Here is a 101,712-nt window from a genome sequence, read left to right as displayed (position 1 = left end):
TCATTTGTTGCCTCCCTCACTACAACTTCCTCTGGTTATCATCGGCAATGGAAGAAATTATAAAAAACAGGTAGAAGAATATGCCTCTGCCCATCAGCTGAACAATCGTTTAATCTGGCTCAATAATCTGAACGACAGCAGTATTCTCCAGGCTTTTTATCAGAACGCCCGGATTTTTATTTACCCTTCCTTTTACGAAGGTTTCGGGCTCCCGGTAACCGAAGCATTGCTGAGTAAAGTCCCGGTTATTACCTCTTCCGTTTCTTCTCTGCCGGAAGCCGGAGGTGCCTATTGCTACTACGTAAATCCTTCCCGTCCGGAAGAAATAGCCGAGGGCATACAAAAAATTTTAGAGGATTCCGCCCTCCGTAATACGCTGACAGAAGGGGGCTTCCAATTTGCCCACAAACAATTTGATCCCCGTTTATTAACTCAAAAAGTCCATGATATTTACCGGGAACTCGTTTCCCTGCGTTCATAAGTGATAAACGAACAGGCAAATTCATTTTTCTCGTCCGGGAAAGTCTCGGTACGGTTTACCTCCGTCCATTCAGCAGTATTCACTTCCGGAATAAAAGTATCCCCTTCCACACGGGTATGCACACGGGTCAGGTATAAACGACCGGCTTTTTCCCAAAGTGCATTATACAATGTACCTCCTCCGATAATAAAAATTTCTTCTTCTGACTTTAAAGTCTCCAAAGCTTCGGAAAGACTGGTATAACATTCACAACCTTCAGCAGCAAATGCAGGATTACGGGTAATAACGACATTCCGACGGTTCGGTAAAGCCCTTCCTATAGACTCAAAAGTCCGGCGTCCCATCACAATAGTATGCCCTGTTGTCAACGTCTTAAAATGCCTGAGATCAACAGGTAAATGCCATATCAGTCCGTTATCCTTTCCGATAACATTATTTTCCGAAGCCGCAACGATAATGGATAAAATCATAATTACAAAATTTAATGTACAAAGATAAGGATATTCCCGCATAAAACCGTCTTCCTTTCTCCGGCATACAAATCTTTTCATTTCCTTTCCATTTTCCGGATTACGCTTTAAATAATTGCTTCTTACGGAAACTTTGCCTAGCTTTGCAAAAGCTCGTGCTTTTGTGCGATAATTTAGATAACTTAATAAAATTGTACTATGGCCTTTACCGACATTTGCAACAAAATTTTTAATGAATCCATTAGGGATTACCACGTGAAAGACAATGTAGACACTCCTATTCAGAACCCATATCCTCTAAAAAGTATAGAGTACTATTTATATCTGAAAAACTGGATTGATACTGTACAATGGCATTTTGAAGATATTATCCGGGATCCGAATATCGACCCGGCAGAAGCCCTTTTACTAAAAAGACGTATCGATAAATCCAATCAGGATCGTACAGATTTAGTGGAACTGATCGACAGTTATTTTCTGGATAAATTCAAAGAGGTAGCTGTCTTACCGGACGCTGTCATCAACACCGAGAGCCCGGCTTGGGCAATTGACCGGCTTTCTATACTGGCCTTAAAAATTTATCATATGCAACAGGAAGTGAACCGGACTGACACAAATCCGGAACACCATTTGCAATGCGAAAAAAAACTGAACGTTCTGTTGGAACAGCAAAAAGATCTTTCCACAGCTATCGGACAATTACTGGAAGACATAGCCGCCGGACGGAAATATATGAAAGTGTACAAACAGATGAAAATGTATAATGACCCGGCTCTGAATCCAGTCCTTTACGGAAAGAAATAAAAAAGAGATTCTCTCCCTCAACACCTCCCCAAGGATGCAGGGAGAAAATTAACTTGTAAAGTTTTAAGCTCCTGACCACGGAATAGAAAATTGTTAAGAATGAAACGCTTGCTGGTCATCCGTTTTTCCGCTATGGGGGATGTAGCTATGACTGTACCTGTAGTTTACTCATTGGCAAAGCAATACCCCGAACTGGAAATCACTCTGTTAAGCCGCCCCAACTTCCGGTCGCTTTTTGAAAAGTTACCGGAAAATGTGGCATTTATAGCAGCGGATCTGAAGGGAAGACATAAAGGAATCATCGGATTAATCCGTTTATTCCGGGAACTCCGTTCTTATAAATTCGACGCAGTAGCTGATTTGCACGATGTATTGCGCACCCGTTTCCTACGGACTTGCTTTTGGTTTTCCGGAAAAAAGGTGGCATTTATTCAAAAAGGACGGAAAGAAAAAAAACAATTGGTACGGCCCACCCGCAAAATTCTTAAACCGTTAAAATCCTCCTTTACCCGTTACCAAGAAGTATTCGGCCGTTTGGGACTACCGCTTACCCTTTTATTTTCCTCTATTTATGGTGAGAAGAAAGGAGATTTCGAACTCATCCGTTCCCTTACAGGAGAAAAAAAACAGGAAAAATGGGTAGGTATAGCCCCTTTTGCACAACATCAGGGGAAAATATATCCCCTTCCCCTTATGGAAAAAGTCATCGTACAATTGAATGAAAGGCCAGACATCCGTCTTTTCTTTTTTGGCGGAGGCAAAAAAGAGACAGAAATCCTCAAAAAATGGGAAGAAAAATTTCCGGGGACTTTGGCCTTACCGGGAAAACTGAATATGTCGGGAGAACTCTCGCTGATGAGCTATCTGGACGTTATGATTTCCATGGATTCCGCCAATATGCATATGGCTTCTCTGGTCCATACCCCTGTCCTCTCCCTTTGGGGTGCTACCCATCCCTGGTGCGGATTTATGGGTTGGGGACAAAAAGAAGAGCAGGCCATACAGATTGATTTACCTTGCCGGCCTTGTTCCGTATTTGGCAACAAACCTTGTCTGCGGAATGATTACGCTTGCCTGAACCGCATTCTTCCCGAAAGAATCGTTCAGGAAACGGAAAGTTTATTGAAAAAAAATGAAGAGAAAGATATTAATTAATCCGAAATACGAATACCTGCGTTCGTTCATTACTGCCCTTCCCGATACTTTTTCCCAAAATGGAAAAATCATCTATCAGAGCAGAAACGAATTACGGGTGTTTGAAAAGGAAGGACTGTCCCTCAATGTAAAGCGTTTCGGTATTCCTCTTTTTTTCAACCGGATCATTTATAACTGTTTCCGTCTCCCCAAAGCCCTCAGAGCTTATGAATATGCCCTGAAACTACAAAGGCTGGACATCAGTACCCCGGAAGCTGTCGGGTGCATCTGTATAAACCATAACGGTTTACTTGGCAGCTGTTACTTTATCAGTCTCCAGGTACCTTATACCCGCAGATTTTATGAATTCGGTATCTCTCCCATTGAAGGAAAAGAAGAAATTATCAGGGCTTTTGCCCGGTATACAGCCCGTATGCATGAAGCAGGAGTATACCATAAAGATTATTCCCCGGGGAATATTTTATTCGATATTAATAAAGGAAAACCTGAATTTTGTGTAGTTGATATCAACCGGATGAAATTCGGTCCTGTAAGTATCAAAGAAGGGTGTGCCAATTTCGCCCGTCTTTGGGGGCAACAACCTTTTTTTCGTATATTAGCCACGGAATATGCCGAAGCCCGTCACTTTGATACGGCACAATGTATCCAATTAGTATTACATTACCGCCAGAAATTCTGGAAACATTATAGCCGGAGGCATCCGCCTGAATTTCAACTGGATATATAAACATTATTTTATGGAACAAAAGCGTCTATACGACTATTTAATTGTCGGAGCCGGTCTCTTTGGAGCCGTCTTTGCCCGGCAAGCGACACAGGCAGGAAAAAAATGCCTGGTTCTCGACAAACGTCCCCACAAGGGTGGAAATATATATTGTGAAGATATCGACGGTATACATGTCCATAAATACGGCGCACATATTTTTCATACCAGCCAAAAAGAGGTGTGGAATTATGTCAATCGTTTTGCAGAATTCAACCGTTTCACAAATTCACCCCTGGCGTACTACAAGGGAAAGCTCTATAACCTCCCCTTTAATATGAATACTTTTAACCGGCTGTGGGGAGTTATCAGCCCGGCAGAAGCCCGTAAAAAAATAGAAGAGCAACGCGGGAAATATGCATTTATCCAGGAACCGGCCAATCTGGAAGAGCAAGCTTTAAAATTATGCGGAGAAGATATCTACCGGATTCTGATCAAAGGATATACCGAAAAACAATGGGGAAGACCGGCTACAGAACTTCCGGCTTTCATCATTAAACGGATTCCTTTCCGGTTTACATACGATAATAATTATTTTAATGATGCTTACCAAGGTATTCCCTACGGAGGCTATAATTTATTGATCGAAGGGCTCTTAAAAGACATAGAAGTAAGACTGAACACAAATTATTTTGAAAACCGGGATTACTTCGGGCAATTGGCAGATAAAACAGTATTTACCGGTTGTATAGATGAATTTTTCAATTATGAATTCGGTCCGCTGGAATACCGGAGCCTTCACTTTGAACAAGAGCGGTTAGCCCTTCCGGATTTTCAGGGAAATGCAGTTGTCAATTATAACGAAAGGGAAGTACCCTATACCCGTATCATTGAACACAAACATTTTGAATTCGGACAACAGCCCTTCACTGTCATTACCCGGGAGTATCCCAAAACCTTCGTGGCGGGAGACGAACCTTATTATCCCGTCAATGATGCAACGAATACAGCTAAAGTCAAAAAATACAAAGAAAAAGCAGCCGGGTATTCCGGCCTTCTTTTAGGAGGCCGGCTGGCCCAGTATGCTTATTTCGATATGGACGACACAGTGGAAGCGGCCTTGAATTTATCCCGTCGGGAATTTTTATTCTAACTCTTTGTTAGCCCTTCTCATGCCGGCTTACGAACAATATAATATTAAAACAATCAGGATTTGAATTGAACCAGAATATGACAAATAAATGCTATCTTTCCAAAAACTACAAAGGTTTACAAAATGCCGGTAACAAGGCCAAAACCGATATTGAAAAAATTCTTCAGCAAAACGGATTCCGGAATGCCGGACTAAAACAAACCGTCTGTACCAATAAAATTCTCGGTTTTATTATTACGCTCCTGGGGGTACTGAAAGCTCCTTTCTGCCTTCGGAAAGGGAATGTTTTACTTTTACAATATCCGCTGAAAAAATATTATTGTTTCGTATGTAATATGGCCCACCTGAGGGGAGCCAAAGTAATCACCCTGATCCACGATCTCGGCAGTTTCAGACGTCAGAAACTCACCGTCCTTCAGGAAATAAAACGCTTGAGTCACAGTGATTATATTATTGCCCATAATGTATCCATGAAAAATTGGCTAGAACAACAAGGATGTAAAATTCCGATCGGTTGCCTGGAAATATTCGATTACCTTTCTGAAACCACAGCCCCGGTCCGGCCGGCTCCTCAAATCCCTTACGGCATTGTATATGCAGGGGGATTGAGTCCCCGTAAAAATGCATTTCTATACGAAATAGGTGAATTTATCTCCAATTATCACATCAATTTGTACGGCAACGGATTTGAACCTGAAAAAGCCAAGGGAAAAGAACATTTCACCTACAAAGGTTTTGTTCCTTCCGATCAGTTGATTGCCAAAGCAGAAGGAGATTTCGGCCTGGTATGGGACGGAGATTCCATCAGCTCCTGTAGCGGCAACTGGGGAGAATACTTACAATACAATAATCCCCATAAAACGTCTCTCTATATCCGTTGTGAGCTCCCGGTAATTATCTGGAAAAAAGCAGCTTTAGCTCCTTTCATTGAAAAGAATCACATCGGTATAACGATCAGCAGCCTGACTGAACTAAACGAACGCTTAAAAGCGTTGACTCCTGAAGAATACAAACAGATGAAAACCAATATTGCTACGGTCAGCAATCGTTTAGCAAATGGTTATTATTGTACAAAAGCCGTAGAAGAAGCTTTGAACGCACTGGCATAATTAATTAAAAACCATAACGTTTAAAAAAGAATGTCCAGTGTATCATTTTCAATAAAAGCTTATCCGTCGTTTTCAGGCTTTTTTTCAGCGATTTGTCTTTATGACCAAATTCAATGTCAAAACGAATCTTCCGGGTATTATATTTCGCCTGTATAATCCGGTCGAGAAAACGGTCGGGCAAAGCGATGGCCTCTTTCATACAGGTCCATATATATTTGTCCATTTCCAGCATTTCCCGATAACAATTAAAAGTCTCGTTCTCGGCTATGCGGTAATTAAACGTCGGAACGGTATTGTATAATGCACCGAACCGATAGGTATAATGGGAAAATAAAGCATAATCCGCAACGGGATAAAACTCGGGGTTAAACCCTCCGATTTCCAAAAGGCAATCTTTGGCAAACAGGGATCCTACCCCATTGCCTACTTCATCCATAAAGTGAGCAAATACAGCATAATTATAGTGATCTTTTTTCTTCAATATCCCCAATATTTTCTTACCAACCTTTTTCTTTTTAATATACTCTCCTTTTCCGTTTATCTTATTGAAGGCTGAAAAAATAGCTTTATTTCCACTTTTTTTCTGTAAATTCATCAAGCGGGACAAGGCATTCGGCAGAAGCATATCATCGTCGTGGCAAAAGACCAGAAAAGGAGCTCTGGCCAGCTCAATGCAACGGTTCCAGTTGCCAAACATCCCGATATTCACCTGGTTCCGGTAATAATATACATGAGGCGCATTGAATTCGCGGACCACTTTAAAATTCGGAGATTCTCCCTGAACCGAATCATCGTTATCCACTACGATAATCTCATAGGCTCCCCGATAATCCTGATCCAAAGCCGATTTTAATGCTACCCGTAAAAAATCCGGATGATTATAAACCGGCATTACGACAGAAACTTCCGGTGCCGGACAATTGGAAAAATCCCCGCTTACCAATATAGAAGAGGTATCCTTGCAAGTCTGAAAATTATCCTTTATTTCAAAAATATTCCGCATTTATCTTTCTCAATTATTCTGTAATATATCCAAAATCCCCTTTTCCAAAGAAACCCGGGGATGCCAACCCGGCAAGACCGTTCCTTTATTCCAGGGACACATCACTTCCCGCCTCCGGTACTCCCTTCCTCCCCATATAATGTGCAACTTTTTCCCGCTGATTTGTTCAAAAACAACAGACAATTCCCGGAGAGAATAACGCCGTAGAGCCCTCAATACATACTCGTCCCCTGATTCTTCCCCCCTGCTTAACCGATCTATCAAAATCCGGAAACCGTCAATCACATCGTCAATATGCACCAAATCGATGAGCTGAGCTCCCGGAGACATCGCCAACTCTTCTCCCGTTCCGGCTATCCGTTTGAACAAAGCCAATATTTTAGTCCGGGTGTCCTCCGGACCGTATGTATCACACAACTTTAAAGTGATAAAACGAAGGGAAGAAACAGCCGTATAATACTGTGCCATATCGGTAAAAGCCTGTTTGGAAGCCGCATACAAATTTACGGGACAATATTCCGGACGCTCTGATTCGTAATTCTGCCATATGGTACCTGTGTTCAGGAACCATTTTACCCCGCTTTTACAAGCAGCCTCCAATAAAGCTGTCCCGAAATAGACATTCGACAAAATAATATCTTTGAGCTGTTCCTCCTGATGCTGGGCTACATAGAAAGAGGCCAAATGTACAATTCCCTCTATTCTCTCCTTTTCCAAATATTGCCTCAGTTCCGGAATATTTTCTTTAAAACGATACACCGGGAAGCCTTCTAATCCCGTTAAATCCGAACCTTCCCGGACCAGAAGATGCAGGGAAAAATCTTGTTTCAATTTCCGGACCAGATGCCGTCCGACAAAGCCCGTAGCTCCCGTTACCAGTATATTCATCAAAAAGGAGATTTGAAGTTCTCTAATTTTTCAAAAGCCAGATCCCGCCCGGAAATAACCGGTCGTTCCACCCCCCAGTCGAATCCAAAAGAATCCCAGGCAATCCCGCAATCCTGCGCTTTCGCATAACAGGAGGTCTGGGCATAGTTGACAATACTCCCTTCTTCCAAAGCTAAAAAGCCATGGGCCAATCCCCGGGGAATATACAAATACCGGGCCTCTACTTCATCCATTTCCAAAGCAAAATGCATTCCGTAAGTAGCTGATTTTTTACGTAAATCAACGACTACATCCCGGATTTTCCCCTTACTGACATATACCAATTTGGTATGTTCAAAAGGAGGCAACTGAAAATGCATTCCCCGGATCACGTTTTTCCGGGAAACCGAATAATAAAATTCTTTAAAATCCGTATCCAAGCCGTTTTCTTTAAAAAAATCGGAATTATACAATTTCTGAAAACATCCTCTCTCATCTTGAAAACAAACTGTTTCCAGAATATATAAACCGGCTATAGGTGTTTCTATTCGTTTCATCGGGAAGACATATATTTTTCTATTTGCTCTGTACAGATGCCATAAACGGGCTCTTTCCGGTAACGTTTATACCAATCGGTTGTGAGGCTTACTGCTTCCCTGACTTCTAAGCGGGGTTCCCAATCTAAATAATACTTCGCTTTTGAAATATCCAACATCAAAAGTTTTGCTTCATGCAGAGCAGCCGTCCCTGAAACATCTTTCACCTCTCCCCTGCCATAATCGGCAACGATCTGTCCTGCAATCTCCCACACAGTAGCTACAGATTCCGCCCTGGGACCGAAATTCCAGCCTTCGCAATAGCTGGCAGGCTTTTTCCACATCTGCATCCCCAATAATAAATAACCACTCAAAGGCTCCAAAACATGCTGCCACGGCCGAACCGCCTGCGGGTTTCTGATTTCAATCGGTTCCCCGGCCTCCAGAGCTCTTATACAGTCCGGCACAATCCGGTCCAAAGCCCAATCGCCTCCTCCAATGACATTTCCCGCACGCACGCTGGCAATCGACTTACCGTGTTCCCCGTATGTCTCCGGATTGAAAAACGACCGTCTCCAGGAAGCTATTGCAATTTCTGCTGCACCCTTGGAAGAGGAATAGGGGTCATACCCTCCCATGGGTTCATTCTCCCGGTACCCCCAAATCTGTTCCTTATTTTCATAACACTTATCTGTTGTAACCATAACGCCTACTTTGACATCAGGCGTATTCCGTATAGCTTCCATAATCCGGATTGTTCCCATGACATTGGTTTCGTATGTCTCCACCGGAATTTCATACGACAAACGGACGATCGGCTGGGCTGCCAAATGAAAAACGAGTTCAGGCCTGTACTGTTGAAAAATCTGCTTCATCTTTTCCCCGTCCCGGATATCTGCTCTTACATCCACAATCTTTTCCCCAATCCCTGACAACACAAAATTATCCCGTTGCGAGTAAGGCTCCAGACCTATACCAATGACTTCCGCTCCCAACTCATGCAACCAAATGGCCAGCCAGGATCCTTTAAAACCGGTATGGCCAGTAATTAAAACCCGTTTCCCTTTGTAAAATTCCCGAAATATATCCAGATTTGCCATAAATCACCAAACTTTCCAGGGAGCAATTCCTTTCTCCCACATATCGTTTAATTCCACACTGTCTCTCAGTGTATCCATCGGTTTCCAAAATCCTGTATGCTTAAAAGCATGCATTTTGCCGTCCCGGGCAATATTCTCCAGGGGCGTCCGTTCGAATATCGTCTCATCCCCTTCCCTGATATAATCGAAAACGTCCTTTTCACAGACAAAATAACCGGCATTTATCCAATTCCGGTCACCATCCGGTTTCTCTAAAAAGGATGTTACCTGATCCGTCTGCGGATCAATTTGTAAAGCTCCGAACTTCCCACTCGGCTGATAAGCCGTTAAGGTAAGAATAGCCCCGGATTTTTCGTGAGACAAGAGGGTATCCCGGATGTTTAAATCCGTCACTCCATCCCCGTACGTGAGCAGGAACCGCTCCTCCCCGACATACTTCTGAATCCGTTTTATCCGTCCCCCTGTCATGGTATTTAAACCGGTATCTATCATTGTCACCTTCCAATTTTCACTGTGATTATCCAGAATCTCCACGCTGTTATCCGCCAAATTTACTGTCATATCACTATTGTGCCGGAAATAATTGGCGAAATATTCTTTAATTACATATTGCTTATAACCACAGCAAATAATAAACTCATTTATACCGTAGTAACTATACGTTTTCATAATGTGCCAAAGAATCGGTTTACCGCCGATTTCAACCATAGGCTTGGGGATCAGGTTGGTAGCCTCACTGAGACGGGTACCGAAACCTCCTGCCAGAATTACTGCTTTCATTGTTTATGTTGGGATACAAAATTTCTAATCGTTTCAATCATATATTGTAACATCTCCGGCTGCATTCCCGGATAAACACCTATCCATAAAGTATTATTCATTATAAAATCGGTGTTGCTCAATTCTCCGGCAATCCGATAGCCTGTCTCCGTCCGGCGCATTTCGTCGAAAGCAGGATGCCTTACCAGATTTCCGGCAAATAAATTACGGGTCTGAATTTTTTTACTTTCCAGGTAAGCGGACAATTGATTGCGGGTAAAACCTGCATTATCTTTTACCGTAATTAAAAATCCGAACCAACTGGGCTTTGAATTTGCTTGCGGCTCAGGTAAAATCAAGCCTTCAACCCCCTCCAACCCTTCTCTCAATACCGTCCAGTTTTTCCGGCGGATTTCCACGATATCATCCAGTTTTTCCAATTGCGCGCAACCAATAGCGGCCTGCATATCGGTGACTTTCAGGTTATAACCGAAATGAGAATAGACATATTTGTGGTCATAACCCGTGGGCAATTCCCCAAACTGCTTACTGAACCGGTAATGACAAGTATTATCAACTCCGCCCATACACCAGCAATCCCTTCCCCAATCCCGAAATGAGTTTACAATTTTATGCAATTGCGGATCGTTGGTATATACAGCTCCCCCTTCTCCCATCGTCATATGGTGAGGAGGATAAAAACTGCTGGTGCCGATATGTCCGATAGTCCCTGTTTTCTTCCATTTCCCGTCTATAAAATAAAGCGATCCCAAAGCATCACAATTGTCCTCGATCAGCCAAAGACCGTGAGCATCACAAAATGCCTTTACAGCACCTATATCAAAAGGGTTCCCCAAAGAATGAGCAATCATTACGGCTTTGGTCCTGGGAGAATAAGCCTGTTCTAACTGAGTAACATCGATATTATACGCAGGCAAAGTGACGTCCACAAATACCGGTATAGCCCCAAACTGAATAATAGGAGTGACCGTAGTAGGAAAACCACAAGCAACCGTAATTACCTCATCTCCCCGGCAAATCCGACGCTCTCCCAAGGCAGGAGAAGTCAGGCTCATAAAAGCCAGTAAATTGGCAGAAGAACCGGAATTCGTCAAAGAACAATACTTCACGCCCAGCCATTCAGCAAAACGGGTTTCAAATTTCCGGGCCCAAGGACCTGCCGTTAACCAAAAATCCAGAGAAGAATCAACCAGATTGAGCATTTCCTCCTCATCATAATAACGTCCTCCATAATTAACAAAAGTCTTCCCTGCCTCAAAAACCTTAGAAGGAGCATGCACTTCCGCATAGTATTCCTTTACTAACCCTAATATTTGCGACTTTAACTCTTCTTTCCGGGCCATATTGTTCTATTTAAATTTTTACCCTATCTGCAAAAATAATTCCCTACTATTCCAAATATTGATCTATTCCATATTCACAACGGATCAGTTTATTCTCGTTATTCCGGTTGTAAATACTTTCATTCACGCTCATATCGTGTTTGGTACTATGTTCATTATGATAAATATGGTACTCTATCGCTTTGAATTTAACAAACCGTCTTTGAATCCCATAGCGGTTCAAACGGGCCGGCAGATCGAAATCTTCAAATCCGTACCCGACAAAAGCTTCATCATATCCGTTAACCGCCCACAGGTCCTCTTTCCAAAATGACATATTACACCCCCGTCCATACATCCGGCCTTTCTTATAATCATAAAAGAAAGGAGTGAGCCAGGGACATCTCAAGCCATTGATACGGCGGCGTATCCCTTTACTGAAAAAGGAAAGTTTATATTCTCCGGCTTTTTCAAAACAAGCCGATACATCTTCCTTGAGTTTTACCCGTCCTCCCGATAAGAAATACCCTTTTCTGGCTTCCGTCATATGATCCTCTATAAACCGGGGATGCATAATAATATCTCCGTCAATCTGCACAATATAATCTCCTTCACATACAGCAAAGGCCCTATTCCGGATTTTTCCTGCCCGGAAACCTTTGTCTTCCTGCCAAACGTGTTTGAGTTTGCAAGGGAATTGTTCCCGCATTTCATCGATCAATGCCTTCGTGGAAGGCCGGGAACCATCGTCCGCCACCACCACATCCACAGGCATCCGGGTCTGCTTTAAAACACTTTTCAAAGACAAGCGGAGAGCAGATTCCCAGTTATAGGTCGTTATGATTAAACTAACTTTCATATTCAGAATGAGTTTCTCTAACTAGCCGGAGCAATTTTCAGCTTTCTCCTTCTAATTATTTTATTTTTAGCAAAATAAACATATTCTGCCTAATAATACAAATTCAGGGTAAACAATATGAAAAATAAGCATATCATTTAAAATATACGATTTCTGCAGGCAAGGAAATTCTACAAAAAAGAAGAGCCAGCTCTTCTCCTTCCCCGGTATCCGGAAAGTTTCCTCTTCCGGACAAAACCTCCCGCTTTTTTCTTATACTCAAACAGATATATCTCCTTTAATATGCGGATGAGGATTATAATTCCTCAATTGAAAATCTTCATACCGGAAACTGAAAATATCTTTGACGTCAGGATTTATATCCATTTGCGGCAAATCCCGGGCTTCCCGCCCTAACTGCAGTTTCACCTGTTCCACATGATTCAGATAAATATGGGCATCTCCCAATGTGTGTACAAATTCTCCTGCCTGCAAACCACAAACCTGGGCCACCATCATCGTCAACAGTGCATAAGAGGCAATATTAAAAGGGACTCCCAAAAAGGTATCTGCACTCCGTTGATACAATTGACAAGATAATTTATCTTCCACTACATAAAACTGGAATAAGGCATGACAGGGTGCTAAAGCCATATTTTCAATATCTCCGGCATTCCAGGCACTTACGATCAATCTTCTGGAATCCGGAGTATGCTGTATATCCCGTATCACTTGTGCAATCTGATCCAGATGAGTTCCATCCGGACGGGGCCAGCTTCTCCATTGGTAACCGTAAATATGTCCCAGCTCCCCTTTTCCATCAGCCCATTCATCCCAAATCCGGACGCCATGTTCCTGCAGGTAACGTACATTCGTATCTCCCTGCAAAAACCACAATAACTCATAGATAATCGATTTTAAATGCAATTTTTTAGTCGTCAGCAAAGGAAATCCTTTTTGCAGGTCAAACCGCATCTGATGTCCGAAAATACTAATTGTCCCGGTTCCTGTCCGATCTGTTTTCCGGACCCCTTCCCTCAGAATTCTGTCTAACAATTCCAGATATTGCTTCATGATAATTTATCCAAAAATTAAAATTCAACAGCCTTAAAACTGTATCACAAAGTTATTATTTTTTCCGTATCAACATCAATCCGTGCCGGACCGGTAGAATTACTTTTTCAACACGTTCATCCGCAGCAACCAGGTCGTTAAAATCCAAAATCCCTTTCGTCTGTGCGTCCCGGGTCTCCTGTATCACTTTTCCTTCCCACAGCACATCGTCGGCAATAATGATTCCTCCCGGACGTACCTTATCAAATACCAGACGGTAATAATCGGCGTACTGTCTTTTATCGGCATCGATAAAAACAACGTCAAACTGTTCTTCCAAAACAGGTATGATCCGGCAAGCATCCCCCAGCAAAAAACAGATCTTTTCCCCCAAACCGCTTTTCTCTATATACTCCCGCGTAAAATCCTCAATTTCATCATTGATATCAACCGTATATAACTTTCCCTCTTCCGGTAAAGCTGCAGCCATTGAAATAGCAGCATATCCGGTATAGGTACCGATCTCCAGTATCCGCTTTGCCCCCATAATCCGGCAAATCAGCTTCAGGAACTGCCCCTGCATATTTCCGGATAACATACGGGGACGCATAACCTGCAAATGAGTAGCTCTTCTCAACTCCTCCAAAACAGCAGGCTCCGGATCCGAATGGGCCCTGATGTATTCTTCCAATGCAGCATTCAATTCCATACCCTGTCTAAAATTCCGTGATTTTTTCTACCATTATTCCCCATAGTTTTCCCTTCGGAAACAATCCGGGGTTATTTATATACTAATACCGATTGCCGGCTTATGTCCAATATTTCAGCTGCTACTTCCTGCAAACTTTTTGCATTCATCTCTTCAATTTTAGTACAAAGGCTTTCGATACTCTCCACTTTATCGTATACCAAAAAACTCTTCCCGATTGAAAGCATGGTATTTTCATAATTTTCAGCCGATAACATCAGTTGTCCCACAGCCTGCGTTTTTGCCTTTCTCAATTGAACCTGACCCAAAGGTTCACGATAAAGCATTTCCATCTCCCGCCGGCATAATTTCAGGCATTTTTCCAAATCTACAGCATCACAACCAAAATAAACCGTAAAAATCCCGGTGTCCGAATAAGGGGTATAGGAAGCTTCTATATTGTATACCAAACCATGCTTTTCCCGAAGATTCAGATTCAGGCGCGAATTCATCCCGCTCCCCCCTAAAATATCTGCCAGTACGGATAAGAGCAGGCGCTTTTCCTCCCGGTAACCGTAAGCGACATTCCCCAATATACAATAATTCTGGAAAGTGCCTTTTACGATCTCCCTTTGCTGCGGAATATAGATATCCGGACAATTCCGGCTAAAGGGTACTGTTTCCCCGGACAATGTCCCAAAATATTTCTCTACCAGACGAATCAGCCTGGGAAAAGCGATGTCGCCTACCGAACTGATCACCATGCGCTGCGGCACATAATTCCGGCGCACAAAATTAAAAATCTGTTCGCGGCTCAAATTCCGCACACTTTCTTCATTTCCCAAAATATTACGTCCGATAGGTTCTCCCTTATAAACCAATTCTTCAAAATCGTCGAAAATTAACTCGCCGGGAGAATCTTTATAAGAATTAATCTCGTCAATGACTACTTCCTTCTCCTTTTCTATTTCCTTCTCCGGAAATACGGAATCGAAAACAATATCGGCAAATAATTCCAGTGCCCGCTCGTAATCCTTAGGTAAGAAAGATGCATAAATACAGGTATCTTCCTTTGTCGTATAAGCATTTAATTCTCCCCCCACGTCCTCCATACGGCTCAGAATATGATAAGCTTTTCTCTTGGTAGTACCTTTAAAAATCACATGTTCGATAAAGTGAGCAATCCCTACTTCATCTTCCTTTTCATCACGACTTCCGGCATTTATAATTAAACCGCAATAAGCTGCTTTATTCGGTATATGTTCATGAATAACCTTCAGTCCGTTTTTCAATATATAAGTCTGATACATTATCGACAATTCTCCCTCTTCTAATTAGCCCACAAAAGTAGGAAAAAAATCGGGATTTACGGAATCAAATAAAGTGTGAAAGTGTTTAACGGCACATTGTGCCGGATTAAGGCCCGTATTGCGGCCTTCCGACAACCAAACCTCCGGTTTAGAATCACCCTTCATTCGGAACGACAGTTCCGTTAATCAGCGAAGCATTAATCCGATTCCAGAAAAAAATCCCTCCTCAATTATAATGGTACATTTAAACCTATCGCACCGGAAACGCCTGTTTTTGTGACGGGAAAGCATAAAAAAAGCTGATGAAAAAAATTTCACCAGCTTTTTGGAATTTCAGCGTCCGAAAGTTTTCGCTCTCTTTCTTTATTTTTGAAATAATTTCTCAAAATCAGCCATAGCAATAGGCTGCTCTTCCAGCTTCACATTTTCTTTTATGACCGCAAAGATTTTGTTATCCACAGCTCTTTCATAAAGATGCTGGCGTTGTTTTTCATCTTCCAGCAATTTAACCGCGAATCCGTCCAACTGTTCATCGGTCAGTCCGTACAATCCATATTGTTGTAATTGTGCAGCAGCGACTTCGCGTCCCACAGCCTTCAGATCGTCTGCCTCCACTTTCAGTTCATATTCTTTAATCAATGCATTTTTAATCACCTGCCATTTGAATTCTTCCCGGTAACCTTCGAAATCCTTCTCTACATCCTCCGCTTTCATCTCTTTATTTACCGCCAGGATCCACCTTTTCAAAAAAGCTTCCGGCAAGGCAACCTCTTCGTTCTTTTTCAGCAATTTCTCCCGTGCATCTATCGTAAAGCGGTAATCCGAATGTCCCTGCAATTGTTTTTCAATATCGCTCTTCACCCGGTTACGGAATTCTTCCACATCCTTGACGGCTTCTTTACCATAAACTTTATCGAATAAATCGGAATTTACTTCCGCATTCACATAGCGTTTGATTTCATTGATAATGAAACAAAAATCGGGATTTACTTTTTCTACTTCCTCTTTAGCAACCCCTAACAGAGAAGCGTAGTCTGCCTTACTGGGGAAAGATTTCGCTGCATTAAATTTAACTTCCTGACCTTTTTTAGCTCCCTTAAACGCATTTACAGCCTCTTCGTCTTTCATATGCATAACGGACAGGGAGGCATCTTCATTTCTTACCCCGCCTTCTTTTACACTTCCGTCTGCATTCAATTCAATCAGTTCTCCCTTAATATATTCCGTTCCTTCAATCTCTTCTACCGGTACCATTTCCCCATTGTTCTTGCACATATTCTCGATCTGCTTATCGATCATTTCGTCATCGACAGTAATCAAATAATAAGGCACTTTTTCCCGTTTACTCAATTTCACATTTACTTCCGGAGAAAGGGCAATATCGTATGCGAACTCGAAGTTCTCATCGTTCAAATCCATTTCTTTTTGTTCCGTCTCACTCGGGAGCGGTTCACCCAGCAGCTGAAGATTATTCTCTTTGATAAAATTATTAAGAGCTTCTCCCAATACCTTGTTTATCTCCTCCACCAATACAGCCTTACCATAAATCTTCTTCACGATTCCCATAGGAGTTTTCCCTTTACGGAATCCGTCAATAACCACTTTTTTCTGATAATCTTTCAGTACATTTTCCACGCGGTTAGCGTAATCTTCTTTACCTAACTGAATCTTAATAACGGCATTAAGATCATCGTTCTGGGTTTTTGTTATATTCATGCTATCGTCTTTGTTACAACAGTCGCAACAGTTACAACGGTCACAACAGTTTTAATTATACAATAATTTCAATTCTTCTAATCTAAAAAAGCCACCTGGAGGAAGGCGGCTTTCCATTTTGTACGGGCGAAGGGACTCGAACCCCCACGTCTTTCGACACTAGATCCTAAGTCTAGTGCGTCTACCAATTTCGCCACGCCCGCTTACAATTTCAGCGCTGCAAAAATAGCTTAAATTTTCTAACCTCCAAAATATTTATGAATTAAGATTTTAGATTTGTACAGCTAAAATACTCTTCCTTTTTAACTTATTTTTTTTTCCTCAATTCAAAATTTTTACCCAGATAAACCCGTCTTACTTCCGGGTCAGCAGCCAGATGTTCAGCAGTACCCGATTCCAATATCCGTCCATCGTACAAAAGATAGGCCCTGTCCGTTATGGAAAGCGTTTCCTGTACATTGTGGTCTGTAATTAAAATACCGATATTCTTATCTTTCAGTTTCTCCACAATTCCCTGTATATCTTCAACAGCAATAGGGTCTACCCCTGCAAAGGGTTCATCCAGCAATATAAACTTCGGACGGATAGCTAAAGCCCGGGCAATCTCTGTACGACGACGTTCTCCTCCGGACAACTGTATTCCAAGGCTTTTACGTATATGCTGCAAACCGAATTCATCCAGCATCTCCTCCAAACGTTCCTTCTGCTCCTCTTTCGGCATCTTCGTCATCTCCAAAACAGCCTTGATATTATCTTCTACACTCAACCTGCGGAATACAGAGGCTTCCTGCGCTAAATATCCTACCCCTAACTGAGCCCTCCTATACACTGGTTCTTTTGTAATCTCCTGATCATCCAGAAAAATCCGGCCTCCGTTCGGGGTAATCAACCCGACAATCATATAAAAGGAAGTCGTCTTTCCTGCCCCATTAGGACCCAACAATCCAACAATTTCCCCCTGTTCTACCTGTAAGGAAACCCCTTTTACCACTGTACGGCTTTTATATTTCTTTACCAGGTCCTCTGCTCTTAATATCATAAATCTCTGTTTTGGTGCACAAAGATAGGCAAAAGTTAAGAGTTAACAAATACTCTAAAGCCTATTCTGATTGTAAAGTTATTTTGTTCCGATCAGAAATTCAGGTTTATACTGAAATTGACTGCAAAATTCTGTACTTTTTGTCCGGGTACACTATGTCGGTGACTCAAACGCCAGATGGCATCCACCCGCAATATTCTAAAAATATTTTCAATCCCTACCCCTGCTTCAAAATAAGGCTTGGATACAGATGACATTCCTTCCGGGAAAAGTAAAATAGCCTTTGTATTTTCCAGACTTCCGTTATTTTTCTTTTCCAGAGTACCGATCAAAGCTTTGAATATAAACACTTCTCTCCACTTCAGCCTCTTCATTAAAGGAATTTTACCCAGGAAAAAGCCCTTGAAATGATGCTCGTACATCAAAGAGGCCCATAAATCAGAGGCAAATTCGTAATAATTCATACAGGAAAAAGCATAGGGATCGTAAAAATAAGTCGCATTTCCCTCATGCAATTTCAATAAAGGATAAGGGATCTTTCCAAAAATTTTACCTCCGCTCAATGCAAATTTAGAGGTTCCGATCGGAGGGAATGCCACGTCCCACATGACTGTACCTTCCAAACGATAATACTCATAATCATTTTTAAAAATACCTTTTACTCCAGCCGATAAATCCAAGATAAAAATCGGATAATCGGATCCCAGAGAAAATTTATCAAATGTCTGCCGAACAATAATCTCATTTTTAGACAAACGGGTCCTCAGCCGGAAAGAAAGCGATTGAATGGAATTCATTTTCTCTCCATCCGGTTTGATAAAAGGTACATAACGGGAAGAGAAAATATTCCTCACCTGAGCAGCAAAAGTATTGCTAACTCCCTGACGCCATTCCTGCTCGAATGAAATATCTCCCTGATTTACCAGACTCAGGCGGTCGTTATTTCCCCTGGACAGAATAGAGCTCAATATATTTCCCTCCGTAAATGCATTTACTCCTGCTCCTAACTGCACTACATCATGTTTATAAGACATCGTCAACTTGGAAGTCGGCAAATCCTTAAACATATATTCAAATCCTCCCCCGCCTTTGAAATGCCTGTCTTTTGTTCCATACGCCAAATGTCCGAATAAACGGACTTTCTTACTGAAATCGGAAGTTGTCCGCAAGCCGAGCTGAAAACGGCAACCTTCCAGTTTATTAAAACTAAACAATTTATAATAAGGGCCTATGCCAACATATTTAGTATCGTAATACCCTCCTAAGATGGTGCTGATCAATGTGTAAATATTCTGATAGAGAGGCACATTTTTTACGGAATCAACCATGCCATAAATCTGTTTCTCTTTCACACTAAGTTCATACGGACGTACGGCATCCCAATACTGTTCGTCGTTCTTCAATACGTCCCGGGAAATAATTACATTATTATCCAACTTCAGTACCTCTTCCGGAATCGGTTCATTTAATTGTACATTTGTATAATCAATCTGACGATGTCCCAAAAAAGAGACAAGTTTGGCAGAATCAGACATTACGATGGTGAAATCCGCAAAAAGTTTATCCTGCTTCGGAAACCAAACGGAATCGTTTATCAGTTCACTCGTATTATCGATAACCAAATGCCGGATCCAATTCACATTCAACCCTTTCAGCATCTTCACATGGGCCGACTGTAAAGCCCAGGAAGCCGAATCGATATTTATTTCCCCATCCAATACCGGAGTAGAAGTTCCTTTGGGATGAAACCGGATTTTATATGTTTTCCGCCCATCAATCTGCATACTATCGACCAAAAAATATTTGTAATATAATAACCCGTGTTCAGATAAAGGACTGGCAAATTTTACTTCAAAAATATTGATATAATTATCATAGAGATTTACATTGACGTGTAAATGCCCCGTAAACTGGGCCAAAGAATAATCTTCCTCTATCCCCGAAATCCGGCTGGCCTTAACAATTTCACGGGAAAAACCAGGTGAACTCCGGTGGTAATAATCGGCCGTCGCTTCCGAAATCATGATGGGTAAAAATGGTTTTCCGGTGACGACGGAAGTATCCATATGTTCAAAAATAAAACCGAAATTCTTCTGCAATTTTTTATTTTTAAAATAAGGATTGATATTGGTCAGGTCCAATTCCATTTTGGTATAAGTAGAACATTTATACAAAGGCAATTGATCGGGATTGTTTTTCTTTTTATTCCGGGAAACATTTTTCAGAATCCGGTGAGCCGGGTTCTCTCCGGGAGTGACCTGTACTTCTTCCAAATCAACGGTATACGGAACCAATCGAAAATCCAAAGCATTGTATGAGCCGGGTATGATCTTCACGGTCTGGGGTTCATAACCGACAAAAGAAACCTGCAGTTCGGATACACTTTCGCGGGTTTCCATGGTATAAATACCCTCAAAATCAGAAGTTACACCGATAGTAGTCCCCTTAAATACGACGTTGACCAAAGGGAGAGGTTCCCCGGTCCTGGCATCGGTGATTTTTCCCCTGACACGCGTATTTTGTCCCCAGGCCACCGAAGTCACCAACATCAATAATATTAAGAGAATATATTTATTCATGAATTTATTGTCATAGGAAATCCCTTCCAACCTTCCCGGATTATTTTTATACCACCCCCTCTTTCAGTATATCGTGAAGATGAACCATACCTTTATATACGTGTTGACTGTCAATTACGACCAACTGGGTAATACTGTTTTTCTCCATCAATCTGAAGGCATTATAAGCCAATTCATCCTCCGAAATCGTCTTGGGAGAAGCCGACATAATATCTGCAGCTTTCAGTCCGTCAACGTCCTTATATTTTTCTAGCATACGTCGTAAATCCCCATCTGTTACAATACCGATCAATTTCTCTCCTTCGCCGACAACAGCCACGGCTCCCAGACAGCCACCGGACATTTCCAGAATTACTTTCCGGATGCCATCTTCCAAACCGACTTTAGGCCGGTTCTCCTTATCAAAAACATCTGAAACCCGTGTATAAAGACGTTTCCCCAAAGATCCTCCGGGATGAAAACGGGCAAAGTCGCGGCTGGAAAAACTCCGGCATTCAATCAGGCACATCGCTAAAGCATCCCCCATCACCAACTGAGCGGTAGTGGAATTGGTAGGAGCTAAATTATTCGGACAAGCTTCCCGCCCGACTTTAGCTTTAATCACATATTCCGCATTCTGAGCCAAAAAAGAATCCGTATTAGATACCATAGCTACAATCGAATTATTGCCAATATTCCGGATCAGGGGTAATAAAACTTTAATTTCGGGCGTATTCCCGCTTTTAGAAACAAATATAACCACATCTTCAGGTTGCACCATTCCCATATCCCCGTGAATGGCATCAGCAGCATGTAAAAAAACAGCCGGCGTCCCCGTAGAATTCAAGGTAGCTACAATCTTCTGGGCGATAATTGCACTTTTGCCGATTCCCGTAATAATCACCCGCCCCTTACTTTCATATATCAATTTTACAACTTTCTCAAAATCGTCGTCAATATAATTGAGCAAATTCCGGACTGCTTCTGCCTCGTCCGAAATGACTTTCTTTGCAACACACTTAATATCAACCATTTTATCAAATCATTAATAAACTATTCCACTGATTGCAATATTTATGCCAAAAAAAGTTGACAAAAATTCTTGCAGGAATTATTTTTTACTATAACTTTACTCAAAGGCAAAAGTATCATTTTTTTATGATTCGCCCTAAAATAGTGGTTATACATTCTATTTTTACAAAAAGAATTTTATCGAAGGAAAACAAAGAAATCTGAGAGTTTATATTTCGGGAATGTGAAAAAGATACGATCCGGTTTCATTTCCCTTTTTTACCTTCTGAATTTTCAGATCATAAGAATTATAATTTTTTTGTTTGTTCATCGAAATTAAGTTATAAATTTGCACTTCCTTTGTAAAAAGTGTGCGAAAAGATTACAAAAACAATGGGATTGGAGATTGATTTACATGAAAAATTAAAAGAGTATTTTGGTTTTGATAACTTCAAAGGGAACCAGGAAGCTATCATCCGGAATGTATTAGCGGGTAAAAACACATTTGTACTTATGCCCACAGGGGGCGGTAAATCATTGTGCTATCAGTTGCCCGCTCTTATGTTAGATGGCACAGCTATTGTGATCTCTCCTTTGATTGCTTTAATGAAAAACCAGGTAGATGCGATGCGTTCATTCAGCGCAGCAGAAGGAGTCGCTCATTTTCTGAATTCTTCTTTGACAAAAACCGAAATTCTGAAAGTCAAGGAAGATATTTTGGAAGGAAAGACCAAATTACTGTATGTAGCGCCGGAATCTCTGACGAAAGACAGTAATGTAGAATTCCTCAAAAAAATAAAGATTTCTTTCTTCGCCGTAGACGAGGCACATTGTATTTCTGAATGGGGACACGATTTCCGGACAGAGTACCGTAAAATACGTCCCATTGTCGAACAAATCGGAAAAGCACCCATTATTGCACTGACAGCCACCGCTACCCCGAAAGTACAACACGATATCCAGAAAAATCTGGATATGCTGGACGCTGAAGTGTTCAAATCCTCTTTTAACCGTCCGAACTTATACTATGAAGTCCGTCCGAAAAACGATCCGACCAAAGATATTATCAAATTTATCAAAAAACACGAAGGGAAATCGGGAATTATCTATTGCCTGAGCCGGAAGAAAGTGGAAGAATTGGCAGAAGTCCTTTGTATAAACGGAATCAAGGCAGCCCCTTATCATGCCGGTATGGATGCCTCTACCCGAAGTGCAAACCAGGACAAATTCCTGATGGAAGAAGTAGACGTTATTGTAGCTACGATTGCCTTTGGAATGGGGATTGACAAACCGGATGTCCGTTTCGTCATCCACTACGACATTCCCAAAAGCCTGGAAGGGTATTACCAGGAAACCGGACGCGCGGGAAGAGACGGAGGCGAAGGCATCTGTATCACCTATTACAGTTACAAGGACATTCAGAAACTGGAAAAATTTATGCAAGGGAAACCGATAGCCGAACAGGAAATCGGGAAACAATTGCTGATGGAAACCGTATCTTATGCGGAAACCTCTCTATGCCGTCGAAAAGTCCTGCTCCATTATTTCGGAGAAGATTTCGAGGAAGACAATTGCGGATGCTGCGACAACTGTCTGTATCCGAAGAAAGAGTTCGAGGGCAAAGAATATATATTAGACGCTCTCACATTGGTTTCAGAAATAAAAGAAAAATTTAAAATAGAGCACTTGGTCAATATCCTGATCGGGGAAGCCGATTCAGCTATAAAGGCTTATAAACACGACAAACTGGAAATGTTCGGAAGCGGGGCAGAAAAAAGCCGCCAATTCTGGACCATGGTTTTCAGAAGGGCTTTAATCAGCCGACTCATTGAAAAAGATATTGAACAATACGGTGTAATAAAAATAACGAAAGAAGGACTGGATTTTCTAGAACACCCTAAAGAATTTATGCTGATGGAAGATCGTAATTTTGAGGAAAATGAAGAAAAGATTCAGGAGAAAGGCGGCGTTTCCGCATTAGACAACACTTTATTTGCTATCCTGAAAGATTTACGGAAAAAAATTGCTAAAACCAACAACTTACCTCCTTATGTTATTTTCCAGGATCCCTCTTTGGAAGATATGTGTATTAATTACCCTATCACTATTGAAGAATTAGCGAATATCCAGGGAGTAGGAACAGGCAAGGCCCAAAAATACGGAAAAGAATTTGTAGAAGTCATCAAACAATATGTAGAAGATAACGAAATCGAACGGGCTCAGGATATGGTGGTGAAAACGGTAGCCAACAAATCCAAATTTAAAGTATATATCATTCAGAACATCGACCGTCAGATTGATTTGGAAGACATCGCTTCAGCCCAGGGACTCAGCTATGAAGAACTGATCAAAGAGATGGAAGCAATTGTATTTTCCGGAACAAAACTCAATATCGACTATTATATTAATAAAATTCTGGACGAAGAACAACAAAAGGAAATATTCGATTATTTCATGGAAGCCCAGACCGACAATATTGCAGAAGCCTTTGACGAATTTGAAGGAGATTATTCCGAAGAAGACCTGCGTCTCATGCGGCTGAAATTTCATTCCAAACACGGAAACTAAAATCAGAAAGAAAAGGAATTATCCTTTGGCAAGCTATCCGGTAAATAAGAGTTTACCCTATCCCATTTTGTCTGACGCTTCGCCGATAAATAGAATCCCGGTCCTGCCCCATAAACAAATCCGGAGTTCCTTTATCAGCGAAGTGTTTTATTTTCTCCTGAAGAAATAATCTTCTGTTTCCTTCAACGGACTGCCCTATTTCTCTTTATCAACAGAACGGACAAAAGGAATATCGTCCCGGAATAATTTACGATAAGTAATATGGGTTTTCACGGCTTTGGCACTCAGATAGTCCATTAAATGCATCATCTGTGGATTAAAGTCCCCCACCCAGTTCATCTCTAAAAATTTATAACAACTGTTTCTCTCTACAATTGTTTCACAAAAACGTTTGATTAAAGCTGCTTCGACCCCTTTTCCCTGAAATTCGGGAACGACTCCGAAAAGCTGGCCTAAAGCAACATTCACTTTCTTTATGTGACGGTAATACAAAAATTTCAGTATTCCGATAAAATTCAGCTTTCCGTTTAAATGCCTGATCACCTGATTCATCTCCGGAAACATCAGGTAAAAACCAATGGGATTTCCTTTGAAATAAGCAAAATAAATCAGATCTTTATCAATGACAGGTTGCAAACTCTTATAAATAGCTTCCACCTGTTCCCGGGTAATGCCGTCTACTCCATGCACTTCCAAATTCCAAGCTTTATTATATACTTCCAGTAAAGAGTCAATCGCTTTTTGTTTTCCGATTTCCCGGTAAGTAGAAACAGTGTAATCCGGATTTTTCAGCAGACGGTCGGCTTTCCATACCACAACAGGAGCTAAACTTTCCATTACCAAACGGTTGCGGTACGTAAACTGCTTGAAATAATCCCGGAAACCGTATTCTTCAAAAAACTTCACATAATAAGAATGCGTATAGGGCATGGCATAGTTCGGAAACTGATCAAATCCGTCCACCAACAATCCCCACCATTCCATCCGTTCACCAAAATTCACAGGGCCTTCCATCGCTTCCATCCCTTTGTTTTCCAGCCATTCCCGGCATTTATCGAAAAGCATAAAAGCAGCTTTCTTATCGTCTATACATTCGAAAAAGCCCATTTGTCCCACAGCATATTTGTCCAGCCGGCAGGTTTTTCCGTTGATAAAGGCAGCTACCCGCCCGACACTATGCCCTGCTTCATTATACAATACCCAACGGCTGCATTCTCCGTTTTTGAAACAGGGATTTTTCTCCGGATCAAATACATTGCGGATATCATTATCCAAAGGACGTATCCAATACGCATTATTTCGATAAAGTTTTACAGGTAAGTGTAAAAACTCCCCCTCCTGTTTTTCCGTTTTAACTTCTGTAATTGTATACATAATTTAATTTACTAAGCCCACCGACTTATTTCCTGTTCCCGTAACCTCTTTTAATAAAGTTTATTACGATCCCGAAACGAATAATTAACGGTGACCGGTTATTTACCAAAACCACACTTCCCTCACCAGCTCACCACTTTTGAATGCCTCCTGTCGTAGAGATACTTTAAACGCCATTCCAATTTTCTTTCCCATACGACCAGAATGGCCAGAACCAAGCGGGGCAGAATCAACCACCATACAGGCAAACCAATCATCATAAACAACAAAGGATCCTCCACCTCAGAATGGGAAACAGCCAGATGATGATTTAATAAATCGGCTTCTCTTCTTTCCAGTTTTCCTAATTTGGCATAATCCATCATAATAGCCGAACCATAAGCCAGCCCCACTGTATTTCCCAATATCCATAAAAATGAAGCAGAAGCCGTCAAACCAAATAAATTCATAAGCGGAGCAAATAAGTGGGAAAGCCACTTTAACACCCCGAATTCTTCCAGTAAACGTTGAACAATCATCAACGAAACGATAATCCCGAATATTTTTACACACAGCCACAAGCTGTTTTCCAGCCAATGAAAAAAGGTTGCAGAAAACCCCGCTTCCACCACTTCTGTCTGAGAAAGGGCCTCCGGCATGACGGGCAATATCCCGTTTAAAAAGAAGGCGGCCACAAAACTTCCTGCCAAGCGGACTCCAATCATACGTAAAGCGGTAGATCCGGTTTTTTGTTGTACCAGCGTTTCGATAATAAAACCGTGGGAAATCAGACACATCATTGCCAGTATCACCCCTTCCCTCACGGTAAAATCCAGGGTCGTAATCAACGCAATAACAGTATAAATATTAGTAAAAATACTGGTCACAAATACCAGAGCTGCATCTCCGGGTAATCCCAGACAGGTAAACAAAGGGGACGCAAAAGAAGACAGATAAGGTAAAATATTAAAATAAGATAAAAGCATGACAAAAAAGGATACCGGCAGCATAATCTTGAGAAACCAGCAAGAAGTTTTCAAAGCTACCGGTAAGGCTTTTTTTATACAACCGAAAACACGTTCTTTAATCAAAAGTCGTCAATTTATGTTAAACACCCCAATTCTTCAGTTCTCTACCTCAATTCTTCCGTCAGCAGACGGATTTCCATAGTAGGACTGATCCGTTCATATAAGATATTATACACTGCATTGGTAATCGGCATGTGTACATTGTAATGTTCGTTGATTTCTTTGATTCCCTTTACGGCAAAGTACCCCTCAGCAATCATGAGCATTTCCATCTGTGCTGATTTTACGGAATACCCTTTCCCTATCATCGTTCCAAAAGTCCGGTTCCGGCTGAATTGAGAATAAGCAGTTACCAGCAAATCCCCAAGATAAGCGGAACTTTTTATATCCCGGTGTATGGGATGAACTGCCGCTACAAAACGTTCGATTTCCTGTATTGCATTGGAGATCAGGACCGCCTGAAAATTATCTCCATATCTCAGTCCGTGACAAATCCCGGCCGCAATGGCAATCACATTTTTCAACACCGCAGAATATTCCGTCCCGTAAATATCATCCAAAATACTGGTCTTCACATAATGGCAATCGAAAGTCTGGGCGACTTGACGGGCAATTTTCAGGTCATTGCTGGCAAAAGTCAGGTAAGACAAACGCTCTAATGCAATTTCTTCAGCATGGCAAGGACCGGAAATAATCACAATTTGCTCCAAAGGTACACCGAAATAATGATTAAAAAATTCCCCGATAATCATATTATCATCGGGTATTAATCCTTTGATAGCCGAAACGACAACTTTCTTCTTTAACGGAACAGTTATATTTGCTGTCACATTTTTCAAGAAAGCACTGGGGATGGCAAAAATGATGACATCACACATGCCGATCAGTTTATTTATATCATCGGTAAAGGTGATTTTAGAGAGATCAAATTCGACCTCACAAAGATAACGCGGATTATGACTTAAAGCCCGGAAAGCTTTGATGGTATCGAAATTCCGCATAAACCAATTGATATGGTCATTTGTTTCCGTCAATATTTTGGCTATAGCCGTAGCCCAACTTCCTCCTCCGACAATACCTAATCTGGGTTTTTCTGGTAGTTCCATGATAATAGGTTTATATTTACGATCTGCAATTTACGACTTTAATCGTAAAACATACATCTGAAATCTCAAAGTTATTTCCCTGTCCACCTTTTTACATCCTCCTGGGAAGGCGCTGTCAATCCCAGTTTTTCCTTTTTGTTGATTCCGCAAAGCTGCTGATGCAGTTTATTGGGATTCTCTACTGCTTTCAGGGCTTCAACGGTCAATATTCCCGCTTTTTTCACCACTTCTATCCATTCTTTGGGGACTCCTGCCTCTCCGAATTTATCTTCTCCGTCTACCGCTATCTTCTTTTCGGGTTTCATCTGAGGGAAAAACAACACATCCTGAATAGAAGGGCTATCGGTAAGGAACATACACAAACGGTCGATACCTATTCCCATACCTGAAGTCGGAGGCATACCATATTCCAGCGCCCGTACAAAATCGTAATCAATATACATGGCCTCGTCATCTCCCCTTTCCTGCAATTTCATCTGCTGCTGAAAACGGTCCAGCTGATCGATGGGATCATTGAGCTCGGAATAGGCATTTGCAACTTCTTTCCCGTTGACAAACAACTCAAACCGTTCCGTCAGATCCGGATGGCTTCTGTGTTTCTTTGTCAGAGGGGACATTTCCTTCGGATAGTCATAAATAAAGGTAGGCTGAATATAGTGTCCTTCACATTTTTCGCCAAAAATTTCATCGATCAGTTTGCCTTTTCCCATCGTTTTATCCACAGCTATCCCCATTTCTACGCAAGCATCATAGAGCTCTTCTTCGCTCATTTTTTCAATATTATAACCTGTATATTCCAGAATGGCGTCCGTCATCCGGATCCGGCGGAAGGGAGGAGTAAAATCGATTTCCTGATCCCCGATCCGGGTTTTCAGGGTACCATTTACAGCCATAGCTGCACGGGCGATCATCTCTTCCGTAAAATTCATCATCCAGAGATAATCTTTATAAGCCACGTATATTTCCATACAAGTAAACTCCGGATTATGTGTCCTGTCCATTCCTTCATTCCGGAAATTACGTGAAAACTCATATACGCCTTCAAACCCGCCTACAATCAACCTTTTCAGATACAACTCATTTGCAATTCTCAAATACAAAGGAATATCCAAAGCATTGTGATGCGTAATAAAAGGACGGGCAGAAGCCCCTCCCGGAATAGCCTGTAAAACCGGCGTTTCTACTTCCAGATACCCCTGACTGTTAAAAAATTCCCGAATCGCATTGATCATACGGGTTCTCTTTACAAACACTTCTTTTACCTGAGGATTCACGATCAGGTCCAAATACCGTTGCCGGTAACGTAACTCCGGATCCGTAAAAGCATCGAAAACTTTTCCGTCTTTTTCCTTTACAATAGGTAAAGGACGCAAAGACTTCGACAACATAACCAACTTCCGGGCATGTACAGAAATTTCTCCGGTTTGCGTACGGAAAACATACCCCTCTACACCAACCAAATCCCCAATATCCATCAACTTTTTAAACAAAGTATTATAAGCTGTAGCGTTTTCGTCCGTTGAGATATCATCCCGGCTGACATACACCTGAATTTTTCCTGTAGAATCCTGCAATTCAAAAAATGAGGCTTTACCCATAATCCGGCGACTCATCATTCTTCCGGCAATAACAACCTCCCGTTTCGGTCCGGCATCGTCAAAATTTTCCTTTATCTCTGCTGCCCGGCCTGTTACCTTAAATTCTGCAGCGGGATATGCCTCTATTCCCAATTTCGCCAATTCCGCCAAAGAGTTACGGCGGATGATTTCCTGTTCACTTAATTCAGAAAAACCCATTTTTATTATAATTTAAATAATTTATTATCAGTACATTAATTTCCACATTCCTTTCCGGGACTGCAAAGATAATAAAAAAATAAAGAGAAAACTATCTATTCGTTTGATTTGTAACTGCATACCTTTTTTATGTTTAAACTGTTGAAAAATTATACTTTTTTAGTTTTGAAATAACAAGGAATTTCCGCTTCTTTGTATCAGAATTGGAAAAAAGTATAATGAAAAAAAGATGGGTTATAAACACTCCCCCGGAGGAAAATAAAATATCAGAACTAGCACATAAATTAAATTGTCCCCCCGTTATTGCAAACCTTCTGCTGCAAAGGGATATAGACACAGCAGAAAAAGCACAGGCCTTTTTCTACCCTTCCCTCAGCATGCTTTACGATCCGTTCTTAATGAAAGATATGGATAAGGCTGTAGATCGTTTGGACAAGGCGATCGCCCAAGAGGAAAAAATCTTAATATACGGAGATTACGATGTAGACGGTACCACTGCTGTAGCTTTACTTTATAAATATCTCAAAAACAAGTGTAATCATTCGAATCTCGAATACTATATCCCGGATCGATATACGGAAGGTTATGGCGTATCTGTAAAAGGCATAGATTATGCCGCGGAAAATGACTTTTCCCTCATTTTAGTGACAGACTGCGGAGTGAAAGCAGTGGAAAAAGTCCGGTATGCTAAAGAAAAAGGCGTTGATATCATCATCTGCGACCACCATACACCGGGAGATTCCTTGCCGGAAGCAATTGCCGTACTGGACCCTCAGCGGAAAGATTGTAATTATCCTTATAAATGGCTCAGTGGTTGCGGGGTAAGTTTCAAACTGGTGCAGGCCCACAGTATAAAACACAATCTGCCGATGTCGGAACTTTATAAATTGCTGGACCTTTTATGTGTCAGCATTGCCAGTGACATTGTGCCGATTACCGGGGAAAACCGGATCCTGGCTCACTACGGGCTTCAGCAGCTAAATGAAAAACCCAGTTTAGGACTTAAAACCATCATTGAGGTCTCCGGTATTGACAAAGAAATTACAATAAACGATATTGTATTCCGGATCGGTCCCCGGATCAATGCTGCCGGACGGGTCGAATCGGGAAACAGAGCGGTTGACTTATTGGTATCCGATGAGCGGTTCTCTGCCAATGGTATCGCGTCTGATATCAATATTTTCAACGACCGCCGGAAAAAACTGGATCACGACATTACAGAAGAAGCCATCGCTCACATTACCCACTCTGAAATAGAACCTTCCCGGAAAACGACTGTTCTTTTCAACCCCAAATGGCATAAAGGCGTCATCGGAATTGTAGCTTCCCGTTTGACCGAGTCCTTTTACCGTCCTACTATTGTGCTGACCGAATCCAATGGTATGGCGACCGGTTCAGCCCGCTCCGTTGAAGGATTCGACCTCTATTATGCCATTTCTCAATGCAGTGAACTACTGGAAAATTACGGGGGCCATAAATATGCTGCGGGCCTGACCCTGAAAATTGAAAATATAGAACCTTTCAAAAAGAAGTTTGAGCAAATAGTACAGGAAACGATCAATGAAGATATGTTAACGCCTCAAATTAATATTGATGCGAAAATCAAACTCTCCGATATTACCCCTGAACTCTACAATATGCTTCAGAAATTCGCTCCTTTCGGACCGAATAATACCATCCCGGTTTTTATGACCGAAAATGTAACCAATTTTATTGGTACCCGCAGGGTCGGAAGAAACAATGAACATTTAAAACTCGTTGTAGTGGATGATACCCGTATCTGCAACGACCGCAGCGGTATTGGTTTCGGAATGGGATATTTATACGAAGAAGTAAATTCCGGTCAATATTTTAACATTTGTTATTCACTTCAGGAAAACGAATTTATGGGAAAAGTCGATATACAGATGATGCTGAAAGACATTAAATTCCATAATCCGGAAAAAACAGAAGAATCCTGACCCTAAAGAGAGATATGCAAAGTTTATCTTCGAAATTGTTAGAAAAAGCAGTAGAACAGTTTGCTTTATTACCGGGAGTAGGCAGAAAAACGGCCCTGAAATATGTACTTTTTATGCTGAAAAAAAAGCCCGAAGAAGTTCACACTTTCCTTCAGAGCCTGGAGGATTTGAAAACGAACCTCCGGGAATGTCCGCAATGTCACAATATTTCCGACAACAATCTCTGTGAAATATGCAGCGATTCCAAACGGGACAACTCTTTAATCTGTGTAGTGGAAAGCATCAAAGATATTATGGCCATAGAAGCCACCTCCCAATACTACGGTCTCTATCATGTATTGGGCGGCATTATATCCCCTATGGAAGGTATAGGCCCGGCAGATCTGCATATCAACAGCTTACTTGAAAGAGCCGGCAAACCGGAAGTAAAAGAAATAATCTTTGCCCTCAGTGCTACGATAGAGGGGGATACTACCGGTTATTACATTTATAAAAAACTCAAAAACAAAGAAGCTCTTTCTATTACAACGATCGCCAAAGGTATATCTGTCGGTAACGACCTGGAATATACCGACGAACTGACGCTTGGACGGTCGATCCTCCACCGGGTATCTTTTACAGGCAACTGATTCAGACTTGAATACCTGTCAGGACGAAGCTGAACACAGCAAATACATTCCTTATAACAAAGTAAAAGCAAAAGGCATCAAATCGCTGGCCTTCAGGCAGATTGATTCCTGTTTACCGACCAGTATGACATCGAAATCCCCATGACGCCTGATCATTTCCATCATTACCTGCCTGCATGCCCCGCAAGGAGGGACAAACTCTCCTGTCTGTTGTCCTCCGCTGGCTCCTGCTACAGCCAAAGCCTTTATCCCTATACCCGGATAACGGGCCCCGGCATAATACAATACAGTCCTTTCTGCACACATTCCGCTGGGATAAGCAGCGTTTTCCTGATTCGTTCCGGTCAATATCTCCCCATTTTCCAACAAGACAGCAGCTCCCACTGAAAAACCAGAATAAATACTATAGGCATCGGGTAAAACCTCTACCGCCATTCGACACAACAATTCATATTCTGAAGGATAAGAATTTTTATAAACAGTATAATCAATCTTAACTTCTCTTTTATCCATTGCTTATTTTTATTACTTTTACGTCGTCGTACAGGATTTGTAAAGTTCGTAAAAGTTTATTAAAAGCAGAATATAAAAAGAACTTTTTTTATTATTTTCTGATCCTTTTGCATTACGGGAATATGAAGAAGCTTACTAAAATATTTTTAATCTTATTGTTAAGCAGTTTAAGCCTAACTGTTTTTAGCCAGTCCAGAAAAGAATTTATCCGAAAATATAAACACATTGCCATTAAAGAAATGGAAAGAACCGGTATTCCTGCCAGTATAAAACTGGCTCAGGGTATTCTGGAGTCCGGCTGCGGACAATCGGATCTTTCCGTCAATGCGAACAATTATTTCGGAATAAAATGCCACGAATGGGTAGGTCCGACCTTCCACATGGACGACGATTCAGCCGACGAATGTTTCCGAAAATATAAAAATCCGGAACAATCCTGGATTGATCACAGTGAATTTTTAGTCAACCGCCCCCGTTATGCCGGCCTTTTTAAAATTCCGTCCACCAATTACAGAGCCTGGGCAAAAGGATTAAAAGCAGCCGGATACGCGACAAATCCCCAGTATGCGGATATGCTTATCAAAATTATCGAAGAAGAAGAACTTTATAAATACGATCATCCTGTAGAACGTCCGCTCACTCAACCGGAAACCGTAACTGCTTCCGGGAAAAAGCCCCCGCTTTCTCCCTCTGCAACGAAACCCACATCCGTCAATTACCGGAAACGGGAAGAAATGCGGAATGGCCTCATTTGTATTGAAATCCGGGAAGGGGATTCTTTCGAAAATATTGCAACGTATTACGGTATAAAACTCCGGAAGCTATTGCAGTACAACGATAAAAAAGACCCGTCCCTGACGATCGGACAATATGTATATTTAAAAAAGAAAAAAAATAAAGCAGCCAAAGGATATGAATTTCACCGTGTAAAAACAGAAGATACTTTATATTTGATATCCCAGATGTACGGAGTAAAACTTAAAAGTCTGGTTAAATTCAATTATATGGACAGCAATGTCCCCCTTATTGAAGGAGAAAAGATTTACCTGAGAAGCAAAGCTGGAATTTAATATTTTGGATACGTACTAACAGTAAAAAATGGGAAATAGAACAAATACATTTCTGTCATTCAATACGCCTTTCGGGCTCCTTATGGGAGGATCTTTTATTATAGCTTCCTATATGTACTTCCGGTATAACGGGAATATTTATGCTAATCCGGCTCTGGACAGGACACTCACTTTCCTGTACATCATCGGACTTTTTATTCAGATCCGCAGATACCGGGAAAGCCCTGAATTACAAGGGTACATTTCCTATGGAAAAGCTTTAAAAACAGGCAGTTTTTTATCTGTGGCCACTGCTTTTGTATACGCGGTTTATACTTTTTTTATTTACTCTGCTCATCCGGAAACCCTGAAGAATTACTTATCTACCGTAGAAACGGTATTTAAAGAACTTTATCCGAATTCTCCTTTGGCGGACAATATGACGCAAATGCTGAATGCTTTTACAACACCTGTTTCCATGGGATTTTCCGAATTTATATCCAAAACATTGATGGGAATCATTTATACATTGATTATAGCTGCTTTTTTGAAAAAAAGAAACCCGGCAGAAAGTTAGTTTTTCGACGTTCAAACAGTAATTTAAACTTGTAAATCGAATCTCTATGAATATTTCCATAATTATCCCGCTCTATAACGAAGAAGAATCCCTGGCCGAACTGACAGCATGGATTGAAAAGGTAATGAAAGAAAATCAATTTAGCTACGAGATTATTATGGTAGACGACGGAAGTACGGATCACTCCTGGAAATGTGTAGAAAATTTATCCGCCCGTAATTCTGCTATACGCGGCATAAAATTCAGACGCAATTATGGAAAATCAGCAGCTTTACACTGTGGCTTTCAGGTAGCGCAAGGAGAGGTTGTCATCACTATGGATGCCGATATGCAAGATAGCCCGGACGAAATACCCGCTCTTTTTCAAATGATAGAAAAAGAGGATTACGATATGGTATCGGGATGGAAAAAGAAGAGATACGACCCGCTCTCCAAAACAATCCCGACCAAAATATACAATGCTACAGCCCGCAAATTCTCCGGACTGAAATTACATGACTTTAATTGCGGACTTAAAGCTTATAAAAACAAAGTCGTGAAAAGTATAGAAGTATACGGAGAAATGCACCGGTATATACCGATTTTAGCCAAACAGGCCGGATTTACCAAAATCGGAGAAAAAGTAGTACAGCACCGGGCCCGCAAATATGGTAAAACAAAATTCGGAGGTCTGAACCGCTTTATTAACGGTTTTCTGGATTTATTATCCATTTCTTTTATTACCCGGTTTGCCAAAAAACCCATGCATCTTTTCGGAGCTTTAGGTACTTTTTTATTTCTGATCGGCTTTTGTTCTATCGCCTGGATCGGAATAGAAAAATACATGTATCTCGTCAAAGGCATCCGTGCTTCTCTGATTACAGACAGTCCTTATTTTTACATAGCTTTAACCTGTATGATACTCGGCACTCAATTATTTTTGGCCGGGTTTGTAGCTGAGCTGGTTTCCCGGTCTGCAGTCGACCGGAATGTATACCAAATTGACAAAGAAATCTGAATGGAAGGGGTAAATGTTTAAATGTTCAAACGTTTAAGCGCTTAAACGTTCAAACAATCCTATGCTTTTTTATCCGTATGTACGGTCCAGATGGTCTCTGCGGTACAATGCACCCGTTCACCGGATAGATCTTTTACCTGGTGGTAAACAATTACGCGATCCCCTTCGGAGAATAGGTGGTAATAGGAATTTATAAGACTATCCGGCATAATTTCGTGTTCATACACGATTTCTACTTCCGTCAATATATGATTTTTAAGAAAATCAAAAGGCAAGGAATTCGTAATCCATCTCATATAGGAAGCTTGGGTCACATGCCCGTTAAAATCGATATTATCAAAAGTTGCTGTAAACTGACGGTATTCCTGAAAATCCGTTCCCTTCTCCTTTTCATTCATCAAATGTGTAAGAGGCAGTTTTTCAATCTGATGGGAAGTACTCATTTCCACAACCTTTGCTGATTGACGTATGGGTCGTCTCCTGTTTAAATCGACAGTCATCCACTCGGAAGTGGCCCTGACAATTTCTTCTCCGTTTTCCCTCAACATCCGGTAATCTCTCAAAGCAAATAAACGGTCGATTCCCGAAGGCCAGGTTTCCAGCACCACTTCCTCATCGTGATGAGGCATTTTGTGAATTTCTATATGCAGGCGATGCAACATCCAGGTTAAACCCGCTTTATTCAGGGTATCTACATCTACTCCCAGAAGCTTGGTTTGGCCTTCGGCTACATCATTAAATAAATCACATAATGTCTTAATAAACAACCGTCCCTTATAATTAGTATAATGGTTATATATCTTAATTTTTTCCGAATATTTGGTAATTACCATCTTTCCTTATTTTCAGGTAAAAATAAGGATATTTCAGCAGACTTCCATCTTCCGAAGTAAAAAGTTAAATTCCTGCGGCTGAATTTTTCTCTTCCTTCTGCCCTTTAAAATAAACCGGCAAGTTTCCCTCTTTCCGGAGTCCTTCTTTCCTAAAAGAAATTAAGATAATGTAACAAATAGAAGGGATATTTCCGTACAAACAGTAAAAACCGTTATAAATGCAAAATATCTATATCTTGGTATTGTTGTATCTGTTAGCTGCCTGTACAAAAGAAAAAAGTAGTGAATCCTTTTCTTCTCCCCGGCCGGTAAAAGTCGTAAAAGTCGGTTCACTCAGCACCATAGACAGGACCTATACAGGTACGGTAGAAGCGGAAGAATTCAGTATTCTCGCGTTCAAAGTTGCCGGAACACTCACCTCCCTTCAGGTAGAAGAAGGTCAGATTATACCGAAAAACGATCTCATTGCCCGTATCGACCCGATAGACTACCAACTTAACTATCAAACGGCAGCATCCAATTACGAAACGGCAAAATCCATATACGAACGTACCGATCGCCTCTTACAGCAGAATGCAACAGCTGTTCAGAATCTGGAGATTGCACAGGCCGATTATATCCGGGCAACTTCCGCCCTCAATATTGCCAAACGTACTTTGGGATATACCCGGCTTCTGGCGCCTTTCAAAGGACTGATTGAAAAAAAATATGTGGAAAACTTTCAGGAAGTACAAATAGGAGAACCCATTGTCCGGCTAGTAAATCCCGATAAACTCAACATCCGGTTTATTTTACCGGAAACCGCCATTTCACTTATGCAAATTCCGAAAACCATTTACGTACAATTTGATACTTATCCGGAACATTGGTTCCGGGCTGAAATCAAGGAATATATTTATTCTTCAGATGGTTCCGGTATACCTGTAACACTGAGAATTAATGATCCGGACTTCGACCCTTTCCGGAAAGAAGTTTATCCCGGTTTTTCTGCAAAAGTTCTGCTCAAAATAGAAAATACAATCTCCGATAATTTTATCATCCCTGCGAGTGCTTTACTTTTCGAAAATAACCGGTATTACATCTGGTTAGTCAATCCGGAACAGATGACTGTGCAACGTCATCCCGTAAAAGTTTTGTTTTTCGAAGATAAAGCGCTGATCAAAAAAGGACTTTACCAAAATGATATCATCGTCACCGCAGGTGTATCCGACTTAAAAGACGGACAGAAAGTGAGTATACAAAATTCAAATACGAATCAATAAAACCGGAATTATGAGTTTTTTAAAGGAATTTAAAGCTTTTGCCATGAAAGGCAATGTGGTCGATATGGCCGTCGGCATTATCATCGGCGGAGCTTTCGGCAAAATCGTATCGTCTCTGGTAAGCGACATCATCATGCCACCTATCGGGCTCTTAATCGGAGGGGTAAACTTCAAAAACCTCGTCATACACCTGAAACCCGCAGAAGTAGATCCTACAGGAAAAGTTATTGAAGCAGTCAATATCAATTACGGAAATTTCATTCAAACCAGTCTGGATTTCCTCATTATAGCATTCTCTATTTTTCTGGTCATTAAAGGAATGAACAGCCTCCGTAAAAAACAAGTTCCTCCTCCCCCTCCTGCTCCTCCGGCTCCAACGAAAGAAGAAACTCTGCTTACAGAAATCCGGGATATTTTAAAAGAGAAAAAAAATCAATAACCTTCTTATTTTTTCCGGGGAAAACAAAAACAAATACCTCCTGCCGCAAAAATTAACGCCTCCCGGTTAAACGGAATGCAGATTGCTGAGTATGTATCAGCTGCTACAATTCATTTATCCGGGAAGCGCCGGTGACAGGCAGTCAACTGTACCTCCTTTCCGATCCTGAAAGGCTACGGACAGATGTGTTTAATTATCTCTCCTGCAATATTATTTCTATCACATAATCGACATCGGTAGGGATCTTCCCTAATTTTAAAGTTACTCCCTCCTTGTCCTGACGGAAACCGACAGGGTTTCCATTTTGATAAACACTGGCCTTCTTTACTTTTACGCCTTTCAAAGGAAGATATAGAACTGTATCCTGTACATCCAGCAGATGTACATACAGAACATTCCCTTTCTGGGTCGTCACTCCCCAATGATGCGGAGCAATAATTCCGGCCCGGGTCCCGTATATTGTATTCCCGTATATCTTCAGCCATTCCCCCATCTCCTGCAAGCGTTTCACAGATTCTTCGGGGATTTCCCCATTCGGACGGGGCCCTACATTCAGCAAAAGATTACTGTTATTCCCGGCCGCTTTCACCAGGTAACGAATTAGATCTTCTGTGGATTTAAAGTTGTGGTCCTGTAGATTATATCCCCAGGTCCTGTTCATGGTCTCACAAGTTTCCAAAGGTAAAGTTCCGATTTCAGATTCTCCGGAATAGCCGGCAGTATTCTGTCCAGGCAAATCGCGTTCGAACATTTGAAAATCTTCTCCCGCCTTCGGCGCCTGATGATGATTATTCCCGATCAGACAGGCCGGTTGCAAACGGTGAATCAATGCGTACTGTTCTTCTAACCGCCAGGGAGCATCTTTTTTATCCCACCAACCGTCAAACCATATTCCGCCGACAGTTCCGTAATTCGTCAGCAATTCCGTCAGCTGGGCATCTGTAAATTTCAGATAATTTTCCCAATTTCCTTCCGCTTTCCTTCCGGTTTTATGTCCGGTCCGTCCTAAAGGGAAATAGTCGGGATGATGCCAGTCCAAATGGGAATAATAAAAAAACAATTTTATTCCGGCTTTTTTGCAAGCCTCTGCCAACTCTTTTATCACATCGCGTCCGAAAGGTGTGGCATCAACAATATTATAGTCCGACTGCCGGGTGGCAAACATCGAAAAACCGTCGTGATGCCGGGAAGTAATGCAAATGTATTTCATGCCCGCCTTTTGAGCAACCGCTACCCATTCTTCGGCGTTGAACTTAGAAGGATAAAAACCGGCCGCCAATTTTTGGTATTCTTTCTCATTCAGACCTTTCTGTTCCAATACCCACTCTCCGCTTCCCAGCATACTATAGATCCCCCAATGGATAAACATTCCGAAACGGGCATCCCGGAATTCCTCCCGGTTTTTCAGATTCTCGGCTGATGGAACATAAACCGCTGCCTCCTGTCCGTTTACCCCTATCCAGGTACACAGCAGATACAGCATAAATAAATAATATTTCATGGTATTTTTTATTTAAAAGTAAAAAATACCCGAAAAACACTTGTTCCTGATTTCTGCCAACCGATTTTTCCGCCTGATATTCTTACGGCTTCCGGTACCAGCCCCTTCCCACAAAGTATTTTTCGGATATTTCAAAAAACATTTTTTGAATCCCGTTTTATTCTTTCCTTAAAAATTCAGTTTATAACCTACAGAAAGCTGGAATACATGATTTTTATTAGACTTTCCAATAACATCCTTATCAAAAACATTTGTCAATCCGATATTATAACGGGCAGAGAACATTATCCCCATATCCAGTTCATAAGAAGCACCGACAGCCAGACTCAATCCCACAGTATTGAGATTATGCAATTTTACTTTAGTCGTTGCATCTCCGACTTTCAACACATCTTTTGCATTTAAAGCAAATTCCAATTGAGGCCCTACTTCTACATTTAATCTATCCCAGACATTTAAACGGGCTAAAACGGGTATATTCAAATAATTTACCCTTATCATTTCCTTTACTTTAGAACCCTCATAATCATATTTATCTCTTGCTCCTTGCCGGGAATACAACAATTCAATCTGCATCCCGACAAAGTCAGTAAATTTCACATTAGCAAAACCTCCGATATGAATGCTCGCCTTATTGTTCATATCAAAATAATTAGTGAGATTGGTTACGTTTAACCCCACTTTAGGACCAAAATTTAAATCAGACTGAGCTTTTACACTTCCGAAAAATGCCACAGCGACAACTAACAATAAAATTCTTTTCATATCACACTCTTTTTGGTTATTATTCTAGAACAAAGTTAAAAAATATTTCATAAAAATAACAAAAATCGTGCCGCGATAAGAGACTCAGCCTTTCCTCTTCACTATCCTTTTAATACCTGAAATAAAATAAGCTTAAATATACAGGTGTTTAAATGTTTAAAATGTGCAGGTATTTAAAAGTCAGAGCGGTTGAATGAGGAAAGATGGAATAATGGCACTTTGTGCCGGATGAAGGTTCGTCTGACAACTCACGGATTCACGAACCTTCGGTCCTGATTAAAAATAAGTAAAAACCTGAATTTTATCCTGCACTGAAATGTAAAACGGATTCCAAAGATAACATTTACCTATAGCTAAGAGCTTTTGGAACATTTAAACACTTATACACTCTATCCCCGCAGTCTGTAAGATAAAAAAAGAGACCGTCAAAAAATGAACGGTCTCTGATTTATAAAAAACAAAAGAATTACCAATTAAACTTATAACCCACTGAAAATTGGAATACATTGTTTTTATTGCTTTTTCCAAAAGTATCCTTGTCAAAAGCGTTGCTCAATCCCAGATTGTACCGGGCAGATACCAAAAACCGGTCGAACAGATCATAAGACAACCCCAAAACGAAGCTAGCTTCTATGGAGTTCAGATCATGCATCTTATCTTTTACAGTTGTTCCTGAATGTTTGTATTTAGATTTGGCATTCAAACCTATTCCCAACTGAGGACCTAAATCCACACTCAAACGATCCAATACATACAAACGGGCTAAAACAGGTATATTCAGATAATTCACCCGGTAATTTACTTTCTCTCTGATTCCGTCGATATCTACCTTGTCTCTCCACCCCTGGCGGGAATACAAAACTTCGACTTGTAAACCGATGAGATCGGTAAAACGGGCTTCTCCAAAAACGCCGACATTGATACTGGCTTTGCTGTTTCCGTGTGAATGAGATATATTACTCACATTTAAACCTACTTTAGGCCCGATCGTGTATTCTGTCTGAGCCTTTGCACTACCCAACAGGGCAATACCCGCAATGAATGCTAATAATAATTTTTTCATTTTAGTTCTAGTTTAGTTCGTTAATAATAAGACAAAGTTATGAAACATTCACGAAATATGGAGGGCATAAAAAACGGGTATCCGCTCAGATACCCGTATTTTATACTATAAAATGTTATGAAAACTTAATAAGTCAACTCAAACCAATGATCTTCATCCGTAGATACCGGAAGTGTACGAACTTTTAAAGTTCCTTTCTTCTGTTCCGGATCAAAATACCAACCCCTCTTTCCTGCTTTAAAGTCAGCGTCCGTGATATTTTTTAAAGCTGTACCGTTCAAAGAAACTTGCAAAGGGGGTTCTCCCGCATGTACGTTCAGTTCATAAGCCCTTTCTTTTAGCCGGCCTTTGTAGTCTCCGCGGGCTTTTCCGATATGTACGGTAATAGTCCCTTTTTTATCTTTAGGTGCAGACATGGAAATAAGGGTTTTGGCAAACTCTCCTTTCCGGTAATCCCTGCTTAACCCATCGTCTTCATACATGTCAAAAGCGCTATCCCCATAAGGATATAAATCCAAAGTCAATACATCCGCAGGTTTTTCCCATACATAATTCATCTGAGGATACATCGGAATAATCGCTCCCTGACGGATAAATACCGGGCAGATATCCAGAGCAGCCTTATACTTTTTCATCCATTTTCCACCTTCATACTTTTCGCCGGTCCAGTAATCATACCAAGTACCTTGAGGGAAATAAATATCTTCCCGTTCACAAGTTCCCCTCCAATCCCCCCTTTTATACACCGGAGCCACTAACATCCATTCCCCGCTCATAAACTGATATTGAGTAAGTGTATCATAAGTCACTTCGTCTTCCGGGAATTCCAATACCATAGCCCTGACCATAGGGACACCGCTTGTATGGGCTTCGTGGCAATATGTATAGGCATAAGGCATCAAGCGCATTTTTAACCTCAGATACTCCCGGTTAATCTCCTCATAAGGATGTCCGTAAAGCCAGGGTTGCTTATCTACAGGAGCCCATCCGCTCATAGTCATAATAATCGGAGTAAATACTTTCCATTGCAGATCCCGGGTATATGTAAAGGCAGAACCTCCGAATATTCCGTCTACATCACTGGTCGCAGCATTATAGGCTGATAATCCCGCTCCGGTTATTGTCGGAATATGATAGCGGATATAATCAAAATTGCCTGACTGGTCCCCACTCCATACGGTAGAATAACGCTGGGTACCTGCCCATCCACATACCGACCACACAAACCCCCGTTCATCAGAATTCTGCTCTATTCCCTCATAAGCTGCCTTGGTCCCATTTAAAGCAAATTCATAACCCGGTCCGACCCAAGCTACATCTAACTTACAAATACGGGTTCCACATTTTCCAACTTCATAAGCGATCTTATCCACTCCGTTCTCCGTCCACAAGCCGGTATAAAAACCCCGTTTCTTCAATTCCTGCACTACAGAGTCCAGCTTCACATAACCACATCCGTAACCGTCATTGGGTAATATCCATCCCCTTGGCATGTCATGTTCAATATATTTTTCTGCAACCTGTTGTATTACGTCCGGTGTCTGTTGCTTCCAGCCCACCCGTTGTTCCGGTTTATTGTAGCAATCGGCATCTCCCATTGTCAACATCCAGAGAGCAGGCATAAAAGGCTTACCGGTAATATCCGTATAATCATTCAGGATATTTTTCAGAGTCGGTCCATAAAAATAAAAAGCATCAAACCGGTTCTCATCGTGAGAAAGAATACTTGAATACTCTACTTTCATCCCGTCTTCTGCTGCCAGCTGCTCCATCCCGCTAAAGCAATATTTTCCCGGAGCAAAGGTGTTACGGAACACTCCATATCCGTTTGAAGACATATAAAACGGCACCGGATTAGAAACCTGGCCTTCATGCCAACCCGTTATCGATATATCCAAATCTTTTCCTCCATGAGAAAAACGTCCTTGCTGCATTCCTCCTCCATAAAAATGCTCCTTCCCTCCCCTCCTCAATGTCTGAGAAGTCTTTGCCCCGAAAGAAAGAGGCTCTCTCTCTTCAAATATCATTTTTTTATCCCCTTTATCATAAAGGGCAAACCGCAAAGGTTTTTTGTAAACCCGAACGACACAAGCCGGAGTAGTAAAACGGTAATAACGGCTATTTTCACTGACAGAAACGGAAGGATTTTTTATTCCGTAATCCACAACTATTGCATCCCCCGCCGGATTCGTATACTCCCCATCCTGAGCCAGCCATATCCGGAAAATATCGTTCCGGTAGAATATCAGTTTTACTTTCGAATATCCGGAAGCAAATTCAAACTCAGATTTATTCAATTTTTTAAATCCCGTTACTTCCCCAAGGCTCATTTTAGCAGCATACAAACGCACATTCAGCATATCATTGCCCTTCTTCTCATCTTTCCCGTATTTTGTTTCAAACTGAATTTTATGAGAGCCTTGCCGTGACAAATCTACCGGAGGGAAAACGACCATCCGCTCCTCCTGTTTTTCCATAGGTTTCCCCTGTGCATCCACCACCGCTTTTAATTGACGTCCATCCCCTAGACCGGCCCAAACCTCAAAATTCTCCCGAACCGGTAAAGCTCCTACATTCTTAATTTTAATTTTCAAGGTATCGTGAGCCGTAAATTCATTTCCCTCCGGCCGGTGGGATTCCAAACCGATAACAGCCACATCATTGGCATAAGGCTCCGACAATTCGATATCATCTACCATCCAATACCAGGAAAACATTCCTTTCCAGAAAAAACGAAGGTATACGGCAGGCTGATTGGCTGCGATCTCCGATATATCAATCTCCTCCTGAATCGGTTCATGCATATTCGTCGCTGCCGGACGATCCTTTAATACATCGTATTCTTTCCAGGTCTTCCCGTCCTTACTCACTCCTACCCATAATCCTTTATTCTTAGCGGTAAACCAATTGTTCCAACGGAAAGCGTGCTGAAACTTCAATACAACATCGTCCTTTCCTTCACAGTTAATCGCCGGAGTCTGAAAATAGCCGGAAGGATATTCTTTCCGTTGGTTCCACTTTGTCACTTCTTCCCCTGTAAATACTCCTGCCCGGTATTGCATATGATATCCCCGGCTTCCGGAAGCAATCGGAGGGGCCTGCTGGTTAAACTGAAAAGAACCCGGATAAGGCTGATCTGTGATTAACCACTCGTAAGTATGCCCTTCCGCTCCTGTCGAATCCACAATTATCCACCCTTCAGGCAACTTTCCCGAAGAAAAATCCTCTTTCCAAAAACTCTTTTGCTGGGCACTGAGCCACGTACTCATCCCGATAAAAAACACTAATAATAAAAACTTTATCATGCGCTGAATTTTAGAAAATTATAATGATGAAATTTATTCCTTTTTCAGGGTAAACTTACTTATTTTTCTTCACATTCTCGAACAAAATATGAACTTTATAAAAAATTTTACAATAAAAAGTAAAAAAGATTCCTTATTTTTTGCACTCCTGAAATAAAATATCCGGAATAATCTGTCGGAAAGAAATGGTATGCCAGGGAGGTAGGTTAACGCTCGTAATCAGCAAAGCATTAATCCACTTCCGTCAGGAAACATTCATTCCAAACAGACTATCCCGGATTCTCCTTTCTTACTTTATATCACTGATCTTACAAATTTCCATAAAAGAGGCACCCCTCACATACCCGAAACTACCGCCAATCACCAGAATATAATCGTCTTCCTGATATCCGGCTTTTAACAATACATCGGGTATAGCCTGAATAAATTCATCCCGGGAGGTAGGTTTAGCAGTATAGTAAGGACGTATTCCGAAAGAAAGGGCCAGTTCCCGCATCACTTTAGGATTATAACAACGGGCATACACGGGCAGTTCTCCCCGGAAAGCAGATAAATAACGGGCTGTACGTCCGCTCAAGGTATCTACAAAAATCGCTTTTATTGGTAACATTGTCGTCGTCTTCACAGCTACACGCGCAAGTGCTGCTGTCACTTCATTATTGATCCGGACCAGACTTCTTCCGGAATCGGGGGGAGTTGTCGATTCGTTGGCTTCTGCTACTTTTGTCATCACTTCCACCGCTTCCAAGGGATAATTTCCGTAGGCGGTCTCACCGCTCAACATAATAGCGTCTGTACCCATAAAAATAGCATTTGCGATGTCGCTCACCTCTGCCCGCGTTGGACGGGGATGTTCAATCATCGTATGCAGCATTTGGGTAGCGATAATAACCGGTTTCTTGCTCTCAATGCATTTCGTTACAATACACCGCTGAATCTTTGGTATCTTTTCTGCATCTATCTCAATAGCTAAATCCCCCCGGGCCACCATTACCCCATATACATGATCCAGGATTTCATCGATATTATCTACACCTTCCTGGTTTTCAATTTTTGCAATAATTTTAATATCGCTGTTGTGCTGGTCCAGAATTTCCTGAATACCAATGACATCTTCTTTATTCCGGACAAAAGAATGAGCAATAAAATCGAGATGATTCTCGATAGCGAATTCGATAAATGCGCGGTCTTTTTCACTTAAAGACTGCAATTTCATCGAGGCTCCCGGGACATTGACACTTTTTTTGTCCTTGATAAAACCGGGATTCGTTGCTACTACCTCCAAACGATCCTCGTATTTGTCCTGAACGATAAATTCCATATCCCCGTCATCGACCAAAATCTTATCTCCGATTTTAATATCCTGAGCAAAATTCTCATAGGATACATGTACCAGTTTCTGATCCAGGGTTAACTCCTCTTTTCCGGTAATATAAATTACTTCTCCTTTTTCCACCTCTATAGGTACAGCCACCTGTTTTGTCCGCACCTCCGGCCCTTTGGTATCTATCAAAAGAGGTATTTTGTCCGATACTGCCCTGACATTCCGGATTACCTTCATGGCATCATCCAGCGTCTGATGAGCCGTATTCAAACGTACAACATCCATCCCTGCTTCATACAAATCCCGCAGAAAATCGATATCACATCTTTTATCTGAAATCGTAGCTACAATTTTTGTCCTTTTCATATATTTATCATTTTCTTTTGATACTTATCAGGAAATAAAAACTGACAAAACTTCGTATAACTCTATTTTACCTTAAACGTACTGCCTGCTGGCAGGTATAAGAAATCCGCATTTCTTTTATTTATCCGATTCATTTTTCTTCCGAAGCTGTAGAGCCTGCAAAGCTAATTCGTAGGAATGCAGTCCAAATCCGGCTATACTTCCCCAACAAACAGAGGATAAAAAAGAAGTATGCCGGAAACTTTCCCGTTTCGCCACATTGGAAATATGCACTTCTATCACTTTTGCCTTTACCGCCGCAACAGCATCTGCAATAGCTACTGAAGTATGAGTATATCCTCCGGCATTAAAAATAATGCCGTCGTATTCAAATCCCACTTCGTGAATCTTATCAATCAACGCTCCTTCACTGTTCGATTGGTAATAGGCAATTGTCTCCTCCGGATACTTTTTCTGAAGTTCTTTCAGATAGGTATCAAAAGACATTTTTCCATATACATCCGGTTCCCGTACCCCTAATAAATTCAAATTAGGGCCATTTAAAATCAATATTTTCATACGCATTCCTTTGCTCAAAGTTATTTTACAAATTTAGTTATTTTTCCCGTTTTAACTTTCAAAAAAATGATTTTATCATCTGACTTTTTATTTTAATAACAGGAGATATTTTTGTAAAATATATTCCCTTTCCTGGAATTTAATCCGGCTCTGGAATTACGGCATTTACTCATATATTTCATTATTTTCATTCAATTTTAATACACAAAAACCAGTATACTTCAATTTTGGATATAATTAACATATTATGAAAAGAAATATCTTGCATTTTATGCTATTATTATTTTACTTTGTAATGGTAATTTATAAAAACAATAACATAGAATATAAAAAAAATATCTATATTTACCGCTTGATTCTAACCAGTCTCTTTTAACAGAGAAGGTTAAGGTGTTTATATTATATACTTGGGTGTTAATTTAGTATGGATTAAAATAAAAAACAAAATGACTTGGGATAACGCTATTGAAAACTACAAGACTTTTCTTATTTTGGAAAAATCACTTTCCTCCAATTCGGTTGAAGCGTATTTAAATGATGTACGTAAATTGGCTAAATTTTGCGAAGAAGGGCATGAGGTTAAAGAAGTAGAACAAGTAACCTACGATATATTAAAAGGTTATTTGCTTTTTGTAAATGATTTGGGAGTAACAAACCGCACACAGGCCAGGAGTATTTCCAGTATCCGTTCTTTTTTCAAATTTTTAGTATATGATGGAATTTTAACCAGCAATCCTACCAAAATGTTGGAAGCTCCTAAAATCGGACGCAAGCTTCCGAGTATACTTACAGTAGAAGAAATTGATTCTATTTTGAATGCTGTTGAGATGTATAAACCGGAAGGTCAAAGAAATAAAGCTATTATTGAAACCTTATATTCTTGCGGATTAAGAGTATCTGAATTAATCGGTGTCAAAATTTCCAATATCAATTTCCGCATGGGAACGATTAAAATCGAAGGGAAAGGAAATAAAGAAAGAATGATTCCGTTAAGCAAAAATGCAAAACAGGAAATCAAATTATATATGAAAGGATACCGGGACTATTTGGATATCCAAAAAGGGTATGAAGATATTCTGTTCCTGAATAAACGCGGGACAGCATTATCCAGGGTAATGGTATTCAATATCATCAAACATCTTTCAGAAAGGGCCGGGATTAAAAAATCGGTATCTCCGCATACATTCCGGCATTCTTTTGCATCACACCTGGTAAACGGAGGAGCAGACCTGAGAGCTGTACAGGATATGTTAGGACATGAATCTATTCTGACAACTGAAATTTATACCCATCTGGATAATCACTACCTCCGGGATACAATTAATAAATACCATCCCCGGATTATGAAAGAAGAAATTTCAAAAGAAGAAGAAGAAAAAAATAAAAAGAAAAAATAATTCACAAAAGAGCGTTTAAAACGCTCTTTTTTTTATCTTCGCATACCTCAAATAAAAAAAGATGGAAAACAAAGACGATGTTCTGAAAAGGCTGAGCAGTGAAGATCCGGACTCCCGGAAAGAAGCCATTGAAATAATCAAAACAGAAGGAGATTTATCTATCATCCCTGCTGTACTGAATTTATTGTGTTCGGGACAGGATCATGCAATTACATCTGAAGTGATAAGCCTTTTGTCGGATATAAAGGATAATCATTTTAAAGATCTGTTGATTGAACGGATCAAAACGACTCCGGATGCTTTGCCTAAATCCCTTCTCTTACGTATTTGCTGGGAATCCGCCCTTGATTTTTCAGAATATGCCGAAATGTTTGCCGGAATGCTTCTTTCGGAAGATTTCATCGTTGCCCTGGAAGCTGCCACAATACTGGAAAATATGTTCCTTCCGGCACCGGAAACATGTGCATCTATCACACATCTGTTGAAAAATGCTCATACAGGAGAAGAGAAGCAATTTTTAATCGATAATGTTTTACACGCTTTAAGCAAAGCCTGAATCAATCCGTTCCTATTTCCAATAACTCCTGAATCTTTTTGACTTTTTCTGTTAAAGTTAAATCGGCCTCCAACCAATGTATAGAAAAACCCTCCCTCTCCATTTTCCGGAACCAAGTCATTTGCCGTTTGGCAAACTGATGAATAGCTATATTCAATTTTTCAACCATTTCGTCATAAGTATATTGTCCTGTTAGATATAAAGTAATGTATTTATATTCTAACCCGTAATAGATCAAATCTTCAGGAGATATACCCCTATCCAGCAATTTTTCCACCTCTTTTACCATACCACCGGACAATCTTTCGTGTAAGCGCCGGGTAATCTTTTCACGCCGGACTTCCCGGCTCACATCAACGCCCACAATCAAGGGCCTGATTTCAGGATAAGTTTCTTCCGTCTGTGGGTGAGTCTGATAATATTCTTCTATTTCTATAGCTCTCAACGCCCGCTTTACAGTATCTATATCCGTAGTATTATGCAACTTTTTATAATTCGACAAAATCGCTGTTAATTCTGTCAGACTTTTATCCTCTAATTTCTTCCTCAATTCTTCATTCACCGGTACAGCCAAAAGCCTATAGGCTTTTAATACAGCTTCTACATATAAACCGCTTCCCCCGCATAATACCGGGAAAACCTGTCTTTTTTCCAAAGCATTCCAGATTTTTATAAAATCTTTCTGATATTCAAATAGGTTATATTTTGATCCCGCGTCTACAATGTCAATCAAATGGTAAGGAATCTGCCGCCCTTCAAAACAATATTCCTGCAGGTCTTTTCCCGTTCCCAAATCCATCCCCCTGTATACCTGGCGGGAATCCGCACTGATAATCTCTCCGCCCAATTGAGCAGCCATCCGTACAGCTAAAGTTGTTTTACCACTGGCGGTAGGTCCTATTATACACAAAAGGTTAAACATTTTTTCTTTCTTTTCGTACCACATAACGATTTATTTATAGGTGTCTTTTTATCTACAAAATAAATCAAAATATCTCTAAACCCTCATTTAGATACCGGAAAACAAAAATAATCAATAATCACTTTTATCCACCTAAAACATTTATATTTGCAAAATAGGAAATTTTTCTGATCCCTATACAGGGAGCCCGGTACAAGTCCCCGACAAAAGGACCAAAAATAAAACTGAAATATAAACGACCTAAATACAACACTTTATGATAAACGATGAAAACATCCTGATCCGGGCCCTTGAACCCGAAGATTTAGAATATCTCTACAAATGGGAAAACAATATGGATCTTTGGGATGTAAGTGATACCCTTACACCCTTTTCACATTTTGCTTTGAAAAAATACATCGAAAATGCTCACCGGGATATATACGAAACGAAACAGTTACGTCTGATGATTGCCAGCAGAGAAGATAATAAACCCTTGGGGTTAATTGATATCTACGACTTTGACCCTTATCATCAGCGGGCGGGACTGGGAATTATGATTCACAACACCGAAAACCGCCGTCAGGGATATGCCCAAAGTGCCATTAAACTCGTACTGGATTATTGTTTCGAAACATTGGGCCTTCACCAAGTATATAGCAGTGTACCAAGCTGTAATATTGCCAGTCTGAAACTTTTCGAAAGCCTTGGATTTACACAAACCGGTTACCGGAAAGAATGGTTAAAAAGAGGCAGGGAATGGGAAGATGTCATCTATTTTCAATTATTAGCTTCCGACTGGGACCAAGAGGAAGCTTAAAGGACAAAGCAAACGAAAATTTAACGGGTTATTCTGATAAATAACCGATTAAAATTAATTCTATAGTTCAGTATCGTAATCGCCTTTGTAAAAGAAATACGAAAATAATAACTCAGTCGAGGAAACCGTGGGACCTGTGTTCAGGAGATTGATCCGGTATTCTTTCCGGATGCCGGTGCCTGGTCCGGTGTTCTTTCTCGTACCTTTCATATTGACGGTATTGTTCTTCCGTCAGTATTTTCTTTAATTGCTCCGTCATTTCCTCCCGGTGTTTACGTACAATTTCCCGCATATTTTTCCGTTCTCCTTTTTTTTCTTCCAGTATTTTTTTCCGTTTTTGCTGAGAAGTAATCAGCCAAGCTTTCACTTCTTTCTGTTGCTGAACGGTTAATTTTAATTCTTCATTCATCCGTTCCAACATCTTATCCGCTTGCTGTTCCAGAGAAAAATGTTCGTCTGCAGCAGAACGGCTGGAATTAGAGTGACAAGCCGCCATTGCGAAACAAATAATAAAAAACAGTACTCCTTTTTTCATATCTTTTATATTTAATAATAATTCCGGAGTTAACCAACCGATCCCCATCAATGATCTCTTTCCGGAGCATAACCGACTTTATTGAAAACGGTTACAAAATCCGCAAATAAGCCGGAAGACTTACTGCTATTTTTAAGACAAAAAAAACAGACAGAAGTTTATTGTTATTATAAAATCAGGAGTTAACAGATCCACACAGTCGGCATACAGAAAACAAAAGGGAATAAATAACCCGGTTTACTTTTTCAGCATTCAGAAATAGGGGAAGGTCCGGACAAACCAGCACCTTTTCCTGACACTCAATAAATAAACCGGGATAAAATAAAACGTTTACCGGAAAGCTCTATTAATTTCTGTCACGGTGTCTCATATGATTTCCATGCCTTTTCGAACCCTCTCCCTTATAATTTTTACACTGTTGTTGCATGGTCAGATACTGTTTATATTGTTCAGGAGTCAATACTTTCTGGACTGCTGCCTGCATATCTTCATGATTTTTTCTCAGGGCTTCCCGGGTCGCCTCTCTATCCCCTTTACCATTTTGACGGATAGAATGCATTTTCGTAAAGGAAACTTCAAAAACACTTCTCAGTTCCTGTTGTTGCTGTGCTGTCAGGTTCATGTTTTCCTGCATCTTTTCAATCATCCAATTTGCTCTCTCCGGTGCAGACATCCTTCTGTCATGCTTCTGTGCCTGCACTGTCATCCAGGAAAACGCAAAAAAGATACAACTTAAAAATACAATTTTTTTCATTTTAGTCTGGTTTAGTCTGTTTATACTTCAAATCTTTCACTCTCCTCTATTATCCGGATTTTATTCCAGTTTTACCTGAAACAGACCGAAAATAAGATTTAAAAACTTTTTTAGTAACGTTCGTATTCATGGAAAAGTTCGGTAAATCAGTAAATTTAATGATTTGTTCGAAAGTTTAAACGTTCGGACAGGAAATGTGAAAATGTACAAATGTTTAACGGTACAAACATTTTCACTTTCAATAAATTCAAAACTTAAAACAGATTTACGTTTAGCGTTATGTAAAAAAATAGCTATCTTTGTCGTCCAAAAAGGTAAAAATATGAATCACAAAGCAGGATTTGTCAATATCATCGGAAATCCGAATGTCGGAAAGTCAACTTTAATGAATCGGTTAGTAGGGGAAAAACTTTCCATTATTACTTCCAAATCCCAGACAACCCGTCACCGGATCAAAGGTATTGTAAATGATGAAAATTTCCAGATTGTATTTTCGGATACGCCAGGGGTCGTAAAGCCCAGTTACAAAATGCAGGAATGCATGCTGGAATTTTCAAAGTCGGCTTTAACGGATGCGGATATCATCCTCTATGTCACAGATGTAGTGGAAGATATGCTAAAAAATAGCGACTTTATTGAACAGGTTAAACAAACGAATATTCCGATTTTACTTGTTATCAATAAAATCGATCTGACGACTCAGGAAAAACTGGAAGAGCTTTTCGATAAATGGAAATCCTTGCTTCCACAAGCGGAAATTTTTCCGGTTTCAGCCACTGAAAATTTCAACATAGATCATCTTTACGAAAGAATTATTGAACTACTGCCGGAAGGAGAACCCTTTTTTCCGAAAGATGAATTGACGGATTTACCGGCCCGGTTTTTTGTCAATGAAATTATCCGGGAAAAAATATTATTGAATTACGAAAGGGAAATTCCTTATTCAGTTGAAGTAGCTGTAGAAGAATTCAAAGAAGAAGCCAAACGGATTCATATTATGGCTGTTATTTATGTAGAACGCGACTCTCAAAAAGGAATTATCATCGGGCATCAGGGAAGCGCCTTGAAAAAAGTCGGAACGGAAGCCCGTCTTGACATTGAAAAATTCTTCGGGAAAAGCGTTTTCTTAAACCTTTATGTCAAAGTTCAAAAAGACTGGCGTAACAAAGACAAAGATTTGAAAAATTTCGGATATGTACAATAAAGCGATTTCCTTCCGGAAAAATAAGGAAATCAAGTAGCTTTTCAGATTTTAAAATGATAATTCATGAGTAATATAGTAGCAATAGTAGGACGCCCGAATGTCGGGAAATCCACACTCTTCAATCGTCTGATCGGCAGTCGTAAAGCTATCGTTAACGAAGAAAGCGGAGTGACCAGGGACCGGAATTACGGAAAGTCCGAATGGAACGGGAAAGAATTTTCTGTTATCGATACGGGCGGATATGTATCCAACAGCGACGACATATTTGAAGAAGAAATCAACAAGCAAGTGTTGCTGGCAATAGAGGAAGCGGATGTAATCCTGTTTATGGTAGATACAGAAATCGGACTGACCGATCTGGACCAGAATTTCGCAAAATTACTCCGGAATATCGACAAGCCGATTTATTTGGTTGCCAATAAAGTAGATACCAGCGAACGGATTTACGAAGCAAGCGAATTCTACCGCTTAGGTATCCCTGGTGATTTGTTTTGTATCTCTTCTGTCAACGGATTCGGGACAGGAGAATTGCTGGACAAAATTACTTCTCATTTCCAGAAAGACACCATTGAAAATACCGACCATCTGCCCCGTATTACTATAGTGGGACGCCCGAATGTCGGAAAATCTTCTACGATCAATGCCCTGATAGAAGAAGACCGGAATATCGTGACGGAAATTGCCGGAACTACCCGGGATTCCCTGTATACCCGTTATAACCGTTTCGGACACGATTTTTTACTGGTAGATACAGCCGGCCTCCGCAAGAAAACGAAAGTCAACGAAGATGTGGAATTCTATTCTGTCATGCGTTCTATCCGGGCGATAGAAGATTCAGACGTATGTATGCTTTTAATCGATGCGACCCGCGGCATGGAAGCTCAGGACCTGAATATTTTTCACCTGATTGAACGTAACCGGAAAGGGATAGTAATCCTGGTCAACAAATGGGATTTAATTGAAAAAGACAATAAAACAACCCTCCTCTTTGAAAAAGAAATCAGAGAAAAAATCGCTCCCTTCCGGGATGTCGACATTATTTTCACCTCTGCCCTTACGAAACAAAGGTTATTAAAAGCGCTGGAAGCAACCTTGAAAGTATACGAAAACCGTACCCAGAAACTGAAAACCTCGGAACTCAACCGGGTAATGCTGGAAGCTATTGAAAACTATCCGCCTCCTATGGTCAAAGGGAAGTCTGTAAAAATCAAATATGTGACACAGCTTCCCACTCACGCTCCTTCGTTTGCTTTTTATTGTAATCTTCCGCAATACGTCAAAGAAACTTATAAACGTTTTCTGGAAAACAAAATCCGGGAAAACTGGGATTTTACAGGAGTACCCATACAAATTTTTATGCGTAAAAAATAGAAAGAAGAGAAAAAGGACCGGAGCGTATCCCGATCTCATCGGAAGGATTAACTGCAGAAACAGCAAAAGGGTAACGGAACACTGTTCCGGGAGAAACCCGACGGATGTCCTGCTGATTACTGAAATAAAGGTTTCCGTTTCAATTCTTATCAGAACCGGAAACTCATAAATCAGCGAAGGAGGTCATCCGCCTCCGCCGGGAAATATTAATCCCTTAATCAAACCACAGTGTACCGGACTCTTCAAATCGTTCTGACAAAGTCTTTTTCAAAACCATTTTCTCTTCTTTTTCTGACGGTCCTTTTTTCCCGTTTTACTTTTTCCCTTCCATTTTTTATATTATCTTCGCGTGTATTTTTTAATACCTATGGTTCAAAAAACAGGAATAGGACACGAAGGAATTGTAAAAAACATTTCAAACCGTACCGTTGATGTTGTTATCAGCAGTCAGTCAGCCTGCGCGGGTTGTCATGCAAAATCCATGTGCGGGGTATCAGAAAATACACAGAAAACGATTACAGCGGAACGACCGGATTTCGACCTAAAAGTAGGCGAAAAAGTGATCGTTTATGCTAGTATACAAAACGCCGTATTTTCAGTTATAGTGGCTTATGTCATTCCCTCTGTAATCCTGGTTGGGAGTATTCCTATCGGATTGGCATTGGGATTTACTGAGACATTTGCGGCAATCGGCGCTTTATTTGGTGTAGTGGTTTACTATCTGTTCCTCTATTTGCTTCGCCGTTCTATCGGCAAAAAAATAAAATTTACAATCGTAAAGATAGCGGAACAAGCTTAGCGACTTTAACCCGATATAAATGGACATATAAAAACACGATTATATTAAATCATAAGAAATGAATACAATTGTTATTACCATTATTGCTTTATGTGCTATAGGTATAATATCGGCTATTATATTATACTTTGTAGCACAAAAATTTAAGGTAGAAGAAGATCCGCGTATTGACGTCGTGGAAGGCCTTCTTCCGGGAGCAAATTGCGGGGGATGTGGTTACCCGGGATGCAGGGGGCTGGCCGAAGCTGCCGTGAAAGCCGATTCGCTGGACAACATTATGTGCCCTGTCGGAGGAGGGGAAACAATGAAAAAAATTGCAGCAGCCTTAGGCAGGGAAGTAGTGGAACAAGCTCCTAAAATTGCAGTGGTAAGGTGTAACGGTAGTTGTGAAAACCGTCCCCGGCTTAATCATTACGATGGAGCCCGTTCCTGTGCAATTGAACATTCTTTATATATAGGAGACACCGCCTGTGCATTTGGCTGTCTCGGTTGCGGAGACTGTGTGGCAGCTTGCCCTTTTGATGCAATCCACATGAACCTGCAAACCGGTCTGCCGGAAGTTTCAGATGAAAAATGTGTAGCTTGCGGAGCCTGCGTCAAAGCCTGTCCGCGCAATATCATTGAACTCCGTAACAAAGGCCCGAAGGACAGGAGAGTATTTGTATCCTGTGTCAATAAAGACAAAGGCGGAGTTGCCCGTAAAGCTTGTAAAGTGGCCTGTATCGGCTGTATGAAATGTGCAAAAGAATGTCCTTTTGAAGCGATTACAGTAGAAAATAATCTGGCTTATATCGATTACAATAAATGCCGTTTGTGCCGGAAATGTGTAACCGTATGTCCTACCGGGGCTATTCACGAAGTGAATTTTCCTCCGCGCAAAGCAGCACCTGAAGTACCGAAAGCCACCCCTACAAGCGATGCCAAGCCGGCGCCGGCTCCCAAACCTGTTTCTTCCGTCCCGGCAAACCCGGAATCAGGAGAAAAAAAAGAGACAGTTTAAGAAAAGATAGTTCAGAACAAGGATTTTAAAACTTAAAAAGAATACACTGTGTTAAAGACATTTAAAATCGGTGGAATCCATCCGCCTGAGAACAAATTAACGTCTGGTGGAAAAATACAAAAATTACCTGTACCGGAGCAGGTAATCATTCCGCTCGGACAACATATCGGTGCTCCTGCAAGTCCGGTAGTCAAAAAGGGAGACGCAGTAAAAGCCGGACAATTAATCGGTCAGGCTACAGGATTCGTATCTGCCAATGTACATAGTTCCGTTTCCGGAACTGTCACGGCTGTCGAAAGCCGTCCTGATGCAGCAGGATTGCCCAAACCCTGTATTGTTATCCAGGTAAACGGAGATGAATGGGTTCCGGAAGTGGACCTTTCCGATAGAGTGGAGCGCAATACAGATCTTTCTAAAGAAGACATTATCAAAGCAATAAGTGTAGCCGGCATCGTAGGTATGGGGGGTGCAACTTTTCCCACCCACGTCAAACTTTCTCCTCCTCCGGGTAGTAAAGCAGAAATCCTGATCATAAACGGTGTAGAATGCGAACCTTATCTGACCGCCGATCACCGGATTATGCTGGAAAGAGGAGAAGAAATTTTAATAGGCATACAATTGCTGATGAAAGCCATAGGAGTAAAAAAGGCTGTCGTCGGTATTGAAAACAATAAACGGGATGCCATTACACATTTGCAAGGTTTGGCAGCCGGGATGAATGGTATTGAAATATGTCCTTTAAAAGTAAAATATCCTCAAGGGGGTGAAAAACAACTTATACAAGCTATTACGAAGCGGGCAGTTCCTTCCGGTGCCCTCCCGATTGCAGTAGGAGCCGTCGTACAAAATGTCGGTACCGCATTGGCTGTATATGAAGCTGTATTAAAACGGAAACCGTTAGTGGAACGTGTAGTAACGGTTACGGGAAAATCAGTTAAGAATCCGGGAAATTTCCTTTGCAGAATCGGAACTCCCGTATCGGAAGTCATCAAAGCTGCGGGTGGAATTCCTGAAGATACAGCCAAAGTTATCGGTGGCGGTCCCATGATGGGGCGGGCTATGTTCAATATCGATTCACCGGTAATGAAAGGAAGCAGCGGTATCCTGCTCATAAATGAACAGGAAGGGGAACGGAAAGCATGCAAGAACTGCATCCGCTGCTCAAAATGCGTGTCAGTTTGTCCTATGGGTCTGGAACCTTATCTGTTGATGAAATTATCCCAGAATAATCTGCTGGAACGTATGGAGGAAGAAAAGGTTATGGATTGTATTGAATGCGGTTCCTGTAGTTTTACCTGTCCCGCCGACCGTCCTTTATTGGATTATATTCGTTTGGGCAAAGCCAGAACCGGAATGATGATCCGGAACAGAAAAAAATAAGAATTATAAATTATACATTTTAGGTTGTAAATCCCATTTACAGTTTAAAATCTAAAAACTTAAATATGAATAATTTGGTTATCTCTCCATCCCCTCATATTCATAGCGGTGATTCGATCGGGAAAAATATGTACGGGGTCCTGATTGCACTGATTCCGGCCTTCATCTGCTCCATATTATTTTTTGGATTGAGTGCTCTGGTCCTGACGTTAACTGCGGTTATCGCCTGCTTGATTTTTGAATTTCTGATCCAAAAATATTTGTTGAAGAAACAACCCAGCATTTGGGACGGTTCAGCTTTGATCACAGGAGTTTTATTGGCATTCAATGTGCCTTCCAGTCTGCCGGTATGGATTATGATTATCGGAGCTTTAGCAGCTATCGGGATCGGGAAAATGAGCTTCGGGGGATTAGGCTGTAATATCTTCAATCCTGCACTTGTAGGACGGGTATTTCTGCTGATTTCTTTTCCCGTACAGATGACAACCTGGCCGGTTGTCCATACACAAGTCGTAGAACAGACTTTACCGCAGACTTATGTAAACGTCACCGTTGAAAATTCTGCGGACGCCATTTCAGGGGCTACCCCTCTTGCCCTTTTAAAAATCGTTGTAAAAAATAATACAGAAATTTCCAAAGCAAAAGCTGCACTTGCCAAAGCTGATAAAGAAGTAGCCGATGGCACTAAAACGACAGCCGAGATAGCAGAACTGAAAGCCAAACTAGAACAGGAAATTCAAACGGCACAAATCAGTCAGCAGAAAGCAAAAGCAGATTTACCCAGTGCTTTGGAACTATTTGTCGGACAAAATCCGGGTTCCTTTGGAGAAGTGTCAGCTCTTGCCCTTCTCTTAGGCCTGTTGTTTATGCTGGGCAGACGAATTATTACCTGGCATATTCCGATTACCATTTTTGTCACTGTTTTTGTGTTCGCCGGCATATTACACCTTTGCAATCCCGAACAATTTATCAGTCCGGTTTACCAGTTACTATCAGGTGGACTTATGCTAGGAGCCATCTTCATGGCGACAGATTACGTCACTTCCCCCATGTCAGTCAAAGGGATGATCATCTACAGCGTGGGAATAGGACTGCTTACGGTGATCATCCGTAATTTCGGAGCCTATCCGGAGGGAATGTCTTTCGCCATCCTGATCATGAATGGCTTCACACCTTTAATTAACAGATATTGTAAACCGAAAAGATTTGCTTAAGGGACGATTTACGTTTCTCAAAAAAAATCGTAAATCTGAAATCTAAAACAGAATTAAGATGGGAAAAAAATTAGAATCAAGTTTTAAAAATATGGTGCTGGTGTTATTCATCATAACCCTGATTTCTTCAGCAGCCGTGGCTTATGTGAATTCCCTGACAGCAGAACCGATCAAAGAAGCCCAACAAGCCAAACAGGTAAAAGCGATACGGGAGGTGATTCCCGGTAAATTCGATAACGATCCCATGGCTGATGCCTGGACGGAAAAAACACCCGACGGAGGATTGCTTGAATTTTATCCGGCCAAGAAAGACGGTCAAATCATTGGTACAGCTGTAAAAACGTATACAAACAATGGATTCGGAGGTACAGTATGGTTGATGGTAGGTTTCAACCCTGACGGAACAATTGCCAATTACTCCGTTTTGGAACACAAAGAAACTCCGGGACTGGGCTCTAAAATGGATTCCTGGTTTAAGCCGACCCAGAAAGAGAAGAGCTTGATCGAACGAATCTTTGGCTTTGAAGTCAAAAGCGTAGAAAAACAAAGTTCGGTTATCGGTAAAAATCCGGGTACCCACACCCTAGTCGTTTCCAAAGATGGCGGAGAGGTAGACGCTATAACAGCGGCCACAATCTCTTCCCGGGCCTTTCTGGATGCCATCAACCGGGCTGCAAACGGCCTGAAAGACAGTCAGGAAAAAGCTTCCGATACGACCCCGCAAAACAATAATAACTGATGTTGTAAACCGTAAATTCGCAAACGCTTATGAATAATTTAAAAGTTTTTACCAACGGTTTGTTCCGGGAGAATCCGACTTTCGCCTTGCTGCTGGGAATGTGTCCTACTTTAGGAGTAACCACTTCTGCCACCAATGGTATGGGAATGGGATTAGCTACCGCCTTTGTATTAACCATGTCAAACCTGGTTATCGCTTTAGTGGCCAACATTATACCCGATAAGATCCGGATACCTTCCTTTATTGTCATCATAGCAGCCTTTGTAACCATTGTCGATTTAAGTATGGCTGCTTATCTGCCTGCCTTACACGCCTCTCTGGGGTTGTTTATTCCATTGATCGTGGTGAATTGTATCGTTCTGGGGAGAGCCGAAGCATTTGCTTCCAAAAACAAAGTGCTTCCTTCAATGTTAGACGGACTCGGAATGGGACTGGGATTTACGATCAGTTTAACCCTTCTGGGAGCCATACGGGAATTCTTAGGAGGCGGAAAAATGTTCGATTTTCCGATATATCCGGACAATTTCGGTATGTTGATCTTCGTATTGGCTCCGGGAGCCTTTATTGCCTTAGGTTATCTGATTGCTATTGTAAATCGTATCCGGGCCAAACATTAATCCTAAATTGTAAGTTCTATGGAATATATATTAATTTTTATCACAGCCGTTTTTGTCAATAATATTGTATTGGCACAATTTTTAGGAATCTGTCCTTTCCTCGGTGTTTCTAAGAAAGTCTCCACCGCTTTAGGAATGACCGGTGCGGTTACTTTCGTTATGATACTGGCTACTATCGTGACATTTATTGTTCAGAAAACGGTATTAGATCCTTTCCATATCGGATTTATGCAAACGATCACCTTTATTCTGATCATTGCTGCATTGGTACAAATGGTAGAAATCATATTAAAAAAGGTCAGTCCTTCTCTTTACCAGGCGCTGGGGGTTTTTCTTCCCCTGATTACGACCAACTGTGCCGTATTAGGTGTAGCCATTATGGTTATTCAAAAAGATTTCAATTTACTGGAATCAGTAGTTTTCGCCGGTTCTACCGCATTAGGCTTTGGTCTGGCTTTAACCATCTTTGCCGGTATCCGGGAACAGCTGGAACTGGCAGACGTCCCCAACGGCCTGAAAGGTTCTCCAATCGCATTGATTACAGCCGGTCTGCTTGCTATGGCATTTATGGGATTTTCCGGAATTGTATAAGAAAAGAAATAATACTCAAAGGCTGCTGAAACTTTTCGGCAGCCTTTATTTGTTTTACCTTCCCCTTTCTCCCTTCGGCATAGATTCTTCAAAAGAATATCTCCCCGATCTCCTTTATACTTCAAAGCCAAGATTTCTTTTATTCCTGCAAATGACTAAAATCGGAAAAATTGAAATCACAAAAATCAGGTATCACCCGGTCGGCCTTATCACAAATCAGATCAGCAGGATTCGTAGTCGCTAATCCGACAATCTTCATCCGGGCCCGGCGTCCGGCTTCCAAACCGGAAAAGGAATCTTCAAAAACCACACACTCCTCCGGTTTTACGTCCAACTGTTGAGCAGCCAGCAAATAACATTCCGGGTCAGGCTTGGAACGGGTAATCTGGTCGGCCGTAATGATGACATCAAAAAGAGACTTCAATCCGGGATATGCCCGGTATACATTTCTCATCTTATTGTCATTGGAACTCGTGACAATGGCGACCTTCACCCCATTTTGCTTTAATAATCCTACAAATTCCAAACTTCCTCTCACCGGAGGGAAATCCATCTGTTGTTCAAAATCGTCTATCCGCCGGACAATTTCCCGGGCCTGTTGCTCTTCCGGAAAATATTCGGTCAAAATCTCTTTCAAAGTTCGTCCTTTTATGCGACTGCTGAAATCCGGGATTTCCGGATGCGCCAACTTTCCTTGCTCACTCCAAAACCGGGTATATTCAGGTTCTGTATCAAAAATCACCCCATCTAAATCAAATAATCCGGCTACTGTTTTTCCCATAATCTTATATTTATACCTTTATTTTTCGACCTTCGAAATTACAAAAAACTATCGTTTCTGCTTGGCATCCGTGCTTTTTTCTCATCCCAATAATTATTATCCGCGTTTTTCCTACGAGAAATCTTTCCGGTTTATAACGTAAAATTCAGAAGAACCGTTAGTATATAAAAAATATATCCTAATTTTGTAAACTTAATCCCAAAATGAAAATGACGACGATGCAGGAATTTCTGACACACCCCATCTTTCACATATTGGCAGAAATAGCAGAAAAAAAGAATCTCGAAACTTACGTTATCGGAGGATATGTACGGGACCTTTTACTGCACCGTCCTTCCCAGGATATCGATATTGTCGTACAGGGGGACGGTATCGCTCTCGCAGAAAGTGCAGCCCGGAAACTGGGGCATCAGCATGTATCGGTTTTCAAAAATTTCGGAACAGCCATGTTCCGCTACAAAGGTATAGAAATCGAATTTGTAGGAGCCCGTAAAGAATCTTACCGGTCGGATTCCCGCAAACCCCTTGTTGAAGCAGGTACGATTGAAGACGACCAAAAAAGACGGGATTTTACCATCAATGCCCTCGCCATTTCTCTCAATAAACCGGATTACGGTCGTCTGGTCGATCCCTTCAACGGTTTGCAACACTTACAGGAACGACTGATCAAAACCCCTTTAGAACCTGGCATTACTTTTTCTGACGACCCTCTGCGTATGATGCGGGCCATCCGTTTTGCCACTCAACTGAATTTTAAGATAGAAGAAAATACTTACAAAGCCATCCGTGCCAACAAAGACCGTTTATCCATTATTTCAATGGAAAGAATCATGGATGAATTCAATAAAATTATGCTCTCTCCAGAACCCTCCAAAGGTATACTTCTTCTGGATGAAGCCGGTTTACTGGCAATATTTTTCCCGGAATTAACAGCTTTAAAAGGGGTAGAAATTATCGACGGAATAGGACATAAAGATAATTTTTATCATACCCTGGCGGTTTTGGATACCGTAGCTTTATACTCGGACGATTTATGGCTCCGCTGGGCAGCTCTTTTACACGATATTGCAAAACCTGTCACCAAAAAATTCATTAAAGGACAAGGATGGACATTTTACGGGCACAACCACGTGGGAGAAAGAATGGTCGCTAAAATCTTCAACCGGCTTAAACTCCCTCAAAATGAAAAAATGAAATACGTTCAGAAATTGGTAAATCTCCACATGCGGCCGATTGTCCTTTCTGAAGAAATTGTTACAGACTCTGCCGTACGTCGTTTGCTGTTCGATACCGGAGACGATATTGAAGATTTAATGACTTTGGCTGAAGCCGACATTACGTCTAAAAATGAGGAAAAAGTAAAGCGCTTCCTGAAAAATTTTAAAACTGTCCGCCGGAAATTGAAAGAAGTGGAAGAAAAAGATTCTATCCGCAATTTTCAACCCCCTATCAGCGGAGAAGAAATTATTGCTACATTCAATCTTCCTCCCTGCCGGCTGATCGGAGATATCAAAAATGCCATTAAAGAAGCCATTCTCGACGGAATTATTTCCAACAATTACGAAGAAGCCCGGAAGTATATGTTTCAGGCAGCTGCAGAACTGATGAAAGAAAAAGATACAAATGATACATCCGGATAAACCTTTTTTCTTCTTTTTGTCTCTTTCCTCTCTTTCCCCTTTTATCTCCTGCACATTTGCATATTTACTATGAACGGGTTCTTTTAGCGTATTTAGGCACAATGGTCTTCAGAACTGCCTTATGAACTTTCAGATAAATAGGGGAAGCCATAAAAGCAGCATCTCCGTCAATATGTACTTTATGAATATCCCCTTCTATCACTGCTTCCTGACATTGAATTTCCTTATAAAAACTCATTTTATCAATCCGGGCACACAACAAAGCGAACAGAAAAGGAATCAGGTTTCTATATTTCGGACGTTTTAAAAGACATACGTCTATCAGCCCATCCCGCAGGGAAGCATGTGGCGCAATACTCGCATTATTTCCAAACTGGGAGCTGTTGGCAAAACTCAAAATAAAACATTTCTCCCTCAAAACATTTCCGTTTACCGTAATTTTGTATTCTTTTTCGGTATAACGAAACCACATTTTAAAACCGGCATAAATATAGGAAAAGACTCCGCGGCTTTTTAAACGATTGAACTCATGGGCCACCTCAGCATCAAATCCGACTCCGCTTACATTCAGGGAACAGACTCCATTCATCTCCAGCATATCGACATAAGAATACGCTCCGGATAATACCTGCCTTAAAGCTTTTTTCATGTGAGTGGAATACCCCAAATGACGGGCAAACCCATTTCCGCTTCCGATAGAAACAATGCCAAAGGCAATCTCACTCCCATATAAAGCCGTCCCTACTTCGTTTACAGTGCCGTCCCCTCCTACTGCCACCACATGCGTATACGCCTTTTTCTTCAGCGCCTCTGCAACTAAAATACGGGCATGTCCGGCATATTCAGAGAACCGGATTTCATAATCCAGACCTTGATATTCAGGCATAGAACGAATGATTCCCGGTAATTTTTTACCCGATCCGGAACCCGAAACAGGATTTACGATAAATAATAGGCGCATATATGAATTCAAGAAAACTATTTTCCAATTCCGTAATAGATATAACCAAACTCTTTCATCTGCTCGGGATTATATATATTCCGCCCATCGAAAATAACTTTTTCTTTCAAAGCTTTTTCGATATAGGTAAATTTAGGTACTTTAAATTCCTGCCACTCGGTCACAACGACCATAGCATCGGCATCCGTCAATGCATCGTACATATTCTTAGCATATTCGATCTTGTCTCCTATCCGCCGTTTACATTCCTCCATGGCAACCGGATCAAATGCCCTGACAACAGCCCCCGCATTCAATAAATGTTCAATCAATACCAGAGAAGGGGCCTCCCGCATATCATCCGTAGCAGGCTTAAAAGCCAATCCCCACAAACCGAAACGCTTCCCTTTCAGTTCGTGATGGAAATGTTTCTGTATCTTGGAAAAGATAACTTCTTTCTGTCTTTCGTTTACCCGCTCTACCGCTTTCAATACTTCCATACTATAACCGTATTCATCTCCGGTTCGGATCAATGCTTTCACATCCTTGGGAAAACAGGACCCCCCGTATCCGCATCCGGCATTGAGAAATTTCTTACCGATTCGGGTATCACTCCCGATTCCCCTTTTGACAGCCTCCACATCTGCTCCAACGATTTCACACAAATTGGCAATGTCGTTCATAAAAGAGATCCGGGTAGCCAACATTGAATTGGCTGCATATTTGGTCATTTCTGCCGAAGGAATATCCATAAAATAAATCGGGGTATTATTCAGCAAAAAGGCATGATACAACCGTTCCATCGTTCTTCTGGCCCGTTCCGACTCTACTCCGATCACAATACGGTCGGGAGACATAAAATCTTTAACAGCATCTCCTTCCTTTAAAAATTCCGGATTAGAGGCTACGTCAAACGCTACAGTGGAATTCCGCTTCCGAAGTTCCGAAGCAACTGCCTCTTTCACCCTCTGATTTGTACCTACCGGTACCGTCGATTTGGTAACAACCACAGCATAATGGTCCAATACCTGTCCTACCTCCCGGGCTACAGCCAAAACATAACTCAAATCAGCACTCCCATCTTCATCCGGAGGGGTACCTACAGCTATAAATACAGCATCTGCATCTACAATGGCTTCTTTTAAAGAAGTAGTGAAAAATAAACGCTCATCTGCCCGGTTCTTAGCCACCAATTCCGTCAGTCCCGGTTCGTATATCGGAATCCCCCCTCCGTTCAGTAAAGCTATTTTAGATGCGTCCACATCTACACAAGTAACGGTAACCCCCGTTTCAGCCAGACAAGTTCCGGAAACTAACCCGACATATCCCGTACCAACAACAGTAATTCTCATAAATCTACATTTTATGCTTAATTTATCCCCTATTTTTCTCCCTCCCTGCGGTAAAACAAAAAATAAGTGAAATTTCTTTTGTTTTACTAAAACGACAAAAATATAAAAATTAAAACGGGAAAAAATATACTTTACTCATTATTTACGTAAATTTGTCTGAAATAACTACTAACCTTAACTAATATGGCTTTACATAAATATACCCTTTATTATTGCCTTATCCTGGCATTTTGTTTCAGCGGCTGTTCCCGTACAAAATCCGGCACTACCCAAACAGAAATCAGTAAATATATCTACGGGTATACTTCCGGAACCATCACTTCCGATGCCCATATCTATATTTACCTGGATAAAACACCGGATAAATCATTCCCGGCGGGAGAACCCCTGCCGGCTAATATTCTGAAAATATCCCCATCCATAGACGGGCAACTTTTCCTGAAAGACGAACGCATTCTGGAATTTATTCCCCATCAACGTTTTACCAATGGACAGGTATACCGGTTTAAATTGCATCTGGGTGCTCTTCTCGATGTCCCCAATGATTACAATTATTTCGATTTTTCTGTAAAAGTCGTGGATTTACAAATTTCTTTTACCCCAGGAAATTTTACGACCACGTCTTCAAATGATACGTTGAATTATAAGGCTTCCCTCTATACTTCCGATTATATGGAGCCCCAGGAAATCGAAAAACAAGTAACAGCCCGGACCGGTAATCAATCTCTTCCGATAAAATGGTCTCATTCGGAAAATTCCCACCATTTCACTATTTACGATATACCGAAAACCGAACATCCCCAGATACTGACTTTACATTTTGGCAACAAAGTCATCCACCAGGAAGAATTTCAGGAAAATATTCCCGGAAAGCAGCAATTTTCTGTACTGAATATACAACTGAACGATAATAACAGGCAATCCATGCGGATTGATCTGTCGGAAAACGTAGATCCCTCACAACATCTGGAAGGCCTTATTACAATAAAAGGGATACCGGACATTCGTTATAAAACCGACGCCAATTCTGTTTTTCTTTTTTATACAATCAAAGAAGATGCAGAAAGCGTAGAGGTAACCGTCCACAAAGGAATCCGAAGTACCGAAGGAAAAATCTTAGAAGAACCTTATACACAAATCGTCTATCTTCCTTCCTCTGATCCGGCGGTCAGATTCATCGGAGAAGGCATCATTATCCCTTCGGAAGGAAAAGTGCTGGTACCTTTTTCTGCCGTAGCCCTAAAAGCAGTGGATGTGCAAATTATCAAGGTTTTCGACCAGAATATGAACTTTTTCCTGCAACAAAATTCATACGAAGGAACGGGAGACCTTATCCGCACAGCCCGTCCTGTATTCCGGGAAAAAATAGAATTAAATCCGGAAGGCGCCCCGATTAATTTAAACCACTGGAATGATTTTACACTTAATTTATCCGATTTGGTTAAACTGGAAAAAGGAGTCATTTACCGGATAGAAATCCGGTTCCGGAAATCCTATACCACACTCGGTTGTGCCTCGGAAGGACAGGACGATACCCAGTACTACAATCAGGATTGGGACGGAAATGATTATTATTACAGCACTTACTATTACAATAACGATTACCATTGGTCCGAACGGGACAATCCCTGTACAAATTCCTATTATACCGGAGACCGGTTTATCAGTAAAAATGTAATCAATACTTCTTTGGGCATTATAGCAAAAAGGGGGGTAAACAATCAATATTTCGTAGCGGTCAACAATATTGCTACAGCAGTACCCGTTGCCAATTGTATGATTTCCCTCTATGATTATCAAAACCAGAAAATCGATTCTGTACAAACGGATAAAAACGGCTTCGCTTATTTGAAAACAGATATGAAAGCTTTTATTATCCAAGCCCGCAAAGGACAGGATAAAGCCTGGTTAAAGATTTCAGATGCCAATTCTCTATCACTGAGCAATTTTGATGTAAGCGGGCAAGATGTACAGTCCGGATTGAAAGGATTTATTTACGGAGAAAGAGGGGTGTGGCGTCCCGGTGATGATCTCTATCTTTCTTTTATTCTCGAAGATAAACAACACGTATTGCCCGACGGTCATCCGGTTATTGCCCGGCTGATCGACCCCAAAGGAAATACAACAGCAACCCGCAAAAGTTTTACAGGAAATATTCCGATCTATACTTTCCGTTTTTCTACAGAAGAAGATGCCCCTACGGGCTACTGGAAATGTGTTGTACAAGTCGGCGGAAACCATTTTACCAAAACACTGCGGATCGAAACCATCAAGCCCAACCGGCTCAGTATTAATATGATTTTCCCCAACGATGAGATTGTGGGGAAAGGCATAAAAAACGATATCGTAAAAGTTAAAACCAGATGGCTGAACGGAGCTTCCACTCCTGACCGGAAAGCGATAACCGAAGTAAAATTAAACAAAGGCCAATATACCTTTAAAAATTATCCTTCTTATACCTTTAACAGCTTAACAGATGATTTTCAACCGTATAGTGCAACCCTTTTCGATGGAAATACAAATTCGGAAGGCGACTTTTCATTTAATCTGGACAAAATAAAAACAGAAAATGCCCCCGGGGTATTAAATGCTACGTTTACCACCCGGGTATTTGAAGAAAGCGGAGATTTCAGTATCTCATCCTATACAACTCACTATTCCCCTTATACCCGCTATGCCGGCATCCGTCTACCGGATTCAGAAGATGGCTGGTATCCGACTGCTGAAAATGTAAAATTAAGCGGTATTCTGGTCTCTCCTCTGGGACAGAAAGCCGCTGTAAATACCCGTGTGGAAATCCAGGTATATCAGATCGATTGGCGCTGGTGGTGGGATGCTGAAAATAATAATTATTCTTATATTCAACGCTCTTATAATAACCGGTTAGTAGACAAAACAATTCAAAGTAAAGAAGGCAAATTTGAATTTAATCTGAACATTCAACACTATGGCCGCTATTATATTCAGGCGACGGATAAAGAATCAGGACATACCAGCGGAATCATCGCTTATTTCGGTTCCTGGGCAGAAAATTCCGATAATGAAGCTGCAACAACACTCAATATTACTACTGACAAAAAGAATTATAAAGCAGGTGAAAAAGTACAACTGACTATTCCGTCTTCGCAGGGAAGTGTGGCTATTGTCAGTCTGGAAAACGGGACGACTTTCCGGGATATCCGCCGTATTGAAACGACCCGAAATACTACCCGTTTTGAATTTGAGGCCACTCCGGCAATGTGTCCCAATATTTATGTTTTTGTAACGCTGATTCAGCCCCAGCAGGACCGCGATAACGACCGCCCTGTACGTTTGTACGGAGTGGTAAATATCAATATTGAAGATGCCGCTCTGCATTTACATCCGGAAATAAAAATGAAACCGGATCTCCGGCCAGGAGAAGAATTTACGGTGACTGTTACGGAAAAAGAACACCGGGCTATGGATTATACCCTGGCTGTTGTAGACGAAGGTTTATTGTCTCTGACTTCTTTCCGTACCCCTCAACCCTTCCCGGCTTTTTATGCCCGTGAAGCTTTAGGCGTTAAAACCTGGGATTTTTACGATTACATTTTCGGCGCATATGGAGCCCGGCTGGAAAAAGCTTTTGCAGTAGGAGGTGACGAAGTCTTAAAGCCGGAACAGGATGAGAAAACGAACCGTTTTAAACCCGTAGTTCTGTTTGAAGGTCCCTTCTCCCTGAAAAAGGGGGAAACCCGTACCCATAAACTGCGGATGCCGGAATATATCGGTGAAGTAAGGACTATGGTTGTTGCTGCTACCTCGGACGGGAAATACGGTTCAGCTTCCGCCACTGCCCAAGTGAATAAACCGCTGATGTTATCGGTAGCCCTGCCCCGTTTATTTACTCCGGGCGATATAATGGAGATCCCCGTGACTGTATTTGCGATGAACAATTCTATTCAAAACGCAGAAATACAAATAAGCACTGATGACAAACTCGAAATCATCGGGAAAAACACGCAAACGGTGACATTCCGTGAACCAGGCGAAAAATTAGCCTGGTTTAAACTCCGCGTTAAACAAACAACAGGAAACTCCGTCCTCACTTTTACAGCTCAATCCGGTAAAGAAACATCTTCCGTAAAAGAAAATGTGCAGATCCGCATTCCCAATCCCCGTATTACTCACATCAGCAGCGAGACGCTGAAACCGGGGAAAAAGGTTCACCTCTCAGCAAAAGTAGAAGGTGCTGAGCCATTATCTATCCTCGAGATTTCTACCATTCCTCCGCTTAACTTAGGAGAAAGGCTACAGGATCTGATTACTTATCCTCACGGATGTGCCGAACAAATTGTATCTGCAGCATTCCCGCAAATCTCTCTGGGTACATTAATGGACTTAACTCCCAAACAAAAAACGGACATTGAGACAAACGTAAAAACCGTCATCAACCGTTTATCCCTCTACCAAACTTCAGACGGGGGCTTTGCCTACTGGCCCGGATCTCCCTACGTCTCCGAATGGATAAGCACGTACGCCGCTCATTTTCTGATCTCTGCTTCACGTAAAGGATATACTGTTCCGGCTCAACTTTTACAAAAGGATCTGAATTATCTCCAATCTTATGCCAATAGTTACCGGATTAATAATTATTACGATGAAATCGGACAAGGATACCGTCTTTATGTATTGGCCTTGGCAGGCAAACCGAATCTGCCGGCCATGAACCGGATGAAAGAACGGAAACTTCAGAATGCAACGGCCCAATGGCTGCTGGCTTCTGCCTATGCGCTCTGTAACCATCCCGATATTGCCCGCAAACTCATCCAAAACGCCTCCCGGGAAGTTTCGCCCTACCGCCAAACCGGTGGATCTTTCGGTTCCGATATCCGGGACAAAGCGATCATCTTACAGTCAATGATTTATCTAGACATGCAGACGGAAGCCTATCAGATGCTGGAACAAATCTCAGCTGCCCTCTCTTCCAACAGTTGGTTAAGCACCCAAACCACTGCTTTCGCCCTACTGGCAGCTACTGAATATGTTGAAAAATTTGTAGGGAATACAGACGGTTTAAAAGCTGAAATCCAAATTCAAGACAAAACAATAAATCTTCAAACCAATAAAACATTCCGGCAGGAGCAATTACCCATTCAAAATGAAGAAAGTACAGTTCAAGTACAAAATACGGGAACGAATACACTTTACGTCCGTCTCATTTCTTCTTCCGCTCCTTTTCAGGTAGTGACAGACCAAATTATGTCAGGGCTTTCTATGAATGTACACTACTATAATGATAAAGGACAACCGGTAAACATCGATAATCTGATGCAGGGTACTGACGTGACAGCCAAAATTACAATACGCAACACAGGTATTACAGGAACCTATTATAATTTGGCACTCACCTATTTATTACCTTCCGGTTTTGAAATTATCAATGACCGGCTCACCGGAAATACTAAAGCCTTTAGAGAAGCAGATTATGTCAATATCCGGGACGACGGATATAATATTTATTTCAACCTGAATCAAAACCAGACCAAAACGTTTGAATTCCGGTTCAACGCAGCTTTTGCAGGAGATTATTTACGTCCGGCCATCCAATGCAGCGCGATGTACGACGATCGTATACAAGCCGTTTTACCCGGAGGGAGGACAATGATCCGGCAAGAATAAAGTTTTTAAATTTCTCTTCCTGTTTTTTAAAATGATCAATCGTTCCGACGTATATAACGGACGAAACGATTGGTCATTCGTTTAATTGTTCTAAAAATTTAACTTCCGCTTGTTTATCCGGTTTTATACTGCATTCCCCTTTCTTGGCAGCCCTTATCCGGTCAGTAAGGGCATATTGCTCTTCTTTTTGAACATTTTTCAGTATATTTGCGACGCAACTCTTTGGTATAAATGCGGAAATACCTGGAGTTTTATGCCGGAAGATTGCCGGTTTATATTGATTGTACGTGTATGTCTGTTCAAACTTCACCCCTTACACTGGGAACCGAGAAAATCGGTAAACTACTGATACATTATTCTTTGCCAGCCATCGTCGCGATGACAGCTTCCTCCCTCTATAATATGATGGATAGCATCTTTATCGGGCATGGAGTCGGACATCTGGGGATTGCAGGACTGGCTATCACCTTACCTTTTATGAATATAGCGGCCGCATTCGGATCTTTGGTCGGTGTAGGAGCCTCTACCCTGGTCTCTATGAAAATGGGACAAAAAGATTTGAAAAGTGCTACAGATATATTGGGGAATGTAGTTTTATTGAATTTGCTGATCGGAAGCTTATTTACCCTCGTCAGCCTCCTTTTCCTCGACCCCATTCTCCGTTTCTTCGGAGCCAGTGACGCAACTTTACCCTACGCCCGTGATTATATGGTAGTGATATTGCTGGGAAATATCATTACCCACGTTTATATGGGACTTAATGAAGTGATGCGGGCTTCCGGCTATCCTCAAAGAGCTATGTTGGCCACTCTTTTTGCAGTCGGGATCAACGGAATTCTGAATGCACTTTTTATATTTGTATGGGATATGGGCATACGGGGAGCTGCTTTGGGAACTATTACAGCTCAATTTCTCGCGCTCTGCGGAATATTACTCCATTTTTTCAGTCCCAAAAGCTTTATTCATTTCCAAAAAGGAATTTTCAACTTAAAACGCAACCTGACCCTAGGAATGCTGGCGATCGGGCTGTCCCCCTTTTTGATGAATCTTTGCTCCTGTATGGTAGTGATTCTCATTAATAATGGTTTGAAAAACCACGGAGGCGATATGGCCATCGGGGCTTTCGGTATCGTCAACCGTATCAGTTTTCTCTTTATTATGATTATCATGGGATTTAACCAGGGGATGCAACCCGTTGCAGGCTATAATTACGGAGCCCGTCAATTCGACCGGGTCATCCAGATATTGCGGTATACGATCGGGTGCGCCGTAGCGGTGGCAACTACCGGGTTTCTCATCTGTCAAATTTTTCCCAGGTCCATGATCTACCTTTTTACAACAAAAGAAGAATTGATCGATATTGCTGCCCGGGGACTCCGGATTGTTTTGGCGTTTTTCCCGCTCGTAGGCTTTCAAATGGTTACTTCCAGTTTCTTTCAATCTTTAGGCATGGCCAAAAAAGCGATTTTTCTGTCGCTCACCCGGCAGTTACTGTTTTTAATTCCCTGTCTCCTTATTTTACCGGAAATTTACGGGGAAATCGGAGTCTGGGCCAGTATCCCTGTTGCCGATATCATCGCTTTTGTTACCGCCCTCTTTATGCTTATCTGGCAATTACGCTATTTCAAGGAAATGAAAGAAAAATGAGTGAAGACCTTAATACCTCTTTTCCACATTTGCCCAATCTACAATTGTCCACAAATTCCTGATATGTTCCGGACGACGATTCTGATAGTCCAAATAGTAAGCATGCTCCCAAACATCAAATCCCAATAACGGAATAAATCCCCTGGATAGAGGATTGCCCCCATTACTCTCCTGAAAAATAAATAATTCACCTTGATTATTTTTAGCCAACCATACCCAACCCGAACCAAACAAAGAAGCTGCAGCATTCGAAAATTCATTTTTGAAATTTTCAAAAGAACCCCATTTTTTTTCAATGGCCTTCAGTAAAGCTCCGTTAGGTTGCTGGCGGGCATTCGGTGAAAAAGTATTAAAATAGATGATGTGATTCAATGCCTGAGCCCCGTTATCATATATCGGCCCTGTGGAGTATTTGACAATAGTTTCCAAATCACTGTTCTCAAAAGGAGTGCCTACAATCAATGTGTTCAGCTTGTCGACATAAGCTTTTAAATGTTTCCCGTAATGATAATTCATGGTTTCTTCACTGATAACAGGAGCCAAGGCATTCAAAGCATAAGGCAATTGCGGCATCTGAATTTTAGAAGCCGGTGTCTGAGCCTGCAGCTTATTGATACTTCCTCCTGCTATACTAACCATAATAAGCCAAAATCCAATTAAAATTTCTTTATATGACATATTGTTTCGTTTTAACGCTAATTTCAAAATATTTCAGTCTTCTCCCGAAGGGCGCCCGACATTTTCAGATTCTTCTCTTAATTCATCCATATAGTCAGATAAATTGTCCCGGGCATTTTCATCATCTATATCGTCTATATGATTTACCACGTTCATGTAGTTTTCCTCCAATTCTTCATCCCTTCTTTCCCTGGATTCAGAATATTCCCTTTTTCTCTTTTTCTCTTTCATAAGCCTGACTTTATCCGATTAAACTTCCTAAGGCCCTTGCGGGCCTGTATTATATCCTATAAAACGTAAAATACAAATAAAAGTTTTATAGGCAAAAAGAAGAATGAATCCTGATTCAATCCGATATTCTGCCTGAATGGCAATACCAGTCCTTACAAATTTTAACGACTACATCCGAACAAAAAGAGCTTTCCATACGTTATTGGCTATAGTTAAAAGAATAAGTAAACAATAAATTATAAAAACTATTTCCATGGCTACCGGTAAAACAAACAAAAACCTCTCAACCTGGCAATTGGCCTTAATGACAGCCGCAGCTATTATCAGTTTAAGGGGTTTACCAATGATGGCTCAGGAAGAGCTCACCATGTTTTTCTATATCCTCTTTGCAACCGTTCTCTTTCTGCTTCCGGCTGCTTTAGTGGGAGCAGAACTGGGAAGTGCTTTTGCAGACAAAGGAGGGGGAGTTTATACCTGGGTAAAAGAGGCTTTTAACCGCCCTCTGGGCTTTACAGCCATCTTTCTGCAATGGATTCAGAATGTGGTATGGTATCCTACAGTACTTGGATTTGCAGGGGCAGCCATTGCCTATATGATCGGTAAACCCTCTCTGGCACAAAACGGGGTATTTGTGGGTCTGTTTTCTATAGCAATGTATTGGTTTGCCACTTGGATTACCCTGAAAGGTACTTCTGCCGTCTCTAAAATTACAAGTCAGGGGTTTCTGTTAGGAACCGTACTCCCCGGAGTTGTCATTATCGTCATGGCTTTGATCTGGATTGTCGGGAAAAACCCCATTGCTTTCGAACATATTCCTGCCAGTATTTCGCAGGTTGCCAATGTAGACGTCGCTCATCATGTTCATCCCCGTTTTTTCCCCCATATGAACGGGATGAGTGATATCGCTTTCCTTGCCGGAATTCTTTTACTATTTGCCGGAGTGGAAGTTCATGCTGTACATGCTCCGGAGTTAAATAATCCACAAAAACAATTTCCGGCCGCAATGTTTTTAGCAGCTTTAATTTCATTCGGCCTGTTCACCCTGGGAGCTTTAGCTGTAGCCATTGTGACCCCTTACGAACAGATAAACTTACAGGATGGTTTGCTGGTTACTTTCCGGCAATTATTCGATCATTATCATATCGGCTGGCTGACAAATGTCATGGGCTTTTTTGTCGCCTTTGGAGCACTTGCCGGAGTTATGTCGTGGATTTCAGGTCCTAGCCGCGGTTTACTTTGGACAGCTCACGACGGTGAACTTCCCAATTTCATGAAAAAGACAAACCGGAATGGCATACAAATCAATATTCTTATCATCCAGGGATGTATTGTCACAATCTTGTCTTCCCTCTATATCATAATGAGTAATGTAAGTGTAGCATTTTTCTTACTCAGTGCCCTCACTATAGGATTATATCTCATTATGTATATGCTGATGTATGCGGCTGGAATTAAATTGCGCTATTCACAGCCCGACCTGAAACGAAGTTACCGCGTACCGGGAGGAAATGCCGGTATGTGGATCATTGCAGGTATCGGCTTTCTAGCCGTCCTCTTTTCCTTTGCAGTCACCTTCTTTCCTCCTTCCCAACTCCCTGTCGGAAGCCCGGCTTTTTATACAGGACTTGTCATTACAGGTACAATTGTATTTTTAGCCATCCCTCTTATTATCAGTTTCGTTATGGAAAAGAGAAGGAAAAAATATGCCAAAAGCATAGACGTCGAATGAATGTCGTGACAATTAACGAAACAAATATGCCGGTCGTTTCACTTTTATGTGGAGAAAAGTTTCGTTAACCCAAGCATTTTAAAGACAAATATTAATCCGGTATAAAATCGTTAATCATTTGAACCTTAGTACTTTCAATCCTTTAACGATTAAGACATCCGGATTTTTTAACTATTTTTTGACCTGTATCCATTTGCAAGAAAATTGTAAATGATATCTTTGCCTGCAAATAAAAAAAATGATTAAGGCTGTATTTTTTGATATTGACGGAACTTTAGTAAGTTTTAAGACTCACGAAGTACCCCCTTCTGCCATAAAGGCTTTACACCAACTGCAGTCCCGGGGAATACTGACATTCATCGCTACAGGCAGGCACATACTTTCTATCAACAATCTGGGGAGTTTAAAATTTGATGGCTATATAACCCTCAACGGAAGTTATTGTTTTGCCGGCTCAAAGCTCATTTACAAATGTTCTATTCCGGCTACCGATATCTCTACGCTTGTAAGTTATTTAGAGGAAAAAGAAAATTTTCCCTGTATTTTTGTGCACGAACATGCACTGTATATAAATGATACAAATGAACAGACCGAAACGACCTTCCGGCTTTTAAATTTTCCTCAGCCCCCAGTACTGCCATTGAAAGAAGCGGCCCAAGGAGAAACATTTCAATTAATCGCTTTCTTTAACGCAGCCCAGGAAAAAGAAGTCATGCCCCGTCTCCTTCACTGTCAAGCTACACGCTGGACTTCCCTTTTCAGCGACGTAATTCCGCTCGGAAGCAATAAGCAGATTGGCTTACAAAAAATGATGGAATACTATGGACTCTCCCGGGAAGAAATTCTTGCCTTCGGCGACGGAGGCAACGATATACCAATGCTGCAATATGCCGGAATCGGCGTGGCTATGGGAAATGCCAAAGATACAGTAAAACAATCTGCAGATTATGTCACCGCCTCCGTAGATGAAGACGGTATTTATAAGGCTCTTATTCAACTTGACGTAATTTCCGAAAAACCTTCTCAGAAACAGTAAATCATTCCCTCCTGTTAAAAAGGTATATTTATTGAATCCTCAAATTAAAACTTTTTTTAGATTTTAAAATTATTTTTGACACTCATGCAACTTTTATCTGTTCTTTTGCATCTTGTATAGGAAAAGGTAATTCACGTGAATGAATGAAGTATCATTAATACAGGAATGCAGAAAAGGAAACAGAAAAGCACAGGAAACATTTTACAATCAATTTGCCCCCAGGATGATGGGAGTATGTATACGTTACTCTCCTGACAGAGACAGTGCAAATGATTTGATGCAAGAAGGATTTATAAAAGTCTTTTATAATTTAAAGGAGTTTAAAGGAACCGGAAGTTTAGAAGGATGGATGCGAAAAATTTTTATTAATTGCGCTTTAGAAAAAATCCGGAAATCCAAGTTTACCCTACAAATTCAAGAAATTCCAAGTGATTGTGAAGATTCGTTTCCCTCAGCTGTAGAGGAATTAACTGCTACTGAAATGTTGCAGCTGATTCAGCAATTGCCCGAAGGATACCGTATTATTTTCAATTTATTTGCTATTGAAGGCTTTACCCATAAAGAAATCAGCGAAATGCTGAATATTTCCGAAGGCACCTCCCGCTCACAATATACCCGGGCAAGACAAGCCTTACAAAAAAAGATAAAAAATTTATATTGAAATGAAGGACAGAGACCGCTTCGAAGATTTATTTAAAGAACGATTACACAACTGGGAATGTGATCCGGAAGCCAATCTGTGGGGGAAAATTATGTCCCGTCTTCCAGCCGTCCCTTCCCCTTCCCGTCTCCATACTTTTGCTTCCCCCATTGCTGCCGGAATTGTATTGCTCCTTTTATTCGGCGGATGTTTATTCCTATTTCATTTTGTTTCCTCTAATCTAACTCCAGTAAAAAAGGAAGTAAATTATACTCCAAAAATAAAACCGGCAGGAGAAAAAATTGAACAATTTATAAAAAGAGAAGAAATACCCCTTCTCAAAACACAGGATTACTCTATTGAAAACCGGAATTTAATGACAAAGAATTTCTCTGCTGTTTCGCTAAAATCTTATCGCTCTGTTTATAAAGTACAGCAACCAGCCCTTATTCCGGTTTCGGGTCTGACACAGTATCCTCCTAAGCTTCCTTCTTTATCTCCCGATGTTAAGCTCTTTACAATTAAAAAGAAAAGACGAAATATACCTCTCAGCAACCGGAAATGGCGTTTTGGAATAGGAGGAAATAATCTGAACCTAGCAAGTGTTTCCAATACAAACTCTGAAGTAATAAATACCAAGTTTAATCCCGGTATTTCGTTTCAACCCGATCCCTCTTTCCCTCATCCCTTCCCACCCGTCTTTCCGGAACAGGCGTCTCATCCGAAACCGGTTAAAATAAAACACCGTTACCCGTTTCAATTTGGGCTTTCAGTATCCCGTCAATTATCCAAACGATGGAATTTCAACACGGGTATAACCTATAGTTATTTACAAAATAAAATTTATTATCAGGATGCAAGTTACAATATAAAACAACAGCTCCACTGGATGGGTATACCTGTTTCTTTCAGTTATCGCCTGGCTTTCTGGAAACGACCCTATTTTTATTTTACATTAGGAGCTACCGGAGAAATAAATATTGCTGCAAAAACTCATTTTAAATACAAAAATTCTTCTCAAAGCATTCATGGTATTTTCTGGAAAGGCTACACACACATTGGTCTTTCTTATCCACTCCTCCGCTATTTTTCCATTTATACAGAAGGAGGAATAACTTATTACTTTGACAAAGGGAAATATGAATTTCTCCGCTCAGAACATGCTTTCAACGTAACGGGGCAAATTGGCTTCCGATTTAATTTTTAAATACAAACCTATAAAAACAAATGTGTATGAAAAATCCAAAAAAACAACTAAACAAATGCATCTCAGGGGCGCTTTCTGTAGCCTTTAGCCTGATATGCTTAATGGCTTGCAGCAACGACGACACGGTCATTACTGAAACCCATATTATTCTTAAAGGGAAAACCACAGATGTCCATGATCAACACAGTATTCCTGGTATTCAAATTGTCATTCCGCTCTTTGATCCCAGTCAGGAAATGGTCCCTCCGGAAATTTGTAAAGCGACATGCGATACCTTAATTACTGACGAGAACGGTCAATTTAAATGGGAGACAAATAAACTTTTCCAAGAAAAATACAATTTTGAACTGTGGCTGACAGATATAAATTTCGTCCTCTATGGCCAAACACCTCCACCCAACCGCTATAAACCTGATACTGTAAACATAACCCTTACAAGAGACGACTTTAAAAAAATCAACGGTCAATATATAGCTGAAAAAGAAATAATAATTCCCTTAAATAACCGCTAATCTTTATTTTTACACATTAGGGACGTGCCCTAATGTGTAATTTACCACTTCAACCTTTCCGGAACAAAGAGCAAAACGCCAAAGAAAATCTAAAACAACCATCCCTTTTTCACATCCTTTGTTGCTTTTTCTTTTCCATGAAAAACAACAACAGCAGGTTTTTTGATATTAATATGCAAATGTGTAATTTGCTTTTCATCCGGAATCACTTCAATTCGTTTTCCTGATTTTTCTATCCTGCAATTGTACCCAACATATTCGCCCTCAGCACGTTCAATGAGAAAAGCATTGGCCAATACGGTTTCACCCATACATTTAAATACTTCATGTACATCATTATCCTGGCTGTTTACTGTCTGCCAGTCACTGATCATATTGACATATTGTTCTCCTATCGTAAACTTAGAGATATCGTATAAATAGGGATGAGGATTTCCAAAACTCAAATCCGAAAAATCATATTTTTTATCAGCACTACAAGCCTGTTCTACTTCCAAATGAGGATCTACCACAAAAGCCCATCGCAGCTGACCGGTTTTATAATCGATTAAATTGGCAAAAGCTCCCATCGCATTAAAAGTCTGTTGCAGCCATTTTTCTTCTCCGGTAAGCAAATAAGCATAATAAGTTGCATACGCCCGCCATCCGCTCCAACCATGAGGAGAATTAAACATATTAGGCAACATTTGCACATCATACTGGGCTTCCCAATCCCGCATAGTTCCCTGGCGTCTGCGTGCATCAGGAACCCGGAGCTGAGTGAGACAATCATGGCTGTTCAGGATTTGTAACATTGCTTCAGCATAAAGCTTCCGGTCCTCCTCCTTTTGTTGTAAAAGTCCCAATATCCCAATCTGCAAGGCCGAACAAGAAATCATGCCGTCTTCAAAAGTCATTTCCCCTTCTGTTTGAAAATCGCCCTGAGAAGCCACCAATTGATCGATAGCCCGCTTGGCAGACTGATAATGCCGCTCTCCCCGTTTCAGCCAGTTTGTATCCTCTCTGCCCAATTCCTGTTCAGCAATAGCCAATTCCAAAATACTCTTGGCTATATAAATAACACTTGTATAAACAGTTTTACGATTATAATAGGCCCCGTCTTCTCGCTGAGAAAAATGTATTAGCCAATCGGCCAGACGACTAGCCCGCTCTAAATCCCTGATATCCTTCCAAGCCTCATATTTATCAACGAGTATCCCGATAGTGGTAGAAGTGTTTTGAATACGGGATTTATAAAAAAGAGGCTGCATTTGAACAGTATCATGTAATTTTTGAAAAAGCATTTCAAAATACTCCCGTAGGGGTTTATCTTCATCCTCCGCCGGGAAATACCGGGCAGCCAAAAAAGCCGAATAAAACCCGTACCAACTCTCGGCATGAGAAGTAGGTTTCTGATGATACCGTTTTACATTTTCGCGGGTTTTCCGGAAAACCCACTCCCAAGGTTGATGAACCGAGAGTACAGCCTCAGCCCGTTTCCCCTCTGCTACAACATTTACCTGATATAAACCGGGCTTAGATAACATAACATTTACCCGTGTTCGTTTTGGGCTGATTCTTTCCGTTTGTACAGGTAAACCTATTCCGTCATCTGTCACAATCTCTATTTCCGGATGTAGACCCCATACTTGAAACTCAGCCTCCTCCCCGGAAGTATAGGAGGTACGGGAAATATCTACCAATGGTATAGCCATTACATCAGTAATCTTCTTCTCTAAATCCGACAATTTACCGACATTTAAAAAAGCAATCACCCAACTTTTAGATTCCCCTTGCTTCAATTCGTACAAATGCTGGGGGTGATGCGCAGGAAGCGGCAAGCAATTCAGTAAATCCAAATTTAATGCCTCAATCCGATGCCCCATAAACCAATAAGGGGCCGGATCCTGATACCCCAGATTATAATCGACACTCCAGGAAGCAATGGGTTGCTCACAGACTAAAGCCAAAGTATGCCCCTGAGGGGTCTGCATATATCCATAAAAATGAGTTCTCTCATTTCGCATCAGAGTAGGAAAATATTTGCCAAACCAATCGGGATATTTATCCATATAAGTATCAATTCCTAATTTTAAACCGGCTTTCTGAGGTTGAAAAGGAGCTGTCATCCGATTGGTTAATTTCACCTGAACAGCAGGATATTCCTCTGTAGACAAATATGTCAGTTCACATTCTATACCTCCAATTTCTGTCCGGAACGACTGGTTTCCAGTTGCTGTCCAAACCGGATTTTGCAATTTCCCCTCTCTTTTAATATAGAAAGAAGGTCCTTGTTTACTCCTCTCCCGAAAAAAAGGTATTGTGTCATTCCCCTTTTTATGCTTAAAAACAAGCTGTTTTATGTATCCTGCAGTATCTATCTGCATTTCCCAAACTTTAGTACTTATTGTCGACTGACTATATCCTTTATAAACAAGCACACAAATAAGTAAACACCACCAATATCTCATATCTGATTTGTTTATTTTCTTTTTCTGAAATAAAATACTATACCTATCATTAAAAAACAGATTCCCCCTCCGGTAAGCCCGTATTTCCACCATAGAGAACCTTTATTTTGTCCAGCAATTATTGGTATAGTCGTTTGTAAACCAATATCCTGAGTTTGGACAAGAAACTGTTTCACATCGTTGGAACATTCTTTCGCACGAGTCAATTCTTCAGCAGTAAAATAAGTAATTTCACAACTTTCCCTACTCTTTTTTGTAATAAAAGTAGAATCCGCTGCTTCATAATTCACCTCCTTTGTCGTATATTTTACTTCCCGTTCCAACCAATTTCCCAAAGAATCCGTTTTCAAATAACAAATTTCCGAAACTTGAACTGACATACCCGTTTCCCAGGATTCCGATTCCTTGATCTTCCATGGCAACGGCTCGTTTCCTTTATATATATACTCCACTTCCTCTAAATCACCATAATCTGTCCGGACAGATTTACAGACCCGCCCTAATTTGTCGAAAATGTAAAAAGTTCCTATACACCCATTCGAATGCTCTTTTACTTCTTTTCGGACATTTCCATCGATTTCAATATCATAAAATTCATCTTGTAAAATATACCGGTGAGAATTTATATAGTCAAAAACCGTTATATATTTTTCTGAATTTACTACTTGTACTACATTTCCAGTTGTATTAAAAACCAGAAATGAACCGTCATTATAGTTAACCGATTTTACTTTTCCATACAAACAATTCGTCTTCCATCCGGACATACCTTCCTGATCCACACCCCAAACTTCCAGAATCCCACAAATCCCCCAAAACAACAAAAGACAGATTTTTTTCATTATCAATTAACATATTCGATTGACCCACAAATATACACTTAATTTTACACACTAGGGACGTGCCCTAGTGTGTAATTTTATATCTTTACGCAAAAGAAAGATAATGAAATTCAAGTATCTTATTTATTCGTTATGGGTGTTGCTTTTTCTTTGCCTTGCAATTTTTTCCCATGCACAGGAAAGAGGTATAGTGTTCGATAATCCGTCTTTGGCCCCCTTAGCAGGTGTCAATATTTATTTAAATGGCAAAAATTCAGGTACTGTCACCGATGAAAATGGGATTTTTTACTTAAAAAATTTCCGTCTGCTGCAAGAAAATGATACACTCTATTTTTCCTATATAGGATACAATACACAAAAACTTACTTATCAAACTTTAAAAGACAGTAATTTTAAGGTATACCTTATTCCAGACCCACAACTTTTGAAGGAAGTTACAATTTATTCCGACTACATTACACTAAAGCGTTATATTAACTATACAAAACTGGCATCTCTTCCTGTTCAACTCTCTGATTTCGGAACATGCCTGGTCGGAAACAAAATTTATGTCATCGGCGGGGATAGTTCTTTCGAAGAGAAACTTGTCAGCGAAAGCCGGTACAGCACCTTTTGTTGGTATAAATACCGGGGAAACATGTATATATACGATATTTCAACAGATAAATGGGATGTCAGTATTCATAAATTTAAGGAAAGAGCGAACCATATTGCTCAGTATGACAAGGGTAAAATTTACATTATAGGCGGTAAAAGATTAGCTAAAAACAAAAAAGTTGACTACCTGGAAGATTGTATAGAGATATATGATACTTTAACTCAAAAAATATGGAAAGATTACACAAACCCACATCAGGCAGTCAATTTTGCATCCTGTATATACAACCACAATCTGATCCTAATGGGCGGTTCTACACGAATAAAAATAAACAACGAAAAAATATATTCCGATAAAGTGCATGCTTTGGATTTAAAAACCGGTTATTGGTATGAATTGAATAATATGCCTCAGGCACAAGAAGCCAAGGGTATCCTCATCGGCGATCAAATTTATCTGTTCGGAGGCTATAAAACAACCGCTCTAAAAACTATCCGAAGTTATAATTTAACTACAGGAGTATGGGAAACGAAAGGCCAACTCCTTTATGCGGCAGCAAGACCTGCTCTTGCACATTATAAGGATACCGTCTATATTTTTGAAGGTGATAAGATTCAGGTTTATAATGTAAAAACAAAAGAGATTAAAAATTTTCAAATTAATTTGTCTTTGAAATCCAGCGAATTGTTTTGCATAAATAATAAACTATATATATTGGGAGGAGCCGAAACTTCCGTTACTTCCAAATTCCCCTCACAAGATCTTTATAGTATTGATCTTCACGAATTCCAAATAACAGCCCCCTCAGAACGGGACTGAAAATTTAACTTACCAAACGACGGGTATAACTATAATTCTTCAATCCCCATACAATCAGTCCGCTAATTACAAAAACGGAACAAGCCATGCCGATAATCTGCAATATAGCAGGTAGGGAAGATTTCCAAACATCATAAGCAATTTGTACAAAAATAAAATGACAAAGATATATACCAAATGTGAGGGAAGCAATGCAGGACAACAGACGGGAAGACCGAATCTTCAATTTCTGTATAATCACAAAAACGGGAAAAGTCATCATAAAAACATTAATTCCAGCGAAATACCATACAATTTCCAGATTAGCATAATTACCCGGGAAATACTTCTGCGTTAGCAAAAAGCCCAAAGAGGTGATTAAATAACCACCGACAAACATCGGAATTGTAATCCCTAAAGTACGTTTCCAGCTCCACGTCAATGGATATTTTACTAAATAATAAGCTAAAATAATATAGCCGACAAAACCTGAAACATAGTAAAACGTTCCGTAAGGATTCCAATCACAGACTCCGAATAAACCCATATTTCCATAATTTCCCGTATATCCTAAAAGAGGAGCTAACATTTTCAAATAGGGCACAACCAGAGAAATGCCCCAAAACCATAAAAACAGTCGAATTTCTTGTTTTTTAGCCCGCTCAAGCCAACTGTTAAGAATAGGCATAATAAAATACAAACCTACCAGCATATAAAGGTACCATAAAGGGGTCGTATCAAAATTGAAATTGAAAATAAACGTGTATAATTTCATTCCTGTACCGCTCCAGGTATGATCTCCGGCAATTGCCATGTTCTGAGTAGCAGGATGTATATAATTCAGATACACAAAAAATAATATAGGTAAAAGAATAGACCAGAAAATAAGAGGAATAATAATCCGGCCGATACGTTTTATATAAAATTCTTTCATATCCATGCGTAAAGGGAATAATAATACCCCTGTCATCATCACAAAAAGAGGGACGCTGGAACGTACCAAACTTCCACTAAATACAGCGGTCAAAAAACTGGACCGATTCGTATCAAACTGTGCTGTAAAAGGGTCACAACAATGAGAAAAAATAACTAAAAAACACGCTAAAATACGCAATACATCTATCCATCCGATATTTTTTCTTTTTTCCATATTATAGATTTCCATCAATAATTAAATTTACCACAACATATTTTTAATCGCTAGTAGAGAATAAACTTTATGCTCTCTACCGGATTAAAATAAATATTCAGTTCCGCAGCAAAGATAAAGAAACATACTTCACTGCAAGAAATTTTAAGCTTTAATTATCGGAAACCTTTTTACAAATTTTAGAGGAAAGTCGAATTTTTACTTTTTGCTGGCTGCATTTCCATTCATTTCTACGATATCCGCCACAGTCGGATTGTGAATAGAGAGTCCACCATCCGCTATAATCGTCTGTCCCGTGATATAACAGGCATCTTCCGAAGCCAGGAAAGCAATTACAGCCGCAATATCTTCAGGTTTCCCCCAATAAGGGAGCACATTATGCCGTAAGAACACCTTCCGCATTTCTTCCGGCAAATTATTTAAAGCAGCCGGCGTCAATACTAACCCCGGAGCAACAGCATTACAACGGATATTCTTTTTCCCGGCTTGAGTAGCCGTATACCGGGTCAAATTTATTACCCCTGCTTTGGCTATACCATAATAAGTACCTCTAAAGTCAGCCGTTATTCCTCCTATTGAAGCAATATTGACAATATTACCGTTTCCCTGATTTTCCATTAGAGGGATCACTAACTGTGAAAGGTAAACTGCACAACGCAAATTAAAATGAAAAGCCTCGTCGAAATAAGAGATATCCAAATCTTCTATACTTCTGTCTTTCTGAAGATTTGTTCCTCCCACATTATTTACCAAAACATCAATTCTCCCGTATTCTTCTGCAGTAAAATTTACCAATTGCAAACAACTATCTAAATCTGTTGCATTAAAGTATCGGGACTGAACATCCGCTCCTTCTTTTCTCAATTCCCCTGCCAATTCATCTGCCCGATCCTTTGCATAATCTGCAATTACCACTTTTCCTCCTTCCTCTACCATCCGGCGGGTTGTAGCTGCTCCAATCCCAGAAGCTGCTCCGGTAATCACAATTACTTTATTCTCAAACCTCTTCATATCCGTTACATTATTTTATCTACTTCCCCTCTCTTATAACGTATATTTTCCCTCCATTGTTGTAAATTACACACTAGGGACGTGCCCTAATGTGTAATTTTTTGACTTCAATAACCATTAATCTCCGGTTTATTGATACACACCCCTAAAAGGAGCAGATTTAAAATATCAGATCAATATTTTAAACTATAAGTAATAAACCACTATATCTACTCCTCCTGATAAGATATATTAAAAATAGAAAAAATCATTTTTACACATTAGGGCACGTCCCTAATGTGTATCAGGAATTTTAGTAAAAACGAAGAAATAATGGGAACAGAAAATTATGCAATCAATGATCATATTTAATAAATTATTTACTTTAATAAAATAATATATTAATATTTTTGATTAATAAAAACTTGTTAATTCACATAAAAATGTGTTTTTTTGTTGAAAACTAAAATTATGGAACCTTTATATCAACATTTAAAAATGTTCGTATCTTCTCCAGGAGATGTGGCAGAAGAAAGGAAAAACGTAGAAAATATTGTAAAAAGGATCAATGACGTATTAGGAGAAACATTACACATAAATTTAAATATCGTAAGTTGGGAAAATATTCCGCCTGCTACAAATACCGAAGACATACAAGAAGAATTAAATAAAAAAATCAAAGAGTGTAATTTTTTTTTACTGATCTTATATAAAAGATACGGGACAATCGCTAAAAATGCAAAAAAATCGAATACAGAGAGGGAAATAGATACCATAATCGAGTGTGTCAAACAAGAAAAAAAGAAACAAATCATTTCCTATTTTAAAGAAATCTCTTCTAATGAGGATCCGGGACCTCAGGAAAAGAAAATAAAAGCTTTACAGAAAAAGTTAGCTAAAGATCATCATTGGTTTTACAAATCCTATAAAGACACCTACGATTTTGAAGTCAAACTAACTCATGATTTGTACAATCTTCTTCTGAAAATGCACACTTCTTCCTATAAAGTTGTACAATTAAAAAAATTCTGGAAATTCGGGCAAGTAGACGGGCAGAAAGGACCAGAGGTTGCGATTATCTATCCTCCAGTAGCGAAAGAGAATCTAAACAGTAAAATCAATAATTTTTGGCAAAGAAAGTTAGTCCCTTATATTAATTTTGAAGATTATAAAGCTCTTCATAAAATCATGAAAAATATTTCCATGATTGGTGGCAGCAGTTCTTATCGTGTATATTCCAAACACAGTCTACCAACGAATATAGGGGACCAGAATACGGTATGGATATGTCTACCCAGACAGGCAAAAGCCTTAGAAATACTTAAAAGAGATTATCCAGACAGGAAATTTGATATCATTCTGGGAAAAAAGAATGTGGAGCCCCAAATAGAATGGACGAATACCAAAGGTGAAAAAGTAATTATAAAGTCACCTTTATATTCTTATTTAAAGCGTCAACGTCCAGCAGAAATGCCAGACAACAATGACGTCAATTTTGAGAGTATCATAGCAAAAGATTTTGCTGTAGTGGCTAGATTTGACAAGGGGAATAAAAGAGGAGAATGGGAAAAGCTTAAAAACTATTTTATTGCGGGACTACACGGATTGGGAAATTGGGGAGCAGCATGGTATATCGACAGGAAATATTCAGATCTGGAGCAATTTTTAGACAACCAATATGAAAATATTCAAATTCTGTTGGAAGTAACTTATCAGGACGGAAGAATATCAGATGTCAGATCAATTTCAGATATCACTCAAAAAGAAATCGACGAAATGATCAGCAAAAAAAATGTGACGAATGTAATAAAAAAGTACAAAGACAATGCCTAAAAAGAACGGATAAAATTACACATTAGGGCACGTCCCTAGTGTGTAAAAAGAGAGGGGAAAAATTTTATTCCAGCTGATATTCTTTATTCCGCATATTGATTGTTTTTTTCAAATTCATTTCAGTTTTCTGAAAGGGGTTTTCCAAACCGAAATTATTTACAACAAAATTGCACCCCTTCCATCCTTCTTTGGAAAAGAGAAAATTCTTCCCAAAATCCCGAATAAATTCATATTGTTTTTTGTCATAAAAATCGAATTTATCCCTATTTCAATAGTATTTATATCGTTCCGAAAGAAAAACCTGCAACAGATTTCTATTGCAGGCTTAATTTACTTTTGATCGTTTTATGATTTTTCTTTGAGTGATCCAGGCGGGATTCGAACCCACGACCTACGGCTTAGAAGGCCGTTGCTCTATCCAGCTGAGCTACTGGACCAACACATTTACGGTTTGGCGGTGCAAATATAGAGGATTTTTGCGGGAATACAAACTTTTGTTTTATATTTTTTGCAAATGAGAAAGGAAGAAGGCTTTCATTTCTAAGGAGAATGTGTATTTTTGCCACTTTAAACGGAAAAGATGATAAACCCTGTCAAAGCAAATTTTTGGGCCCTGCTTCCCCTGTTTATTTTTTTAGGGGTCTATTTAGTCACTTCTTTAATTGTAAATGACTTTTATAAAGTACCGATTACCGTAGCTTTTGTTATTTCGTCTGTGGTAGCCATCGGAATGACCCGGAAAGAGAAATTGAGTGAACGGATTTCCCGTTTTTCTGCCGGAGCTTCGGATCACAATATTATGCTGATGATCTGGATTTTCATTTTGGCAGGGGCTTTTGCTCAATCGGCCAAAGCGATGGGTGCAATTGATGCAACAGTGAATCTGGCTTTACAAGTGCTTCCGGACAACTTATTATTGGGGGGAGTTTTTATTGCCGCTTGTTTTATTTCCCTTTCCGTAGGAACCTCCGTGGGAACCATTGTTGCCTTAACTCCGGTTGCCGTAGGAATAGCAGAAAAAACAGGTGTAGAATTACCTTTTATGGTAGCGATTGTCGTAGGAGGAGCCTTTTTCGGTGACAATTTGTCCTTTATTTCGGACACGACTATCGCAGCTACCAGAACACAGGGCTGTCAGATGAAAGACAAATTTAAAGTGAATAGCATGATTGTCCTGCCAGCGGCCATATTAGTACTTATATTTTACATTCTGGAAGGCTTACATATACAGGCACCCTCCCATTTAGCCCCTGTAGAATGGATAAAAGTAATCCCTTATTTAGCTGTATTGGGAACAGCTATAGCCGGGATAAACGTAATGCTGGTTTTGTTATTGGGAATCGGCATCACAGGTATCATCGGACTCTGTACTTCCGGTTTTGATGTTTTCGGATACTTTGGGGCCATGGGAAATGGTATTACCGGCATGGGAGAATTAATCGTAATTACGTTACTAGCCGGAGGCATGCTGGAAATGATCCGTTACAACGGAGGAATTGCCTATATTATTGAACGGCTTACCCGGCATGTTAATTCGAAGCGTGTTGCAGAACTCAGTATTGCCAGTTTGGTTTGTCTTGCCAATATCTGTACTGCCAACAATACAATTGCAATCATAACAACCGGCCCCATTGCCCGGAATATAGCTGAACGATTTGGAGTGGATAAACGAAAATCAGCCAGTATTCTGGATACTTTTTCCTGTTTTATACAAGGTATTATTCCCTACGGAGCGCAAATGCTGATCGCAGCAGAACTAGCCGGTATTTCCCCTCTTTCGATTATCCGGTATCTGTACTATCCGATTTTAATTGGTATTTGTGGCTTACTATCCATACTGCTGAGGTATCCGAAACACTATTCTTAGTCTTTTCAACCTGAAGAATACATTAAGGTAAAAAACCTCCTATTGCCTTTTCATATTCTGCCAGAGCAACCTTATACTGGTAATTCGCCGATACCACATTTGTAAAAGTTTGTAACCAAGTGACCTGAGCCGAAAGGACATCGATCACCGGCAATTTCCCTTCATTATAACTAAACGTATTGAGGATCAAGTTATGCCGTGCAATTTCCAGGGAAGAATCCACAATATTGATTCTTTTCAGCGCTTCCGTCAAATTTACCCAGGCATTGCTTAAATCCAGCCGAATCTGATCGAGAAGTTTACTTCGTTCGAGTTCACGCGTTTCCTCCTCCGTTTCACTAATACGGACATTGTGGCGTCGTTCCCCCCAATAAAAGACAGGTATATTTACATTGGCAAAAGCGATTGTAGAAAAACGTTTATCACCGTCAATATTGATCAGGGTTGTACCCCATTTTTCTTTAATTCCCACTGCCAAATTGGGTAAATAGTTCGCTTTCACCAAACGGGTCTGCAAACGGGCCAATTCTATACCTTGTTGTGCTATCCGGTAATCCGGACGGTTTTCCAATACATAACGCAAATCATAAAGAGCGGGAATGGCTAAAGGTTGGCATATTGAATCAGCCAGTTCTACCGGTAATCCGGCTTCATTCCCCATCATAACATTTAAAGCCTGAACAGCAGTTCTATAATTGGTTTCAGAAGTATTTAACTGTAATTCAGCTTCCTTTAAACGGGCTTGTACCATCAGGACGTCTGTTTTACTAATAGCTCCCTCCATAAACCGTTTATTGACAATATCGAATAATTCCTGTACAATCCCTACAAAACGCAAGGAAATCCGGTACAAATCGCGGTTTGCTGCAACTGTCCAATAATTGACATCGGCTGCATATACAATATTGTCAACGGTATACTCTTCTTCCAAACGGGCAATCGCTTCCTGTACACGGGCCGCCTCATATTGTTTACGCAGGCTACTTCCTGCATACACATTTTGCACCACTCCAGCTTCCACACTATAATTATCGTGTTTCAGATCAATTCCGGGCATAAACTGGACATTTTCTATCTGATAGGAATAACTTCCCGTCATATCTATCCGGGGAAAAAATCCGGTTTTTATACTTTTCAAGGTATAAAGAGCGGCTTTTACAGCTTCCTCGGATTGTCTGATTTCCTGGTTATAGTCCAGCACTTTTTGGCGATACTGCTGCAATGTCAGGGATTGAGCCAATGTATAAGTGCAAAACAACAGCAGTCCTATTATTCCATATACTTTTTTCATTCTCGCTTCTTCTGATATTCTAAACATTCCTATTTTTTCAGAAACCTTTCTGTCTGGCTCCCTTCTTCACTGAAATCCGAAAAATCAAACTATACGTTACGGGTAAAACAATAATTGTCAATAAACTTGCTACCAACAATCCGCCCATGATTCCGGCGGCCATTCCCCCAAACATAGCGTCAAACAACAAAGGCAACATGCCTAAGATTGTCGTCCCGGAAGCCATCGTTACGGGTACAATCCTGGATTTTGTAGCTTGAATTACGGCTTCGAGCGGTGCCAGACCATTGGCCTGTTCTATACCAATCTGATCGACCAGTACGATTGCATTTTTTATATTCATTCCCACCAAACCTAACAATCCCAATAAAGCAAAAAAATCAAACATCCTTCCCAATATTAATAAACCGAATACTACGCCAATGAATATAAGGGGCACCATCAGCAAAATGACAATAGGTTTGCGGTAAGAACGAAACAGCAATAGCAATACGACAAACATCAATATAAAGGTCAAAGGCATATTAGCTGCCAATGCCTCATTTGACTCAACCTGACTTTCATCTTCCCCAAAAAACTTCATCCGGTAGCCGGCGGGAATTTCTATTTTCTGCACATCCTGCCATACCTTTTGAAAAGCCTGTTTGGTATTAGCACCCCGTTTCGGGTCGCACTGGGCCATCATCACCCGTTCCCGGTTATAGCGCTTAATCACATTATAATTATAATTCAGGTCAAAACGATCGACAACCTGTGCCAGAGGAACTGCAGAACCGGTTGCTGAGAAGACTGGTAATGTCCGCATATTATCCAGATTTCCGGCCTCATAATTGTCCTCTTTCAACAAAATGGGCATAAACAAATCCTTCTCCCGGTAATCTCCCAAGGGCAAACCATTCGTTGCAACTTTCAGTGCATAAGCGACAGCCTGCCGGGTGATTCCCAAACGTTGCCCTCTTTCCTGAGAATATACCGGTTCCCAGACAGGCACCATATTTCCCCAGCTATTCCGTATATCTGTTACCATCGGACAAGCCTGCATAATGAGCATTGCTTGCTCTGTCAAACTTTTAAGCGTATCGGTATTTTCCCCGATAAAACCTATTTCTATGGCAGCTTCTACCGCAGGCGATAACTTAAAAAGAGAAGAACGGATCAGCAAATTGGGATAATTCTCACTTACATACCTGTTCAGGCGTGCTTCGACCGCTGCAGTATACGTTTTATCCTTCACTTCTATGAGTATATTTCCGAAATTCGGTTTCGGTCCGAAAGAAGTACTGGCCAGATAATAACGCAAAGGCGATCCTCCTAAAGTTGTAGATACATTGACCACTTCCTCCTGTTGCATTAAATAACCTTCGATCCCAGACAACATTTTTTCCGATTCACGTATGCTGTAACCCTCCGGTAAAAAACAATCGGCCCGAAAATACGGCTTATCCATGTTCGGGAAAAAATTCTGAGGCATCATTCCCATAATGACTAAAGACACAATAAACAAAATAACGACTCCTGTAATGGTAATTACTTTATAGCGAATCAGGCTCCTCAACGCTTTGGCAAAACCATTATAAAATTTTGTATCATAGGGATCTTTACCCGTATTATCTCTTTTTTCTTTCAGAATAAAATTTCCGAATACAGGTGTCTGTGTTAAAGCCAGAATCCAGCTTAATCCCAAAGACACAGCCAAGACCACAAACAATGGCTTTACGATCTCTGCAACGGCTGAGGGTGCCAGATATAAAGGCAGGAAAGAAAATATCGCAATCAAGGTAGCTCCGAGTAAGCCCCATTGAGGAATAGTAGCCCCCCGGATCAAGGCTTCGCGCCGTCCTATTCCCCGGCGAATCGCAATTTGTGCATTGTCTGTCACAACAATAGCATTATCCACCAGCATCCCCATTGCAATAATAAAAGCTGCCAAGGAAGTCCGGTTCAGGCCTACCCCTATAAATTGCATCACCAATAAAGTACCTCCGATAGAAAAAAGCAAGGAAGAACCGATTAACATACCTGCCCGGGCTCCCATTACGATGAGGATAATAAAAATCACAATGGCCAGAGACTCCACCAAATTGAGAATAAACCCGTTATTGGCTTCCCGGGCAATCTGATCTTCCGGGTAAAGTGTAATTAATTCGATCCCAACCGGCATTAAGGGCAGCAACTGATCCAGCTTCTTTCTGACTTCTTCTCCCGTTTTCACGACATCTTTTTCCGGAGCCGTCGATACCCCTATTCCAATTGCCCGCATCCCGTTTACGCGCATCAGGCTTCCGGGGGGATCCATATAGCCTTTCTCAATGACAGCAATATCTCCTAAACGAATCTGCTGACCGGTTTCGGTCACCACCAATTGATTGCGGATATCATTCAAATCCTTATAGGTACCTTCCGCCAATACCTTTAATTCAATATAGCCGGCTCTTTTTTCTCCGGTATTAATCAAAGAGTTCTGGGATTTAATCGTCTGAATCACCGTATTTAAATTCAAACCAGAATTTGCCAGCTTGGACATGGATATAAACATATTGACCACCTCCGTCTGTTCGCCATAAAGAGCAACCTTTTGCACCCCCGGGACAGTGACCAGCTCTGTTTTAATGCGTTGTCCCCATCCCCTCAAATCGTGATAGCTAAATCCCTCTGTAGCCGTCAAACCGAAATAAATACCGAATACATCGCCAAAATCATCCGAAACACTGATATCCGAAGCACCTTGCGGTAATTGGGGCTGAATATTAAGTACTTTCCGTCTTAACTCGTCCCACATTTGAGGCATTTCGCCAGGCGGTGTTGCCGGATTCAGTTCAATATTGATTTTCGACATCCCGTAATAAGACTCTGATTTTATTTTATAAACCCTCCGCATAGACTGTATCTCCCGTTCTATGGGTTCAGTTATTAACTGTTCCACTTCCTGGGGGGTCGCCCCCGGATAACGGGTAATCAGAACGGCAGACTTTATGACAAAAGGCGAATCTTCCTTTTTCCCCAATGATTCAAAAGCTAAAATTCCGCCGATCATCAATACAGCCAGAAAAAAATAAATTACCTTGGGATTATCCAGAGAATATTTCGGAATATTCATAGAATTTTAATTAAAATATAGACTATTATTTGTATAATCCGGTTTTCGGATCTTTACTCAAATGAACCCTTCGTTAAAACCGGTCCTTCTTCGATAAATGCTAGGGGATAACCTGTACCTTCTGTCCATCCGTAATAAAATTCACCCCGTCCACCACTACTACATCTCCCCGGGTCAATCCCTTTTGAATCATTACTTTATCCTGTCCAAAAAGTTGAGCAATTTCTATCCGGCGTTTATTTACCGTTGCAGATTCCTTTTTATAAATCCAAACGGAGGTAACATTCTTATCCGGATCAATAAAAACAGCATTCAATGGAACGACCGTATGTTCCTCTGTTTTCCCTTCTATTTGTAAATGAATACGGGCAGAAAAACCGGGATATACCGGAAACTGTTCTTTATTATAAAGGGTGTCCTCTATACTCAGCCTCACCGGTATACCGCCCCCTTCCGGAGAAGCATCTACAAATTCTTTAATACGGGCGTGGAAATGATACCCTTTGTATACGTCAAATTCTACAGAAATATCCATCTTCTCCCGCGTCAATGCAACACTGGTCTCGGGTAAGATAAACCGGATGGCCAATTTATCCGGATTCACCAATTTTATGACAGGTTCTCCCGGCTGTACTTTTTGATAATTCTCGACATATTTCTTTTCCACAAAACCGTCAAAAGGTGCCCGTAAACGAGTGTCCTGCAATGTATTCTGAGAAGCCTGGTAAGCAGAGCGGGCCTTTATGTAATTATTCTGAGAAACTTCGTAGTCCTGACGGGAGATCGCCTCCATGTCCAGCAATTTTTTATCCCGTTCCAATTGGGAACGAGCCGTAATATAGGCGGCTTGGTTTGCATCATTCTGCAATTGGTAATCAAGCGGGTCCACCACTGCAACGACAGCCCCTTTTTGAATGGTTTCTCCGGCATCTACATTCATGTTTACCAGGGGGCCGCCTACTTTAAAAGCCAGCTGAGCAAATTCTTCTGCTTCAACGACCCCGGTATAAATTTTATCCAGATTTTCGGGAGCTCCTATCGTTTCTATTTTTACCGGACGCAGAATATCCTGATAAACCTGATCTTTATTGTGGCCGCATCCCAGTAAAAAGAACAAGCCCCAAAAGAGCAACTGTACTTTATCTATACGTTTCATATTTTTATTTTCCGGTTCTGACGGCGAAGCCGAATTCATAAATATTACTTCACGTATACGTCTATTATCTTAAAATGGTTTGGGAAAAATAAAAAAATGAGAAAAGCCTTTGGAAATGTAAAATTTACGTTTTCCAAAGGCTTCTTCAACCGGATTTTCCGAATTACATTTATTTCAGCATTCCTGTAGACCTCAATTTGATTTCCGTCAGGATTTTCTTTGTGTATAAAGGGAAGTCGCTATTCAGAATCCAAGCAAAATAACCGGGCTGTTCCTTTAAAACCTGTTCTACAGGAAGTCCCTTATTTTTACCAAAATTAAACACTTCCACTCCCTTATCATTAAATACAATAAAACCGGCGAAATCTGCATTATTATTCTGGGTAGAAAACTTACTCAAAAACTCGATATTATTCTCCAGCCTATCCCCATACCGGTCCAGCTGGGCCTTCAGCACTTCATAAGTAGCAAATGTATCGGCAGCAGCGGTATGGGCGTCTTCCAGGCATTTATCACAATAAAAACGATAGGCTGCCGACAGGGTACGTTGTTCCATCTTGTGAAAAATCGTCTGTACATCGACAAATTTTCTTCTCCGCATATCGAAATCCACTCCTGCTCTTAAAAACTCTTCCGCCAGCAACGGAATATCAAAGCGGTTGGAATTATAACCGCCCAGATCACAACCTTCAATATAACGGGCCAATTCCTTAGCAATGCTTTTGAAGACCGGACATTCTTTTACATCCTCATCGTAAATACCGTGTATAGCCGATGCTTCCTTTGGAATAGGCATTTCCGGATTTACCCGAATGGTTTTTTGCTCCTCTTTTCCATTCGTATATATTTTCAATACGGATATTTCCACAATCCGGTCTTTGGCAATATTCACACCAGTTGTTTCTAAGTCAAAAAATACGATTGGATTAGCTAAATTCAGATTCATTTTAAAATTTTATTGCAAATTACAGGACGAATGGTTGAAAAACAGAACAGGTTAAAAGATCACGTATAAGGTCATCTTTTAACCTGTTACTTATCCGGAGAGGTTTACACCATCATAGGCATTAATAACATCAGTAAATCCTCCTCCTGATCCTCGTTTTCAAAAGGCAGGAACAAACCGGGGCGTGTAGGATCCGACAATTCTAAAACCACATTTTCCGATTCGATATTCGACAGAATTTCCAACACGAAAGGAGATTTGAATCCAATTGCAATCGGTTCCCCCTCATACTGACAATTAAGCGTTTCATGACCAGACATTGAATAATCGATATCCTGAGCAGAAATAGTAATCTTATCTCCTCCCAATTCAAACTTTACCAGATTGCTGGCTTGATTTGCCATAACAGACACCCGGCGTAAAGAATTATACAATTCTTTTTTCTCGATAATAACTTTTTTAGGATTATTCTGAGGTATTACGGAATTATAATTGGGGAAACGTCCCTCTACCAAAGTAGAAGTCATCTTATAATTACCGAAAACAAAACAAGCCATTTTCTCATTGAAAGCAATCTGCAGAGGAGCATCGTCTTTCGGCAAAATATTTTTCAACATCAAAGCCGGTTTTTTGGGCAATATTAAAGAATGCTGTCCATTTTCACTTCTCCCGTCAAAACGTTTGTAACGTACCAATTTATGAGCATCCGAAGCCACAAAGGTAAAATTATCCTCATTCATTTCAATTAAGATACAATTCATAACGGGCCTCAAATCGTCATTGGCAGTAGCAAAAATAGATTTTACAATACCATCCAGCATTAATCCGCATTTTGTCTCAAAAGAAGTGTTTTCTCCTTCCGGAGTTCCAGGTTTTGGATAATCTTCCGCGCTTTCTCCCCTCACCGAAAATTCTCCTTTTTCCGAAATAATGCGGACTTCATTGGTCGATTCATTGATGTCAAAAGTCAAAGGTTGTTCCGGAAATTCTTTCAGCATATCGAGTAAGATCTTTGCAGGAATCGTAATCTGCCCTTCTTCTTCCAATTGTTCCAACTCGATTTTAGCTTCCATTGTAGTTTCTTTATCGGATGCTGTTGCATACAATAAACCGTTAGTGGCGACTAAAAGGATATTATCCAGAATCGGTTGTACCGGTTTCCCGCCGATCACCTTGCTTACCGCTTGCAAGCGCGTCAGCATAGTATTACTTGATACGACAAACTTCATAGGTTATATTTTTATTAATTATTATTCTGAAATGAACGCCTAAATTAATGTATTTTTTTTTCCCCTTGAAATTTTAAAGACAATTTTTCAACAGAAAAAAATAGAAATTGTAAAATAAAATTTCCTTCCTGTCTTGGCAGCTTCCTTTACCTTTGCCTCATAAATATTTCTTTTTTCAATTGCTGTTATTACCCGGAACAATTCCTATTCCACACAGCAGTATGCTGAGGTTTAACAAAAAAGGATACCCTCCTGCTTTTCTCAGCATTTCAGGTATCCTCTTCCTAAAAAGACCAAGCGATTATCCCATAATTTCTTCTACTTCTTCCACCGTAATCGGAATACGGCGATCTCCTAACAAACGGCATCCTTCTTCAGTGATCAGTACATCATCTTCCAGACGGATACCACCAAAATCTTTATAAGTTTCGATCTTATCATAATTCAGAAATTCTTTATGCATTCCTTTTCCCCTCCACTGATCAATCAAAGCGGGAATAAAATAGCACCCCGGTTCATCGGTTACCACAAACCCCGGCTCTAAACGGCGTCCCATACGTACAGAGGATGTCCCGAACTGGTTAACGGGGCGAGTTTCTGCGTCATATCCCACATATATCTGTCCCAAATCTTCCATATCGTGTACGTCCAATCCCATCATATGTCCCAGTCCATGAGGCATAAATAAAGCATGTGCACCGGCAGCTACGGCCTCCTCTGTATCTCCCTTCATCAGGCCTAAATCTTTTAATCCCTCGGCCAAAACTTTACATACATCCAGATGTACAGAGAGATAAGTCACGCCAGGACGGGACAACTCTAACGCTTTGTTATTACAATTCACTACGATGTTGTAGATATCTTTTTGACGGGCAGAGAATTTCCCATCCACAGGTACAGTACGGGTAAAATCAGAGCAATAATTCATATTATTTTCAGCACCCGCATCTGTCAGCATCATTCGTCCTTTTTGCAGGATCTGGCTGTGATTATGATTGTGTAGCGTTTCGCCGTTCTGAGAAAGAATGACAGGGAAAGATACTATGCTCCCATAAGAAGCGGCTATACCTTCTATCAAACCTGTAATATACTGCTCCTTTATTCCGGAACGGCAATTCCGCATGGCAGTAGTATGCATTTCATAACCAATATTGCAGGCCTTCGTAATCTCGTCTATTTCACACGCTTCCTTTACAGAGCGTAAAGCCACTACTGCCTGAATTAATTCGACAGAAGCATACTGTTTGAGAAGAGAATGATGTATACCCAGCAGATCTTCCAGCAACAACATATTCTGATAGCGATAAGGAGGCAGGAAATGAATTTTCCGCCCTTCTGCAATAGCCTGACGCAACATTTCAGCCAGCTTTGTAAACGGCCGGGTATTGGTAATCCCGACAGAAGCACCTAATTCTTTTACCTTCGGCTGAGGACCCATCCAGATAATATCGTCCATATCCACATCATTCCCGAAAAGATATTCTTTTCCGCTCTCTACATCCAATACTCCGGCAAATCCCGGCATATTCAAACCAAAGAAATATAAAAACGAACTATCCTGACGGAATTTATAAGTATTATCCTTATAATTGGCCGGAGCCTCGCCGTTTCCTAAAATAAGAATTAACCCTTCCCATACTCTCTCCCGCAATTCTTTCCTTCTGTTTTTGTAAACACTTGCTTCAAACATACGATTTATTTTTAATGATTAATTTTTACTTATTATCTCTGCCATATCATTTCATTCCCCTGCGTTTCCTTCCACTCCGAAACAGCTCACAAGATAACCAAATAAACCCGAAAATAAAATACCAATTTATACCTAAAATTCCATTTCAAGATTATTCAATCGCATTGCACTGCATTTGGATACCGCATCCGACGGACGAATTTCGCAACGGTGCCATTTTCCTGCTTCCAAGCGGAAAGGTTCCATTTCCAATTTATAAACCTTATATTTTTCTTCAGGTTTGATACTAAAACAGATTTTTTTCTCAAATCGGTTGTATAATTTAATAATCAGGCGGTTTTTCCCCTTTTGTAAGGGTAATACTACATATTCCTTATTATACCGTTTTCCTTTTTCTGAAAGGTGAGCCGTAATTTCCCGCCCATTCAGCAGCACTAAAATTCCGTTTCCGCTTCCCAATTCAACCGGTACACATTGTGCTTTCCCGGACTCTATCTCCGTATATAAAAACAGAGACTTTCTCTCCCGCACCGGCAACTCGCTTATTATTCCATACCGGAAACCGGCTAACTTCTTCCACCCGTCTTCCTCCGGTTTTTCAGGGATTTCCCGTATTCCGGCCGGAAGGGTACCAAAAACACTGCCGGAAGATTTCATATAAACAGGGCCCCAGTATGTCCCTTTTGCCGAAAGGACACAACTTTCCCGTCCGTCATTCTCCTCCAGAAGCACTTCTTTTTCTATTCCGTCTATCTTTATCTGAATCCGCCTTCCTTTCTCATTATCCGTATAATATAACACAGGCTTCACTTGTTTCTTTACTGCCTGAAATCCCCAGGTATAAGCCACAGTACTCCGGAAACCGGTATAATAATCGATGCAGGAATATGCATACAATGGAGTGGCATTTCCGGATGTCAACCTTTTACCTTTTACTTGACTCTTTACCGGTTCAATTTTCCAACCTTCCTGCATATCCAGACAGATGATGCCCACAGGGCTATCCTCTTGCCAGGCAGGTTCTCCATACAACTGCCATTCTCCTTTTTCCCGGCCAATGCCTACAGCTCCTCCTTCCATATAAGAAGCAGATAAGACCTGTCCCTGCAGCCCCTCTAAACGAATTTTGCTGAGAGGAGCAGATTTATCTGCAAAAATATAAATGCGATTTCCTTTTACGGTGACATCCTGTCCCGGATACAGATATTCAAAAGGATTGGCTTTCACGCCATAAATACTTTCTCCGTATTTTTCAAGCCAAATTCCCATTTTTTCCAATACTTCCTTTTCAAAAGGAACTACGCTTCCATCCCCTTTCGGACCAATATTCAACAAATAATTCCCTCCCCGGCTTACTACTTTAATCAAACTCCGAAGTTTTTCATTTACCTTCTCCTCTGCCTTCCCCCTTACTTGCCAGGAACGGTATCCCCAGGTTTCATTAAAAAAAGATGCAGCTGTTTGCCACGGTACTCCTATTTTATAATCGGGATATTCATTATCTCCCAATACACTGAAATCGCTGCAATCATTCCCTAGCCGCCCGCTTATCATGCAATGCGGCTGCAAAGAGTCCACCAGATGGTAAAGTCCCCGGCTCTGCTCAGGTGTCAGCGATCCCATATCAAACCATATTTCGGAAATATCCCCGTAAGCGGTCATAATTTCCTCTACCTGTTTCAGATTATAAATATAGTGTTCCGGTGTCAGCGGATCGGCATTATGGCTGGAAATAGGATAAGCTTGCGGGAAATGCCAGTCGATCAGTGAAAAATACACTCCAAAACGCATTCCTTGCCGTCGGCAGGCTTCGGCAAGTTCCTTCATTACATCCCGCTTAAAAGGAGTTGCATCCACTACATTATAATCAGTATAACGACTGTGGTACATACAAAAACCATCGTGGTGTTTGGACGTAAACACTATCGACTTCATTCCTGCCCTTCGGGCTAAGGCCACAATAGAATCAGCATTCCAACCGGCCGGATAAAACCGTTCTGCCACAGCCGCATACCAATCTCCGAAAATACCGGCTTGCGACTGAATTTGTTCGCTATAGCCCTGAGTTACAGGTTTCCCGTCCCACACTCCTCCCAATTCAGAATAAATCCCCCAATGAATAAACATCGAAAATTTCTGATCCAGCCATTGTGAATCAGGCTTATTTTTACCATAAGCGCTCCAGGCACACAAAAGAAATAAAAACACTATTTTTTTCATAACCGTAAATTAAATTTGCCAACACCCTTTAATCCGGTATACCTTCATTTTATCCCTGTTCCCAACTGACAGCCAATAAATAATCCGGATAGTAAACAAGCAAAATACATACACAGGAGGCCTGCTCCCGTGTATTCTTTTACGGCTATAAAAGTAATTAAATTTCCGATCCTTTGCTCAATCGGGGACGCCTAAACAAAAATGCAGCCAAAGGAGTAGCCAATCCGGCAACCATAACGATCCAGATCCCATAGCGAAGTACAATTTGTTCTCCGTTTATTCCGCTCAGTCTCCCACTCAATTCCAAGGTAGTATCCTGTGCAAAATAAATATCGAACATACGCCATAAAACAACTATTCCGGCTGCTATTCCCAACACGGAAACAGCCCAGGTATTTCCATAACTCATATCCAAAGCCGTATTCCGGCGCACACATAAAAATAAAATAATGATAAACATAATAAAAGTAAACCAGCCCGATGTGGAAACCCCGGAGAGATCTCCGATCATTTCTACTCTGTACCAAGGCAAAAAAGTAGAGATGATTCCGGCCAAAGCCAGAATAAATACAATAAATCGTTGTGTACTCATAATTTTATTTTTTATTTACGTCCTTATTCAAATTATCAGAAAAATTCCCATTTAACTGAAAAACTGAACGAAGTATATACGTCCCGGGAAGGGAAAAGTTCGGGATAAAACAAAAGGATTCTCTTTTTTCCTTCAGATGTAAAAAATTATGATGAAAAACAGAAATTTAAAAAATATCTGTTCTTTTTTTTTTGTAATCGCAATAACAATGAGTACTTTTGGGGGCAAATTCGGAAAGTAAACGTTTCCGAAAGATATATTTATGTGCTTAAAATATGTTTTATAACACAAAATTCAGGAATTAACATACATTATTTATTTAATAATTTATTATCATGACACCAACTCATATTGAACACA

Annotated in this window: 85 protein-coding genes and 2 tRNA genes (1 of these 87 cut by a window edge); 38 read left to right on the top strand and 49 right to left on the bottom strand. The window is 40.7% G+C overall.

The genetic code is table 11. The features are described 5' to 3' along the window. Window positions 1-481 (top strand): glycosyltransferase (locus Q0465_RS03735; protein ID WP_298612979.1); only part of this gene is annotated, 481 nt, incomplete at its 5' end. On the opposite strand, the gene Q0465_RS03730 is transcribed toward Q0465_RS03735, so the two are convergent. After that, window positions 451-1,032: a dihydrofolate reductase gene (locus Q0465_RS03730; RefSeq protein WP_367274297.1), complete on the bottom strand. Its 582-nt coding sequence runs from the start codon at window positions 1,030-1,032 to the stop codon at window positions 451-453. The two genes, Q0465_RS03735 and Q0465_RS03730, sit on opposite strands and share 31 nt — an antisense overlap. Window positions 1,033-1,149: 117 nt before the next feature. On the opposite strand from Q0465_RS03730, the gene Q0465_RS03725 reads away from it, so the two are divergent. From Q0465_RS03725 to Q0465_RS03705, 5 genes are all read left to right on the top strand, one after another. Beyond that, window positions 1,150-1,755, top strand: coding sequence for a DUF4254 domain-containing protein (locus tag Q0465_RS03725; RefSeq protein ID WP_298612976.1), 606 nt, complete (start codon window positions 1,150-1,152; stop codon window positions 1,753-1,755). Window positions 1,756-1,854: 99 nt separating this feature from the next. Beyond that, complete coding sequence (locus tag Q0465_RS03720; RefSeq protein WP_298612973.1) at window positions 1,855-2,910, top strand: glycosyltransferase family 9 protein; 1,056 nt, start codon at window positions 1,855-1,857, stop codon at window positions 2,908-2,910. Further along, complete coding sequence (locus Q0465_RS03715) at window positions 2,888-3,637, top strand: lipopolysaccharide kinase InaA family protein (RefSeq protein WP_298612970.1); 750 nt, start codon at window positions 2,888-2,890, stop codon at window positions 3,635-3,637. The genes Q0465_RS03720 and Q0465_RS03715 overlap by 23 nt, the downstream gene beginning before the upstream one ends. A 10-nt stretch (window positions 3,638-3,647) precedes the next feature. Further along, window positions 3,648-4,766 carry a UDP-galactopyranose mutase gene (gene glf, locus Q0465_RS03710; RefSeq protein ID WP_298612968.1) on the top strand — a complete coding sequence of 373 codons (1,119 nt, stop codon included), beginning with the start codon at window positions 3,648-3,650 and terminating at the stop codon, window positions 4,764-4,766. Window positions 4,767-4,843: 77 nt separating this feature from the next. Continuing rightward, window positions 4,844-5,875, top strand: a complete 1,032-nt coding sequence (locus Q0465_RS03705; protein WP_298612966.1) for a galactofuranosyltransferase — start codon at window positions 4,844-4,846, stop codon at window positions 5,873-5,875. Between the two features lie 4 nt (window positions 5,876-5,879). Here the strand turns inward: Q0465_RS03705 and Q0465_RS03700 are convergent, their stop codons facing one another. The 15 genes from Q0465_RS03700 to Q0465_RS03630 all read right to left on the bottom strand — a co-directional run bounded on the left by Q0465_RS03700 (window position 5,880) and on the right by Q0465_RS03630 (window position 21,718). After that, entirely contained in the window at window positions 5,880-6,878 is a 999-nt protein-coding gene (locus Q0465_RS03700; protein WP_298612963.1) for a glycosyltransferase family 2 protein, read from the bottom strand. A 9-nt stretch (window positions 6,879-6,887) separates the two neighbouring features. Then, window positions 6,888-7,766, bottom strand: coding sequence for an NAD(P)-dependent oxidoreductase (locus Q0465_RS03695; RefSeq protein WP_298612960.1), 879 nt, complete (start codon window positions 7,764-7,766; stop codon window positions 6,888-6,890). Next, window positions 7,766-8,302 carry a dTDP-4-dehydrorhamnose 3,5-epimerase family protein gene (locus tag Q0465_RS03690; RefSeq protein WP_298612957.1) on the bottom strand — a complete coding sequence of 179 codons (537 nt, stop codon included), beginning with the start codon at window positions 8,300-8,302 and terminating at the stop codon, window positions 7,766-7,768. The genes Q0465_RS03695 and Q0465_RS03690 overlap by 1 nt, the downstream gene beginning before the upstream one ends. Next, window positions 8,299-9,381 (bottom strand): CDP-glucose 4,6-dehydratase, encoded by a 1,083-nt coding sequence (gene rfbG / locus Q0465_RS03685; protein WP_298612954.1) that lies wholly within the window; start codon window positions 9,379-9,381, stop codon window positions 8,299-8,301. The genes Q0465_RS03690 and rfbG overlap by 4 nt, the downstream gene beginning before the upstream one ends. A gap of 3 nt (window positions 9,382-9,384) precedes the next feature. Next, window positions 9,385-10,161, bottom strand: a complete 777-nt coding sequence (gene rfbF, locus Q0465_RS03680) for a glucose-1-phosphate cytidylyltransferase (RefSeq protein WP_298612951.1) — start codon at window positions 10,159-10,161, stop codon at window positions 9,385-9,387. Next, the gene (gene rfbH / locus Q0465_RS03675) at window positions 10,158-11,504 is read right to left on the bottom strand and encodes a lipopolysaccharide biosynthesis protein RfbH (protein ID WP_298612949.1); all 1,347 of its coding nucleotides are present in this window, start codon (window positions 11,502-11,504) and stop codon (window positions 10,158-10,160) included. Before rfbH ends, rfbF begins: the two co-directional genes overlap by 4 nt. Before the next feature lie 46 nt (window positions 11,505-11,550). Next, on the bottom strand, window positions 11,551-12,342 hold the full coding sequence (locus tag Q0465_RS03670) for a glycosyltransferase family 2 protein (protein WP_298612946.1): 792 nt from the start codon (window positions 12,340-12,342) through the stop codon (window positions 11,551-11,553). A 258-nt stretch (window positions 12,343-12,600) separates the two neighbouring features. Next, complete coding sequence (locus Q0465_RS03665) at window positions 12,601-13,395, bottom strand: thymidylate synthase (RefSeq protein ID WP_298612943.1); 795 nt, start codon at window positions 13,393-13,395, stop codon at window positions 12,601-12,603. 55 nt (window positions 13,396-13,450) lie between these two features. After that, window positions 13,451-14,083 (bottom strand): O-methyltransferase, encoded by a 633-nt coding sequence (locus Q0465_RS03660; RefSeq protein WP_298612940.1) that lies wholly within the window; start codon window positions 14,081-14,083, stop codon window positions 13,451-13,453. 71 nt (window positions 14,084-14,154) lie between these two features. Further along, entirely contained in the window at window positions 14,155-15,372 is a 1,218-nt protein-coding gene (locus Q0465_RS03655) for a pitrilysin family protein (RefSeq protein ID WP_298612938.1), read from the bottom strand. 363 nt (window positions 15,373-15,735) lie between these two features. Beyond that, window positions 15,736-17,088: a trigger factor gene (gene tig, locus Q0465_RS03650; RefSeq protein WP_298612935.1), complete on the bottom strand. Its 1,353-nt coding sequence runs from the start codon at window positions 17,086-17,088 to the stop codon at window positions 15,736-15,738. A gap of 121 nt (window positions 17,089-17,209) precedes the next feature. Beyond that, window positions 17,210-17,291: transfer RNA gene (locus Q0465_RS03645), tRNA-Leu, on the bottom strand. Window positions 17,292-17,395: 104 nt separating this feature from the next. Then, window positions 17,396-18,127, bottom strand: a complete 732-nt coding sequence (gene lptB / locus Q0465_RS03640; protein WP_298612932.1) for an LPS export ABC transporter ATP-binding protein — start codon at window positions 18,125-18,127, stop codon at window positions 17,396-17,398. A 92-nt stretch (window positions 18,128-18,219) separates the two neighbouring features. Further along, window positions 18,220-20,706 carry a DUF5686 and carboxypeptidase-like regulatory domain-containing protein gene (locus tag Q0465_RS03635; protein ID WP_298612929.1) on the bottom strand — a complete coding sequence of 829 codons (2,487 nt, stop codon included), beginning with the start codon at window positions 20,704-20,706 and terminating at the stop codon, window positions 18,220-18,222. 46 nt (window positions 20,707-20,752) lie between these two features. Continuing rightward, complete coding sequence (locus Q0465_RS03630; protein WP_298612926.1) at window positions 20,753-21,718, bottom strand: SIS domain-containing protein; 966 nt, start codon at window positions 21,716-21,718, stop codon at window positions 20,753-20,755. 371 nt (window positions 21,719-22,089) lie between these two features. Here Q0465_RS03630 and recQ point away from each other — a divergent pair, with 371 nt between their 5' ends. Next, window positions 22,090-24,264, top strand: a complete 2,175-nt coding sequence (recQ, locus tag Q0465_RS03625; protein WP_298612924.1) for a DNA helicase RecQ — start codon at window positions 22,090-22,092, stop codon at window positions 24,262-24,264. Window positions 24,265-24,459: 195 nt separating this feature from the next. On the opposite strand, the gene Q0465_RS03620 is transcribed toward recQ, so the two are convergent. From Q0465_RS03620 to lysS, 4 genes are all read right to left on the bottom strand, one after another. Continuing rightward, window positions 24,460-25,638: a hypothetical protein gene (locus Q0465_RS03620; protein WP_298612921.1), complete on the bottom strand. Its 1,179-nt coding sequence runs from the start codon at window positions 25,636-25,638 to the stop codon at window positions 24,460-24,462. A gap of 122 nt (window positions 25,639-25,760) precedes the next feature. Then, a complete protein-coding gene (locus Q0465_RS03615; protein ID WP_298612918.1) occupies window positions 25,761-26,708 on the bottom strand; it encodes a nucleoside recognition domain-containing protein in 948 nt (315 codons plus the stop codon). Between the two features lie 41 nt (window positions 26,709-26,749). Continuing rightward, on the bottom strand, window positions 26,750-27,751 hold the full coding sequence (locus tag Q0465_RS03610; RefSeq protein WP_298612915.1) for an NAD(P)H-dependent glycerol-3-phosphate dehydrogenase: 1,002 nt from the start codon (window positions 27,749-27,751) through the stop codon (window positions 26,750-26,752). Window positions 27,752-27,822: 71 nt separating this feature from the next. After that, window positions 27,823-29,547, bottom strand: a complete 1,725-nt coding sequence (lysS, locus tag Q0465_RS03605; RefSeq protein ID WP_298612913.1) for a lysine--tRNA ligase — start codon at window positions 29,545-29,547, stop codon at window positions 27,823-27,825. 218 nt (window positions 29,548-29,765) lie between these two features. On the opposite strand from lysS, the gene recJ reads away from it, so the two are divergent. Together recJ and recR are read left to right on the top strand one after the other, a co-directional pair. Then, entirely contained in the window at window positions 29,766-31,508 is a 1,743-nt protein-coding gene (gene recJ / locus Q0465_RS03600) for a single-stranded-DNA-specific exonuclease RecJ (protein WP_298612910.1), read from the top strand. A 14-nt stretch (window positions 31,509-31,522) separates the two neighbouring features. Further along, window positions 31,523-32,137, top strand: a complete 615-nt coding sequence (recR, locus tag Q0465_RS03595; protein ID WP_298612908.1) for a recombination mediator RecR — start codon at window positions 31,523-31,525, stop codon at window positions 32,135-32,137. Window positions 32,138-32,188: 51 nt separating this feature from the next. On the opposite strand, the gene Q0465_RS03590 is transcribed toward recR, so the two are convergent. Next, window positions 32,189-32,650 carry a cytidine deaminase gene (locus Q0465_RS03590; protein WP_298612906.1) on the bottom strand — a complete coding sequence of 154 codons (462 nt, stop codon included), beginning with the start codon at window positions 32,648-32,650 and terminating at the stop codon, window positions 32,189-32,191. A gap of 122 nt (window positions 32,651-32,772) precedes the next feature. On the opposite strand from Q0465_RS03590, the gene Q0465_RS03585 reads away from it, so the two are divergent. From Q0465_RS03585 to Q0465_RS03575, 3 genes are read left to right on the top strand one after another with little or no spacing between them, the layout of a single operon-like run. Next, a complete protein-coding gene (locus Q0465_RS03585) occupies window positions 32,773-33,720 on the top strand; it encodes a glucosaminidase domain-containing protein (protein ID WP_298612903.1) in 948 nt (315 codons plus the stop codon). A gap of 28 nt (window positions 33,721-33,748) precedes the next feature. Then, window positions 33,749-34,276: a DUF4199 domain-containing protein gene (locus Q0465_RS03580; RefSeq protein ID WP_298612901.1), complete on the top strand. Its 528-nt coding sequence runs from the start codon at window positions 33,749-33,751 to the stop codon at window positions 34,274-34,276. Between the two features lie 46 nt (window positions 34,277-34,322). Further along, a complete protein-coding gene (locus Q0465_RS03575) occupies window positions 34,323-35,273 on the top strand; it encodes a glycosyltransferase family 2 protein (RefSeq protein ID WP_298612898.1) in 951 nt (316 codons plus the stop codon). 59 nt (window positions 35,274-35,332) lie between these two features. On the opposite strand, the gene Q0465_RS03570 is transcribed toward Q0465_RS03575, so the two are convergent. After that, entirely contained in the window at window positions 35,333-36,106 is a 774-nt protein-coding gene (locus Q0465_RS03570) for an acyl-ACP thioesterase domain-containing protein (protein ID WP_298612895.1), read from the bottom strand. Between the two features lie 218 nt (window positions 36,107-36,324). Between Q0465_RS03570 and Q0465_RS03565 the strand changes: the two genes are divergently transcribed. Then, window positions 36,325-37,368, top strand: a complete 1,044-nt coding sequence (locus tag Q0465_RS03565) for an efflux RND transporter periplasmic adaptor subunit (RefSeq protein ID WP_298612893.1) — start codon at window positions 36,325-36,327, stop codon at window positions 37,366-37,368. 10 nt (window positions 37,369-37,378) lie between these two features. Further along, entirely contained in the window at window positions 37,379-37,807 is a 429-nt protein-coding gene (gene mscL, locus Q0465_RS03560) for a large-conductance mechanosensitive channel protein MscL (RefSeq protein ID WP_298612890.1), read from the top strand. Between the two features lie 193 nt (window positions 37,808-38,000). On the opposite strand, the gene Q0465_RS03555 is transcribed toward mscL, so the two are convergent. The 6 genes from Q0465_RS03555 to aroQ all read right to left on the bottom strand — a co-directional run bounded on the left by Q0465_RS03555 (window position 38,001) and on the right by aroQ (window position 46,689). Continuing rightward, complete coding sequence (locus Q0465_RS03555; protein WP_298612887.1) at window positions 38,001-39,308, bottom strand: alpha-L-fucosidase; 1,308 nt, start codon at window positions 39,306-39,308, stop codon at window positions 38,001-38,003. 168 nt (window positions 39,309-39,476) lie between these two features. Further along, on the bottom strand, window positions 39,477-40,073 hold the full coding sequence (locus tag Q0465_RS03550; RefSeq protein WP_298612884.1) for a porin family protein: 597 nt from the start codon (window positions 40,071-40,073) through the stop codon (window positions 39,477-39,479). Between the two features lie 466 nt (window positions 40,074-40,539). Then, a complete protein-coding gene (locus Q0465_RS03545; RefSeq protein WP_298612881.1) occupies window positions 40,540-41,136 on the bottom strand; it encodes a porin family protein in 597 nt (198 codons plus the stop codon). A 125-nt stretch (window positions 41,137-41,261) separates the two neighbouring features. After that, the gene (locus Q0465_RS03540; RefSeq protein WP_298612879.1) at window positions 41,262-44,441 is read right to left on the bottom strand and encodes a TIM-barrel domain-containing protein; all 3,180 of its coding nucleotides are present in this window, start codon (window positions 44,439-44,441) and stop codon (window positions 41,262-41,264) included. A gap of 289 nt (window positions 44,442-44,730) precedes the next feature. Beyond that, window positions 44,731-46,131 carry a pyruvate kinase gene (pyk, locus tag Q0465_RS03535; RefSeq protein ID WP_298612876.1) on the bottom strand — a complete coding sequence of 467 codons (1,401 nt, stop codon included), beginning with the start codon at window positions 46,129-46,131 and terminating at the stop codon, window positions 44,731-44,733. Between the two features lie 117 nt (window positions 46,132-46,248). Then, complete coding sequence (gene aroQ / locus Q0465_RS03530; RefSeq protein WP_298612874.1) at window positions 46,249-46,689, bottom strand: type II 3-dehydroquinate dehydratase; 441 nt, start codon at window positions 46,687-46,689, stop codon at window positions 46,249-46,251. 446 nt (window positions 46,690-47,135) lie between these two features. On the opposite strand from aroQ, the gene xerD reads away from it, so the two are divergent. Both xerD and Q0465_RS03520 read left to right on the top strand, forming a co-directional pair. Beyond that, window positions 47,136-48,086 (top strand): site-specific tyrosine recombinase XerD, encoded by a 951-nt coding sequence (gene xerD, locus Q0465_RS03525; RefSeq protein ID WP_298612871.1) that lies wholly within the window; start codon window positions 47,136-47,138, stop codon window positions 48,084-48,086. Window positions 48,087-48,147: 61 nt separating this feature from the next. Beyond that, on the top strand, window positions 48,148-48,642 hold the full coding sequence (locus Q0465_RS03520; RefSeq protein ID WP_298612868.1) for a HEAT repeat domain-containing protein: 495 nt from the start codon (window positions 48,148-48,150) through the stop codon (window positions 48,640-48,642). Between the two features lies 1 nt (window position 48,643). On the opposite strand, the gene miaA is transcribed toward Q0465_RS03520, so the two are convergent. Continuing rightward, entirely contained in the window at window positions 48,644-49,588 is a 945-nt protein-coding gene (gene miaA / locus Q0465_RS03515) for a tRNA (adenosine(37)-N6)-dimethylallyltransferase MiaA (protein WP_298612865.1), read from the bottom strand. 232 nt (window positions 49,589-49,820) lie between these two features. On the opposite strand from miaA, the gene Q0465_RS03510 reads away from it, so the two are divergent. Continuing rightward, the gene (locus tag Q0465_RS03510; protein ID WP_298612863.1) at window positions 49,821-50,363 is read left to right on the top strand and encodes a GNAT family protein; all 543 of its coding nucleotides are present in this window, start codon (window positions 49,821-49,823) and stop codon (window positions 50,361-50,363) included. A gap of 112 nt (window positions 50,364-50,475) precedes the next feature. On the opposite strand, the gene Q0465_RS03505 is transcribed toward Q0465_RS03510, so the two are convergent. Beyond that, a complete protein-coding gene (locus Q0465_RS03505) occupies window positions 50,476-50,898 on the bottom strand; it encodes a hypothetical protein (RefSeq protein ID WP_298612860.1) in 423 nt (140 codons plus the stop codon). A gap of 346 nt (window positions 50,899-51,244) precedes the next feature. Further along, window positions 51,245-51,652, bottom strand: a complete 408-nt coding sequence (locus Q0465_RS03500) for a hypothetical protein (RefSeq protein ID WP_298612857.1) — start codon at window positions 51,650-51,652, stop codon at window positions 51,245-51,247. A 322-nt stretch (window positions 51,653-51,974) separates the two neighbouring features. Here Q0465_RS03500 and era point away from each other — a divergent pair, with 322 nt between their 5' ends. The 9 genes from era to rsxA all read left to right on the top strand — a co-directional run bounded on the left by era (window position 51,975) and on the right by rsxA (window position 60,567). Further along, the gene (gene era / locus Q0465_RS03495) at window positions 51,975-52,856 is read left to right on the top strand and encodes a GTPase Era (RefSeq protein ID WP_298612854.1); all 882 of its coding nucleotides are present in this window, start codon (window positions 51,975-51,977) and stop codon (window positions 52,854-52,856) included. A 63-nt stretch (window positions 52,857-52,919) separates the two neighbouring features. After that, a complete protein-coding gene (der, locus tag Q0465_RS03490; protein ID WP_298612851.1) occupies window positions 52,920-54,227 on the top strand; it encodes a ribosome biogenesis GTPase Der in 1,308 nt (435 codons plus the stop codon). A 367-nt stretch (window positions 54,228-54,594) separates the two neighbouring features. Continuing rightward, window positions 54,595-55,026: a SoxR reducing system RseC family protein gene (locus Q0465_RS03485; RefSeq protein WP_298612848.1), complete on the top strand. Its 432-nt coding sequence runs from the start codon at window positions 54,595-54,597 to the stop codon at window positions 55,024-55,026. A 58-nt stretch (window positions 55,027-55,084) separates the two neighbouring features. Next, window positions 55,085-56,026, top strand: coding sequence for a Fe-S cluster domain-containing protein (locus Q0465_RS03480; protein ID WP_298612846.1), 942 nt, complete (start codon window positions 55,085-55,087; stop codon window positions 56,024-56,026). Window positions 56,027-56,074: 48 nt separating this feature from the next. Beyond that, window positions 56,075-57,406, top strand: a complete 1,332-nt coding sequence (rsxC, locus tag Q0465_RS03475) for an electron transport complex subunit RsxC (protein WP_298612844.1) — start codon at window positions 56,075-56,077, stop codon at window positions 57,404-57,406. Between the two features lie 65 nt (window positions 57,407-57,471). After that, window positions 57,472-58,620 (top strand): RnfABCDGE type electron transport complex subunit D, encoded by a 1,149-nt coding sequence (locus Q0465_RS03470; RefSeq protein WP_298612842.1) that lies wholly within the window; start codon window positions 57,472-57,474, stop codon window positions 58,618-58,620. 58 nt (window positions 58,621-58,678) lie between these two features. Beyond that, a complete protein-coding gene (locus Q0465_RS03465) occupies window positions 58,679-59,359 on the top strand; it encodes an RnfABCDGE type electron transport complex subunit G (protein ID WP_298612839.1) in 681 nt (226 codons plus the stop codon). A 29-nt stretch (window positions 59,360-59,388) separates the two neighbouring features. After that, the gene (rsxE, locus tag Q0465_RS03460; RefSeq protein ID WP_298612837.1) at window positions 59,389-59,976 is read left to right on the top strand and encodes an electron transport complex subunit RsxE; all 588 of its coding nucleotides are present in this window, start codon (window positions 59,389-59,391) and stop codon (window positions 59,974-59,976) included. An 18-nt stretch (window positions 59,977-59,994) separates the two neighbouring features. After that, window positions 59,995-60,567 carry an electron transport complex subunit RsxA gene (gene rsxA / locus Q0465_RS03455; RefSeq protein WP_298612834.1) on the top strand — a complete coding sequence of 191 codons (573 nt, stop codon included), beginning with the start codon at window positions 59,995-59,997 and terminating at the stop codon, window positions 60,565-60,567. A 139-nt stretch (window positions 60,568-60,706) separates the two neighbouring features. Here rsxA and Q0465_RS03450 read toward each other — a convergent pair whose 3' ends face one another. Then, window positions 60,707-61,348: an HAD family phosphatase gene (locus Q0465_RS03450; protein WP_298612831.1), complete on the bottom strand. Its 642-nt coding sequence runs from the start codon at window positions 61,346-61,348 to the stop codon at window positions 60,707-60,709. 203 nt (window positions 61,349-61,551) lie between these two features. Between Q0465_RS03450 and Q0465_RS03445 the strand changes: the two genes are divergently transcribed. Beyond that, window positions 61,552-62,988 (top strand): HD domain-containing protein, encoded by a 1,437-nt coding sequence (locus Q0465_RS03445; protein ID WP_298612829.1) that lies wholly within the window; start codon window positions 61,552-61,554, stop codon window positions 62,986-62,988. A gap of 67 nt (window positions 62,989-63,055) precedes the next feature. Here Q0465_RS03445 and Q0465_RS03440 read toward each other — a convergent pair whose 3' ends face one another. Together Q0465_RS03440 and Q0465_RS03435 are read right to left on the bottom strand one after the other, a co-directional pair. After that, window positions 63,056-63,949: a diacylglycerol kinase family protein gene (locus tag Q0465_RS03440; protein ID WP_298612826.1), complete on the bottom strand. Its 894-nt coding sequence runs from the start codon at window positions 63,947-63,949 to the stop codon at window positions 63,056-63,058. Between the two features lie 17 nt (window positions 63,950-63,966). Then, window positions 63,967-65,280: a UDP-glucose/GDP-mannose dehydrogenase family protein gene (locus tag Q0465_RS03435; protein ID WP_298612823.1), complete on the bottom strand. Its 1,314-nt coding sequence runs from the start codon at window positions 65,278-65,280 to the stop codon at window positions 63,967-63,969. A gap of 183 nt (window positions 65,281-65,463) precedes the next feature. Between Q0465_RS03435 and Q0465_RS03430 the strand changes: the two genes are divergently transcribed. Together Q0465_RS03430 and Q0465_RS03425 are read left to right on the top strand one after the other, a co-directional pair. Next, window positions 65,464-70,923, top strand: a complete 5,460-nt coding sequence (locus Q0465_RS03430) for an alpha-2-macroglobulin (protein WP_298612820.1) — start codon at window positions 65,464-65,466, stop codon at window positions 70,921-70,923. A gap of 291 nt (window positions 70,924-71,214) precedes the next feature. Further along, the gene (locus tag Q0465_RS03425) at window positions 71,215-72,570 is read left to right on the top strand and encodes an MATE family efflux transporter (protein ID WP_298612819.1); all 1,356 of its coding nucleotides are present in this window, start codon (window positions 71,215-71,217) and stop codon (window positions 72,568-72,570) included. A gap of 9 nt (window positions 72,571-72,579) precedes the next feature. On the opposite strand, the gene Q0465_RS03420 is transcribed toward Q0465_RS03425, so the two are convergent. Together Q0465_RS03420 and Q0465_RS03415 are read right to left on the bottom strand one after the other, a co-directional pair. Next, entirely contained in the window at window positions 72,580-73,143 is a 564-nt protein-coding gene (locus tag Q0465_RS03420) for a superoxide dismutase (RefSeq protein ID WP_298612994.1), read from the bottom strand. Between the two features lie 138 nt (window positions 73,144-73,281). Next, complete coding sequence (locus tag Q0465_RS03415) at window positions 73,282-73,479, bottom strand: hypothetical protein (protein ID WP_298612816.1); 198 nt, start codon at window positions 73,477-73,479, stop codon at window positions 73,282-73,284. A gap of 253 nt (window positions 73,480-73,732) precedes the next feature. Here Q0465_RS03415 and Q0465_RS03410 point away from each other — a divergent pair, with 253 nt between their 5' ends. From Q0465_RS03410 to Q0465_RS03390, 5 genes are all read left to right on the top strand, one after another. Continuing rightward, a complete protein-coding gene (locus Q0465_RS03410) occupies window positions 73,733-75,208 on the top strand; it encodes an amino acid permease (RefSeq protein ID WP_298612814.1) in 1,476 nt (491 codons plus the stop codon). A 238-nt stretch (window positions 75,209-75,446) separates the two neighbouring features. After that, window positions 75,447-76,244 (top strand): Cof-type HAD-IIB family hydrolase, encoded by a 798-nt coding sequence (locus Q0465_RS03405; protein WP_298612812.1) that lies wholly within the window; start codon window positions 75,447-75,449, stop codon window positions 76,242-76,244. A 139-nt stretch (window positions 76,245-76,383) separates the two neighbouring features. Further along, window positions 76,384-76,905, top strand: coding sequence for a sigma-70 family RNA polymerase sigma factor (locus Q0465_RS03400; protein ID WP_298612809.1), 522 nt, complete (start codon window positions 76,384-76,386; stop codon window positions 76,903-76,905). 1 nt (window position 76,906) lies between these two features. Next, window positions 76,907-78,091 carry a hypothetical protein gene (locus Q0465_RS03395; RefSeq protein WP_298612806.1) on the top strand — a complete coding sequence of 395 codons (1,185 nt, stop codon included), beginning with the start codon at window positions 76,907-76,909 and terminating at the stop codon, window positions 78,089-78,091. Between the two features lie 26 nt (window positions 78,092-78,117). Then, the gene (locus Q0465_RS03390; protein ID WP_298612803.1) at window positions 78,118-78,603 is read left to right on the top strand and encodes a hypothetical protein; all 486 of its coding nucleotides are present in this window, start codon (window positions 78,118-78,120) and stop codon (window positions 78,601-78,603) included. A gap of 89 nt (window positions 78,604-78,692) precedes the next feature. Here the strand turns inward: Q0465_RS03390 and Q0465_RS03385 are convergent, their stop codons facing one another. Together Q0465_RS03385 and Q0465_RS03380 are read right to left on the bottom strand one after the other, a co-directional pair. Then, on the bottom strand, window positions 78,693-80,969 hold the full coding sequence (locus tag Q0465_RS03385; protein ID WP_298612991.1) for a hypothetical protein: 2,277 nt from the start codon (window positions 80,967-80,969) through the stop codon (window positions 78,693-78,695). Window positions 80,970-81,064: 95 nt separating this feature from the next. Next, entirely contained in the window at window positions 81,065-81,895 is an 831-nt protein-coding gene (locus Q0465_RS03380; protein ID WP_298612800.1) for a hypothetical protein, read from the bottom strand. Window positions 81,896-81,998: 103 nt separating this feature from the next. On the opposite strand from Q0465_RS03380, the gene Q0465_RS03375 reads away from it, so the two are divergent. Further along, on the top strand, window positions 81,999-83,312 hold the full coding sequence (locus tag Q0465_RS03375) for a carboxypeptidase-like regulatory domain-containing protein (protein ID WP_298612797.1): 1,314 nt from the start codon (window positions 81,999-82,001) through the stop codon (window positions 83,310-83,312). A gap of 4 nt (window positions 83,313-83,316) precedes the next feature. Here Q0465_RS03375 and Q0465_RS03370 read toward each other — a convergent pair whose 3' ends face one another. Together Q0465_RS03370 and Q0465_RS03365 are read right to left on the bottom strand one after the other, a co-directional pair. Next, window positions 83,317-84,456, bottom strand: coding sequence for an acyltransferase family protein (locus tag Q0465_RS03370; RefSeq protein ID WP_298612794.1), 1,140 nt, complete (start codon window positions 84,454-84,456; stop codon window positions 83,317-83,319). Between the two features lie 183 nt (window positions 84,457-84,639). Continuing rightward, window positions 84,640-85,452 (bottom strand): SDR family NAD(P)-dependent oxidoreductase, encoded by an 813-nt coding sequence (locus Q0465_RS03365; RefSeq protein ID WP_298612791.1) that lies wholly within the window; start codon window positions 85,450-85,452, stop codon window positions 84,640-84,642. Between the two features lie 450 nt (window positions 85,453-85,902). Between Q0465_RS03365 and Q0465_RS03360 the strand changes: the two genes are divergently transcribed. Beyond that, window positions 85,903-87,264: a DUF4062 domain-containing protein gene (locus tag Q0465_RS03360; RefSeq protein ID WP_298612788.1), complete on the top strand. Its 1,362-nt coding sequence runs from the start codon at window positions 85,903-85,905 to the stop codon at window positions 87,262-87,264. Window positions 87,265-87,627: 363 nt separating this feature from the next. Here the strand turns inward: Q0465_RS03360 and Q0465_RS03355 are convergent. After that, window positions 87,628-87,701 (bottom strand) — tRNA-Arg (locus Q0465_RS03355). 143 nt (window positions 87,702-87,844) lie between these two features. Here Q0465_RS03355 and Q0465_RS03350 point away from each other — a divergent pair. After that, window positions 87,845-89,131, top strand: a complete 1,287-nt coding sequence (locus Q0465_RS03350; protein ID WP_298612786.1) for a Na+/H+ antiporter NhaC family protein — start codon at window positions 87,845-87,847, stop codon at window positions 89,129-89,131. A gap of 22 nt (window positions 89,132-89,153) precedes the next feature. Here the strand turns inward: Q0465_RS03350 and Q0465_RS03345 are convergent, their stop codons facing one another. From Q0465_RS03345 to Q0465_RS03310, 8 genes are all read right to left on the bottom strand, one after another. Then, entirely contained in the window at window positions 89,154-90,422 is a 1,269-nt protein-coding gene (locus Q0465_RS03345) for a TolC family protein (RefSeq protein WP_298612784.1), read from the bottom strand. Between the two features lie 37 nt (window positions 90,423-90,459). Further along, a complete protein-coding gene (locus tag Q0465_RS03340) occupies window positions 90,460-93,519 on the bottom strand; it encodes an efflux RND transporter permease subunit (protein WP_298612781.1) in 3,060 nt (1,019 codons plus the stop codon). A gap of 100 nt (window positions 93,520-93,619) precedes the next feature. Further along, on the bottom strand, window positions 93,620-94,675 hold the full coding sequence (locus Q0465_RS03335) for an efflux RND transporter periplasmic adaptor subunit (protein WP_298612778.1): 1,056 nt from the start codon (window positions 94,673-94,675) through the stop codon (window positions 93,620-93,622). Between the two features lie 169 nt (window positions 94,676-94,844). Continuing rightward, entirely contained in the window at window positions 94,845-95,621 is a 777-nt protein-coding gene (locus Q0465_RS03330) for a 3'-5' exonuclease (RefSeq protein ID WP_298612775.1), read from the bottom strand. 104 nt (window positions 95,622-95,725) lie between these two features. After that, window positions 95,726-96,850 (bottom strand): DNA polymerase III subunit beta, encoded by a 1,125-nt coding sequence (gene dnaN / locus Q0465_RS03325; RefSeq protein ID WP_298612772.1) that lies wholly within the window; start codon window positions 96,848-96,850, stop codon window positions 95,726-95,728. 301 nt (window positions 96,851-97,151) lie between these two features. After that, on the bottom strand, window positions 97,152-98,540 hold the full coding sequence (locus tag Q0465_RS03320; protein WP_298612768.1) for an aminopeptidase P family protein: 1,389 nt from the start codon (window positions 98,538-98,540) through the stop codon (window positions 97,152-97,154). A 132-nt stretch (window positions 98,541-98,672) separates the two neighbouring features. Further along, window positions 98,673-100,760 carry an alpha-L-fucosidase gene (locus Q0465_RS03315; RefSeq protein ID WP_298612765.1) on the bottom strand — a complete coding sequence of 696 codons (2,088 nt, stop codon included), beginning with the start codon at window positions 100,758-100,760 and terminating at the stop codon, window positions 98,673-98,675. 157 nt (window positions 100,761-100,917) lie between these two features. Beyond that, entirely contained in the window at window positions 100,918-101,352 is a 435-nt protein-coding gene (locus tag Q0465_RS03310; protein ID WP_298612762.1) for a hypothetical protein, read from the bottom strand. Between the two features lie 335 nt (window positions 101,353-101,687). On the opposite strand from Q0465_RS03310, the gene mce reads away from it, so the two are divergent. Next, window positions 101,688-101,712 carry the 5' portion of a methylmalonyl-CoA epimerase gene (mce, locus tag Q0465_RS03305; RefSeq protein WP_298612759.1) on the top strand. It continues 380 nt past the right edge of the window, so 25 of the gene's 405 nt are visible here — the first part of the coding sequence; it begins with the start codon at window positions 101,688-101,690; its stop codon lies off the right edge, out of view.

Origin of the sequence: uncultured Odoribacter sp., assembly GCF_937966165.1 — a bacterium.
In the GTDB taxonomy this organism is placed as follows: domain Bacteria; phylum Bacteroidota; class Bacteroidia; order Bacteroidales; family Marinifilaceae; genus Culturomica.
This window is presented reverse-complemented; position numbering and strand designations above follow the sequence as displayed.

Bases quoted from the DNA above. Each gene is read 5' to 3' on its own strand.
- Q0465_RS03730 (WP_367274297.1), bottom strand. From the start codon at position 1,032: ATGAAAAGATTTGTATGCCGGAGAAAGGAAGACGGTTTTATGCGGGAA.
- Q0465_RS03725 (WP_298612976.1), top strand. From the start codon at position 1,150: ATGGCCTTTACCGACATTTGCAACAAAATTTTTAATGAATCCATTAGG.
- Q0465_RS03720 (WP_298612973.1), top strand. From the start codon at position 1,855: ATGAAACGCTTGCTGGTCATCCGTTTTTCCGCTATGGGGGATGTAGCT.
- Q0465_RS03715 (WP_298612970.1), top strand. From the start codon at position 2,888: ATGAAGAGAAAGATATTAATTAATCCGAAATACGAATACCTGCGTTCG.
- glf (WP_298612968.1), top strand. From the start codon at position 3,648: ATGGAACAAAAGCGTCTATACGACTATTTAATTGTCGGAGCCGGTCTC.
- Q0465_RS03705 (WP_298612966.1), top strand. From the start codon at position 4,844: ATGACAAATAAATGCTATCTTTCCAAAAACTACAAAGGTTTACAAAAT.
- Q0465_RS03700 (WP_298612963.1), bottom strand. From the start codon at position 6,878: ATGCGGAATATTTTTGAAATAAAGGATAATTTTCAGACTTGCAAGGAT.
- Q0465_RS03695 (WP_298612960.1), bottom strand. From the start codon at position 7,766: ATGAATATACTGGTAACGGGAGCTACGGGCTTTGTCGGACGGCATCTG.
- Q0465_RS03690 (WP_298612957.1), bottom strand. From the start codon at position 8,302: ATGAAACGAATAGAAACACCTATAGCCGGTTTATATATTCTGGAAACA.
- rfbG (WP_298612954.1), bottom strand. From the start codon at position 9,381: ATGGCAAATCTGGATATATTTCGGGAATTTTACAAAGGGAAACGGGTT.
- rfbF (WP_298612951.1), bottom strand. From the start codon at position 10,161: ATGAAAGCAGTAATTCTGGCAGGAGGTTTCGGTACCCGTCTCAGTGAG.
- rfbH (WP_298612949.1), bottom strand. From the start codon at position 11,504: ATGGCCCGGAAAGAAGAGTTAAAGTCGCAAATATTAGGGTTAGTAAAG.
- Q0465_RS03670 (WP_298612946.1), bottom strand. From the start codon at position 12,342: ATGAAAGTTAGTTTAATCATAACGACCTATAACTGGGAATCTGCTCTC.
- Q0465_RS03665 (WP_298612943.1), bottom strand. From the start codon at position 13,395: ATGAAGCAATATCTGGAATTGTTAGACAGAATTCTGAGGGAAGGGGTC.
- Q0465_RS03660 (WP_298612940.1), bottom strand. From the start codon at position 14,083: ATGGAATTGAATGCTGCATTGGAAGAATACATCAGGGCCCATTCGGAT.
- Q0465_RS03655 (WP_298612938.1), bottom strand. From the start codon at position 15,372: ATGTATCAGACTTATATATTGAAAAACGGACTGAAGGTTATTCATGAA.
- tig (WP_298612935.1), bottom strand. From the start codon at position 17,088: ATGAATATAACAAAAACCCAGAACGATGATCTTAATGCCGTTATTAAG.
- lptB (WP_298612932.1), bottom strand. From the start codon at position 18,127: ATGATATTAAGAGCAGAGGACCTGGTAAAGAAATATAAAAGCCGTACA.
- Q0465_RS03635 (WP_298612929.1), bottom strand. From the start codon at position 20,706: ATGAATAAATATATTCTCTTAATATTATTGATGTTGGTGACTTCGGTG.
- Q0465_RS03630 (WP_298612926.1), bottom strand. From the start codon at position 21,718: ATGGTTGATATTAAGTGTGTTGCAAAGAAAGTCATTTCGGACGAGGCA.
- recQ (WP_298612924.1), top strand. From the start codon at position 22,090: ATGGGATTGGAGATTGATTTACATGAAAAATTAAAAGAGTATTTTGGT.
- Q0465_RS03620 (WP_298612921.1), bottom strand. From the start codon at position 25,638: ATGTATACAATTACAGAAGTTAAAACGGAAAAACAGGAGGGGGAGTTT.
- Q0465_RS03610 (WP_298612915.1), bottom strand. From the start codon at position 27,751: ATGGAACTACCAGAAAAACCCAGATTAGGTATTGTCGGAGGAGGAAGT.
- lysS (WP_298612913.1), bottom strand. From the start codon at position 29,547: ATGGGTTTTTCTGAATTAAGTGAACAGGAAATCATCCGCCGTAACTCT.
- recJ (WP_298612910.1), top strand. From the start codon at position 29,766: ATGAAAAAAAGATGGGTTATAAACACTCCCCCGGAGGAAAATAAAATA.
- recR (WP_298612908.1), top strand. From the start codon at position 31,523: ATGCAAAGTTTATCTTCGAAATTGTTAGAAAAAGCAGTAGAACAGTTT.
- Q0465_RS03590 (WP_298612906.1), bottom strand. From the start codon at position 32,650: ATGGATAAAAGAGAAGTTAAGATTGATTATACTGTTTATAAAAATTCT.
- Q0465_RS03585 (WP_298612903.1), top strand. From the start codon at position 32,773: ATGAAGAAGCTTACTAAAATATTTTTAATCTTATTGTTAAGCAGTTTA.
- Q0465_RS03580 (WP_298612901.1), top strand. From the start codon at position 33,749: ATGGGAAATAGAACAAATACATTTCTGTCATTCAATACGCCTTTCGGG.
- Q0465_RS03575 (WP_298612898.1), top strand. From the start codon at position 34,323: ATGAATATTTCCATAATTATCCCGCTCTATAACGAAGAAGAATCCCTG.
- Q0465_RS03570 (WP_298612895.1), bottom strand. From the start codon at position 36,106: ATGGTAATTACCAAATATTCGGAAAAAATTAAGATATATAACCATTAT.
- Q0465_RS03565 (WP_298612893.1), top strand. From the start codon at position 36,325: ATGCAAAATATCTATATCTTGGTATTGTTGTATCTGTTAGCTGCCTGT.
- mscL (WP_298612890.1), top strand. From the start codon at position 37,379: ATGAGTTTTTTAAAGGAATTTAAAGCTTTTGCCATGAAAGGCAATGTG.
- Q0465_RS03555 (WP_298612887.1), bottom strand. From the start codon at position 39,308: ATGAAATATTATTTATTTATGCTGTATCTGCTGTGTACCTGGATAGGG.
- Q0465_RS03550 (WP_298612884.1), bottom strand. From the start codon at position 40,073: ATGAAAAGAATTTTATTGTTAGTTGTCGCTGTGGCATTTTTCGGAAGT.
- Q0465_RS03545 (WP_298612881.1), bottom strand. From the start codon at position 41,136: ATGAAAAAATTATTATTAGCATTCATTGCGGGTATTGCCCTGTTGGGT.
- Q0465_RS03540 (WP_298612879.1), bottom strand. From the start codon at position 44,441: ATGATAAAGTTTTTATTATTAGTGTTTTTTATCGGGATGAGTACGTGG.
- pyk (WP_298612876.1), bottom strand. From the start codon at position 46,131: ATGAAAAGGACAAAAATTGTAGCTACGATTTCAGATAAAAGATGTGAT.
- aroQ (WP_298612874.1), bottom strand. From the start codon at position 46,689: ATGAAAATATTGATTTTAAATGGCCCTAATTTGAATTTATTAGGGGTA.
- xerD (WP_298612871.1), top strand. From the start codon at position 47,136: ATGACTTGGGATAACGCTATTGAAAACTACAAGACTTTTCTTATTTTG.
- Q0465_RS03520 (WP_298612868.1), top strand. From the start codon at position 48,148: ATGGAAAACAAAGACGATGTTCTGAAAAGGCTGAGCAGTGAAGATCCG.
- miaA (WP_298612865.1), bottom strand. From the start codon at position 49,588: ATGTGGTACGAAAAGAAAGAAAAAATGTTTAACCTTTTGTGTATAATA.
- Q0465_RS03510 (WP_298612863.1), top strand. From the start codon at position 49,821: ATGATAAACGATGAAAACATCCTGATCCGGGCCCTTGAACCCGAAGAT.
- Q0465_RS03505 (WP_298612860.1), bottom strand. From the start codon at position 50,898: ATGAAAAAAGGAGTACTGTTTTTTATTATTTGTTTCGCAATGGCGGCT.
- Q0465_RS03500 (WP_298612857.1), bottom strand. From the start codon at position 51,652: ATGAAAAAAATTGTATTTTTAAGTTGTATCTTTTTTGCGTTTTCCTGG.
- era (WP_298612854.1), top strand. From the start codon at position 51,975: ATGAATCACAAAGCAGGATTTGTCAATATCATCGGAAATCCGAATGTC.
- der (WP_298612851.1), top strand. From the start codon at position 52,920: ATGAGTAATATAGTAGCAATAGTAGGACGCCCGAATGTCGGGAAATCC.
- Q0465_RS03485 (WP_298612848.1), top strand. From the start codon at position 54,595: ATGGTTCAAAAAACAGGAATAGGACACGAAGGAATTGTAAAAAACATT.
- Q0465_RS03480 (WP_298612846.1), top strand. From the start codon at position 55,085: ATGAATACAATTGTTATTACCATTATTGCTTTATGTGCTATAGGTATA.
- Q0465_RS03470 (WP_298612842.1), top strand. From the start codon at position 57,472: ATGAATAATTTGGTTATCTCTCCATCCCCTCATATTCATAGCGGTGAT.
- Q0465_RS03465 (WP_298612839.1), top strand. From the start codon at position 58,679: ATGGGAAAAAAATTAGAATCAAGTTTTAAAAATATGGTGCTGGTGTTA.
- rsxE (WP_298612837.1), top strand. From the start codon at position 59,389: ATGAATAATTTAAAAGTTTTTACCAACGGTTTGTTCCGGGAGAATCCG.
- rsxA (WP_298612834.1), top strand. From the start codon at position 59,995: ATGGAATATATATTAATTTTTATCACAGCCGTTTTTGTCAATAATATT.
- Q0465_RS03450 (WP_298612831.1), bottom strand. From the start codon at position 61,348: ATGGGAAAAACAGTAGCCGGATTATTTGATTTAGATGGGGTGATTTTT.
- Q0465_RS03445 (WP_298612829.1), top strand. From the start codon at position 61,552: ATGAAAATGACGACGATGCAGGAATTTCTGACACACCCCATCTTTCAC.
- Q0465_RS03440 (WP_298612826.1), bottom strand. From the start codon at position 63,949: ATGCGCCTATTATTTATCGTAAATCCTGTTTCGGGTTCCGGATCGGGT.
- Q0465_RS03435 (WP_298612823.1), bottom strand. From the start codon at position 65,280: ATGAGAATTACTGTTGTTGGTACGGGATATGTCGGGTTAGTTTCCGGA.
- Q0465_RS03430 (WP_298612820.1), top strand. From the start codon at position 65,464: ATGGCTTTACATAAATATACCCTTTATTATTGCCTTATCCTGGCATTT.
- Q0465_RS03425 (WP_298612819.1), top strand. From the start codon at position 71,215: ATGTCTGTTCAAACTTCACCCCTTACACTGGGAACCGAGAAAATCGGT.
- Q0465_RS03420 (WP_298612994.1), bottom strand. From the start codon at position 73,143: ATGCCGCAATTGCCTTATGCTTTGAATGCCTTGGCTCCTGTTATCAGT.
- Q0465_RS03415 (WP_298612816.1), bottom strand. From the start codon at position 73,479: ATGAAAGAGAAAAAGAGAAAAAGGGAATATTCTGAATCCAGGGAAAGA.
- Q0465_RS03410 (WP_298612814.1), top strand. From the start codon at position 73,733: ATGGCTACCGGTAAAACAAACAAAAACCTCTCAACCTGGCAATTGGCC.
- Q0465_RS03405 (WP_298612812.1), top strand. From the start codon at position 75,447: ATGATTAAGGCTGTATTTTTTGATATTGACGGAACTTTAGTAAGTTTT.
- Q0465_RS03400 (WP_298612809.1), top strand. From the start codon at position 76,384: ATGAATGAAGTATCATTAATACAGGAATGCAGAAAAGGAAACAGAAAA.
- Q0465_RS03395 (WP_298612806.1), top strand. From the start codon at position 76,907: ATGAAGGACAGAGACCGCTTCGAAGATTTATTTAAAGAACGATTACAC.
- Q0465_RS03390 (WP_298612803.1), top strand. From the start codon at position 78,118: ATGAAAAATCCAAAAAAACAACTAAACAAATGCATCTCAGGGGCGCTT.
- Q0465_RS03385 (WP_298612991.1), bottom strand. From the start codon at position 80,969: ATGCAGATAGATACTGCAGGATACATAAAACAGCTTGTTTTTAAGCAT.
- Q0465_RS03380 (WP_298612800.1), bottom strand. From the start codon at position 81,895: ATGAAAAAAATCTGTCTTTTGTTGTTTTGGGGGATTTGTGGGATTCTG.
- Q0465_RS03375 (WP_298612797.1), top strand. From the start codon at position 81,999: ATGAAATTCAAGTATCTTATTTATTCGTTATGGGTGTTGCTTTTTCTT.
- Q0465_RS03370 (WP_298612794.1), bottom strand. From the start codon at position 84,456: ATGGAAATCTATAATATGGAAAAAAGAAAAAATATCGGATGGATAGAT.
- Q0465_RS03365 (WP_298612791.1), bottom strand. From the start codon at position 85,452: ATGAAGAGGTTTGAGAATAAAGTAATTGTGATTACCGGAGCAGCTTCT.
- Q0465_RS03360 (WP_298612788.1), top strand. From the start codon at position 85,903: ATGGAACCTTTATATCAACATTTAAAAATGTTCGTATCTTCTCCAGGA.
- Q0465_RS03350 (WP_298612786.1), top strand. From the start codon at position 87,845: ATGATAAACCCTGTCAAAGCAAATTTTTGGGCCCTGCTTCCCCTGTTT.
- Q0465_RS03345 (WP_298612784.1), bottom strand. From the start codon at position 90,422: ATGAAAAAAGTATATGGAATAATAGGACTGCTGTTGTTTTGCACTTAT.
- Q0465_RS03340 (WP_298612781.1), bottom strand. From the start codon at position 93,519: ATGAATATTCCGAAATATTCTCTGGATAATCCCAAGGTAATTTATTTT.
- Q0465_RS03335 (WP_298612778.1), bottom strand. From the start codon at position 94,675: ATGAAACGTATAGATAAAGTACAGTTGCTCTTTTGGGGCTTGTTCTTT.
- Q0465_RS03330 (WP_298612775.1), bottom strand. From the start codon at position 95,621: ATGAATCTGAATTTAGCTAATCCAATCGTATTTTTTGACTTAGAAACA.
- dnaN (WP_298612772.1), bottom strand. From the start codon at position 96,850: ATGAAGTTTGTCGTATCAAGTAATACTATGCTGACGCGCTTGCAAGCG.
- Q0465_RS03320 (WP_298612768.1), bottom strand. From the start codon at position 98,540: ATGTTTGAAGCAAGTGTTTACAAAAACAGAAGGAAAGAATTGCGGGAG.
- Q0465_RS03315 (WP_298612765.1), bottom strand. From the start codon at position 100,760: ATGAAAAAAATAGTGTTTTTATTTCTTTTGTGTGCCTGGAGCGCTTAT.
- Q0465_RS03310 (WP_298612762.1), bottom strand. From the start codon at position 101,352: ATGAGTACACAACGATTTATTGTATTTATTCTGGCTTTGGCCGGAATC.